Source organism: Lysinibacillus sp. NPDC097279 (assembly GCF_044761745.1).
In the GTDB taxonomy this organism is placed as follows: Bacteria; Bacillota; Bacilli; order Bacillales_A; family Planococcaceae; genus Lysinibacillus.
On sequence record NZ_JBIWDA010000006.1, the window covers coordinates 56,419 to 171,761 of the forward strand.

At 36.8% G+C, this 115,343-nt stretch carries 110 protein-coding genes, 1 pseudogene and 1 riboswitch (2 of these 112 only partly in view); of the genes and pseudogenes, 49 read left to right on the plus strand and 62 right to left on the minus strand.

The window, feature by feature from the left end; all coding sequences use genetic code 11:
- From gltX to ACIQ1H_RS19435, 10 genes are all read right to left on the minus strand, one after another.
- Positions 1 to 950: the 5' portion of a glutamate--tRNA ligase gene (gltX, locus tag ACIQ1H_RS19390; RefSeq protein ID WP_402891065.1), read on the minus strand. 511 nt of this gene lie to the left of the window's left edge; the window shows 950 of its 1,461 coding nt (coding positions 1-950); it begins with the start codon at positions 948 to 950; the stop codon falls past the left edge of the window.
- Between the two features lie 123 nt (positions 951 to 1,073).
- Complete coding sequence (ispF, locus tag ACIQ1H_RS19395) at positions 1,074 to 1,550, minus strand: 2-C-methyl-D-erythritol 2,4-cyclodiphosphate synthase (protein ID WP_024364393.1); 477 nt, start codon at positions 1,548 to 1,550, stop codon at positions 1,074 to 1,076.
- 220 nt (positions 1,551 to 1,770) lie between these two features.
- Complete coding sequence (ispD, locus tag ACIQ1H_RS19400) at positions 1,771 to 2,463, minus strand: 2-C-methyl-D-erythritol 4-phosphate cytidylyltransferase (protein ID WP_402891068.1); 693 nt, start codon at positions 2,461 to 2,463, stop codon at positions 1,771 to 1,773.
- Between the two features lie 12 nt (positions 2,464 to 2,475).
- Positions 2,476 to 3,561 carry a PIN/TRAM domain-containing protein gene (locus ACIQ1H_RS19405; protein WP_337980214.1) on the minus strand — a complete coding sequence of 362 codons (1,086 nt, stop codon included), beginning with the start codon at positions 3,559 to 3,561 and terminating at the stop codon, positions 2,476 to 2,478.
- Between the two features lie 350 nt (positions 3,562 to 3,911).
- On the minus strand, positions 3,912 to 5,288 hold the full coding sequence (gene radA, locus ACIQ1H_RS19410; protein WP_173479243.1) for a DNA repair protein RadA: 1,377 nt from the start codon (positions 5,286 to 5,288) through the stop codon (positions 3,912 to 3,914).
- 111 nt (positions 5,289 to 5,399) lie between these two features.
- Positions 5,400 to 7,844 carry an ATP-dependent Clp protease ATP-binding subunit gene (locus ACIQ1H_RS19415; RefSeq protein WP_173479242.1) on the minus strand — a complete coding sequence of 815 codons (2,445 nt, stop codon included), beginning with the start codon at positions 7,842 to 7,844 and terminating at the stop codon, positions 5,400 to 5,402.
- Complete coding sequence (gene mcsB / locus ACIQ1H_RS19420) at positions 7,834 to 8,943, minus strand: protein-arginine kinase McsB (protein WP_173479241.1); 1,110 nt, start codon at positions 8,941 to 8,943, stop codon at positions 7,834 to 7,836. The genes ACIQ1H_RS19415 and mcsB overlap by 11 nt, the downstream gene beginning before the upstream one ends.
- Positions 8,940 to 9,482 carry a UvrB/UvrC motif-containing protein gene (locus ACIQ1H_RS19425; protein ID WP_402891075.1) on the minus strand — a complete coding sequence of 181 codons (543 nt, stop codon included), beginning with the start codon at positions 9,480 to 9,482 and terminating at the stop codon, positions 8,940 to 8,942. Before ACIQ1H_RS19425 ends, mcsB begins: the two co-directional genes overlap by 4 nt.
- 13 nt (positions 9,483 to 9,495) lie before the next feature.
- A complete protein-coding gene (locus ACIQ1H_RS19430; RefSeq protein WP_337980213.1) occupies positions 9,496 to 9,966 on the minus strand; it encodes a CtsR family transcriptional regulator in 471 nt (156 codons plus the stop codon).
- A gap of 301 nt (positions 9,967 to 10,267) precedes the next feature.
- Complete coding sequence (locus ACIQ1H_RS19435; protein WP_139860488.1) at positions 10,268 to 10,573, minus strand: DUF4870 domain-containing protein; 306 nt, start codon at positions 10,571 to 10,573, stop codon at positions 10,268 to 10,270.
- Positions 10,574 to 10,697: 124 nt separating this feature from the next.
- On the opposite strand from ACIQ1H_RS19435, the gene ACIQ1H_RS19440 reads away from it, so the two are divergent.
- Complete coding sequence (locus ACIQ1H_RS19440; protein ID WP_402891079.1) at positions 10,698 to 11,390, plus strand: class I SAM-dependent methyltransferase; 693 nt, start codon at positions 10,698 to 10,700, stop codon at positions 11,388 to 11,390.
- Between the two features lie 100 nt (positions 11,391 to 11,490).
- A complete protein-coding gene (gene corA / locus ACIQ1H_RS19445; RefSeq protein ID WP_139860491.1) occupies positions 11,491 to 12,453 on the plus strand; it encodes a magnesium/cobalt transporter CorA in 963 nt (320 codons plus the stop codon).
- A gap of 181 nt (positions 12,454 to 12,634) precedes the next feature.
- Here the strand turns inward: corA and ACIQ1H_RS19450 are convergent, their stop codons facing one another.
- Positions 12,635 to 12,844, minus strand: coding sequence for a hypothetical protein (locus ACIQ1H_RS19450; protein ID WP_139860492.1), 210 nt, complete (start codon positions 12,842 to 12,844; stop codon positions 12,635 to 12,637).
- A 334-nt stretch (positions 12,845 to 13,178) separates the two neighbouring features.
- Here ACIQ1H_RS19450 and ACIQ1H_RS23030 point away from each other — a divergent pair.
- Positions 13,179 to 13,676 (plus strand): annotated as a pseudogene (locus tag ACIQ1H_RS23030) (protoglobin family protein); the annotation flags it as partial.
- Between the two features lie 6 nt (positions 13,677 to 13,682).
- Complete coding sequence (locus ACIQ1H_RS23035) at positions 13,683 to 14,489, plus strand: methyl-accepting chemotaxis protein (RefSeq protein WP_483869775.1); 807 nt, start codon at positions 13,683 to 13,685, stop codon at positions 14,487 to 14,489.
- A gap of 51 nt (positions 14,490 to 14,540) precedes the next feature.
- On the opposite strand, the gene ACIQ1H_RS19460 is transcribed toward ACIQ1H_RS23035, so the two are convergent.
- The 6 genes from ACIQ1H_RS19460 to adh form a co-directional block, all read right to left on the minus strand.
- Entirely contained in the window at positions 14,541 to 15,020 is a 480-nt protein-coding gene (locus ACIQ1H_RS19460; RefSeq protein WP_173479238.1) for an acyl-CoA thioesterase, read from the minus strand.
- Positions 15,021 to 15,089: 69 nt separating this feature from the next.
- Positions 15,090 to 16,517, minus strand: coding sequence for an aldehyde dehydrogenase family protein (locus ACIQ1H_RS19465; RefSeq protein ID WP_402891084.1), 1,428 nt, complete (start codon positions 16,515 to 16,517; stop codon positions 15,090 to 15,092).
- Positions 16,518 to 16,558: 41 nt separating this feature from the next.
- Positions 16,559 to 16,810: a hypothetical protein gene (locus ACIQ1H_RS19470; RefSeq protein ID WP_402891087.1), complete on the minus strand. Its 252-nt coding sequence runs from the start codon at positions 16,808 to 16,810 to the stop codon at positions 16,559 to 16,561.
- Between the two features lie 160 nt (positions 16,811 to 16,970).
- Positions 16,971 to 17,186, minus strand: a complete 216-nt coding sequence (locus ACIQ1H_RS19475; protein WP_402891090.1) for a hypothetical protein — start codon at positions 17,184 to 17,186, stop codon at positions 16,971 to 16,973.
- 326 nt (positions 17,187 to 17,512) lie between these two features.
- Positions 17,513 to 17,875: a DUF779 domain-containing protein gene (locus ACIQ1H_RS19480; RefSeq protein WP_173479235.1), complete on the minus strand. Its 363-nt coding sequence runs from the start codon at positions 17,873 to 17,875 to the stop codon at positions 17,513 to 17,515.
- A gap of 21 nt (positions 17,876 to 17,896) precedes the next feature.
- Positions 17,897 to 19,417: an aldehyde dehydrogenase gene (adh, locus tag ACIQ1H_RS19485; RefSeq protein ID WP_402891093.1), complete on the minus strand. Its 1,521-nt coding sequence runs from the start codon at positions 19,415 to 19,417 to the stop codon at positions 17,897 to 17,899.
- Positions 19,418 to 19,659: 242 nt separating this feature from the next.
- On the opposite strand from adh, the gene rluF reads away from it, so the two are divergent.
- Positions 19,660 to 20,361, plus strand: coding sequence for a 23S rRNA pseudouridine(2604) synthase RluF (rluF, locus tag ACIQ1H_RS19490; protein WP_402891096.1), 702 nt, complete (start codon positions 19,660 to 19,662; stop codon positions 20,359 to 20,361).
- 22 nt (positions 20,362 to 20,383) lie between these two features.
- Entirely contained in the window at positions 20,384 to 21,103 is a 720-nt protein-coding gene (locus ACIQ1H_RS19495) for a DUF6904 family protein (protein ID WP_402891098.1), read from the plus strand.
- Positions 21,104 to 21,343: 240 nt separating this feature from the next.
- On the opposite strand, the gene ACIQ1H_RS19500 is transcribed toward ACIQ1H_RS19495, so the two are convergent.
- The 7 genes from ACIQ1H_RS19500 to ACIQ1H_RS19530 all read right to left on the minus strand — a co-directional run bounded on the left by ACIQ1H_RS19500 (position 21,344) and on the right by ACIQ1H_RS19530 (position 27,449).
- Positions 21,344 to 21,841 carry a cupin domain-containing protein gene (locus ACIQ1H_RS19500; protein ID WP_402891100.1) on the minus strand — a complete coding sequence of 166 codons (498 nt, stop codon included), beginning with the start codon at positions 21,839 to 21,841 and terminating at the stop codon, positions 21,344 to 21,346.
- A gap of 121 nt (positions 21,842 to 21,962) precedes the next feature.
- Complete coding sequence (locus tag ACIQ1H_RS19505; RefSeq protein ID WP_402891102.1) at positions 21,963 to 22,670, minus strand: ABC transporter ATP-binding protein; 708 nt, start codon at positions 22,668 to 22,670, stop codon at positions 21,963 to 21,965.
- Complete coding sequence (locus tag ACIQ1H_RS19510) at positions 22,670 to 23,449, minus strand: ABC transporter ATP-binding protein (protein WP_139859967.1); 780 nt, start codon at positions 23,447 to 23,449, stop codon at positions 22,670 to 22,672. The genes ACIQ1H_RS19505 and ACIQ1H_RS19510 overlap by 1 nt, the downstream gene beginning before the upstream one ends.
- Positions 23,449 to 24,384: a branched-chain amino acid ABC transporter permease gene (locus ACIQ1H_RS19515; protein ID WP_337982223.1), complete on the minus strand. Its 936-nt coding sequence runs from the start codon at positions 24,382 to 24,384 to the stop codon at positions 23,449 to 23,451. The genes ACIQ1H_RS19510 and ACIQ1H_RS19515 overlap by 1 nt, the downstream gene beginning before the upstream one ends.
- Positions 24,385 to 24,397: 13 nt before the next feature.
- The gene (locus ACIQ1H_RS19520) at positions 24,398 to 25,273 is read right to left on the minus strand and encodes a branched-chain amino acid ABC transporter permease (RefSeq protein ID WP_173479231.1); all 876 of its coding nucleotides are present in this window, start codon (positions 25,271 to 25,273) and stop codon (positions 24,398 to 24,400) included.
- Between the two features lie 214 nt (positions 25,274 to 25,487).
- Positions 25,488 to 26,708 (minus strand): ABC transporter substrate-binding protein, encoded by a 1,221-nt coding sequence (locus ACIQ1H_RS19525; RefSeq protein ID WP_402891107.1) that lies wholly within the window; start codon positions 26,706 to 26,708, stop codon positions 25,488 to 25,490.
- Between the two features lie 297 nt (positions 26,709 to 27,005).
- Complete coding sequence (locus ACIQ1H_RS19530) at positions 27,006 to 27,449, minus strand: hypothetical protein (RefSeq protein WP_402891109.1); 444 nt, start codon at positions 27,447 to 27,449, stop codon at positions 27,006 to 27,008.
- Positions 27,450 to 27,499: 50 nt separating this feature from the next.
- Between ACIQ1H_RS19530 and ACIQ1H_RS19535 the strand changes: the two genes are divergently transcribed.
- On the plus strand, positions 27,500 to 28,927 hold the full coding sequence (locus tag ACIQ1H_RS19535) for a cryptochrome/photolyase family protein (protein WP_402891112.1): 1,428 nt from the start codon (positions 27,500 to 27,502) through the stop codon (positions 28,925 to 28,927).
- A gap of 175 nt (positions 28,928 to 29,102) precedes the next feature.
- Here ACIQ1H_RS19535 and ACIQ1H_RS19540 read toward each other — a convergent pair whose 3' ends face one another.
- From ACIQ1H_RS19540 to ACIQ1H_RS19570, 7 genes are all read right to left on the minus strand, one after another.
- Positions 29,103 to 29,705: a class I SAM-dependent methyltransferase gene (locus tag ACIQ1H_RS19540; RefSeq protein WP_402891115.1), complete on the minus strand. Its 603-nt coding sequence runs from the start codon at positions 29,703 to 29,705 to the stop codon at positions 29,103 to 29,105.
- A gap of 255 nt (positions 29,706 to 29,960) precedes the next feature.
- Complete coding sequence (locus ACIQ1H_RS19545) at positions 29,961 to 32,000, minus strand: CotH kinase family protein (RefSeq protein WP_402891118.1); 2,040 nt, start codon at positions 31,998 to 32,000, stop codon at positions 29,961 to 29,963.
- 48 nt (positions 32,001 to 32,048) lie between these two features.
- Positions 32,049 to 32,732 carry a DUF4956 domain-containing protein gene (locus ACIQ1H_RS19550; RefSeq protein ID WP_173479225.1) on the minus strand — a complete coding sequence of 228 codons (684 nt, stop codon included), beginning with the start codon at positions 32,730 to 32,732 and terminating at the stop codon, positions 32,049 to 32,051.
- A gap of 16 nt (positions 32,733 to 32,748) precedes the next feature.
- Complete coding sequence (locus ACIQ1H_RS19555) at positions 32,749 to 33,450, minus strand: polyphosphate polymerase domain-containing protein (protein WP_402891121.1); 702 nt, start codon at positions 33,448 to 33,450, stop codon at positions 32,749 to 32,751.
- Between the two features lie 18 nt (positions 33,451 to 33,468).
- On the minus strand, positions 33,469 to 34,332 hold the full coding sequence (locus ACIQ1H_RS19560) for a peptidyl-prolyl cis-trans isomerase (protein WP_402891123.1): 864 nt from the start codon (positions 34,330 to 34,332) through the stop codon (positions 33,469 to 33,471).
- 185 nt (positions 34,333 to 34,517) lie between these two features.
- Complete coding sequence (locus ACIQ1H_RS19565) at positions 34,518 to 35,945, minus strand: sensor histidine kinase (protein ID WP_402891126.1); 1,428 nt, start codon at positions 35,943 to 35,945, stop codon at positions 34,518 to 34,520.
- Positions 35,929 to 36,615, minus strand: a complete 687-nt coding sequence (locus ACIQ1H_RS19570) for a response regulator transcription factor (protein ID WP_402891281.1) — start codon at positions 36,613 to 36,615, stop codon at positions 35,929 to 35,931. Before ACIQ1H_RS19570 ends, ACIQ1H_RS19565 begins: the two co-directional genes overlap by 17 nt.
- Positions 36,616 to 36,919: 304 nt before the next feature.
- Here ACIQ1H_RS19570 and ACIQ1H_RS19575 point away from each other — a divergent pair, with 304 nt between their 5' ends.
- Positions 36,920 to 37,255 carry a heme oxygenase gene (locus ACIQ1H_RS19575; RefSeq protein ID WP_173479220.1) on the plus strand — a complete coding sequence of 112 codons (336 nt, stop codon included), beginning with the start codon at positions 36,920 to 36,922 and terminating at the stop codon, positions 37,253 to 37,255.
- A 162-nt stretch (positions 37,256 to 37,417) separates the two neighbouring features.
- Here ACIQ1H_RS19575 and ACIQ1H_RS19580 read toward each other — a convergent pair whose 3' ends face one another.
- Positions 37,418 to 38,434 (minus strand): YeiH family protein, encoded by a 1,017-nt coding sequence (locus tag ACIQ1H_RS19580; protein ID WP_402891128.1) that lies wholly within the window; start codon positions 38,432 to 38,434, stop codon positions 37,418 to 37,420.
- 115 nt (positions 38,435 to 38,549) lie between these two features.
- On the opposite strand from ACIQ1H_RS19580, the gene ACIQ1H_RS19585 reads away from it, so the two are divergent.
- Entirely contained in the window at positions 38,550 to 39,437 is an 888-nt protein-coding gene (locus ACIQ1H_RS19585) for a LysR substrate-binding domain-containing protein (RefSeq protein WP_402891131.1), read from the plus strand.
- A 35-nt stretch (positions 39,438 to 39,472) separates the two neighbouring features.
- Here ACIQ1H_RS19585 and ACIQ1H_RS19590 read toward each other — a convergent pair whose 3' ends face one another.
- The gene (locus ACIQ1H_RS19590) at positions 39,473 to 40,393 is read right to left on the minus strand and encodes a LysR family transcriptional regulator (protein WP_402891134.1); all 921 of its coding nucleotides are present in this window, start codon (positions 40,391 to 40,393) and stop codon (positions 39,473 to 39,475) included.
- A gap of 134 nt (positions 40,394 to 40,527) precedes the next feature.
- Here ACIQ1H_RS19590 and ACIQ1H_RS19595 point away from each other — a divergent pair, with 134 nt between their 5' ends.
- Positions 40,528 to 41,718: a coenzyme F420-0:L-glutamate ligase gene (locus tag ACIQ1H_RS19595; protein WP_402891137.1), complete on the plus strand. Its 1,191-nt coding sequence runs from the start codon at positions 40,528 to 40,530 to the stop codon at positions 41,716 to 41,718.
- A gap of 251 nt (positions 41,719 to 41,969) precedes the next feature.
- Here ACIQ1H_RS19595 and ACIQ1H_RS19600 read toward each other — a convergent pair whose 3' ends face one another.
- The 7 genes from ACIQ1H_RS19600 to ACIQ1H_RS19630 all read right to left on the minus strand — a co-directional run bounded on the left by ACIQ1H_RS19600 (position 41,970) and on the right by ACIQ1H_RS19630 (position 49,687).
- Complete coding sequence (locus tag ACIQ1H_RS19600; protein WP_402891139.1) at positions 41,970 to 43,136, minus strand: M20 metallopeptidase family protein; 1,167 nt, start codon at positions 43,134 to 43,136, stop codon at positions 41,970 to 41,972.
- 28 nt (positions 43,137 to 43,164) lie between these two features.
- A complete protein-coding gene (locus ACIQ1H_RS19605) occupies positions 43,165 to 44,577 on the minus strand; it encodes a YfcC family protein (protein ID WP_402891142.1) in 1,413 nt (470 codons plus the stop codon).
- A 735-nt stretch (positions 44,578 to 45,312) separates the two neighbouring features.
- On the minus strand, positions 45,313 to 46,068 hold the full coding sequence (locus tag ACIQ1H_RS19610; RefSeq protein ID WP_139859597.1) for an amino acid ABC transporter ATP-binding protein: 756 nt from the start codon (positions 46,066 to 46,068) through the stop codon (positions 45,313 to 45,315).
- 12 nt (positions 46,069 to 46,080) lie between these two features.
- Positions 46,081 to 46,782 carry an amino acid ABC transporter permease gene (locus tag ACIQ1H_RS19615; protein WP_139859594.1) on the minus strand — a complete coding sequence of 234 codons (702 nt, stop codon included), beginning with the start codon at positions 46,780 to 46,782 and terminating at the stop codon, positions 46,081 to 46,083.
- Between the two features lie 12 nt (positions 46,783 to 46,794).
- On the minus strand, positions 46,795 to 47,532 hold the full coding sequence (locus ACIQ1H_RS19620) for an amino acid ABC transporter permease (RefSeq protein ID WP_402891144.1): 738 nt from the start codon (positions 47,530 to 47,532) through the stop codon (positions 46,795 to 46,797).
- Between the two features lie 86 nt (positions 47,533 to 47,618).
- Positions 47,619 to 48,488, minus strand: a complete 870-nt coding sequence (locus ACIQ1H_RS19625) for a transporter substrate-binding domain-containing protein (RefSeq protein ID WP_173479217.1) — start codon at positions 48,486 to 48,488, stop codon at positions 47,619 to 47,621.
- Positions 48,489 to 48,520: 32 nt separating this feature from the next.
- Entirely contained in the window at positions 48,521 to 49,687 is a 1,167-nt protein-coding gene (locus ACIQ1H_RS19630) for an acyl-CoA dehydrogenase family protein (RefSeq protein ID WP_402891147.1), read from the minus strand.
- A gap of 278 nt (positions 49,688 to 49,965) precedes the next feature.
- Between ACIQ1H_RS19630 and ACIQ1H_RS19635 the strand changes: the two genes are divergently transcribed.
- Positions 49,966 to 50,712 carry a hypothetical protein gene (locus ACIQ1H_RS19635; RefSeq protein ID WP_402891149.1) on the plus strand — a complete coding sequence of 249 codons (747 nt, stop codon included), beginning with the start codon at positions 49,966 to 49,968 and terminating at the stop codon, positions 50,710 to 50,712.
- A gap of 159 nt (positions 50,713 to 50,871) precedes the next feature.
- On the opposite strand, the gene ACIQ1H_RS19640 is transcribed toward ACIQ1H_RS19635, so the two are convergent.
- Positions 50,872 to 51,246, minus strand: coding sequence for a VOC family protein (locus ACIQ1H_RS19640; RefSeq protein WP_402891152.1), 375 nt, complete (start codon positions 51,244 to 51,246; stop codon positions 50,872 to 50,874).
- 227 nt (positions 51,247 to 51,473) lie between these two features.
- Between ACIQ1H_RS19640 and ACIQ1H_RS19645 the strand changes: the two genes are divergently transcribed.
- The gene (locus ACIQ1H_RS19645; protein ID WP_402891155.1) at positions 51,474 to 53,423 is read left to right on the plus strand and encodes a methyl-accepting chemotaxis protein; all 1,950 of its coding nucleotides are present in this window, start codon (positions 51,474 to 51,476) and stop codon (positions 53,421 to 53,423) included.
- Positions 53,424 to 53,473: 50 nt separating this feature from the next.
- Here the strand turns inward: ACIQ1H_RS19645 and ACIQ1H_RS19650 are convergent, their stop codons facing one another.
- Entirely contained in the window at positions 53,474 to 53,899 is a 426-nt protein-coding gene (locus tag ACIQ1H_RS19650; RefSeq protein WP_139860512.1) for a VOC family protein, read from the minus strand.
- Between the two features lie 291 nt (positions 53,900 to 54,190).
- Between ACIQ1H_RS19650 and guaC the strand changes: the two genes are divergently transcribed.
- Positions 54,191 to 55,174 (plus strand): GMP reductase, encoded by a 984-nt coding sequence (gene guaC / locus ACIQ1H_RS19655; RefSeq protein WP_402891158.1) that lies wholly within the window; start codon positions 54,191 to 54,193, stop codon positions 55,172 to 55,174.
- Positions 55,175 to 55,350: 176 nt separating this feature from the next.
- Here guaC and ACIQ1H_RS19660 read toward each other — a convergent pair whose 3' ends face one another.
- Complete coding sequence (locus ACIQ1H_RS19660; protein WP_173479212.1) at positions 55,351 to 55,575, minus strand: phosphate-starvation-inducible protein PsiE; 225 nt, start codon at positions 55,573 to 55,575, stop codon at positions 55,351 to 55,353.
- Positions 55,576 to 55,839: 264 nt separating this feature from the next.
- Here ACIQ1H_RS19660 and psiE point away from each other — a divergent pair, with 264 nt between their 5' ends.
- From psiE to ACIQ1H_RS19675, 3 genes are all read left to right on the plus strand, one after another.
- Positions 55,840 to 56,289 (plus strand): phosphate-starvation-inducible protein PsiE, encoded by a 450-nt coding sequence (psiE, locus tag ACIQ1H_RS19665; RefSeq protein WP_173479211.1) that lies wholly within the window; start codon positions 55,840 to 55,842, stop codon positions 56,287 to 56,289.
- Between the two features lie 582 nt (positions 56,290 to 56,871).
- A complete protein-coding gene (locus tag ACIQ1H_RS19670; RefSeq protein ID WP_402891162.1) occupies positions 56,872 to 57,909 on the plus strand; it encodes a hypothetical protein in 1,038 nt (345 codons plus the stop codon).
- Between the two features lie 255 nt (positions 57,910 to 58,164).
- Positions 58,165 to 59,310, plus strand: a complete 1,146-nt coding sequence (locus ACIQ1H_RS19675) for a SpoIIE family protein phosphatase (protein WP_402891165.1) — start codon at positions 58,165 to 58,167, stop codon at positions 59,308 to 59,310.
- Positions 59,311 to 59,408: 98 nt separating this feature from the next.
- Here the strand turns inward: ACIQ1H_RS19675 and ACIQ1H_RS19680 are convergent, their stop codons facing one another.
- Together ACIQ1H_RS19680 and ACIQ1H_RS19685 are read right to left on the minus strand one after the other, a co-directional pair.
- Positions 59,409 to 60,266 (minus strand): CheR family methyltransferase, encoded by an 858-nt coding sequence (locus ACIQ1H_RS19680; RefSeq protein WP_402891167.1) that lies wholly within the window; start codon positions 60,264 to 60,266, stop codon positions 59,409 to 59,411.
- A gap of 6 nt (positions 60,267 to 60,272) precedes the next feature.
- Positions 60,273 to 63,023, minus strand: coding sequence for an ATP-binding protein (locus ACIQ1H_RS19685; RefSeq protein WP_402891170.1), 2,751 nt, complete (start codon positions 63,021 to 63,023; stop codon positions 60,273 to 60,275).
- Positions 63,024 to 63,308: 285 nt separating this feature from the next.
- Between ACIQ1H_RS19685 and ACIQ1H_RS19690 the strand changes: the two genes are divergently transcribed.
- The 8 genes from ACIQ1H_RS19690 (at position 63,309) to ACIQ1H_RS19725 (ending at position 69,296) form a co-directional block, all read left to right on the plus strand.
- A complete protein-coding gene (locus ACIQ1H_RS19690; RefSeq protein ID WP_402891172.1) occupies positions 63,309 to 64,499 on the plus strand; it encodes a M14 family metallopeptidase in 1,191 nt (396 codons plus the stop codon).
- Between the two features lie 177 nt (positions 64,500 to 64,676).
- Positions 64,677 to 65,006: a PadR family transcriptional regulator gene (locus tag ACIQ1H_RS19695; protein ID WP_340821646.1), complete on the plus strand. Its 330-nt coding sequence runs from the start codon at positions 64,677 to 64,679 to the stop codon at positions 65,004 to 65,006.
- Positions 65,003 to 65,410, plus strand: a complete 408-nt coding sequence (locus ACIQ1H_RS19700; protein WP_173479205.1) for a permease prefix domain 1-containing protein — start codon at positions 65,003 to 65,005, stop codon at positions 65,408 to 65,410. The genes ACIQ1H_RS19695 and ACIQ1H_RS19700 overlap by 4 nt, the downstream gene beginning before the upstream one ends.
- Position 65,411: 1 nt before the next feature.
- The gene (locus ACIQ1H_RS19705; protein WP_402891175.1) at positions 65,412 to 66,059 is read left to right on the plus strand and encodes a hypothetical protein; all 648 of its coding nucleotides are present in this window, start codon (positions 65,412 to 65,414) and stop codon (positions 66,057 to 66,059) included.
- 70 nt (positions 66,060 to 66,129) lie between these two features.
- Positions 66,130 to 67,614, plus strand: coding sequence for a serine hydrolase domain-containing protein (locus ACIQ1H_RS19710; RefSeq protein ID WP_402891177.1), 1,485 nt, complete (start codon positions 66,130 to 66,132; stop codon positions 67,612 to 67,614).
- 74 nt (positions 67,615 to 67,688) lie between these two features.
- The gene (locus ACIQ1H_RS19715; RefSeq protein ID WP_228134207.1) at positions 67,689 to 68,102 is read left to right on the plus strand and encodes a MarR family winged helix-turn-helix transcriptional regulator; all 414 of its coding nucleotides are present in this window, start codon (positions 67,689 to 67,691) and stop codon (positions 68,100 to 68,102) included.
- A 256-nt stretch (positions 68,103 to 68,358) separates the two neighbouring features.
- A complete protein-coding gene (locus ACIQ1H_RS19720) occupies positions 68,359 to 69,027 on the plus strand; it encodes a hypothetical protein (protein ID WP_402891180.1) in 669 nt (222 codons plus the stop codon).
- Positions 69,024 to 69,296, plus strand: coding sequence for a hypothetical protein (locus ACIQ1H_RS19725; protein ID WP_402891183.1), 273 nt, complete (start codon positions 69,024 to 69,026; stop codon positions 69,294 to 69,296). Before ACIQ1H_RS19720 ends, ACIQ1H_RS19725 begins: the two co-directional genes overlap by 4 nt.
- Positions 69,297 to 69,378: 82 nt before the next feature.
- Here the strand turns inward: ACIQ1H_RS19725 and ACIQ1H_RS19730 are convergent, their stop codons facing one another.
- Entirely contained in the window at positions 69,379 to 70,584 is a 1,206-nt protein-coding gene (locus ACIQ1H_RS19730) for an MFS transporter (RefSeq protein ID WP_402891284.1), read from the minus strand.
- 205 nt (positions 70,585 to 70,789) lie between these two features.
- Here ACIQ1H_RS19730 and ACIQ1H_RS19735 point away from each other — a divergent pair, with 205 nt between their 5' ends.
- From ACIQ1H_RS19735 to ACIQ1H_RS19755, 5 genes are all read left to right on the plus strand, one after another.
- Positions 70,790 to 71,506, plus strand: a complete 717-nt coding sequence (locus tag ACIQ1H_RS19735) for a cytochrome c biogenesis protein CcdA (RefSeq protein ID WP_402891186.1) — start codon at positions 70,790 to 70,792, stop codon at positions 71,504 to 71,506.
- Positions 71,507 to 71,521: 15 nt separating this feature from the next.
- On the plus strand, positions 71,522 to 72,049 hold the full coding sequence (locus ACIQ1H_RS19740) for a redoxin family protein (protein WP_402891189.1): 528 nt from the start codon (positions 71,522 to 71,524) through the stop codon (positions 72,047 to 72,049).
- A gap of 18 nt (positions 72,050 to 72,067) precedes the next feature.
- Positions 72,068 to 73,180 (plus strand): peptide-methionine (R)-S-oxide reductase MsrB, encoded by a 1,113-nt coding sequence (gene msrB / locus ACIQ1H_RS19745; protein WP_337980188.1) that lies wholly within the window; start codon positions 72,068 to 72,070, stop codon positions 73,178 to 73,180.
- A 419-nt stretch (positions 73,181 to 73,599) separates the two neighbouring features.
- The gene (locus ACIQ1H_RS19750; protein ID WP_402891193.1) at positions 73,600 to 74,370 is read left to right on the plus strand and encodes a response regulator transcription factor; all 771 of its coding nucleotides are present in this window, start codon (positions 73,600 to 73,602) and stop codon (positions 74,368 to 74,370) included.
- Between the two features lie 2 nt (positions 74,371 to 74,372).
- The gene (locus ACIQ1H_RS19755; RefSeq protein WP_402891195.1) at positions 74,373 to 76,103 is read left to right on the plus strand and encodes a cache domain-containing sensor histidine kinase; all 1,731 of its coding nucleotides are present in this window, start codon (positions 74,373 to 74,375) and stop codon (positions 76,101 to 76,103) included.
- Positions 76,104 to 76,269: 166 nt separating this feature from the next.
- Here ACIQ1H_RS19755 and ACIQ1H_RS19760 read toward each other — a convergent pair whose 3' ends face one another.
- The gene (locus ACIQ1H_RS19760; protein WP_402891197.1) at positions 76,270 to 76,488 is read right to left on the minus strand and encodes a hypothetical protein; all 219 of its coding nucleotides are present in this window, start codon (positions 76,486 to 76,488) and stop codon (positions 76,270 to 76,272) included.
- Between the two features lie 128 nt (positions 76,489 to 76,616).
- The gene (locus tag ACIQ1H_RS19765) at positions 76,617 to 76,766 is read right to left on the minus strand and encodes a hypothetical protein (protein ID WP_173479196.1); all 150 of its coding nucleotides are present in this window, start codon (positions 76,764 to 76,766) and stop codon (positions 76,617 to 76,619) included.
- 234 nt (positions 76,767 to 77,000) lie between these two features.
- On the opposite strand from ACIQ1H_RS19765, the gene ACIQ1H_RS19770 reads away from it, so the two are divergent.
- Positions 77,001 to 77,492 (plus strand): hypothetical protein, encoded by a 492-nt coding sequence (locus ACIQ1H_RS19770; protein ID WP_402891200.1) that lies wholly within the window; start codon positions 77,001 to 77,003, stop codon positions 77,490 to 77,492.
- 246 nt (positions 77,493 to 77,738) lie between these two features.
- Here ACIQ1H_RS19770 and ACIQ1H_RS19775 read toward each other — a convergent pair whose 3' ends face one another.
- A complete protein-coding gene (locus tag ACIQ1H_RS19775) occupies positions 77,739 to 79,151 on the minus strand; it encodes a M20 family metallopeptidase (protein WP_402891203.1) in 1,413 nt (470 codons plus the stop codon).
- A gap of 154 nt (positions 79,152 to 79,305) precedes the next feature.
- Entirely contained in the window at positions 79,306 to 80,733 is a 1,428-nt protein-coding gene (locus ACIQ1H_RS19780; RefSeq protein WP_402891205.1) for a YfcC family protein, read from the minus strand.
- A 320-nt stretch (positions 80,734 to 81,053) separates the two neighbouring features.
- Here ACIQ1H_RS19780 and ACIQ1H_RS19785 point away from each other — a divergent pair, with 320 nt between their 5' ends.
- A complete protein-coding gene (locus ACIQ1H_RS19785; protein WP_402891208.1) occupies positions 81,054 to 81,929 on the plus strand; it encodes a LysR family transcriptional regulator in 876 nt (291 codons plus the stop codon).
- Positions 81,930 to 82,011: 82 nt separating this feature from the next.
- Here ACIQ1H_RS19785 and ACIQ1H_RS19790 read toward each other — a convergent pair whose 3' ends face one another.
- Positions 82,012 to 82,893: a LysR family transcriptional regulator gene (locus ACIQ1H_RS19790; protein WP_402891209.1), complete on the minus strand. Its 882-nt coding sequence runs from the start codon at positions 82,891 to 82,893 to the stop codon at positions 82,012 to 82,014.
- A gap of 122 nt (positions 82,894 to 83,015) precedes the next feature.
- Here ACIQ1H_RS19790 and ACIQ1H_RS19795 point away from each other — a divergent pair, with 122 nt between their 5' ends.
- The 3 genes from ACIQ1H_RS19795 (at position 83,016) to ACIQ1H_RS19805 (ending at position 87,035) form a co-directional block, all read left to right on the plus strand.
- Positions 83,016 to 85,019 (plus strand): YhgE/Pip family protein, encoded by a 2,004-nt coding sequence (locus tag ACIQ1H_RS19795; protein ID WP_402891212.1) that lies wholly within the window; start codon positions 83,016 to 83,018, stop codon positions 85,017 to 85,019.
- Between the two features lie 196 nt (positions 85,020 to 85,215).
- A complete protein-coding gene (locus tag ACIQ1H_RS19800) occupies positions 85,216 to 85,722 on the plus strand; it encodes a sigma-70 family RNA polymerase sigma factor (RefSeq protein ID WP_402891215.1) in 507 nt (168 codons plus the stop codon).
- Positions 85,719 to 87,035, plus strand: a complete 1,317-nt coding sequence (locus tag ACIQ1H_RS19805; protein ID WP_402891217.1) for a DUF4179 domain-containing protein — start codon at positions 85,719 to 85,721, stop codon at positions 87,033 to 87,035. Before ACIQ1H_RS19800 ends, ACIQ1H_RS19805 begins: the two co-directional genes overlap by 4 nt.
- A gap of 57 nt (positions 87,036 to 87,092) precedes the next feature.
- Here the strand turns inward: ACIQ1H_RS19805 and helD are convergent, their stop codons facing one another.
- Together helD and ACIQ1H_RS19815 are read right to left on the minus strand one after the other, a co-directional pair.
- Positions 87,093 to 89,450: an RNA polymerase recycling motor HelD gene (helD, locus tag ACIQ1H_RS19810; protein ID WP_402891220.1), complete on the minus strand. Its 2,358-nt coding sequence runs from the start codon at positions 89,448 to 89,450 to the stop codon at positions 87,093 to 87,095.
- A 297-nt stretch (positions 89,451 to 89,747) separates the two neighbouring features.
- On the minus strand, positions 89,748 to 91,142 hold the full coding sequence (locus ACIQ1H_RS19815) for a DHA2 family efflux MFS transporter permease subunit (RefSeq protein WP_402891223.1): 1,395 nt from the start codon (positions 91,140 to 91,142) through the stop codon (positions 89,748 to 89,750).
- A gap of 168 nt (positions 91,143 to 91,310) precedes the next feature.
- Here ACIQ1H_RS19815 and ACIQ1H_RS19820 point away from each other — a divergent pair, with 168 nt between their 5' ends.
- The 9 genes from ACIQ1H_RS19820 to ACIQ1H_RS19860 all read left to right on the plus strand — a co-directional run bounded on the left by ACIQ1H_RS19820 (position 91,311) and on the right by ACIQ1H_RS19860 (position 100,018).
- On the plus strand, positions 91,311 to 91,850 hold the full coding sequence (locus ACIQ1H_RS19820) for a TetR/AcrR family transcriptional regulator C-terminal domain-containing protein (RefSeq protein WP_402891225.1): 540 nt from the start codon (positions 91,311 to 91,313) through the stop codon (positions 91,848 to 91,850).
- A gap of 83 nt (positions 91,851 to 91,933) precedes the next feature.
- On the plus strand, positions 91,934 to 92,569 hold the full coding sequence (locus ACIQ1H_RS19825; RefSeq protein ID WP_173479182.1) for a TetR/AcrR family transcriptional regulator: 636 nt from the start codon (positions 91,934 to 91,936) through the stop codon (positions 92,567 to 92,569).
- 103 nt (positions 92,570 to 92,672) lie between these two features.
- Positions 92,673 to 93,407, plus strand: coding sequence for a glucose 1-dehydrogenase (locus tag ACIQ1H_RS19830; protein ID WP_173479181.1), 735 nt, complete (start codon positions 92,673 to 92,675; stop codon positions 93,405 to 93,407).
- Between the two features lie 170 nt (positions 93,408 to 93,577).
- Positions 93,578 to 95,578, plus strand: a complete 2,001-nt coding sequence (locus tag ACIQ1H_RS19835; RefSeq protein WP_402891229.1) for a catalase — start codon at positions 93,578 to 93,580, stop codon at positions 95,576 to 95,578.
- A 192-nt stretch (positions 95,579 to 95,770) separates the two neighbouring features.
- Positions 95,771 to 95,872, plus strand: a riboswitch (purine riboswitch).
- A 163-nt stretch (positions 95,873 to 96,035) separates the two neighbouring features.
- Positions 96,036 to 96,896: a DUF3100 domain-containing protein gene (locus tag ACIQ1H_RS19840; RefSeq protein ID WP_402891232.1), complete on the plus strand. Its 861-nt coding sequence runs from the start codon at positions 96,036 to 96,038 to the stop codon at positions 96,894 to 96,896.
- Positions 96,897 to 96,903: 7 nt separating this feature from the next.
- Complete coding sequence (locus ACIQ1H_RS19845) at positions 96,904 to 97,356, plus strand: hypothetical protein (protein WP_139860322.1); 453 nt, start codon at positions 96,904 to 96,906, stop codon at positions 97,354 to 97,356.
- Between the two features lie 60 nt (positions 97,357 to 97,416).
- On the plus strand, positions 97,417 to 98,766 hold the full coding sequence (locus ACIQ1H_RS19850; protein WP_402891235.1) for an amidohydrolase family protein: 1,350 nt from the start codon (positions 97,417 to 97,419) through the stop codon (positions 98,764 to 98,766).
- 36 nt (positions 98,767 to 98,802) lie between these two features.
- Positions 98,803 to 99,570, plus strand: coding sequence for a sulfite exporter TauE/SafE family protein (locus ACIQ1H_RS19855; RefSeq protein WP_402891237.1), 768 nt, complete (start codon positions 98,803 to 98,805; stop codon positions 99,568 to 99,570).
- A 130-nt stretch (positions 99,571 to 99,700) separates the two neighbouring features.
- Complete coding sequence (locus ACIQ1H_RS19860; RefSeq protein ID WP_402891240.1) at positions 99,701 to 100,018, plus strand: MGMT family protein; 318 nt, start codon at positions 99,701 to 99,703, stop codon at positions 100,016 to 100,018.
- A 145-nt stretch (positions 100,019 to 100,163) separates the two neighbouring features.
- Here the strand turns inward: ACIQ1H_RS19860 and ACIQ1H_RS19865 are convergent, their stop codons facing one another.
- From ACIQ1H_RS19865 to ACIQ1H_RS19895, 7 genes are all read right to left on the minus strand, one after another.
- A complete protein-coding gene (locus tag ACIQ1H_RS19865; RefSeq protein WP_402891243.1) occupies positions 100,164 to 101,429 on the minus strand; it encodes an MFS transporter in 1,266 nt (421 codons plus the stop codon).
- Positions 101,430 to 101,917: 488 nt separating this feature from the next.
- Positions 101,918 to 102,514, minus strand: a complete 597-nt coding sequence (locus ACIQ1H_RS19870; protein WP_402891246.1) for an ankyrin repeat domain-containing protein — start codon at positions 102,512 to 102,514, stop codon at positions 101,918 to 101,920.
- A 103-nt stretch (positions 102,515 to 102,617) separates the two neighbouring features.
- On the minus strand, positions 102,618 to 103,310 hold the full coding sequence (locus ACIQ1H_RS19875) for a response regulator transcription factor (protein ID WP_173479174.1): 693 nt from the start codon (positions 103,308 to 103,310) through the stop codon (positions 102,618 to 102,620).
- An 18-nt stretch (positions 103,311 to 103,328) separates the two neighbouring features.
- Complete coding sequence (locus tag ACIQ1H_RS19880) at positions 103,329 to 104,780, minus strand: sensor histidine kinase (protein ID WP_402891249.1); 1,452 nt, start codon at positions 104,778 to 104,780, stop codon at positions 103,329 to 103,331.
- Between the two features lie 69 nt (positions 104,781 to 104,849).
- Complete coding sequence (locus tag ACIQ1H_RS19885) at positions 104,850 to 105,818, minus strand: DUF4822 domain-containing protein (RefSeq protein WP_402891251.1); 969 nt, start codon at positions 105,816 to 105,818, stop codon at positions 104,850 to 104,852.
- Between the two features lie 170 nt (positions 105,819 to 105,988).
- A complete protein-coding gene (locus ACIQ1H_RS19890; protein ID WP_402891254.1) occupies positions 105,989 to 106,519 on the minus strand; it encodes a dihydrofolate reductase family protein in 531 nt (176 codons plus the stop codon).
- 63 nt (positions 106,520 to 106,582) lie between these two features.
- A complete protein-coding gene (locus ACIQ1H_RS19895; RefSeq protein ID WP_402891256.1) occupies positions 106,583 to 107,143 on the minus strand; it encodes an LOG family protein in 561 nt (186 codons plus the stop codon).
- 52 nt (positions 107,144 to 107,195) lie between these two features.
- On the opposite strand from ACIQ1H_RS19895, the gene ACIQ1H_RS19900 reads away from it, so the two are divergent.
- The 4 genes from ACIQ1H_RS19900 to ACIQ1H_RS19915 all read left to right on the plus strand — a co-directional run bounded on the left by ACIQ1H_RS19900 (position 107,196) and on the right by ACIQ1H_RS19915 (position 108,841).
- Entirely contained in the window at positions 107,196 to 107,513 is a 318-nt protein-coding gene (locus ACIQ1H_RS19900; protein WP_402891258.1) for a MazG nucleotide pyrophosphohydrolase domain-containing protein, read from the plus strand.
- 287 nt (positions 107,514 to 107,800) lie between these two features.
- On the plus strand, positions 107,801 to 108,139 hold the full coding sequence (locus ACIQ1H_RS19905; RefSeq protein WP_402891287.1) for a DUF2085 domain-containing protein: 339 nt from the start codon (positions 107,801 to 107,803) through the stop codon (positions 108,137 to 108,139).
- Positions 108,140 to 108,160: 21 nt separating this feature from the next.
- Positions 108,161 to 108,442, plus strand: a complete 282-nt coding sequence (locus tag ACIQ1H_RS19910; protein WP_173479169.1) for a zinc-ribbon domain-containing protein — start codon at positions 108,161 to 108,163, stop codon at positions 108,440 to 108,442.
- A 75-nt stretch (positions 108,443 to 108,517) separates the two neighbouring features.
- Positions 108,518 to 108,841 carry a zinc-ribbon domain-containing protein gene (locus ACIQ1H_RS19915; RefSeq protein ID WP_402891260.1) on the plus strand — a complete coding sequence of 108 codons (324 nt, stop codon included), beginning with the start codon at positions 108,518 to 108,520 and terminating at the stop codon, positions 108,839 to 108,841.
- A gap of 168 nt (positions 108,842 to 109,009) precedes the next feature.
- Here ACIQ1H_RS19915 and ACIQ1H_RS19920 read toward each other — a convergent pair whose 3' ends face one another.
- Together ACIQ1H_RS19920 and deoD are read right to left on the minus strand one after the other, a co-directional pair.
- Positions 109,010 to 109,216, minus strand: a complete 207-nt coding sequence (locus ACIQ1H_RS19920; protein ID WP_173479167.1) for an NINE protein — start codon at positions 109,214 to 109,216, stop codon at positions 109,010 to 109,012.
- A gap of 225 nt (positions 109,217 to 109,441) precedes the next feature.
- Positions 109,442 to 110,161, minus strand: coding sequence for a purine-nucleoside phosphorylase (gene deoD, locus ACIQ1H_RS19925; protein ID WP_402891264.1), 720 nt, complete (start codon positions 110,159 to 110,161; stop codon positions 109,442 to 109,444).
- Positions 110,162 to 110,503: 342 nt separating this feature from the next.
- Between deoD and ACIQ1H_RS19930 the strand changes: the two genes are divergently transcribed.
- The gene (locus ACIQ1H_RS19930) at positions 110,504 to 111,403 is read left to right on the plus strand and encodes a multicopper oxidase family protein (protein WP_402891289.1); all 900 of its coding nucleotides are present in this window, start codon (positions 110,504 to 110,506) and stop codon (positions 111,401 to 111,403) included.
- 442 nt (positions 111,404 to 111,845) lie between these two features.
- A protein-coding gene (locus ACIQ1H_RS19935) for a S8 family serine peptidase (protein WP_402891266.1) crosses the window boundary here: on the plus strand, positions 111,846 to 115,343 show its 5' portion. The gene runs 420 nt beyond the window's last position; 3,498 of the gene's 3,918 nt are visible here — the first part of the coding sequence; the start codon lies at positions 111,846 to 111,848; the stop codon falls past the right edge of the window.

Below are 115,343 nucleotides of genomic sequence, written 5' to 3' on the forward strand. Positions count from 1 at the left end.
AACATAGATGGCGATTTTGATAAACGTTTCTCATCAAAGAGTTTAATAAATTCTTCTTTTGAGAAAATCTCTTCTTCCCCTTCAGGAGACCAGCCTAGTAAAGCGAAGAAATTGAACATCGCTTCTGGTAAATAACCAAGGTCTTTATATTGTGTTACGAATTGAATAATTGACTCATCACGTTTTGATAATTTTTTGCGGTTTTCGTTAATGATTAATGTCATATGTCCAAAGCGAGGATATTCCCAGCCAAACGCATCAAAAATCATCATTTGTTTTGGTGTATTTGATAAATGTTCTTCTCCACGGAATACGTGTGAGATTTCCATAAAATGATCATCTAATACTACCGCATAATTGTATGTTGGAATACCATTTGCTTTCACAAGTACCCAATCGCCCACATCTTTTGATTCGAACGATACTTGTCCACGCACTAAATCGTCAAAATTATATGTTACGTTTTCAGGAACACGCATACGAATCGTATATTGTTCACCAGCCGCTTCTTTAGCCGCTACTTCTTCCGCAGATAAATGACGGCAAGTACCATCATAAGTTGGTGCTGCAACGCCACGAGCTTTTTGTTCTTCACGAGATGCTTCTAATTTTTCTGATGAACAGAAACATTTATAAGCTTTACCTTCTTGTAATAACTTTTCAGCATGCTCTTTATAAATATCTAGGCGTTCCATTTGACGATAAGGTGCATATGGACCACCGATATCGATTGATTCATCATATTCGATACCTAACCATTTTAAGTTATCTAACTGAGACGCTTCTCCACCTTCTACATTACGCTCAATATCCGTATCTTCAATACGCACGATGAATTTACCGTTATGATGTTTTGCATATAAATAGTTGAATAACGCTGTACGTGCACCACCGATATGTAAAAATCCTGTTGGTGATGGCGCGTAACGAACGCGAACTTCTTTCGTCATAATTAAATGCCTCCTAATGTTCGTCTGAAAATAATTCCGACCTTTTTTAACTTTGTTCATTTTACCACTGTAGTATAGGAAATAAAAGTAGCGCGTGCTTAGGAATTGAACACGCGCCATTTTTTATTTTTTTATCAATAAAATCGTTGCCATCGATGCAATGCCTTCTTCTCGACCAGTAAAGCCCAATCTTTCAGTAGTTGTTGCTTTGACATTTACTTGTGATGCATCTGCGTTTAATAGCGTTGCAATACGATTTCTCATCTGTTCAATATATGGCGCCATTTTTGGACGTTGTGCCATAATTGTGCAATCCACATTGCCTAGCACATAGCCTTTGTCTTCAACGATTTTCCAAATATATTCTAGCAACTTTGCTGAGTCAGCATCTTTCCATTCAGGATCTGTATCTGGAAAATGACGCCCAATATCACCTTCACCTATTGCCCCAAGTGCTGCGTCAGTTACTGTGTGTAATAATACATCCGCATCCGAATGCCCTACTAAACCTTTTTCATGAGGAATGGTAATACCACCAATAATTAGTGGACGCCCTTCTTCAAAAGCATGTACGTCAAAACCTTGTCCTACTCGAAACATACAATACTGCCGTTACAACTGAAATAATTGTAACAGCATTCACCTGCCTTTATGTTTTATATTTATAGACAGTTTACCATATTTCCTAGGAAATTGAGCTCTCTACCTCATGATCAATACTCTTTACATACGCAACAAACTTAAAGTTTTAATAGTTTGGTCAAGATTAATAAAAAAAATCCCATCAGCTACAATCAACTGATGAGATTCCATAGTTTTTTTAATAAGTTTCCGCCACTCGGCGACGCAAAATTGCTTCACCAAATAGTAAATCTTCTTTAGTTGTCATCTTCACATTCTCGTAAGTACTCTCTACGATATGAACGGCATGACCAAGACGTTCAACTAGCATTGCCTCATCTGTGCCTAGAAAGCCAACTTTCTCGGCAACATCTTCGGCCTCTACAATCAAATCAAATCGAAAGGCTTGCGGTGTTTGTATCATCCATAGGCTTTCACGATCCACTGTTTCTTCAATGATACCGTCACGGACTTTTTTCATCGTATCCTTCGCACGAACACCAGCAATAGCAGCACCAAAATCATGAGCACTTTGCACAAGGTTTGCAATAATAGCATGCGTAATAAATGGACGTGCTGCATCATGCACTAAAACAATATCCACTTGCTCCATTTCCTTCATGCAGGAATGAACCGAATGTTGACGCTCTGCTCCACCATCAGGCAAGCCCTTGACTTTAGAGATGCCATAGCTCGAAAGCATTTCTCGAATAAATGCTCGCTCCTCTGGCTTCACTGCAAGCCAAATTCCTGTACAGTTTTCATCTTGTTCAAATACTTCCAATGTGTGTATTAAAATTGGTTTCCCTAAAAGCTCTAAAAATAATTTATTTTGTCCTGCTCCCATTCGCTTCCCGCTACCTGCTGCTGGAAGTACTACTTCATACTGCACATTTCCCACTTCCTAATCATCCTTTGGCTTGGCAAAAATCATACGACCTGCTGATGTTTGTAGCACGCTCGTTACCGTTACTGTAATCGCCTGTCCTATATAGCTACGGCCACCTTCTACAACTATCATCGTGCCATCATCCAAATAAGCGACACCTTGGTTATGCTCTTTCCCATCTTTAATAACGACAACTTGCATATCCTCACCAGGAATCACCACTGGTTTTACCGCATTTGCCAAATCATTGATGTTCAACACTTGCACTTGGTGTAGCTCACATACTTTGTTCAAGTTGAAATCATTCGTAACAATTTGCGTATCATTACCCATTTTCTTTGCAAGACGCACAAGTTTTAAATCGACTTCCTGCACATCTTCAAAATCTTCTTCGGTAATCTCTACTTTTGTCATACGTTCATCTTGCAGTTTTTTTAATATATCCAAACCACGGCGACCTCTTGTACGTTTTAGTGTATCTGAGGAATCTGCAATATGCTGAAGCTCCGTGAGCACAAACTGCGGCACCACTAGGACACCTTCGATAAAGCCCGTTTCTGAAATATCCGCTATACGCCCGTCTATAATAACGCTCGTATCTAGCAATTTATAACTACCACGAATTTCTGGAACTTCAATACCTTCAGCTGCTTTTTTCTTCGCATTATGTCCACGCAATGTAAATAACTGTAATAGCTCATCTCGCTTCTTAAAGCCTACACGGAAGCCCAAATATCCAAGCACAAACGAAAGGATAATTGGTATTACTTCTGTAATAACAGGTAACTGAACACTATCAATCGCAAAGCCTAGGAAATAGGCAACGATAAGTCCTATAATTAGCCCAAGCGTACCAAATAATAAATCTCCAACAGGTACTTTAAATAGTACCTCTTCCATCCAGCTAATAAGCCGAACGAAATAGTCGGAAAATGCAAATGATAATGTAAATAGTAAAAGCGCCCCTAAAGCAACTGATACATAAGGATTATCAAGCCAAGGATTAGATGATAAATGAAGCAATTCGTATAATGGCGGTAAGAAAACAAGGCCTAAAGCTCCTCCAATCAGTAAAAAAGCAATTTGAATAAATTTTTTCATACTGTCACCTCCAATTCTTATAATCGATTATACATATTTTTCAGTAGAAAATCTTTTTTGAGCCCATCAAAACATTATTATTTTTACTGCATATTATAGGACGTTATTAAAGCCTAGAGAGATGCATTATTTCCACAATAATTGTTAGCCAATTTTATGAAATTTTATGACTCCTGTCATAAGGGAGGAAAAGTGCATGCTAGGGTATCCCAACATGCACTAATTTATTGAAACCATTACATCATTTAGAATGTTCCACTATAGAATAAAGCCTCCGCGCACAAGCACTTGACGCTAATTTTACACTGCTAAAAAATGTTGGTGTTCTTTTTGGAAAACTATTAATTTATTTATAGTTCTCTAAAGCAGGCATTTAATGCATCCTTAATCGTCTCTACACCAACAATCTCGATGCCTTGTGGGAAGTCCCAGCCACCAATATTAGAGGCAGGAATAAACGCTCGTTTAAAGCCTAGTTTTGCTGCTTCAATTACACGCTGTTCAATACGTGTTACACGACGAACCTCTCCTGTTAAACCTACTTCCCCAATAAAGCAGTCTGTAGCACGCACTGCCTGATCTTTAAAACTAGAAACAATACTCGTCAACACCGCTAGATCAATTGCAGGCTCATCTAGCTTCACACCGCCAGCAACTTTAATATATGCATCCTGTGCTTGTAGCATGAGGCCCATCCGCTTCTCAAGTACCGCCATCAGCAATTGCACGCGGTTTTGGTCTACGCCTGTAGCCATACGTTTTGGATAATTGAAGCTCGTCGGCGTCACAAGCGATTGAATTTCTACTAAAATCGGTCGTGTTCCCTCCATCGATGCCACAATTGTTGAGCCTGCCGCACCTTGTGAGCGCTCCTGTAAAAACAACTCGGATGGATTCAATACTTCCTTTAATCCCCCTTGAAGCATTTCAAAAATAGCAATTTCATTTGTTGAACCGAAGCGGTTTTTCTGACTCCGTAAAATACGGTGGTTGTGATGGCGCTCTCCTTCGAAATACAGCACTGTATCCACCATATGCTCTAATATACGCGGCCCTGCAATTTGCCCTTCCTTCGTTACATGCCCTACTAAGAAAATGGCAATGCCTTTCGTTTTAGCAATTCGCATAAGCTCTGCTGTACATTCACGTACTTGCGAGACACTACCAGGTGCACTCGTCACCTCAGGATGGAAAACTGTTTGTATGGAGTCCACGATAACAAACTTCGGCTGTACATCCTCTATTGTTTGATTTAATAGCTCTAAATTCGTCTCCGAATAAATATAAAGCTCTTGTGAAATTACTCCTAAACGCTCTGCACGCAATTTCGTTTGTCGAATAGATTCCTCACCAGAGATATACAGCACACGGTGACCTTTATTTGATAACAACGCTGATACTTGTAATAATAGCGTTGATTTCCCAATCCCAGGATCACCACCGATTAATACAAGGGAACCTGGCACGATGCCTCCACCTAAAACCCGATTGAGCTCGCCCATTTCTGTAGCGACCCGAGACTCCTCAGCTGCTTCCACTTGTATAATAGGTATAGCCTTCTGTGTGACTGTCGCCGAATGTTGGAATGCTCCACGAGGTCCTTTTGCAACGACCTCCACTTCTTCAACCATCTTATTCCATTCTCCACAACCTGGACAACGGCCCATCCATTTTGCAGATTCATAACCACAACCCGTACAGACAAATTTAGTTTTTTTCTTCGCCATAGTACCACCTCGAATATTTGTTCTTATATTCATTTTACATAAAAAAAGACAGCTTGGCACTATAGGCCTCGCTGTCTTTGTAAATCATCTTGTTAACAATAAACGACCTGCTTATTTAGAAATTGAAACGCCCTCTTTTTTCTGAACAACGAATTCATCATTCGCATAATCGATTACAACTTGGTTTCCTTTTTCTACATTGCCTTTAAGCAGTTCTTCCGATAGACGGTCTTCCACTTGTTTTTGCAATGCACGACGTAATGGACGTGCACCATATTGAGGATCATAGCCTTCCTCCGCAATTTTATTAAGTGCAGCATCGGTTAACTCTAACGTAATATCCTGCTCCTGTAGACGTTTTGTTAAGGACTTAGCCATCATTGATACGATTTCTTTTAAGTGTTCTTTCTCTAGTGAGTGGAACACAATCATTTCGTCGATACGGTTTAAAAATTCTGGACGGAATGCTTTTTTCAGTTCTTCTAGCATTGTACCCTTCATATCTTTGTGCTTCGACTCTGAGCTTCCTAAGCTGAAGCCAAGATTTTTTTGATACTTTAACGCATCTGCGCCGACGTTGGAAGTCATAATGACAACCGTATTGCGGAAATCAACGACACGTCCTTTAGAATCCGTTAAACGACCATCTTCAAGTACTTGAAGTAAAATATTGAAAACATCTGGGTGAGCTTTTTCAATTTCATCAAGTAGCACAACAGAATATGGTTTACGTCGTACTTTTTCTGTCAGCTGACCACCATCATCAAATCCTACATAACCTGGAGGTGAACCAACTAAACGTGAAGTCGAATGTTTCTCCATATATTCGGACATGTCAACGCGAATCATCGCATCTTCATCACCAAACATTACTTCTGCAAGAGCTCTTGCAAGTTCTGTTTTTCCGACCCCTGTAGGACCAAGGAAAATAAATGAACCAATTGGACGCTTCGGATCTTTTAAACCTGCTCTTGCGCGTCGAATCGCACGAGAGATTGCCTCAACAGCCTCACCTTGCCCAACAACTCGTTTGTGTAATTCTTCCTCAAGCTGTAATAGTTTAGATGATTCTTCATGTGCAATTTTTGCAACAGGAATTCCCGTCCACATCGACACGACAGCTGCCACATCGTCTACCGTTACTTTTGATTCGGCTTTACCTTGTTCTTCTTTCCATGTTTTACGCGTTGTTTCGATTTCGTCTTTTAGCTTTTGCTCTGTATCTCTTAAAGACGCAGCCTTTTCAAATTCTTGACCAGATACAGCCGCATTTTTCTCAGAGCGCACATTTTCAAGTTTATCTTCCAATGCCTTTAAATTTGGTGGCACTGCGAATGAACGTAAGCGTACTTTTGAACCAGCCTCATCAATTAAGTCGATGGCTTTATCAGGCAGGAAGCGGTCTGAAATATAACGATCACCCATTTTTGCCGCTGCCTCAATTGCTTCATCTGTAATTTTCACACGGTGATGCGCCTCATAGCGATCACGTAAGCCGTGAATAATTTGAATAGCTTCTTCAACTGTCGGCTCATCAACTTGAATAGGCTGGAAACGACGCTCTAAAGCTGCATCTTTTTCAATGTATTTGCGGTACTCATCTAATGTTGTCGCACCAATACATTGCAATTCACCGCGTGCTAAAGATGGTTTTAAAATGTTAGAAGCGTCAATGGCACCTTCTGCCCCACCTGCACCGATAAGCGTGTGTAATTCATCAATGAATAAAATGACATTGCCTGCTTGGCGAATTTCATCCATTACCTTTTTCAAACGATCCTCAAATTCACCACGATATTTAGTACCCGCAACAACTGTCCCCATATCAAGCGTCATAACACGTTTGTCGCGGAGAATTTCTGGTACCTCGTTGTTAATAATTTGTTGCGCTAAGCCTTCTGCTATTGCCGTTTTACCTACCCCTGGTTCACCAATAAGCACAGGGTTGTTTTTCGTACGACGTGATAGCACTTCAATTACACGGGTAATTTCTTTACTTCGACCAATAACAGGGTCTAGTGAACCTTCACGAGCAATCTGTGTTAAATCACGTGCTAAGCTATCCAATGTAGGCGTATTTGCAGCCTGTGTAGCCTGTTGTCCAGATTGTGCATTGTCATTATTACCTAACAACAATAATACTTGCTGACGAGCTTTGTTTAAGCCCACACCAGCATTGTTTAAGACACGAGCAGCTACCCCTTCGCCTTCACGAATAAGCGCTAATAGTAAATGTTCTGTGCCAATATAGGAATGACCTAATTTACGCGACTCATCAACCGATAATTCAATAACTTTCTTCGCACGAGGCGTGTAGTGAACGATTGGTCCAACATCCTCAGTTCCTTTACCGACTAGCTCTTCAATACCTGCTTCAATCATTTGAGGGCTAATATCGATGGCTTCTAATGCTTTCGCAGCTATACCACCGCCTTCACGAATAAGCCCTAAAAGAATATGCTCTGTTCCTATTGATTCGTGCTTCCAACGAATTGCCTCTTCCTGTGCAAGCTGTAATACTTTTTGTGCGCGTTGTGTAAAACGATTAAACATCATATGAATCCTCTCCTTTTCCCCCTATAATAGGCTTACTCTTAACTTCTAAAAATAATGCCTCTCGCAGCATTTTTGCTCTTGCTCTGTCTCGCTCAGCAGGCGGTAAAACCTCTCCTGCATAGTGCTGTAGAAATCCTGGCTGCATGCTGACAACACACTCGTTTAAAGAGGTTGCTTTAATATTATCAATCATCTGCAAATCGACCCCTAAACGCACATTCGATATGCAAGTAGCAGCTTCTTCACTTGTTAAAATTCGAGCATGCGTTAGTGTTCCTAAAGCTCTGTATACACGATCTTCTAATGCAAGTTCCGCTTTTTCCATTAGCTTACTTCTTGCTTGTCGTTCTTTTTGAATAATTTTTTCTGCAACACTTTGGATGTCTGCTAAAATGTCTTCTTCTGTTTTTCCTAATGTAATCTGATTCGACACTTGATAAATATTTCCAAGATTCTCACTACCTTCACCGTATATACCCCTAACGGTCATCCCTAAACGAGTCATTGCATTGATGATTTGGTTCATCTGACCTGTCAATGTAAGCGCAGGAAGGTGCATCATAACAGAAGCTCGTAATCCCGTGCCGATATTTGTAGGACAACTTGTTAAATATCCAAAAGTATCACGAAACGCATACGGCAAGGCTCCTTCTAGGGCTCGATCAATCTTATTTGCTTGCTCATATGCCTTCTGAAGTTGAAAACTTGCCGTCATACATTGAATGCGTAAATGGTCTTCTTCGTTCACCATAATACAAATAGATTCATCCTCAGATAACAACATTGCGCCGACTTGCTCTTTTTTTGCTAGCTGCGGACTAATTAAATGCTTTTCAACTAAAATTTGTCGTTGTAACGTTGTTAAATCTTTTATAGAAAAGTAAGAATATCTTTCTTGAAGCTTGGAACTGTCCTGTATTGCGTGGGTGACAGCTTGCTCTACCTGTAAAGCCTCGTTTTCCGAAAACACTAAAGGAAAACGAAACCCATCTAAGTTTCTAGCAAGGCGGATGCGTGTACTAATGACAATATCTGAATAGTCATCCTCCATATCCATCCATGCAGGTGTAGCACGCTCTAAAAACGATTCAATCATCATGACACATCACCACCTTCGAATTGTAGCTGCTGCTCAAGATCTTTTGCCTTGTCACGAAGCTTCGCCGCTTCCTCAAATTGCTCCTCGTCCACCGCATCCTTCATGCGTTTCCGAATATCTTCAATCTGTTTTTTAATGACAAAAACATTGTTTTGAGCACCAGGCATTTTACCGATATGCTGCGGTCCAGCTTGAATTCGATTAAACAGCTTTGGCAAATGCTCGCTAAATGTGTCATAACAACTAGGGCAACCGAATTTACCCTCTTTCAAAAATCGCTTATACGTAAATCCACATTGTGGACATGTTTGTTGCTGAGGTGGCGCTTGCTGTTTTTCACCGACTTTTTGCCATGTAGGTGAGCCAAACCAGTTGGATAATAATTGTTGAATCGATACAGGCTCTTGTTTAAACTCTGCATGGAACGGATGGAACTGTGAGGCACAGACATCGCAATAATGGTGTTCCACCTTCTGCCCACTTTGTACTTGTGTCACAGTTACTGTTGCATTGCGCTGCTTGCAATGTTCGCAAATCATTTCCATCACCTCTTTATTTTTGCTTTTCATATTTAATGGTTGTTAACATCGCTCGCAAAATTTTCGCACGAATGCTATCCCGTAAAGGTAGTTGTAAATCTAAAGTCGAACGATCAACCGCTGCTAACATTAATTTCGCTTCTCGCTTTGAAATTACCTGCTCGTCAATTAAACGATATACTAAACCTTCTGCAACCGTTTGCGAGGCTCCTCCTTCAATTTGCAAGAGCACATCATCTATTAGATCAATTTGTGAGTTTGCACGGACACGTAAAATACGAATGTATCCACCGCCACCCCGTTTACTTTCAACGAGGTAACCCCGCTCGGCTGTAAATCTTGTATTGATTACATAATTTATTTGTGAGGGCACACATTGAAATTTATCAGCAATTTCACTACGTTTGATTTCAATATGCCCTTCTCCACCTAATTCAAGTACTTGCTTTAAGTAGCCTTCTATGATGTCTGAAATATTACGCACTTTAAGAATACACCTCGCTTACCTCACTGACTTTGACTATCTTTGACTATCTTTGAGTATATTATACAAAACGCTTGAAAATAATTGCAATTATTTCGCACAAAGATTTGTGTAAAGCGCATGGATATGACATATTGCCTTCATCATGACGTGCTTTTAGTTGTGTGTAAAAAAGCGCATGGACTACTAAGAAAATGCTTGTCCGCTAAAAATATTACTCGTTCTTGTCTATAATGTACCCTTTTTGCTTAAAGAAAAAACGCAAGCATATGCTCATAGCATATACTTGCGTCGTTAAAAATTATACCCAGCGACCAACAATTGGGTAACGCCAAGGTTCATCTGAAAAGGCCTTCACGATTCCGATAATAGGTACGATGTATACCATAGCGATGAATATTAGTAAGAACGGTAAACCGATTAATACAAATGATAGGATACCAGCAATTACAATCAATATGCCCATCACGATTTGGAACAATAGCGCTTGCACCGAAAAACTTTTCACTTCTTCATCAGAACTAATTAGGAAAAATAAAATCGGCACTAAAAATGGCGCAAAAAACGCACTGGCATGTATGATTACCTTAGACCATTTTGTTTCCATATATATCAACCTTCCTTTATGGTGTGTCATTATGATTAATACTTCTATTTACGGAACTATACGCAAAATAGTTTCAAAAGCTGCTTAAATTTTTAAAACTTTTTTGAAAGGTATGTGATACTAGATGGAATTTAATAACACGCTTGCGAACGAATATGAAAAGGGTATACGAAGAACATTACCAAGTTACGATGCCATGCTACGTTTAACGAAAGCTTTTTATCAATCCACACTGCAAGAGCAAGCAAGTTTTTTAGTTGTAGGCTCAGGTAGTGGTAATGAAATTATACAGTTAGCCGAGCATAGACCCGATTGGTCATTTGTCGGTATAGATCCGTCTGAAGCAATGTTGAAAATTGCAGAAAACCGTCTGCAATCATTACCAAATGATATTTCTCTACTACAAGGCACAATACTAACTGCATCGGTTCCAGCAATGCACTTTGATGCGGCGAGCTGTATATTAGTACTCCACTTTATTGAATCCTACGAGGAGAAACTTGCTACCTTAAAAGAAATTGCACAACGTTTAAAATCTGGTGCACCATTTGTTCTTGTTTCTAAATACGGACAACTTAACTCCGCTGAAACAGAGCTTCAATTTGACCTATGGCGTGCATATTGGCAACAGCACACAAAACTTTCAAGCTCGGAAATAGCGACTATGGAGCAATCTATCCGCTCACTTTCATTTATGCGTGAGGAGGCGATTGTTACGCTGTTACAACAGGCAGGTTTTTCACAGCCTTCGAGGTTTTTTGCTACAACACTATTCGGCGGTTGGATATGCTATAAAGAGCAACTTGAATCCCTATAATATATAGTAATGTACGATAAGTAAATGAGGTAATGATCTTACGGTGATATGTCTCCTCTTACGTACTTAAAACGAGATAAACAGATATGAGGTGATTGCCGTGATTCGCACGATGGCCATGACGAAAGATCAACAATTAATTAAGGACTTTCCACTTGAAGACCTTAAGCAAAACGATTATGAGTGGTATTGGGTAGATTTTAATTGCCCTACTGCAGAAGAAGAACTTTTGCTCGATACATTTTTTCATTTTCATCCACTTGCAATTGAAGACTGCTTAATGCGTCTACAGCGACCAAAACTCGATTTTTACGATGACTATCATTTCTTCGTTATTCACAAATTAAATGAAGAAACGTTAATTGCTGAGGAATTAAATATTTTTCTTTCTGACCATTTCATTGTTACTTTCCACAAAAACGAAACAACCGAAATTGAAAAGGTTCAGAAGCTTTTAGAAGATCAGCCGAAGTATTGGGAACGAGGCGCCGTTTTCCTGACGTATCAAACAATCGATAAAATAGTCGATAGTTATTTCCCGCTTGTATATAAAATCGAGGATCATTTAAATGCGCTTGAAGATGAACTGACTTATCAAAATAATGTAAATGCAATGCAAATTGTGTTTGAATTCCGTAGTGATTTGCTCCATCTACGACGCACTATTTTACCAATGCGTGACTTATTGTATCGAATACTTAGCTCATATCGCTTTGCACTGAAAAAATCGGAAAGAGCTTATTTCGGTGATATCCACGATCATTTAGCAAAGCTTACAGAAATGGTCGAATCTAATCGAGAGCTTACAGCAGATATGCGCGATAGTTATATGGCCATGACCTCTAGCCGTATGAACGGCATTATGATGATGTTGACAATCGTCTCCACCATTTTTATCCCATTAACATTTATTGCGGGTGTTTACGGCATGAATTTCGATAATATGCCCGAACTTCATGGGCGCTACAGCTACTTTATTGTACTTGGTATTATGCTATTACTTGGACTATTTATGTTAGCATTATTTAAACACAAAGGCTGGTTCAAACTATTTAAACCATAAACTACTAAGCTACCCTATTAGCTTTCAAAAAAATCCGCGCAAACTTCTAAGGAGAAATAAGGCACGAAGGTCAGCGAAATGCTTAGGCAAATAGCCTGACTCATGCTTTGCCCTCAGAAGGCAAACGCGGATTTTTAACATATAAAAAATTAAGGATCTACTTACATGTCTCGATGATGGATTAATATGGACCTCGATCATCCACTTTATTTTCACCTTGTTGCGGGAATAAGAAGTATGCGAGCACACCCGATACTATCGTTGCACAAATCGTTATTAATAGTTGGTTTAGATCTGGTACATCTGCATAATATTTAGTTAACATATAAACAGAGCCAATTGCTACAATTACCATCACAGGAATTACAAACTTAAAACGCTTTTTCTCCATGTAATACCTCCTCAATACTATTTTTATCTCACATGCATTTTTTTGTAAAACTAAACAGTTCGTATTTTACAGGTTTCCTACTTGAAATTCAAATTGCCCTAATGCTATGAAAAATTAGTGTGTCATAGGTAATCCGACTAATGTCAGCTTCCTAAGTAAAAAAATAATAAAAAAATATAGAAATATCGGAAATTTTTAACCAAATATAGTACAAAAAATAGTAGAATAGATTTAATACCATATATTCACCAAATTTACAAACCTAACAATAAATACACAAAGAGTCTTCAATTACTATCATTATTATGGATTTATAAAGAATGGAGCAGACACAATGAGTTGGTTTACAAAGAAGAACAATTATGGTTATTCAATTACACTTACACCTGAGGAATTTAAACAACATGTACAATTAGATGTTTCAAACTATCCTAAACTACAAAAACAATTACAGTTATTAGACTTAACAACTGAAGATTTAGCAATCATTAAACAATTACAACCTTTAGTAAAAAATGTTATTCCTGAAATGGTCGATCAATTTTATGCAGCGATTAGCTTAAGTCAAAACTTACTAGATATTATTAATAGAACATCCCAAATTGATCGTTTAAAAGTGACTTTACATAAGCATTTAAGCGATATTTTCGAGAGTCACATCAATGACGACTACATCAAAGAAAGAAAAGCAATCGCTGAGACACATGTTCGAATTGGACTCCAATCAAAATGGTATATCGCTTCATTCCAATCACTCACTTCGACTTTTACAAGCTTTGCAAATGATTTAGATATTTCAAAGCATGATGCTATACGTGCCATCAATGCCTTCTGTAAAATCATTAACTTCGAGCAGCAGCTCGTTATTGAGGCATATGAGAAGGAAGAAGACCGTATACGTAGTGTGGCAGATCAAACAAAACATGCACTTGTTACTACAATTCAAAGTACTGCCGAGGAGTTAAATGCGATAAGCGAGGAAACAGCAGCTTCCCTTTTAGTCATCTCCTCTCAAACAGATGATATCGCTGTGGCAACTAAACAAGGATTAAACTTCGTTGCAGATACACAGGATAAATCTAAACGTGGTCAGCATCAGTTAAAAGAGCAAAATGAATTAATCCATGATATTTTGCAAAGTGTCAACGGCCTTGAAGTGACGATGAATCAGTTGCGTACATCTTCACAAAAAATTTCTGAAATTGTCGGGCTTGTCACAGGCATCGCTGACCAAACAAATTTATTAGCACTTAATGCTTCAATTGAAGCTGCTCGTGCTGGTGAACATGGTAAAGGCTTTGCTGTCGTAGCCGAGGAAGTCCGCAAGCTTGCAGAAGAAACAAAAAATGCTGTACAAAATGTGTCACACCTTATTAAAGAAACAGAAAGTAATATTTCAACAATGGCAAGTTCTGTCGTTAATGTTGACCAGAAAATCCAACATAGCGTTGATACACAAACAAGTTTGTCTGAATCATTTAATGATATCGCCGATGCTGTATCAGGTATTCAACAGCAATATGTAAACACGGCAAGAGATATTTCAGCAATTTCTACTTTAATTACAGAGCTATCACAAGGGGCTACACTCGTTTCCTCTTCATCAGACTCATTAATAAATGTTGTAAATGAATTAAATATATAACAAACTAAAAAAAGGAAATTGACTGCATCGTGTCAATTTCCTTTTTGTTATTTAATGTGCCAAAGCACGTTTTTGTTTGCGATGCTCTCGTCGAGCAGGACCTGTTTCAAACAGTCGTTTTTCAGCATCCGTTTCAGGGTAAATTGCAGGAATAGCCTTTGGTTTGCCATGATCATCTACTGCAACCATCGTTACAAATGATTCAGTTGTTAACTTTTCCTCACCTGTTTCAATATTACGAGAAATAACGCGGACATAGACTTCCATAGATGAATGCCCTGTGGATGAAACAATACTTTCAATTTCAAGAATATCACCTACATGTGCTGCCGATAAAAAATCAACAGAATCAATGGAGGCTGTTACAACATGCCCTTTTGCATGCTTCATCGCTGTAATTGCAGCAATTTCATCAATATAAGCTAACACTCTTCCACCAAAAATGGAATTATGATTATTAGTATCTGGTGGTAACACGAGACGCGTCTGAAGTGTACGCGATTGGCTCATTGGTACAGCATTGGTTGTCATAGTTCTTGTAACTTCCCTTCATGTATTATTCTTTCGTCATCGTATCGTAGAAAAAGAATTGATGCAAATTTAGAAGGATTTTTTCATCGTAATAAACTTCATATCGGTCATTTCTTCAATCGCCCATTTAATACCTTCTCGACCATAGCCACTCATTTTTATGCCGCCATAAGGCATGTTATCTACTCGGAATGTCGGAATATCATTTATTATAACAGCGCCTGCTTGCAATTCATCAGCTGCATACAGGGCATCAGGTAGTACATTCGTAAAAATCCCTGCATTTAAGCCAAGTTCCGACTCATTCACTAGTCGAATTGCGTCGTCTAATGTTTCATATGAAACAATTGAGACGATTGGCGCGAATGTTTCCTGACAAACAACTTTCATATCAGCAGTTACATTTGTCATAACTGTTGGTGTTAATGTACGTTCTGTAAATGTTCCACCTGTAGCAATGACTGCACCTTGAGCTTTTGCCTCTTCAATCCATTCACGAATTCGGTTAACCTCATTCGGATTGATCATAGCACTGACATCTGTATTTTTATCAAGTGGATCACCGACGACAAGTTTTTCAGTTTGCGCTACAAATTCCTTTGTGAAGGCATCTATAATTGAGGAGTGGACGTAGATGCGTTGTAAAGAAATACATACTTGTCCCGCAAAACTAAAAGCACCACTAACACAACGCGCAATGATTTTATCAATAGGTGTCGATGGCTCAACAATAACCGCTGCATTCGAGCCTAGCTCTAATGTTACTTTCCGTAAACCTACTTTTTCTTTAATACCTAATCCCACTTTACCACTTCCAGTAAAGGTTACTTTTTTCACGAATGGATGCGTTACGAGTGTATCGCTTAGTTCGCCACCACTACCTGTAACAATTTGTAATGCACCATCTGGTAATCCAGCTTCCTTAAATATTTCCGCCATCACAATTGCACTAAGTGGTGTTTGTGTTGCAGGCTTTAACACGACTGTATTCCCAACCGCGAAGGCAGGTCCCAATTTATGTGCGACTAAATTAAAAGGGAAGTTAAACGGAGTAATAGCAGAAATAACGCCTAATGGCTCACGCTTTGTCCAGCCTATTCGATCACCAGCTCCTGGTGCGGCATCCATCGGTACCGTTTCACCTTTCACTTGCTTCGCTCCTTCGGCTGCAAACTGATACGTTGCGATTGTGCGTTCAATTTCGGGTAAACCTGCTGATATAGGCTTGCCTGCTTCTTGCGCTAAAATTTCCGCCAATTCGTCTTTTCGACGTCGCATAATGTCGACTACTTTATATAAAATTTCGGCACGTTCGTAGGCGGTTGTTTTTTTAAATGAAAGAAAGGCATCTTGGGCACCTTCTATGGCTTGCTCAACATCAGAAACAGACGCCTTTGCAACCTTTGCAATTACCTTACCGTTATAAGGCGATTTTAATTCATATGTTTCCTTCGCATCTCGCCATTGCCCATTTATCCAAAGCTTTGTTTCGTTCATCTTCAAATACACCTCCAAATAATCTGTTCCTCTTTAGTTTATCATGAAGTGCTCGAATTTGACGCTATTGCGGCCGCTGTAACTGCGGATATCATCACAGCCTGTTGTGCTTGTATTAGTAATTCAATAGAAGACATAATGGCCATTGATAGAGATTGTTGAACTTTTGCCATATCATAGATAGCAATTTGCACGGCCATAAATAATACGAATTCGCGATGCCACTTCAACAATTTCATTCCCTTTAATTCATGATACAAATCAACAATTTGCTGAAGCTGAGCTTTATTCATTTGAAAATTAATCTTTGTATAACACAATATAGAAAAGGCAGCTCGTTTAGCATGTTAAAAAGAGCTGCTCTAGATAAGTTGGCATTCCTCCATTATATCTTTTCGTTTTTCAATAGCGTATTTACTGCTTGCTCCGTACCATCTTGCTCCATCATATTTGCTACCCTATTGAAGTTCGCAACGGAGACATCCACGATGTTTGTTTTTTCATTTCTTCCACAACGTCTTTGTACTTGTTCGAATCATACACTTTACCCGAGGCTACATATGTGCTGGCAATAGCTAATATAATTTTTCGATCCACTGTCCAACCTGCAACTTTCGATACAGCCTCCACAGTTTGTGTAAATTGGTTTTCAATTATAACAACATCCATGTTCAACACACTCCTTTTCACTATTTACGTAACATTCTGTCGAAAAGATTCAATCGTTTTGTAACAATTAACATAAAAAGTAAACATAATTTAATGTTTGAGATAAGGTATTATATGGTTTAATTAATATAATCTCAGATGAACGGGGGCTATATTATGATTGAACGGACAATCAGAAAATTACTATTAACCCAGACCCTACAAGAACGATTACAGCATTATTTACTATTGCGAAATTCCCCAAATAACGTCAGTCTACATCTTCTTTTTCCGAAAAATTAGCATAAAAAAACAGCGACAAAAAAGCTTTTGCCGCTGTCATTAAACTATTTAATTAAGCCCAACTCTTTTAGTTCCTCTGTAGAAAAAGCTCTAGACCTTGTTAAAAATCGTTTACCCTCAACGCCTTCAAGCGAGAACATACCGCCTCTACCATCCACTACGTCTAAAATAATTTGCGTATGTTTCCAATAATCATACTGGTTTTTGTGCATATAAAATGGTGTATCTCCAATCTTACCTAAGCATACATCCTGGTCACCTAATATTAAGTCCCCATCAGGATAACACATGGGAGAGGAGCCATCGCAACATCCACCTGATTGATGAAACATAACTGGTCCATGCTTTTCCTTTAACAATTCAATTAGTGCCAGCGCTTCTTCCGTTGCTAAAACACGTTCAACCACGCTATAGCACCTCCTCACTGATTAGAAGAAACCAAGTTTATTTTCGTTATAGCTCACCAATAAGTTTTTCGTTTGTTGGTAATGCGATAACATCATTTTGTGCGTTTCACGGCCAATACCTGACATTTTGTAGCCACCAAACGCTGCATGTGCAGGATATGCATGGTAGCAGTTTGTCCAAACACGTCCTGCCTGAATACCACGACCGAAGCGATATGCTGTATTCATATCACGCGTCCAAATACCAGAGCCTAGTCCATATAATGTATCATTCGCAATTTCTAATGCCTCTTCTTTTGTTTTAAATGTTGTAACTGCCACAACTGGCCCAAAAATTTCTTCTTGGAATATACGCATTTTATTATGCCCTTTAAAGACAGTTGGTTTAATGTAGTAGCCGTTTTCAAAGCCTTCACCTACATTATTTTTCTCGCCCCCAATTAGACATTCAGCGCCTTCCTGCTTACCAATATCTAAATAAGACAGAATTTTTTCCATCTGCTCACTTGAAGCCTGTGCCCCCATCATCGTATTCGGATCAAGTGGATTTCCAACTTGAATCGCTTCGACACGTTGTAACACACGCTCCATAAACTTATCGTAAATGGATTCTTGAATTAATGCTCGTGAAGGACACGTACATACTTCGCCTTGGTTAAGCGCAAATAGTACAAAGCCTTCTACTGCTTTATCTAAAAAGGCATCATCTTCATCCATAATATCTTCGAAGAAAATATTTGGTGACTTTCCGCCCAATTCTAATGTAACTGGAATAAGGTTTTGTGACGCATATTGCATAATTAAGCGACCTGTTGTCGTTTCACCCGTAAAGGCAATTTTACCGATACGCGGGTTTGAGGCAAGCGGTTTCCCTGCTTCTAAACCGAATCCATTTACAACATTTAGTACGCCTGCTGGCAATAAATCACCAATTAGCTCCACTAACACCATAATAGAAACTGGCGTTTGCTCTGCTGGTTTTAATACTACACAGTTACCAGCTGCAAGAGCTGGAGCTAGCTTCCAAACAGCCATTAATATTGGGAAGTTCCAAGGTATAATTTGACCTACTACCCCAATCGGCTCATGGAAATGATAAGCAACTGTATCATTATCAATTTGACTTAACGCACCTTCTTGTGCACGTAAAGCACCTGCAAAATAACGGAAATGATCAATCGCTAGAGGGATATCTGCATTTAATGTTTCACGAACCGCCTTACCATTATCCCATGTTTCGGCAACGGCTAACTTTTCTAAGTTTTGTTCAATACGGTCCGCAATTTTAAGTAAAATGTTAGCACGCTCTGTAGCGGATGTTTGTCCCCATGCATCTTTTGCTGCATGTGCCGCATCAAGTGCAAGTTCAATATCCTCAGCAGAGGAACGTGCTGCTTGTGTAAAAACTTGTCCAGTAACAGGAGTAACATTATCGAAGTATTGACCTTTCACTGGGGGTGTCCATTCTCCACCAATGTAATTATCATATCTCTCTTTGAATTGAACTACCGATCCTTCAGTGTTTGGAAATGCATAAACCATTTTACTTCTCCCCTTTACACAAAATAATGAGAACTTTCTAGAAAAATCGTATTTTAATATCGAAATAACGATATTTTCATAGAGACTCTCTTACCCAATATATTGTCAGAAATGAATGTTTATTTCAACTTTTTAAAATAAATTTTTATAATATTTATTTTTAGTAGAAAAGCTTATAGAATTCACGGTAATTACATCGATAGGGTATACTTAAGCTAATATAAAATGTATAGGAGAACAATATGAGAATTAACAAATATTTAAGTGAAACAGGCATCGTATCTCGTCGAGGTGCTGATAAATGGGTTGAAGAAGGTAAAATAACGATTAATGGTCTACCTGCTACTGTTGGCAGCCAAGTAGAGACTGGTGATATTGTTTGTGTGGATGGAAAAGAGGTAAAGAAAGAAGAACAACTCGTTTATATCGCTTTAAACAAACCCGTTGGTATTACAAGTACGACAGAGCGCCATATCAAAGGAAATGTCGTGGATTTTATTAATCATCCTTTGCGCATTTTCCATATCGGGCGACTCGATAAGGAATCAGAGGGATTATTATTACTAACAAATGATGGCGATATTGTTAATAAAATTTTACGTGCCGAAAACCATCATGAAAAAGAATATATCGTACAAGTTGATAAGCCGATTACTGATCAATTCATAAAAAAAATGAGCGCAGGAGTAGATATTTTAGATACAACAACATTGCCTTGCCATGTTGAAAAAATTTCAGATAAAGTTTTTAAAATTATTTTGGAACAAGGCTTAAATCGTCAAATTCGTCGTATGTGTTCAGCATTAGACTATTCAGTTAAACGATTACAACGAGTACGAATTATGAACATTAAGCTTGGAAATTTAAAGGTTGGGCAATGGCGCGATTTAACTGATAGAGAGCGGACAGAATTATTCCAACTACTTAATTACACAGCAAAATAATGCATTTGGAGGGGGTAGGGAGATGCTTTCCATTCAAAGTACTGAACAGCTTACAGGTGTACGGATAAGCGGTGATTTTTGGGATTTAGATACGCTCATACATGCTATTTATAAAGTAACTGGAGATGAAAACAAATATTATGATTACCAAGGTGCACGTCTTCGTATCCTCGGTTTTTGTTACAATCTTCGTCAAGCCTTGCAAGGGGAGCAACAGCTTGAATTTGTGAGCAATGGGCTTAACAAAAATATCCTTACTCGACATGAAATTATTTTCCCAAACAACAATGTCTATTTCGCTGCGGAAGTTCTCTGGCCTGAAATTCTTTTCACAGCTATTGCCTTAAACGATTTTATTCGTCTACATCAGGAGTTAATCGATTCCTCTGCTTGGAATAGTTATGTCGCCACTATTCGTAATTTCCAAGCAGCGGTTGCTGATTGCCTAGAGCAAGAGCTAAGCGATGATCAATACTTAGTTTTTTTAAGGATGCTTCATACAAAAAGTCCATTGACATTCCGTTACGCCACGCAGTATGTAGATGTTCTAAATTTAGAATACATACAATTGAATACACAAGCACGTAAAGCGCAATTAGCCTCCTTTGCTCTTCGCTTAATGCTTGAGGATGAAGAATACACGGTACTAAAATCTAAGCTAATCGAAGTCGCCAGTACGACCAAAAAAGCACTACACGAAATCCCAATCAACGCAAACTACCCTGAAGAAATTTTGTGGTAGGTGCTAATATTTCTTCGTTTTAACGGTGGGTAGGTGCCAGATACTAAACATATACGAGTTGTTGGTAGCGGAGGCGGTGACTCCTGCGGGAACGCACGCAGCGTAAGACGCAACAATCCGCGCGCAAGCGAGGGTTGCGGCTTACGGTGTGCCCGCGGAAAGCAACCGCCGTAGCGGACAACAACGGCATAGCAAAAAAGTGGTAGATTAATTGCATGCAATCTACCACTTCTGCTATTGCTATTCAATCGTTTCGTATGCCATTTTACGAATAACTGTCTCATGTTGCGGATAATCAGCTAACAGTTCCGCTTGTGTAAATAGCTCAAAGTCTTCAAAATCAAACCCTGGTGCTACCATACAGCCTACTAAACTAAATGTATTTGCATCATCAACGGAAGATCCAAAAATCGTACCTTTTGGCACTGCCACTTGAGGAACCTCACCTGCTTCTAAATTTAACCCTAACTTTTTCCCCTCATATGTACCGTCAGGGTAAATCATATGAACAGTTAATGGGCTACCAGCGTGATAATACCAAAGTTCATCTGATTTTAAACGGTGTAAATGTGAAATATCCTGAGATTGTAATAAAAAATAAATGCTTGTATAAATTGGTCTTGTTACATTTCTTACAGCGATCTCCTCTGTTGATCGAAACGAAGAAATATAGTATCCTCCCTCGGGATGTTGATCTAACCCTAATTTATCAATAAAATATTGTGCAGAATATTGCATCAAACTTCACTCCTTTTTTCCACCTTACCAAAAAGTAAAGGTCAAACGCTACTTCTATCTATCATTACTACGGTGTTCAACAAAAAAGGCATCTCGAATTAATATCGAGACACCCTTCCTCTTACAAGCCACCTAAATAAGCAGCTTTCACTTGTTCACTTTCTTGCAGCTCTTTTGCCGTACCAGCTAACACAATACGCCCTGTCTCAAGTACATAAGCGCGGTCAGCTACCGATAATGCCATATTAGCATTTTGCTCTACTAGCAATACCGTTGTACCTTCTTTATTGACCTTTTCAATTATATTGAAAATATTTTTTACCATAAGCGGTGCAAGCCCCATCGATGGCTCATCCATTAGTAATAGCTTTGGTTTTGCCATTAATGCACGACCCATTGCAAGCATTTGCTGCTCACCACCAGATAATGTGCCAGACTGTTGCTTACGGCGCTCCAGTAGACGAGGGAATAGCTCAAAGACATGGTCCATATCTTTTTTTATCCCTGCCTTATCGTTACGAAGATATGCCCCAAGCTCTAGATTTTCCTCTACTGACATATTAGCGAATACACGGCGACCTTCAGGAACATGGGAAATACCTGATTTTACGATTGTTTGTGCAGCCTTACCTGCAATCGAGAAGCCTTCATATTCGATAATGCCTCCTTTAGGTTTTTGTAAGCCTGACAAGGTTTTTAATAATGTACTTTTACCAGCACCATTTGCACCGATTAATGTTACAATCTCTCCCTCGTTTACTTCTAAAGAGACGCCCTTTAATGCTTGAATATTTCCGTAGAATACATCAATGTTTTGTACTTTTAGCATTAGCTGATAACCTCCTCACCAAGGTAAGCTTCTATTACCTTTGGATTGTTGCGAATTTCCTCTGGTGTCCCATCAGCGATTAATTGCCCGTGATCCAGTACGTAAATACGTTCACAAATTCCCATTACTAAGCTCATATCATGCTCAATAAGCAAAATCGTTAAACCAAACTCTTTACGAATAAACGCTATTAACTCCATTAAGTCATGTGTCTCTTGCGGGTTCATCCCTGCTGCTGGCTCATCTAGTAATAATAGCTTTGGATTTGCAGCTAATGCACGCGCAATTTCTAGACGGCGCTGCATCCCATAAGGTAAGTTTTTTGCTAGTTCATCCTTATAAATATCTAAGCCAAATATTTTTAAAAATTCCGTGGATTGCTTTTCCATTGCTTCTTCACCTTTAAAGTGACTCGGTAACCGAAAAATAGATGACCACATTGAATGTTTAGCTAGTGAATGGTTCGCTACTTTTACGTTGTCCAAAACAGATAATTCCTTAAATAGACGGATATTTTGGAACGTACGGCTAATACCTTTTTGTGTTACTTGATATGGTGCAAGACCATTGATCTTTAGGCCGTCAAAAGTAATCGTACCTTCAGTTGGTGTATATACCCCTGTTAACATGTTAAAGCTTGTTGTTTTACCAGCACCATTTGGTCCAATGAGGCCTACTAATTCACCTTGATTTAGGTACATATTAACGCCCTGTACCGCCTTTAAACCACCGAATTGAATGCCCATATTTTCTACTTTAATCAGAAGGTTTCCAGTCATTATTTTGTACCTCCTTTTTTACCAAACTTAAAGAAGTCTGTAATTTCTTTTGTGCCCATTAAACCAGTTGGACGATATAGCATAACAATAATTAATACTAAGCTGTAAATAATCATTCGTGTTTCTGGGAAATTCGCTAGGTATGTTGATATTAACGTTAAGAATATAGCTGCGATAACAGAACCCGAGAGACTACCTAAGCCGCCAAGAACAACGTATATTAAAATATCAAATGATTTTAAGAAACCGAATGTTGTTGGCTGAATAATGTAGAAGTTATGTGCAAAAATGGCCCCTGCAAGACCTGCAAAGAAAGATCCAATCGCGAATGCTACAACTTTATAGTAAGTTGTATTAATCCCCATGGCATCCGCAGCAATTTCATCTTCTCGAATGGAAATACAAGCACGTCCATGACGAGAATTAGTAAAGTTAGAAATTACTAAAATCGTTAATACCACACCAATGAATGCATATGTCCAATTTGATAAATATTTAACCTGCATCCCTGCTGCCCCACCGACATAATCCGTATTTAAAAACACAATACGAATAATTTCTGCAAAACCAAGCGTTGCAATGGCTAAATAATCCCCTTTTAATCGTAGTGTTGGAATACCTACAATTAAACCAGCTACCGCTGCTGCAAGTGCTCCTAACAAAATGGCTAACGGGAATGGAAGCATTAGTTTTGTTGTAATAATAGCTGAAATATAAGCACCAACTGCAAGGAAACCAGCATGCCCAATAGAGAATTGGCCAGTAACCCCGATAACGATGTGCAAGCTGACAGCTAGCATAATGTTAATACACATTGTGATTAACATATTTTTATAATATAAGTCAATGACTTCCGTTGTAATAAGAGCCTGAACAACTACATAGATGACTAGCGCTAATACGGCGTAGCCCCAGAAAACTTTAGACTTCTTCATCATTACCGCTCACCTACACTTTCTCGCGGGCGTTTTTACCGAAGATACCCGATGGTCTGAAAATCAAGATTAAAATCAAAATGACAAATGCCGCTGCATCGCGCCATAAAGAGAAGCCGAGTGCACTTACCATTGATTCCACGACACCTAGTAACATACCGCCAACCATTGCACCTGGAATAATACCAATACCACCAAGAACGGCAGCGATGAACGCTTTAACCCCTGGAATAACACCCATTAACGGGTCAATTTTTGTATAATACACACCGAAGATAACACCCGCAGCACCAGCTAAGGCAGAGCCAATTGCAAATGTTGCTGAAATTGTATTATCTACGTTAATGCCCATTAGGCGCGCTGCATCCGCATCATGGGAAACCGCACGCATCGCTTTCCCAATTTTCGTTTTATGTACGATGAACTGTAATAAAATCATCAGTACGATAGCGACAGATAAAATTAAAATAGACGTACTGCTAATTTGAACACCGAATACATCGAATGTTCGATTTTTAATCACTTCAGGGTATGCTGCTGGCTGCGCGCCTCTGAAGAAAATTGTCGTATATTCAATTAATAGCGACACACCAATTGCTGTAATTAACGCTGCGATACGCGTAGCATTTCGTAATCGCTTATATGCAATACGTTCAATTAACACACCGAAGATTGCACAAATTGCCATCGCTAATAATAATGCTGGTAAAAAGCCCAGCTCCCACTTAGCAATTGCGTAAAAGCCGATAAATGCCCCAATCATGAAAACATCACCGTGGGCAAAGTTAATAAGCTTAATAATACCGTATACCATCGTATACCCTAACGCTATTAACGCGTAGATACTACCTAGTGAAACACCATTCACAAGCTGTTGTATCCATTCCATGAGCGTTCACTCCTTTGTTATTTTTTGAGGAATGCAAAAACGGGACCTATTTCTACATAGCTGAATTGAATGCAGAAAAACTCGTGTCCCTCATAAAAAGTTATTTCCGATTCCTTATGCTAGAATCTATGCTTTTTTTTATTAGTCTAGTTGTCTGTTAAAAAATAAAAGAGAAGGCGGGTTGCCCGCCTCCCCCTTGCTTTTTTGAAAAAAATTAAGGATTTACTTTAGAGTTGAACACTTGTTTACCGTCTTTAAATTCAAGAACCGTTGCTGTTTTAATTGGGTTATGGTTTTCGTCAACTGAGAAAGTACCTGTTACTAAAGAAAGATCTTTTGTTTCAGCTAATGCATTTTTAATTGCTTCGCCGTCAGTAGAGCCTGCACGTTTGATAGCATCTGCAATGTAGTAAATTGAATCATAGCCAAGTGCGTTAAATGCATCTGGTGCTTTATCGCCATTCGCTGCTTTAAATGATTTTACAAAGTCTTGAATTTTTTGATCTGGGTCTTCTGCAGAGTAGTGGTTTGTAATAAACGTATTATTCAGTGCATCTGCTCCAGCTAAATCAATTAAAGTTGGAGAATCCCAACCGTCTGCTCCCATAAGTGGAACTGTAATACCCATTTCACGCGCCTGTTTTACAATCAGACCAACTTCTTCATAGTATCCAGGAATAAAGATGAAGTCTGGATTTGCTGATTTAATATTCGTTAATTGTGTACGGAAGTCTGTATCTTTCGCTACATAAGCTTCCTCTTTTACAACTTTCCCACCGCTTTTAGAGATTGTATCTTTAAATGATTTTGCTAAACCTTTTGCATAATCAGATGCATTATCTCCAAAGATGGCTACGTTTTTCGCACCTAGTTCACCTGATGCAAAGTTTGCAGCCACAATCCCTTGGAATGGGTCAATGAAACAAGTACGGAAAGCATATTCATTAATGCTGCCATCGTCATTTACTGTAATATTTGGAGCTGTACCTGAACCAGTAACAATCGGAATTTTATTATCATTTGCGATTTGAACAGTTGCAACGGTATTACCAGATGTTGCAGGAGCTAGCATCGCTACTACTTTATCTTGCGTTGCTAGTTTAATAGCTGCCGCAGTTGCCTCTGAGTTTTCTGATTTGTTATCTACTTTAATAAGTTCAATCTTCTTGCCATCAATACCGCCTGCATCATTAATTTCTTTTACCGCTAATTCTGCACCTAAGCCGATTGATGAACCGTATGAAGCTACGTTACCTGAAAGCTCCAAGTTGGCACCGATTTTAATTGTGTCTCCATCTTTTGAGCCACCACCTGATGATGAGCCTCCTGAATTTGTATCACCGTCTCCAGCGCCGCAACCTGCAAGTACACCTGCAAGAAGTGAAGAAGCTACTAGAAGTGAACCGAACTTTTTAAGCTTATTGTATTCTCTCATAATTAAATTCCCCCTGAAAATTCTCAAATGTTAGATATTTCTGATAATTATAAACAATCTTTCGCTAATGCTCAATAGCAAAAATAATTATTTATAACTATCTATTTTTGAAGCAAGATAATATTCAATTAAGCCTTTTACATTGTAAAACATTCTTTATATTTAGTCTAGAGTGATTTTTCAGTATAATTAGTTATTTTTGAATTATCTATTAATTAGGACTAAATTAATAGAAAGCTATTAAGAAAAATTTTTTTGTAACTATACGACTAACATCCTTTTTGCGAAAATTGCTTACTATTTCAATTTATATATTTTTCTTTGTAAAAGGATACCTACCAATGTTCCGTATATAACATGACCAATAAGCCACCAACCGAAAGCATAATGATCACTTATAATCGGTGTCCGTTTTGAGAAAATTGTTGTAGGGAATAATATACAACCTATGAAAATTTGTAACAAAATACTATTTCTAATCAACAATGTATTATTCCATTTATACTTATTACGAATCGCGCATAATACGGCTGTTATTACCCACGATATAATGAGATGAAAAAAGAATTCTATTACTTCAGGAAATCGAATGTTTTTTAAAATCGGTATATAATCGACATTTAATAGTAATGTATATACACGGCTGCCTGTTAGATTTTCAACAACTTTGAAGAAAGCCCCCAATATACACCCTGCAACAAAGGACGCTATTATTACTTGACGATTGATGAGTACTTTCATGTGCTCCTCCTTGCTTCCATCTTAATAAATCCATAAAAGGATGAATCCAAATGATAAAAAAAACAATTGTGCTATTTCGCAATGATTTACGTCTAGATGATCACCCAGCTCTATGGCATGCAGCCAATACAGGGGCCATCTTACCTCTTTATATTCAACATGACCAAACACAAGAGCAAAACTCGGCTCAAGATTATTGGACGTACTATTCGCTTCAAAATCTTCAATCTACATTTAGTAATTATGACGTCCCGCTCATTTTACGAAAGGGAGATGTCATTTCACAAGTACTTCAATTGGCATTAGATACGCAAGCTAACGCTGTATATTTTAATGAGCGCTTTAGTCAAACTGAACGTGCTGAAGATGAGCGTTTAGCCAATATATTACAAGCAAACGATATTGAAGTAAAAGCATTTTATGGTGATACATTATTTGATGTCACTTCCATTCGAAATCAACAAAACAAACCATATGCCATCTTCACATCATTTTATAAACGCTGTTTACAGGAGCAAGCTCGAAAGCCACTTGGACGTCCTGCTAATATGCGCGCTTTTCCTATCAATGTATCATCTTTAACATTAGATCAATTGCAGCTGCTGAATGGAAACTGGTATAGCAAGTTTCGCAATTATTGGCTCCCTGGAATGGATAGTGCATTGGACCAATGGGAGCTTTTCATAAAGGGTGGCTTATATGACTACAAGGACAAGCGGGATTACTTAACCAAGGACACTATTTCTAAAATGTCCCCATTTATTGCACTAGGTAATATTAGTATTCGTTTTCTGTGGGCCTCTTGTCAGGAGTTAATAGAAGTTGAGGCTGACCCTGGGTTCGCTCAACAAATCGAAAGTTTTTTAAGACAACTTATATGGCGAGAGTTTTCAATTTATCAGCTACTGTCCTATCCTTCATTTACTACCCTCTCATTACGTAGTAATTTTCAGCATTTTGAATGGGAACCTAATTCTCTTTATCTTCATGCATGGAAAAAAGGCCAGACAGGTTACCCTTTAGTGGATGCAGGTATGCGTGAGCTTTGGGAGACTGGCTATATGCATAATCGAGTAAGAATGGTCGTTGCCTCATTTCTAGTAAAACATTTACTACAACCATGGCAAGAAGGCTATGACTGGTTTGAACATACACTACTTGACTTTAATGCAGCTAATAACGCAATGGGCTGGCAGTGGGTAAGCGGCACGGGTATCGATTCCGCTCCTTATTTCCGTATTTTCAACCCTTCCTTACAAGGAGAGAAGTTCGATATAGATGGTACATATATAAAAAAATGGGTACCAGAATTAGCAAGCCTACCTTCAAAATATATACACGCACCGCAAACAGCACCCACGGCTATTTTAGAGCAGGCTAATATCACATTAGGCGATACCTATCCATTGCCCATCGTTGACCATAAAACAGCACGAGCCCGTGCATTAGAGCGATACAACTCCATAAAAAAAGCATAGAGCCATCATGCGGCCCTATGCTTCGAATTAAAATTAAGTAACAGCATACTAGGAGCATCCTTTGCCGCCTGTATGTTGTTTTTTGTTGAGCGGAGGAAAAGACGCGACACTCGTGGCAGAATAATCCGATTACAACATTTATTTTGCGTCCGCCAGTCATGCTGCGGAAGAAAAGCTAAGCCTTTTTTAAGGAAAACACGCAAAGGCGTTCATTTATATTTGTTTCATTTTCTAGATGTACTTCGTGTATTAATTCAAAAGGTGTACCGTGATGTAAAAACTGCAAATAATCATATGGAGGGTAATATAAAATAATATGAATATCTCGCATATTTTGCTCAAAAGACTCCCATATATGATGAATGACAGTTCGAAATATATTAATGGAGAACGGATTAAAAAAGAAAAAAACATTATCACATGGCTGTATCTTGTAGTTTTCCGCAATCGTATGAACAAATGAAATGGCATTTTGCGAGCCATTTTTTCGGCAATAGCTCTCCTTATTATGCTCTGCTTCCGCGTAAAAACCTGCGTCCATTTCTATTCCGATTGCTGGAGTGTGGAATTTATGATGAATATAAATAGGGACCCTTCCTTTTCCACAACCCATATCAATAAACACTGGATTTTCTGGCAAATCATATTGTGTAAATAATTGCTCTAATCCAGCATAGGGGGTTGGCTCATAACGATGGTAATGAGCTAGTTTAGGAAAGCCATATTGTTCCCCAATCGTATTAATGTGCAAAAGTTTATCAAACTGTTGTTCATTCATTTATTTAGATACTCCTCGAAAAAAAGAATGCTTTATTTTAGCACGAATATAAGCAAACACCATATGCAAAAGATTGGCTTCAATCTTTTTTCTTTCGCCCGCTGTTGCTTAAATTGTTTGAGTGCCTGGCACTTCATCGGGTACTTGCTCGCAGCCTTCCGCTCCATTCAACTAAAAAAATAGCATCAAGAGTGAGCCTCTTGATGCTATTTTTAACACTCCGACCATATTAAAACGTTTCGATATAATGTATTTTTAACGTCCTCTGCGGTTAAATCTGAAAACGAAGAGGAGTGCAGCCACTAAAAATGAAAACGAAGCGGTTGCTGTTAACACTGTACTCTTATCAATTGTTGCCTCTTGCGTAGCCTGTCCATTACCTTGGTTAGGCCCTCCATTGGCATCTGGACGTTGCATAGGACCTCCATTAGCTCCTCCGCCTTGTCCATTGCCCATGCCACCTTCAGGTATTTGTGAAGGGTCGAAGTCTTCTGGTAATTGGCTTGGATCAAAATCGTCAGGCATTTGCATCTGATCGCCAGGTGCCTCATCATTTGTATCGCCATTTGGCATAGCCATATTCCCTTGAGCAGTCGCACTTGTTTCTACAACTAATTCACCTGACAGTTGTTTTAAGATGGATGCAGAACGCTGTTTAGCAAATTCAGGTAGACTATTATCCCCTGATACACCTTCTAAAAACTGTTCCGTTGTATAAAATTTTGTAGGATCTGCTTCTTCATAGCTTGTTAATAGCATTGCTAAATTGTTTGTAATCGACTGTATATAATCTTCTGTTAAATAAGTCGTTGCGAGTTGTTCTAAATAACTTTCATACTTAGCTCGATACGTTTCATTAGACAATAGCGCATTTAAAAGCGGGCGCTCTTCAAGAGTTGTCCCAGATACAGGCGTAGTTACGCTAAAGTTAATTGCACTATCTGACATTAAATTACTAGACATTCCGCCACCCATGTCGAAGTTCCCTTTATTGCGGTTAGCGTTTTGTTGCCCCTCTTGTGTCTGTTCGCCATTTGACTGGTCTTCTTGTGCTTGCTCTCCGTTTAGCTGACTACCTTGTGCTTGCTCTCCATTTGGCTGACCACCTTGTGGCTGCTCTCCATTTGGCTGACCACCTTGTGCTTGCTCTCCATTTGGCTGACCACCTTGTGGCTGCTCTCCATTTGGCTGACCACCTTGTGGCTGCTCTCCATTTGGCTGACCACCTTGTGATTGCTCTCCGTTTGGCTGACCTTCTTGTGATTGCGTTACTGCTGGTATGTCTGCATTTTCATCCGTCTCGCCTTCAGGGAATTCCTTATTAGTATTCCCTCGCATTTGATTTGGATTGCCGCCGCCCATTCCACCACCACCGCCAGCACCAAAGCCACCGAATGACATATTATAATCCCACGGTATTATAGAGAACACTCCATTATTTTCATACAAATAATAGTTGTGTTTCATATTCCCTTGGTAACTATCTAAATTTACTAGCGCGGTATTAACAGCAAAGTAGCGCAGCATTTCATCGACATCAATATACTTCTCAATATCTCCGCCGTTATTTATCGCATCTAACATTTCTGTTAGCTTCGAGTTTTCAACATTGTCTTCATTTGTTTTTAAACCAATTCCAGTATAATCAGCAATATTATCGCTAATATATTTTAAATCACTGCCTGTACCATCTGGTTTAAATAAAAATCCGTCATTGGAACCGTAATTGTTTGCTAAAAATGTTTCATCAACCGCCTCTACTCCAAGATATAAGCCACGTTCTTCTCCATTCACTGTCACATACATATAAGAGTGGGCAGGTGTTGGTAAGCCCATTTTTTCCATAAGCTCATACGAAATATATTCCCGCATTAAAGTTGAATCACTGTAGTTATTGTTTAAATTTAGTTTTTTCAAGCCGTATAAGCTTTTAGTATCATCGTAATAATCAAAATCAACTTTTAAGCTATAACGATCAGAGTCGCTATTGACAACAGAACGTAGCGATAAATTTCCTTTTGTACGAATCGCTACATTTTCTATTGTCTTACCGTTTATCGTAATATCGGCTTGCTTTAACTCCTCATCAGCAGCGTTTTCTAGCATGTCCTCCCAGTCTTCGTCCGCTATTTCAATATCAACAGTTGTTACTTTGCTTTTATTGAACACCAGTGTCTCATAGGAGAATTCTGTATTTTTCGTATCAATGCCTAAGTTTGGAAGCACAGCAACCATCACGCCAAAGAGTAGGAGGAGAATCGCCATACTAGTATAGACAATTCGATTTTTAATCATTGACTGCACCTCTCTTGCTCGTAGTTAGAAAGCTATTGTTCACTATCATTACGCTGTGAAGTTACCATCGTAGCTAAGCATAATTGCTGATTTTACACCAGGTACTTTTGTTAAATTGTCCATAAACTTTGCGTCGTTTTGCTTCACGCGAATTTCATATGTTGTTTCGATTTCATCATTTTGAATGATGGATTTTGATTTTAACGCATACTTTTTAGACTGTGCAGCAATGATTCGCTCCACTTCTTCACAAGCTAAATCTTCTTCAAATTTCACAATTAATAAGTAAGGATTTTCAATCGTAATTTTATTCACTAATACTAGTAGCACGAGACCAATCAAGATTGCGCCAATAATTACAAGTGGAATGAATCCTGCTCCACAAAGAATACCTGATACGATTGCCCAGAAAATATACACTAAATCCATTGGATCCTTGATAGGTGTACGGAAACGAACAATTGATAGTGCCCCTACCATACCAAGTGACAACAAGACGTTTGAACTAATACCCATAATAACGAGCGATGTTGCCATCGTCATAATGAGCAACGAAATATTAAAGGAATGCGAATAAATCACACCATTAAAGGTTTTCTTATATACAGCGTAAATAAATAACCCAACAAAGAAAGCAACAACTAGTCCAATAATTGAATCTGTTAATGAAAATGATGTTGTTTTCTCTAGAAAATTCGATTTAAAAATATCACTAAAATTCATATTATCCATTTTTCATTTCTCCTTTTTATACATGCATACGGCTAAGCTGATATTTTGAATATGCTTCAGCACGTGTATCCACTGATTGTAGTAAATACTTAATAACATCTGGTAAATACTCATCGTATTTTACTTCTAAAATGACAAGATTCGGTTCCAGTACATCTACCATAGGTAGGTTTTTACTGAACATATCTGTATTGCGAAGGCTTGACTGCACTTTACTGTCGAACGTTACACGTACATTGCCAAAGGGATAAATGTACGCCTCACGCTCATAATCGACAACGGTCGTCGGCTTAATTTGGTGATATTTCATCTCGTGAAATAATTCCCGTATTAACACGCGATCATCATTTTCCATCCATTCAATTTCACCACTACGCATTTTTTCGTACTCTGTCTGTGTAATGACACACTTCGTTTTGAACGTTAAATTATTACGCTTACTTTTACGCTCTAAATTCACCAAAGCAGCGGATTTTCCATAAATTCGGACTCGGTATTTATCACGATTAATAAACCCTTCTTTTTTTTCATTCAAAACTTTGTTAGCAAAATTATCGAAGTATGTGCTTCGAATTAAATATTTTCCATCAGGACCCGCATTGTGATCCAGCTTCATCAAATGCTGAATTTTACTTTTCAAAAGTGCGTAATCTGGATATGAGATAGCCTGTTTAATTTCCTTCCGACCATTCGGGTTAAATGATGTCAGTTTAGGCATGACGTTAGCTCCTTCCTACTATTTCTTCACAATCTTGTATTGCTCTTGTTTTTCAGTTAACCAAGTCATATATTCTTCATTAATACGTGTTTCCAATACTGTTTCATAAACTTCATCTTTGACATCTTCAAACGTCGCTTCTTCTGCAGGCACTTTTTCTGTCACTTTAATAATGTGATAGCCTTCTGCTGACTGTACTACGCCACTAACGGCCCCTTTTTCAAGAGCGAATGCAGCCTCTTCGAACTGCTCATCCATCTGACCGCGGCTAATATAGCCTAAATCGCCGCCATCTTCACTCGTATCTGTATCAACTGAGTAGGCTTTCGCTAGCTCTGCAAAGTCCTCTCCAGCTGTTATTTTCGCTTCGACCTCTTTAGCAGTTGCTTCATCTTCAAGGAAAATATGGCTAGCTGCCACTTGTTCCTGCTGACCGTAGTCGTCTTTGTTTTCCTCGAAGTATTGCGTTAATTCTTCATCTGAAATATCAATGCTTGCCGCAATAACATCTTTCGTCAGCTGATACATGCGAATATTGTCCTTAACACTTTCCTTTGTCAGACCATTTGCATCGAGTGTCTCTTGTAAAGAATCCTCACCACCATAAGATTCTACAAGCTCATCATATTCCGCTTGAATGGCGTCATCCGATACGGTAATGTCCTCTTTTTTCGCCTCAAGCTCGATAATTTTATTGTTTATGAGTGTGTCTAACATGTCTGCGCCATATTGATCACGTAATGCCTCATCTAGCTCTGTCTGAAGAATCTTCTCGCCGTCTACCGTTGCCACATAATCGCTACTCTCACCACATCCAGTTAACAGCAATGCTAATGCAGCGGGCACAGCAAATATTTTGATAAACCTTGAATTTATAGTCATTCTCTATAACATCCTTTCGTTTATTTCTCGTTTACATTGCTTACTATAAAGTGCTTATGTGTCAGTCAGATGTCAGCTTTACAATTCCAGCAAAAATTTTTACATTTCTATTAGTGAATCTTTAGACTATCTTCACAAATTCATATCTTTTTATATAAAGCACAACAAAAAAAGCCACCACGCTGTTACAGCGTAGTAGCCTTTAATAAGGTTATTTCAAAGCATGATCCTGATGGATTACTTTCAACTAAACGTAAATCTCCACCAATCGATTGCGCCATCATTTTACTTAATGGTAAGCCTAAGCCCAGTCCTCGAACAGTGTATTTTTTATTTTCTCCTCTATAAAATCGTTCGAAAATAAATGCCTGATCCTCCTGAGATATTCCGTTCCCTGTATCCTTAACAGCAATGATGACACTATCAAGTTTTTGCTTTAATGTAATGGTCACTAATCCTTCCTGCATTGCTTGCTTTGCATTTGTTAAAAGGTTGGTGAATATTTGCTGCATGCGTACAACATCTGCTTGGACTTGCACTGAATCCAGAAGATAATTGACCTGTATTTTAACGTTTTGTTCATCCCCCATCACTTCCCACTGTGCTACAGCATCACGTACCAAATGATTGACGTTCACTGTGACGAGCTTAACAGGAATAGCATCTACTGCAAAACTATTAAAAGCTAGTAAATCTCCAACCATCGTTTTCATTTTCGTCGTTTCTAGCAGGGCCATTTGAATAAATTCTTCAGCATCTTTACCAGTTACAACATCATCTCTTACAGCCTGCAAAAGCCCACTAATAGATGTAACAGGCGTTTTTAGCTCATGTGTCACACCTGCAAGCAGCTCAGTTCGTGTTCTCTCTAATTGTTCAAGCTTATTAGCCATTTCCTTAAAGGATGTTACAAGCTCGAAAATTTCTTCTTCTTTATTATATTGAGGTAAATCAAATGTATAATTGCCTTCTTGAACTTGTTTAGCCGCTTCAGCTACTTGCTTAATTGGACGTACTAAACGCTTCGATAAAAAATAGATTGCTCCCCAGCCTAGGACAGCAAGTGCTCCAATTAGTAAGGCAAGTTGACCATATTCTTGTTGCACTTTTGTCAAATTATCCTTTTTCTCTAGCACTAGCACCCATCCGACTACGCTATTGTCCTTTTCAATTTTCTTTTTCACGACATATTGAACCGTCTTTTTGCCATCTGTTTCGACTAGTATCTTCTTCGTACCCTCTTCACCATCTAAAAAGTTAGCCACATTATTAGCGCTTCCTGGTGGCATCGGTCGATTACTTGTCAGAACATTACCTTTTACATCAACGACATATAAAATCGGATCAATTTCTCTCATACTAAAGCGTTCGCGATTACCGATAAAACCTGGAATACCGTCTGTAGGCGCATTATTGGAACCTGTTGTATCCGTCAAACGATATACCGTTTCTTCTGCTAAAAAGTTCATTAAATCAAGTCGATTCTCAAAAGCTGTATGACGTATCCAGCTAGCAGAAATTAAAGAAATAATAGCTAGCCCTATAAAGAGCGTAAGTAAATAACGGCTCGTCCAATAGTTAAGTAAGGAAATTCGCTTATTTTTTTTGAACACTTAACTGATACCCCAATCCCCGTAATGTTTTAATCTCTCCTTCTGTTTCATCCCAGTCTATAAGTGCTTTACGTAATCGCTTCACCGCTAAATCGACGGCTCGATCACTGCCCTCATATTCCCACCCCCATACATGTTCGATCAGCTGGTCTCGAGTGAATGTTTGGTTTGGATGTTCTGCTAAAAATAAAAGCACCGATAAATCTCGTGGTGTTAACACAATTTCTTGCCCATTGAGGTGCACTTGATGCGCCTGCATATCAATTTCCAACTGCCCGAATCGCTTCTTTAATGTTGTCTCATTTTTACTTTCAGCTCGCCTTAATACAGCCTTTACTCGCGCGACAACTTCATCCGCAATAAATGGTTTAGGTATATAATCGTCTGCACCTTGATCGAAACCTTCTAAACGATAATTTACATCCCCTAATGCAGTTAGCATTATCACTGGACAAGCGCTCACATTGCGAATTTCTCGTAAAATTGTCCAGCCGTTTTTTTCTGGTAACATAATATCCAATAGCACTAAATCAGGCTGATGTTCCGTAAACAATTCGAGTGCCTGACCACCAGTAAAGCATTGGACAACTTCATAACCAACCTTTTGCAAATAGGCCTTCAATACTTGGCTAATTGCGAATTCATCTTCTACTACTAATATTTTGGTCATCATTTTCACCCCGCCACGGCTTGTTGATTTTTTATTATAGCATCTGTTTATGTCAGCTAAATGTCAGCAAGCTTCACAAAAGAATGCAATATGTAATTTTAAAATCCGACTTGTAAAATACTTCATATAATCCATCTATCCAATGTACTTATAGAAAAAAGATATTTTTCTTCCATTGAATTTCTGCAATTCTGTTGACAATGGCTTCTTAGGACACTTATCATTGATTGCGAATGATAATCATTGATAATTCATTCAATTGTAGTTTAATCTATCTATACTAAAATGATTAGGGGGTAAAAGTATGATTATTGTTACAAATCGTATTCAAGTAAAGCCTGGCTTTGCTGCAAAAATGGCACCGAACTTTACGAAGCCAGGTCCTCTACAACAGTTTGAGGGCTTTCATAAAGTAGAGGTATTAATTTCGACAGATGATCCTACATATGACGAAATGAGCGTCAATATGTACTGGGAGTCGAAGGAACATTTCCAAGCTTGGCGTAATAGTGATGCTTTTGCAGCGGCACATCACCGTCCTGAGCCCGGCTCTGAAGGTGCAAAACCTGAGAATAGCCCAATTATCGGCAGTAAAATTGTTATTGCTGAGCTTGCTTCTTCTATTGAAGCACAAAGCTAATAACGAATTGTAAACCTTTTAAATATCTTCTGATTCTATCTAAAAAACCATGCATATTTCTAGAAATATGCATGGTTTTTTTTATATTCTGAGTGACAGTCACTCAAACAATTTTGAATATTCCCCAGGTAATACAAATTCAAGTGCCAGTCACGCACACAATTATTGGAACACGACGACTAAAATGTAGCCAACAACGGATAAACAAACGGAACCGATTAATCCTGCGATAAATGCTTTAATACCTAATTGCTTAAAGGTTTTAATTTCTACATTTAATCCTAACCCTGCCATCGCCATGGCAATTAAAATATAGGCACAGCTCACAAGTGTTTGCGCAACTGCAGGTGGTACAATACCTAATGAATTAATACCGCTCATGACTAAAAACCCTAGAATAAACCAAGGAATGATAGATAGCGAAAATGCTTTCCCTCCTTGTTCTTTATCCCTTCTTTGATACATAATACCGATTACAATTGCTACTGGTACAAGTAATGCGACGCGAGTTAACTTCACAATGACCGCCATATCAACAGCCTCATCACCACCTGCAGCCGCAGCTGCTATGACGTGCGCTATTTCATGTAATGTCCCACCCGCAAAAATACCATATTGCGTCGGTGTTAAACCGAAAATTGAATACAACAGTGTATAAACAAGTGTAAATACTGTACCAAGCAACGCTACGATTGCTGCACCTACTGCTGTTTCCTTTTCATTCGCTTTAATTTGAGGTGCAATCGCCACTACAGCCGCTGCTCCACAAATAGCTGTTCCGCAGGCTGTTAAAATGCCGAGCTTTTTATCTACATTAAATACCTTCGTTAAGCCGTAAACAACAAACAGTGCAAATACTAAATTGATGAATGCAATAAGAAAAACGCCTGCCCCTGCATGATAAATATCAGCTAAGTTCAACCGCATACCAAGCAAGATAATACCGAAACGCAATAGTTTTTTACTTGAAAATGATATACCCATTTGCCACGCATCTGGTACACTAAACGCTGCTCTCCAAGCCATCCCTAGAATAATTGCTATTACAAGCTGCCCTAGTATCGAGAAGAAAGGAAATGTCGAAATATACTTAGCTACTAAGGCAAGTCCCAATGTCAAAATAATCCCCTTCATAAAGGGTGGCGTTAAGAATTTCTTAATCCCTCGTTGTTGATCCATGCTGTCCACTTCTTTCATTCTTTATGAATATTACTTTATAAAAAAGGTAATCATTAGTAAAATACATATATATAATTGCTATCATTAATTTTTTTAATAGTAAGGAGGGCATAAGATGCAATACGATGCATTAAAAACTTTCGTTACATTAGTTGAAGTAAATAATTTCACGAAGGCGTCAGAAATTTTACATATTTCCCAACCTAGTGTAAGTCTGCATATTAAAAACCTTGAACAAGAGTTTCACACGACCTTATTTATTCGCTCACCTAAGTCTGTGCAAATTACACCAACTGGTGAAATCTTGTATAAACGCGCAAAGCAAATTATGGCCATTGCAGAGGCTGCACAGGAAGATATTTTAGCCTATCATCATTCCATTCAAGGAACGCTCATTATTGGGGCAAGCTTTACAATTGGTGAAAATATTTTGCCATCTATATTGTCAAAACTTCAACAACAATTTCCTCAATTAGAGTTACAAGTTATTATTGGCAATACCGAAGAAATTATTCAATTTACTAAGCTATTACAAGTAGATATTGGACTTATAGAAGGGCAAGCACATGACCACGAGCTCATCATTCAGCCATTTATGCAAGATGAATTATTTATCGTCAGTGCAAGCAACCACCCCCTTGTTGAGCAACCGTCCATTACTATTTCACAATTACAACGACAAAAATGGGTTGCTCGTGAAGCTGGCTCAGGGACACGCAATTATTTAGACCATCTATTTCGTACGAACGGCCTGCAAGTACATTCACTTCTAACCATTAGTAGCAATCAAGGCGTAAAAGAAAGTGTTATTGAAGGACTTGGTCTGTCTCTACTATCGGGCAGTGTCATTGAGCGTGACATTCGGAATGGTGATATTGCCATTTTGCCACTAACAGAGCAACGTTTTATGCGGACTTTTTCTTACCTTCATTCGCCTACGATGAAAAACAAACGAAATGTGGAGGCACTTATTGAATTTATTACGAAGAAACCTGAGGCATAAAAAAAGCTTAGCTGGCTATATTCTAGTCGCTAAGCTTATTTTAATGTTCTAGGGTTTATCGGTTTCCGCGCCTGTTTACGCTCGATAATCTCTATAAATTTCGTAGCAGCTCGGGACAATGGAACGCTTTTTAAATAGCACATACCAATGCTACGGTTTGGGATACTTTCTGTTAATGGCAGCTCATATAGTAGCCCTCGCTGTAAATAATCCTGAGAAAACTCTTTTGTTACACAAGCAATTCCTAAATTACTACGTGCAAATTCTAGCACTAAATCATGGGAGCCGAGTTCAAATTCAGGTGCAATTTGAATTCCTTTCGATAGTAAATAATTTTCTACATAGTTTCTTGAGTTTGATTTTTTCTCTAGAAAAATTAGCGGAAACTTAAGTAAATCCTCAAAACGTAAGCTCTTTGACTGCAGTGTTTTATATTTCTCTCCACATACGAAAATATCCTGTATTTCCGTGCACACTGTTAATTGTAGGCTTACATCTTCTATTGGAAAATTACAAAGCCCTACATCGACTTCACCAGATTTAATAAAGTTACATATTTCCGATGTCGTGCCATTTAACATCTGTAGCTTAATATTCGGATACATCGTATGAAACGCCTCAAGATAGGGCATTAAAAAGAAGCGTGAAATCGTATCACCTACACCTATTTTTAATTGTCCTGTCGTTAAGTTTTTAAATTCTAGAAGTTTTTCCTCTCCTGCATCTAAAAGACCTAATGCCGAGTTTGTATATTCGTACAGCAACTTTCCCTCTGTCGTTAATGTTACCCCTTTAGGTGTACGATTGAAGAGTCTCGTGCCAAGCTCTTTTTCTAATTGCATCATTGCTTGGCTAACTGCTGGCTGCGTCATAAATAAATCTTTAGCCGCTTTAGAGAAGCTACTATTTTTAGCCACCACACTAAAAACACGATATAAATCTAATTTCCCTATCATATAAGTACTCCTTATAGCTATTATACGAACTATTAATTTTACTTATATCATTAACTCAGCGTATAGTAAAATCATATTGATTTTTATTCATATTATTTAACTTAACATATAGCTTTTTATGAGGAGAGATTATTTTGGAACGTGTAGTTGGTACAGTTGTAAGAGGTCTTCGTGGTCCTATTATTAACGAAGGCGATAATATTGAACAAATCGTAGTAGATACAGTGTTAAATGCTGCTAAAGTGGAAGGCTATTCAATTGAAGATCGTGATATTGTAACAGTAACAGAGTCAGTTGTAGCTCGTGCACAAGGTAACTATGCATCAATCGATGACATTGCAGCGGATGTAGCTGCTAAATTTGGCGACGATACTGTTGGTGTTATCTTCCCAATTTTAAGCCGTAACCGTTTTGCAAACTGCTTACGCGGTATTGCAAAAGGCGTTAAAAAAGTTGTTTTAATGTTAAGCTACCCATCTGATGAAGTTGGTAACCACTTAGTTGATATCGATGAACTAGATGTGAAAGGCATTAACCCTTGGACAGATACTTTAACTGAAGCTCAATTCCGTGAGCATTTCGGCTATAAAAAACATACATTTACAGGTGTCGATTATATTGAATACTACAAAGAATTAATCGAAGCTGAAGGTGCTGCATGTGAAGTCATCTTCTCAAACAACCCAAAAACAATTTTAGACTATACAAAAAGTGTACTAGCATGTGATATTCACACTCGCTTCCGTACAAAACGTATTTTAACAGCAAATGGTGCTGAAAAAGTATTCTCATTAGATAACATTTTAGCTGTTTCTGTAGATGGTTCAGGCTTTAATGCTGAATACGGCTTACTTGGTTCAAACAAAGCAACAGAAGAAAGTGTAAAACTATTCCCACATACTTGCCAACCAATCGTTGATGGCATCCAAGCAAAAATCAAAGAAGCTACTGGGAAAACAGTAGAAGTAATGGTTTATGGCGATGGCGCATTCAAAGATCCGGTGGGTAAAATTTGGGAGCTTGCTGACCCAGTCGTATCACCTGCCTTTACTGCTGGCTTAGATGGTACACCGAATGAAGTGAAATTAAAATATTTAGCAGATAACGATTTTGCTGATCTTCGTGGTGAAGAATTAAAAGCAGCGATCTCTGAATATATTCAAAATAAAGACGAGGATTTAACTGGTCAAATGGCCGCTCAAGGTACAACACCTCGTAAATTAACAGACTTAATTGGTTCTCTTTCTGACTTAACTTCAGGCTCAGGCGACAAAGGAACACCAATGATTTATATTCAAGGTTATTTTGATAACTATACAAAATAATACGCTTAAATAGATAAACACCCGCCTGTATAGGTGGGTGTTTTCGTTTGCAGATGACTACTGGCGTTGATTTCCGTTATGGGCGGACGCTTTCCTCGGGCACACAGTAAGCCGCAACCCTCGCTAACGCGGGGTGTGTTGCGGCTTACATATTGTGCTGTTCCCGCAGGAGTCGCCGACCTCTACTCCAATCAACTTCTGTTACCTTACATCGACTCAATAAAATACCCGCCAATAATGGCGGGTATTTTTTATGGACATAATGTCCGTGCGATATTTTCAAAATAGCGTACACCGTAAATAAGGGCATCTTCATCAATTTTAAAGCGAGGATGATGCAATGGATAGGCTTCACCAAAATCATCGTTATGCACCCCTATGAACTGCATAGAAGAAGGGACAGCCTCTGAAAAGTCTGCAAAATCTTCTGTACCAAACATTGGTGCAGGTAATTCTTGTACATCCGCTCCAACAATATCACCCGCTATGCGACGTGACAAAGCCGTTAGCTCCTTATCGTTTGTTACAGAAGGACAGCCAAGCTCCCACTTAATCTCTACTGTCGCTCCGTGCATGGATGCTATACCATTTACGATCTTTTCTAAATGACGACGCGCATCGACACGTACTGTCGCATCTAGTGAACGTATTGTACCACCTAGCTCAGCAGTATCAGCAATAATATTTAATGCTGTGCCACAATGGAATTGTGCTACCGTTAAGACAGGTGCATGAATGCTTGGTACTTTACGCGACACGATTGTTTGTAGTGCAACGACAATTTCCGAACCAATTAATAACGGATCAATAGCTACTTCAGGCATAGATGCATGGCTACCACGTCCATAAATCTTAATCTCAAAATCATCTGCGGCTGCTGTAAACTTCCCATCCTTCATTGCAAACTGACCTACTTTATAATCAGGGCTAACATGTAATGCAAATGCATAATCTACGTTTTCCGTAATCCCTAAAGAAACAAGTTGAGCAGCTCCCCCTGGTGTTACTTCCTCTGCATGTTGGAAAACAAAGCGAATTTCACCATTAAAATCTGTTCCGCGCTCGGCTAATGCTTTTGCAGCTCCCATTAACATAGATGGATGTGCATCATGCCCACATGCATGCATAACACCTGGATTTTTTGATTTAAAAGGCAAATCAGTCTCTTCCTCAATCGGCAAAGCATCGATGTCAGCACGCAATAAAATAGTATGACCATTACCATCTGTCTTTGTGCCTTTTAAAATTGCACAAACACTCGTTTCCGTTAAGCGATTCACTTCTAAATGTGGGAATGTTATTAATTGATTATAAATATAGCTTGAAGTTTCATATTCTTGATGTGATAACTCTGGATGCATATGTAAATGCTGTCTCCAGGCAATGACTTGTTGTTTTAAATCTGTTGTTTCTATCATTTTCAAATCCTCCTATCATACTACTAAGTTAAAACGGTCCATAATTCATAGCGTGTGCGATTATTAGTAATATTATTGCTAAAGTAGTTTGAATTGCGAAGTATGGGAATACCCATTTAAACCATTTAGAGAATGGAATACCCGCAATTGCTAGACCTGCTAATAATACACCACTCGTAGGAATGACCATGTTTGAAATGCCATCTCCAAATTGGAAAGCCAATACCGCTGTCTGTCTTGATACCCCAATTAAATCTGCTAACGGTGTCATAATTGGCATTGTTAAAGCAGCTTGTCCACTTCCTGATGGGACTAAGAAGTTTAAGCAAAGCTGTAATAAGAACATGCCCACCGCATTAATAGAAGCAGGTAATACACTTACTGCATTCGCTACAAAATGTAAAATCGTATCAATTAAGCCACCAGCCGTAGTAATAACTAAAATAGTTTGAGCAAATCCTATGATAAGTGCACCCTCTACCATATCTCTAGCTCCAGAAATAAAGCCTTCAGCCATTTGATTCGGACTCATTTTACAAATAACTGACATAATGATACTGCTTAGTAGGAACACGCCACCAATTTCACTGATATACCATTGGAATTTAATAACGCCAACGATTAATGCGATAAAATTCGCTAATAACACAAGCAATGCTAATAAGTGGCGTCCACTCATTTTAAAGTCTAAAGATATTTCAACACTTTCTTCTGGCTTAAATTTCCCGTAAATTCCTTTAGACGGATCTTTTTTCACTTTTTTTGCATGTCGTATAATATAAATTACTGTTAAAAGATAAAAAACAAAAAATACAATAATTCTATAGGACATACCTGAATACATTGGCAATTCAGCTATTGTTTGGGCAACTCCGATGTTAAACGGATTCGTAATCCCCGATGTAAAGCCAGTGGCTAACGTCCCTAGCATCACGATTGCAAATCCTGTTATGGCGTCCATTCCAAGAGCCATCGTTAGCGGAATAATAATCGCAATGTATACGAGCGTATCCTCTGCTGAACCGATTAAAGTTCCTAAACTACCAAAGATTAAAATCAATATAGGAATTAGTACATACTCCTTCTTGCCAAACTTCGAAGCCATTACTTTAATAAATGAATCAATAGCTCCCGTTTTTTGCATGATACCAAGTGCTCCACCAAATAAAAATACAAATAAAATAATGGAGGCACCTTCTAGCAACCCTAAATGGACACTATTAAATATTTGAAGAAAGCCAACTGGACTTGAATCAATATAGTGAAATGATTCCGGATCCACTACCATTCGACCATTACTCTCCACACGATCGTACTGACCTGCTGGAATAATATACGTAAGAGCACTCATTACTAAAATAATGATAAACATTAAAACAAATGCATTGATTCCTTTAATTTTAGGCTCTTCTAAATTATTATCTTCCTGTAGATTTGCCATTTTCTCTCCCCTTTACATTCGTAATATGTAATTCTTTCAAAAGTAGAAACTTGCTACATTAACAAGAAACTACTCCACCCCCTTTTCCATTGTACGGAAATATATTCCGATAAACGGAAATATATTAGTAAAAATATAAAAAAATAAAACTTAAATGTCAATATTTTTTGATAATTCTGTTTAATAAAGTATAAAAATTTTATACATATTACAGCGAAAATCTACTACTTTAGTCAATTAGAATAATATAAGTACACATATAAAATTTAATGTGAACAATATTTAATTACATCACTCATTAATAACTCATTTCACTATCATTCTAGAAGCATGTTTCAAAAAGTCAGTGTACTATTTTAGCCATCTTTTAAATAATTTTCCGTTATTTAACTATGTGAAAATAAGCTTGTTTTTAGTAAAAATCTATCATTTAAAAAAGAAAAAAGACCGCCCATTTTTTCGGGACAGTCTCTTTCCAGACAAACAACAAAATATTCCTCACAATAGTTTAAATGCATACTAAATGTATAATATGTATATTTATTCAATTTATATACTATTCATCCCTTCTCGTTTGCTATATTTTAAAACTGTAAAAAATAGTAAAAATCTGCTCGACATCCAGTAAGCGTCTAACAGATTTCATACTATCTATATGTGTCTGCTCGAAAGCCTTTAAAATAACGATGACAGTGTCGGAGCATGTTTCCTTAACATCCATCCTTTGCAAAAAAGCTAAATGTAAAACGTATAGTCCTCTGGTGTTACACGCTTTAAAAACTTTTTCGTGCGCTCCTCTTTCGGACTAACGAATATATCATGTGGGCTTCCCTCTTCCACAACAACACCACCATCCATAAAAATAACGCGGTTAGCGACATCCTTTGCAAAACCCATCTCATGCGTTACTACGAGCATCGTTGTGCCTTCTTTCGCAATGTTTTTCATAACCGTCAATACTTCTCCTACTAACTCTGGATCAAGCGCTGATGTCGGTTCATCAAACAAAATAATATCTGGATTTAAAGCAACTGCACGGGCTATACCAACGCGCTGCTGTTGACCACCTGATAACTGACTTGGATAAGCATCATATTTTTCCGATAACCCCACTTTATCGAGCGCTTTTTTGCCGATTTCAATAGCCTCAGCTTTAGCTATTTTCCGACCAATAACAAGGCCTTCGGTTACATTTTCTAAAGCAGTTTTATTCGTAAAAAGATTGTAATTTTGGAATACAAAAGCGACACGCTGTCGAATAGCATGAACATCCTTCTTCTTTACATTTTGAAAATCCACATCAATATTTCCAAATGTCGCATGCCCTTGATCGGCCTTTTCCAAAAAGTTAATGCACCGCAGTAATGTCGTTTTACCTGAGCCGCTTGGACCTAAAATTACGACTACATCCCCTTTATCAATCGATAAGTCTACACCTTTTAAAATTTCATTGTTGCCAAATGATTTGTGAATATTTTTGATTTGTAACATGAATATCACCCCTTAGGCATTTGCCATTTTGTATTTGCTCAAATGTTTCTCGTACCGCTTAAATAAGTATTCAACCGTACTACATAAAATTAAATACACTATGAAAATATCAAGATATGCTTCCACATAATTGTAGCCAACATTGGCAGCCACTTTAGCCTTCAATGTTATTTCGGGCAATGACATGGCATAGCCCAATGACGTCGCTTTTATTAAGTTCACTGTTGCTGTACAAATATTCGGCATTGCTACTACTAGAGCTTGTGGAATAATAATTCGCCGATAGGCTTGAAATGTCGTTAAACCGACCGCATGCGCTGCCTCCAGCTGGCCCTTCTCAATAGTACTTAAAGCAGAGCGGAATACCTCTATTAAAATTGCTGTTGTACTAAAAGCAAAGACAATGAACGCATACCAAATCGGATTGATTTTATAAATATCGTAAGTAATATGATATTTTTCAAAAATCATTTTTAGTAAGAGTGGAATGCTACTATAAATAATGAAAATCTGAATAATAATCGGAGTACCTCGAACAAAGGATACATAAATTTTTGCTAGATGATGAATGATTGGAATTTTGTTAATGCGTGTTAGCGCTAATAAAAATCCCAGTGGTAGGGCAACGAGCAACGCAACGACTGTTACAAGGAGTGCGATCGGTACACCAGATAATGCCACAAAAAAGGTTTCAACTAAAAATTGATAGTTCATAATTACGCCTCCTTACGTCGTTTCTAACGTTCTTTTTCCCTTGCCAAAAAACTTTTCCAACATAGCAAAGAATTTTTCAATAACAATCGATAGTACCCAATAGACAATCGCAAGTGCAATATATATTTCTAGTGCATGCGCATTGATATTACTAGCTATAATTAAATTCGCTTTCCCGACAATATCGATTAACCCGATTGTGTAAGCTAATGCGCCCTCTTGTAATAACGCAATCATCCCATTCCCAAAGTTCGGCAATGCAATAACAAGTGCTTGTGGGAAAATAATACGGCGATATGCTTGGAATGGTGTTAACCCTACGCTGACAGCCGCTTCATACTGCCCCTTGTTAATTGCCAAATATGCTGATCTAATGACTTCTGACATAATTGCAGCAAACTGCAATGTGAATGTTACGACTACAAAGAACGCTGTTTCTATAGAATGAAGATTTAAACCGATATTTTCCGCTAATGCAGGTACGCCGTAATATACAAGGAATAATAGAACGATAGACGGCGTACAACGCATAATCGTTGTATACAAATTCGCTATTTTTTGTAACACTTTCTTTGAACTTAACTTTGCTGCAGCTAATAACAAGCCGAAAATTGTACCTAATATAATCGAAGAACCTGCAACTAAAAAGGTTATTTTTAAAAACGGCAATAATAAGGGAATAGCGTTCCAAATGTACGATGCATCAAAATACTTCTCCATTTCCTCACCAACTTTATAAAATGTCTTCACTAAAGGCTGCTATGAAACAACACCTTCATTCTCCGTTTATTAAGAAAGACTGCTGAGTATGTTGACTCAGGCAGCCTTTAAAAAAGTTATCGATTAACGTTTTCTAACACTTCAAATAAATCACGGCCATAAAATTCTTTACTTAATTCACTTGTTTTCTTTTGCTCCTTAATTTGGGCAACCGCTTTATCGTAAGCATCTGCAAATTCTTGCTCTTTTTTATTGAACAGTGGCCATGTTTTAATCACTGCAAATTCGTTGTAAACAACTTCATCTTTTAAGTTATGATAAGCGCCATCATCGGCTAATACTTGCTGTTTAAATGGCCCTTCAATCATAACGCCACCATCAACGCGACCTTCATTTACCCATTGCACAACATCAACAGTGAATGCATCACCAGCTTGTAATTTAACTTCGTTAGTTGGATTGGCTTTGTTGTACTCATCAATAATTGTATACTGTGCATTGTTAGCAGCGATTGGCGCTAGTGAATAGCCCTTCGTTGCAAAATCTGACAATGTTTTTATACCTTCATCTTCTTTACGTAGCACCAAACCTGCACTACTTAACCCTAAAAACTCTTTTGGGAAAATAAACTTTTCAGTTCGCTCCTGTGTAAAGAATGCATTTTTTACACCTACTTGGTATTTCCCTTGCTCTACACCAATTAGTAAATCATCACTTGTAGTCCCTACGTATTCAAACTTGTATTCGGGTAATAATTCATCTACTAGCTTCATTACTTCCACATCATATCCAGTTGGATTGCCCTTATCGTCAATATAGCTAATTGGCTTAGAAGCTTGATCGTAAGCTACCTTTACTGTACGAACTTTAACCCCATCTTCTGTTTCATTTTTAGATGCTTCGCCAGAACTGCAACCTGCTAAAATAGCAAGAGAAGCTAACCCGACTGCGGCAAATTGAAATAATTTTTTCTTTTGTTTGAACATATATCATTTCCCCTTAATCTCAAGTGATTTTATTATTGTTCCTTTAGTTTCTGCTGCTCAATAGCAGCTGTCGCTAGTTTTATAATTGTCATATCATCCATTGGTGGGTTATGTAACCCTGCACGCACATTGCGATAATAGCGCTGTAGTGGATTCGTAAGCTGCAAACTTTTTGCTCCGACGACACGCATCGCTTTATCTACAATATCAATCGCGAGATTTGTCACCGTGTGCTTTGCAACCGCCATCTCATTCGTTAAAGTAGCGCGTCTAGCTGGATCATCATAAGCCTCTGCTACTCCATAAAGTACAAAGCGTGCCTGATGAAGCTTTAATTCAATATCACCTAATAACTGCTGTACATTAGGTAATGTACTAATTGGGGCATTTAAGCTATTTGGTTGATGATGATTAGCAAAATGTAACGCATAGTCACGAGCTGCCTGAGCAATCCCTAAATAAGTTGCTGGAATATGTAAAATCCAGCCATTAATTTTGCCGCCACTTGGATGATTCGGCAATTCTACTAAATAGTTTTTAGGGACAACGACATTCTCTAATACTAAATCATGACTGCTTGTGCCACGCATTGCAGACATTTCCCAGTTTTCTACAATGGATAGCCCCGTTACATCTTTATGAATAAGGAAGAAGCCGATTTGTCCCTTTTCCTCAATCCAAGCAGAAGTTAAAAAATAATCGAGTACAGGTGAAGCAGTCGTAAATATTTTACGGCCATTTAATAACCAGCCATTATCTGTAGATACAGCTGTAGTACCAGGGCGACCACCTCGTGTCGGACTACCAGTTGCTAATTCACTGACCGCTCGATTTATGATGGCACCTTTTTGTACTTCCGAGGCAAACGCTTGGAGAATATCGTCTGTCCATAGTTTCTTGTCATATATTTCGCCAACAACGCCAAGTGTCCATCCTAGTGAAAGAGAGGCGTTTTCGTCGTAGCTAGCTAGCGTTTCTTGAACGAGTATCATATCGTAAACAGATAATCCCTCTCCGCCATATTCTTTTGGTAATGTTAGTTTTGGATAGCCGATTTGTAATAGTAGCTTATGAGCCTCAAATGGGAAGCGCGATTGCTCATCGACTGCTACAGCCTCTGATTTAATTGGCTCCGCAATTGTTGCAAGCTGCTCCAACCAGTAGTGCTGGCGCTCAGTTTTAATAAATAACTCTTTCAAAAAAATCTCCTTCTTCCTAAATTATATAAAACATATATATTTACTAAGGATTAATGTTGTAAAAAAATCTCCACCTACATTTGTAGTGAGACCACTTTAGTACTGAATTTTCTGATTCATTGACATTATGATACGTTCAACATCTTTAATTGTCAATGGATAATTACAAGTTTTTTTGTAAGAATTATAGGGTTTTGCTTTCTCCTTATTTCAGCCTTTTATTTTATGCACCAAGCTGTATTTAAAACATATGCTAACACTAAGAAAGAGGTGTATAAATGACCAGAAATATTAATCCGTCTCCAAGTACTGTAAACATTACACATATAGCTCCCCAAATTATTCAAACGAAATTTGGAGATATAAATGGTGATGGCTTTTTTGATACGGTTTTTTTGATGGGCACTAAGACGTCGGAAAGCCCATTATGGCGTAATGTGACACTTGTTGTTTTTTACGGACAAACAAGACAATTCCAACAAATTGGGCTGAAACAAAACGTTGGATATAACCCTACGATTTTTCTAGGCGATCTTACAGGGGATCATATAGAAGATATTCTTGTTATTTCTGATACTGGTGGCAGTGGTGGGATAATTAATGGCGAGATTTTTTCCTCGAGAAACGGAACATTACTTTCAATATTTGATACGGAGTCATTTAATAATAAGCTAACTTACTCCGTCAATTATTTAAATAACTATAAAGCATCTGTCAGTAGCACAAATCCTAAAAAACGATATATTCTTGATTTAAGTTATAAAGGACCTGATTATTTAGCGGAAATTTATAATAAAGATGGCACGTTAAAGCAACCGATTGAAGGCTGGGTTGATCCTATTAGTGGTTTATACCCTGTTGATTATGCTCGTGATGGAACATATCAACTATTAGCCTATCAGGAAATTGCAGGTAGATATCATGCAGATGGATTAGGCTATGTTGAAAACATCTTAAAATGGAACGGTCAAGAATTTGTAGTTGATCGTCAAACCGTTTCCATATTTGGCGAAGATTTAGCATAAAAAAGTGAATATCGCTATACACTAAAAAGTCCGCATACATTTCTGCGAACAAAGCATAAAACAAAAGCCTTTGAGAAAAACAAAGGCAGTCTTACGCTATGTTCAACAGAAAGCAAAGCGGATTTTTATTTTTATAGAACATTTTAATGGCTCTAAATATTATTTTTCAATTAAAGCGAAGTAATTATTTTCGTTATCGGCGAAGTTAAAGACTCTCCCCATTGGCATCATAACTAAGTCCCCCACTTTAATGCCTTTCGCTTGGAAATCTTGATACATCTCCGTTATATTGTCGGCGTAAAACATTATAGAAGGTGTTCCTAAATTTAATTCGGGTTCCATTTTAGCAATCATTTCTTTGTTGTGTAGAACGAAGGTCGTTTGTACGCCTTTTTTGGGAGCAATTTCAATCCAGCGCATTTCTCCCTCCTTATTGTCCGCTACTACTACAAAGCCAATTTTCTCAGTCCAAAACGCTACAGCTGCATCTTGATCTTTTACATATAACATTACTTGTCCAATTTGTTGAATCATGACAAAACCCTCCCTTTTGAACAATAGTATACATCAAATGATAATTTATATGTCTTTAGTAGCCATGATTTTTAATGAATTTTTGAGATTTTCTTAATTATCTTAATAAAATAAATACTGATAAAGACTTAACTTTTGTTTTTTTTTTGTTAAAATGAGCTAGTCATCTATTATTTACCTTCTTGGGAAATGTATAGAACAATAATATTATAGTGAGGATAACAAACGTGACAAAACTAAGTTTACGAAAAAAGCTCATTTTTTCATTCTTAGCAATACTTCTCATCCCTACATTAATCATTGGTATCATTTCATACCAAAGTGCGGAGAAGCAAATTTCTAAGGAACAGCAAGCAAGTGCAACCGAAAGTATTCGAATGCTTGATACGAATATTACAGGTACGATTAAACCAAAGATTGCAGACATCCAATATTTCACTAAGAAAATTAACCAATCTTATTTACAAGAAAGTAAAGTTCCAGAGCTTAAATCGCTATTACAAGAATACGTAAATATGCACCCAGAGGTCGAGCTTGTCTACCTCGGCACGAGTGAAGGAAACATTATAGATGAGCCTGCACAACAATACCAAAGTGACTTTGACCCACGTACAAGACCTTGGTATACGCAAGCATTGAGTAATAAGGGGCAAATCGCCATTACACCACCTTATATTTCTCAAGCATCAGGTGCTATGGTTATTACGATTACACAAGCTTTACCAGATGGCTCTGGTGTTATTGGTTTAGATCTCAATATATCGACACTTAGTGACATTACTAATGATATTCACATCGGGAAAACGGGCTTTGCCTCACTTTTAGATAACAACAAAACATATATTTCTCAACATGATAAAGAAAGTGGTTCACAAGCTAACGAAAGCTATATTTCGAAAATTTATGAGCAAGATAGTGGCACAATTGTTGAAAAAGATCGTCAGCTACAATTTATCACCAATGAACTAACAGGTTGGAAGCTTGTTGGTACAATGTTTTCAGCTGAAGCAACAAAAGCTGCCGCTTCAACCTTTAATATCAACTTAATCATTATTGTTATTTCCATTATTGTCGGCGTTGTGTTTATGCTTCTGATGATTAAATCCATTGTGAATCCGATTAATCGACTAAAGCATAGCGCAATTAAAATTAGCGAAGGCGATTTAACAGAATTTATCGAAATACATTCTAAGGATGAAATTGGACAGCTTGGAGAGGCTTTCGTTTCAATGAAAGTTAATTTGAAAAAGCTTATTCGCAATGTTGATCGAAGCGTCCAACATGTGCAAGCATCTGCACATGGATTATCTGCGCATGCAGAGCAAAATATTGCTTCTTCAGAGCAAGTTGCACAGGCAATGCAACAAGTAGCAATTAGTGCAGAAAGCCAGACAACAGGTAGTGACCAAAATGCTATTTCTATTGAGGAAATTGCACAAGGCATTGTGGAAGTGGCCGATAGCGCTATGCAAGTTACAGATCTGTCTAGCACCGCTATTGTACAGGCAGAAGAAGGTGGTCAATCTGTTGAACGCACTGTCAACCAAATGAATTCCATTAATGAATCGGTTGCACAATCAGACAGAATGATTAAGTCACTTTACGATCGTTCGAAAGAGATAGGCTCCATTTTAGAAATTATAAGTGCTATTTCTGACCAAACAAATTTACTAGCTCTTAATGCTGCTATTGAAGCTGCTAGAGCAGGTGAACAGGGTAAAGGCTTTGCTGTAGTGGCCGATGAAGTAAGAAAATTAGCAGAGCAATCACATCAATCAGCAGAGCAAATTTCTTCGCTTATTACTGGTATTCAGCAAGATACTGCTAAATCTGTTGAAACGATGGTGAAAGCATCTTCAGATGTACAAGAAGGGTTACAGTTATCCGAAGACACAAGCAAAAAATTCGCTAGCATTACTGACAGTTTACGTAATATTGCACCAAAAATGGAGGGTATCTCAGCTTCCACGCAAGAAATTTCTGCCGTAGTGGAGGAAGTTTCAGCAACGGCTATTGAGTTAACCGACCATGCTAAGCTTAATGCTGCGGCTTCAGAGGAAGTTGCCGCCTCAACTGAGCAAACATTATCCTCAATGCAGGAAATGACTGCAGCTGCAAAAGCTTTACTCGATATGGCAGACGAATTGCAAAGCTATGTAAACCGTTTTAAATATTAAAAAAAAGCACGATGAACAAAGGTTTCCCTCTGTTCATCGTGCTTTTTATATCATGATTTAGCTTTTTCTTCATGGCTAATCTGCCACTCAATTCCGTATTTATCAGTTAGAGACCCATAACATTTACTCCAAAATGTTTCTTGTAGTTCCATCGTTACTTTGCCACCTTCTTTAAGGCCTTCAAATGCTTGACGTAATTGAGCTTCATCATCAGACACAACAGCTAATGTGACGTTGTTGCCTATTGTAAATGGTGAACCTGGGAATGTATCAGAAAACATTACCGTGCTTCCTAAAATTGATAATCGCGTATGCATAACGAGATTTTTTGCTTCTTCTGGTAATGGATAGCTTGGATCACTTGGTGAATCGCCAAATGTCATAATTTCAGCCTTGTCCGTATTAAACACATTTTCATAAAATGATACAGCCTCACGACAATTGCCATTAAAAATTAAATACACCTCTACCGCCATTTCCACCACTCCTTTGAATTTTCTGAAACAATTATATTGTACTTAGATTACGAACGATAAGCTAGTACTATCATGTGAAATCCTGTATAGTTTTACTTTTTCAATTACATATTATACTTATTAAAATGTTTGCGATTTTCTATGTTTTTGACACTTTCTTGTCTCCTCCTACATATTTTTTATTTATTTTGATAAAATCTTTGACTTTTACTTAAAAATCATGTAAATTACCAAATGGCGAACAATTTAAATTAAACATTTAAAAATATTCGTATTTTAGGAGTGTATATAATGGATAACGTATTTGACTATGAGGATATTCAACTAATTCCCGCAAAATGTATTGTAGAAAGTCGATCACAATGTGATACATCTGTTACTTTAGGTGGGCATAAATTTAAATTACCTGTAGTTCCTGCAAATATGCAGACTATTATTGATGAAAATATTGCAGCTAAACTAGCTGAAAACGGTTACTTCTATATCATGCACCGCTTTAATCCAGAAACACGTATTCAATTCATTAAGGATATGCAAAATCGTGGTTTAATTGCTTCGATCAGTGTTGGTGTAAAAGATGAGGAATATGCATTTGTAGAAGAGTTAGCAACTGCCAATTTAGTTCCTGAATTTATTACAATTGATATTGCACATGGTCATTCAAACGCTGTCATTCGTATGATTCAGCATATTAAAAAACATTTACCAAACAGCTTTGTTATTGCTGGTAATGTTGGTACACCTGAAGCTGTGCGTGAACTTGAAAACGCTGGTGCTGACGCTACTAAAGTCGGCATTGGACCAGGTAAAGTTTGTATTACAAAAATCAAAACAGGCTTCGGTACTGGTGGCTGGCAGCTAGCAGCATTACGCTGGTGTGCAAAAGCGGCAACTAAACCGATTATTGCTGACGGTGGTATCCGCACAAATGGCGATATTGCTAAATCTGTTCGTTTCGGTGCTTCAATGGTTATGATTGGCTCTTTATTTGCAGGTCACGAAGAATCACCAGGTGAAACAATCGAAATCGATGGTAAATTAGTAAAAGAATACTTCGGCTCTGCTTCTGAATTCCAAAAAGGTGAGAAGAAAAATGTTGAAGGTAAAAAAATGTTTGTAGAACATAAAGGTAGCCTACAAGATACGTTAACTGAAATGCAACAAGACCTTCAATCTTCTATTTCTTATGCAGGTGGCACTAAGCTAGAAGCTATTCGAAATGTAGATTATGTCATCGTCAAGAATTCAATTTTTAACGGCGATAAAGTATATTAAGATTTTTAAAACATCTGTTTTGCAAAATCACTTAAATAGACAAAATATCTCGGGAGCTCTACTTTCGAGGTATTTTGTTTTTTATTTTATAGAGGAACGTTGTTCACCATTAGGATAAAAAAAGACTATAGGCAAACTCAAATTGCTTTGAATTTGTCTATAGTCAGAAATAATTTTTACAGCTTGTTGATTACTGCATGCAAAGTTTCTTTTAACTCTGCATCATACTTAGAAAGGTCAACAAGGTTACCTAAGCGCTCACGTAATACAGGACGTTCAATGACTAATTTCTCGTCAAGTACTTTTACTAATAATTCAATAATAAGACGGTCACGAACATCTAATGCTTCTTCTAAACGCTCTGGTGTAATTTTCGCATCATTTTTTGCTGCATTTGCCATTTAAAAAAACCCCTTTTATTTTATATTCATGCACATCTATTTTAGCATACCGCCTAATTTTTTTAAAAACTTTCTTTTACAATACTATACAGTAATTTACAGTATTACGTATTCCATATTTACGTTGTCATGTTATATTTTATAGTATGAACAAAATACACGAAATAGTAACAATTATTCTGACAGTCACCATTCTCTTTATAATGTTTTTTTCATATTCTATAAAATAAATATTATTTTTAAATAAGAAAATGGAGGAATAGCATGAACCAAAAGCATTATACGTATATGCAACTTGTGAAAGCTGTGCCAAAAACTTTACAATTATTTCTTAACGTATGCCTTGTATTATTAGCTCTTATATTAGCCTTCCTGCTTATGAAAGAACTAATTGAATTTCTACACATCTTATTAGCAGATGGTACTGGTGATTATAAACTTTTCCTCGCAAATATTTTAATTTTCTTCTTATATTTTGAATTTATTACGATGATTATTAAGTACTTTAAAGAGGACTATCATTTCCCTTTAAGATACTTTATTTATATTGGCATAACTGCCATGATTCGATTGATTATTGTGGAGCATGATCATCCTATTAACACTTTAATCTATTCGCTTATTATTTTAATTTTAATTATTAGCTATTTCATTATCAATATTACCCCATTAGAAAGACCTGTTCGATCATCAATTCTTTTTAAAAAGGAGTAGAAAGTTCCTCTCCTATTATTAAAAGGCTGTCAATTATCAGCGACAAAATACGGTTGTGTAACGGCTATGTAATAAGTCAACGGCAACTTGCCTACACCACCTAATGATCCCGTAGACCATAATAGACTATAGCAGGCTCATTGCTGATACTAATCGTTCTATTGTTTGTTGGGACGCTTTCCCTCGCCCTGGATAGGTGCCCATCACATATTTACATCCTTTAACATGTCATCTTCCTAAAGTAATTTCTTTACCATTCGCATTTACCTTCTCCTGTTTTCCAAAATAATTTTGGTTTAGTCCCTTTGCTTTTACATTATTTCACGCATCTATTAATAACATATATTACCACAGGACTTTTAATACTGTATGATAAAAGGAAAGCACCATAAATAATGCGCTTGCCTCTCAAGCCGCATGCATTCTTTAACGACAATTATCACTCTCTATACAGTACGCTGTAAAACAAACACAGTATCGAAGCTTGCCCCAAAAGATTATGTAACAGTATGTATAGCTCTGTCTTTATTTAACTTCTAACATTGTTGTAAGAGCTATATACATTACTTGAGGAGGATGAAAATGCTGAATCTGATTGATGCCTATATTTATGAAGTGACGAGAAGGATTGCGAAAAATAAGCGAAATGCGATTGAGCTTGAGCTAAAATCGACAATTGAGGATATGTTACCAGATAATTATTCGGAATTAGAAGTTAAAGAAGTGCTAATGAAGCTTGGAGACCCTGCAAAACTAGCTGTGAACTATCAAAATGGCCCAAAATATTTAATTGGCCCTGAATTATACAATACTTACATTCAGACAATGAAATTGATTATTCCCTGGGCAATCCTTATCACATTGATTGTTCACCTTGTAAGTAGTGTTTTTTCATTTCCAGAACAAGGAATATTTTTGACTACAATTATCAAAGCATTTACTACAACAATTGGCAGCGTTATTGGCGTAGTGTTACACGTACTTTTTTGGGTTACCATTACATTTATTATAGCGGAGCGCTATAGTGCCACTAATATTCAAATTCCATTTATTACGAGGAGCAACGAATGGACACCTGAAGATTTAAACAAAGTTATAGTAAGCTCCAAAAGCAATAACATTCCCCTAAGTGATATTATATTTAGCTTTTTAGGTATAGCCTTTTTTTCTTTCATCTATTTTAACGCTTCTCGTCTTATCGGAATTTACTCATCTGACGACAGAATTGGCTTAAAATTTGTCATGCCCATTTTTAATCAAGATACCCTTTTGTCCTTTAAACCCATTATTTTATGTTGGATTGTATTAAGTTTTGCCTTAACTCTATATAGATGGAAGGTTCGGCAATGGACCATGCCTATTGCCGTCACAAGTGCACTTCTTCAATGTTTCGGCACCATTGTTTTTATAGTCATGGCAAACCAGCCTGACCTTATTCATAGTGCAGCTATACCATATATGGCAGCTATTATGGAAACCACATCTACAAAGATTATGGTAACATTAGACCGTATACTGTTCGTTTGTATTGTTATTACCATTCTAGCAAGTGCTTTTGATATTTATAGTGGTTTTAAGAGGGCTAAATTAAATAAAAATGAAACTTTTTTTAAAAAATAGGTTAGAGAATCGTTTAAATAGGGTATAAGTTTAGTTGTTATTATTTCTCTTCCATTGACGACTTTCACCTATGAAAAACATAGTCCCCTCTGTAATATAATAACGCAAACTTAATACCTAGTAATATATACCTTAATTTCATTAAAATACCGTTATTATCTAATGTTTTGTATAATAATGATATTAAGAGTATTTTTAATACAATTTATAATCTGCACTTCATCAACGTTCAAGCAGAATAAGGGGAAATAAACTATGACAATTCTTCTTGTAGATGACAATCAAGTCAATCTATTCGTAATTGAAAAAATTTTAAAGAATGCAGGCTATGAAAACTGTGTTTCTCTTTCATCAGCTTATGAACTTTTTGACTATCTTCAATTAGATGCTAAAAATCCAGCAGGTAGTTCAGTAGAGTTAATACTTTTAGATATTATGATGCCTGAAGTGGATGGTATTGAAGCTTGTAAACGAATTAAACAAAATGAAAAATTAAAAGACATTCAAATTATTTTCGTTACAGCATTAGAAGATAAAACCAAGCTGGCTGAAGCACTCGATATCGGAGGGGTCGATTATATTACAAAACCCATCAATAAGACGGAACTTCTTGCAAGAATTCGTGTTGCCCTACGATTGAAGGCTGAATTAGATTGGCATACAAAACAAGAAGCAAAAATCAAATATGAATTAGATTTAGCTACACATGTACAGCGCAGTTTGTTAAGTGCACCTTTACATGAAGATAATATTCAAATAGAGGTTTCCTATCTACCATCCTCTAATTTAGCAGGCGATATGTATTATTGGTATAAAATAAATGATCACCGCTACGCCATCATTTTGCTTGATATGATGGGTCACGGTATATCAGCTGCACTTGTTTGTATGTTTATTTCGTCCGTCCTACGAGAAGCTGTTAAACAGCTCGTGGAGCCTGAGCTGGTTATAAAGGAACTAAACCGTTATATGACACTGTTACAGAATGCTAAGGAAGAAAATATTCATTACTTCACAGCTATTTACATAGTGATTGACACTGAACAAAAAATGATTGAATACGTAAATGCCGGTCATCCTTCTGGCTACGCTCTTGTTGATGAAGAAACATTAGTTCCTTTAAATCAAGGAAGCTGTGCTGTCGGTTTCTTTGAGGAAATTAAGGTAGAAAAGCAATTTATCCAATATCAAAAAGATGTACAAATTGTTTTATATACTGATGGTGTTTTAGAGGCGATGGGTCCGTGCGAAATAGAGTCTGAAAAACATTTGCAAACGCTAACATCTAGTAAATGGAATTATACGCAATGTCTTATTGATAACCTGCTTCCGAAAGAAAAACAAACAAACCAACCAGACGATATGTGTGTATTAATGATTCAAGCACAGGCATTAAATTAGACAGCGACAAATACAAAAATCCGCATACACTTCTGCCAATGACATGCATTAAAGCAATGTCGAAGCAGAAAGTATAGCGGATTTTTTATTATCATTTATTAATCTAACTTTTGATAAATTTTCTCAATGGCTACAGTCTCTTTATAGTTCGAAATAATGGCTTCACAGCGAAGCGTCTCCTTATCTCCTAAGCATAAAAAGCCATTTGGACTTAGGCTCTCGTAAAATAAATGATGTACTTGGCTTTGTAATACAGGTGAAAAGTAAATTAATACATTGCGACATATAATTACATGGAATTCATTAAATGATTGATCCGTCACTAAATTGTGTTGTGCAAAAATAATGTTTTTTAATAGTTCAGGATGGAAATAGGCATATTGATAATCCGTCTTATAGTATTCTGAAAAAGCATGGCTCCCGCCTGCAAGCATATAATTTGTTGTATATGCTTGCATTTTCTTAATGGAGAATGCGCCCCTCTTTGCCTTCTCAAGCACATGCTCATTCATATCTGTTGCGTAAATCACCGCTCTATCTATTAGTCCCTCTTCCTGAAGTAAAATCGCCATTGAATAGACTTCCTCACCTGTTGCACATCCCGCATGCCATATTCGAATTTCTGGGTACTGCTTTAAATAAGGAACAACTTCTTTACGGAAAGCTTTAAAGAAGCTAGGGTTTCGAAACATTTCCGTAACGTTAATTGAAAAATCATTTAATAGCTGCTCCAAAAAATCTTCTTCGTGTATAACCTTTTCCAGTACACGAGAAATCGTTGGAATATTATTAACCCTCATTCGATTGTATATTCTACGAGAAATAGAAGATTGATTATATTGTCGAAAGTCAAAACCTGATAAACGATAGACTGCTTCGAGTAGTAACTCAATTTCCATATTCGCATGCTTATTCATTTGCTGCTTTAGCTCAAAATTTTGGAATTGATTATCCATACTGTTCTAACTCCCTTTAGAAACTAGCCATACGCGTAATACCGATTCTAATTGATCTAAATTTAATGGCTTACTAATATAATCAGAAGCTCCCGCCTCTAAAGATTTATCACGATCCGTTTTCATTGCTTTCGCCGTCAAAGCGACAATAGGTAAATCTGTAAGCTTCATTTTTGTTCGAATGATAGACATCGTTTCATATCCATCCATATTCGGCATCATGATATCCATGAGAATAAGATCTATTTTATTATTCGTCTCCATAATCTCTAAACATTCTAATCCATCTTTTGCAACGAGAATATTCATACCCCTCTTTTCAAGAGCTGCTTTCAAAGCATAAATATTTCGATAATCATCATCTACAATTAATATATTTTTCCCTTGGAACACATCAACTTCCTGTGGAGTGACAAGAACGTTTTCACCCGCTTGCTCCTGTAGCTCTTCTACTACTTCAGGAGCTTCTAGAGTAGCCACTACTTCGACAATAGCAGAATCGATCGTCGGCGTATTGTTTAAGCCATTAGGTAAACTTGGAATTGTAAGCGAGAAGCAACTGCCCTTTCCTTCTTCACTTTGTAATGAAACCCAACCACCTAGTAATTTTGCAAACTCTCTACAAATGGATAAACCTAGCCCTGTTCCACCATATTTTCTTACAGTAGCACCATCTGCTTGCTGGAATGATTCAAAGATTAACTGATGTTTGTCCTTTGGAATACCTATTCCTGTGTCAGTTACTGTAATTTCAAGCCATTCCGAGCTTACATCTTGCATATTCGTTGATAACTGTTCAAGGTCAAGTTGCTTGATATCTACACGCACATAGCCTTGTTCTGTAAATTTTAATGCATTTGATAATAAATTTTTTACAACTTGCTGGAATCTCTTTTCATCTGTATAGAAAATGTCAGAAACATTTTCTGCCTTCGATATTTGCAAATCTAGATTTTTTTTCTTTGCTACTGGAGCAAAGATTTGCTCTATTTGTGTCGGCATTTCACTCATGTTCACTTCGTCGAAAATAATTTCAATTTTCCCAGCCTCGACTTTTGATATATCTAAAATATCATTAATTAATACGAGTAAATCCTCACCAGATGAATGAATAACTCTCGCAAATTCCATTTCTTCTTCTGTTAAATTATTATTACCATTCTCAGATAACATTTCAGATAATATTAAAATGCTATTTAATGGTGTTCGTAATTCGTGAGACATATTAGCTAAAAATTGAGATTTGTAATTAGAATGCAATACAAGTTGCTCAGAACTATCTTCTAATTCTTTTTTAGCTTTTTCTAACTCTTGTGTTTTAATTTCAGCATCTTTTGTTCTTTCTTCTAGCTGTTCATTAATCATTGTTAGTTCTTCTGTTTGCATTTGTAATTCTTCCGATTGCGTTTGTAGCTCTTCAGATTGAACTTGTAATTCCTCTGTCATAGCTCTCGATTCATTTAGTAAACGTACAATTTCCATACGGCCTAAAATGCTATTAACCGTTAGACCAAATGTTTCAATTACTTGATTTACTAATTCTTTCTGTAGCGCTGTGTAGCTAGTCATTGTCGCTAATTCTACGACAGCTATCACTTCATCCTCGAATATAATCGGGAAGACAAAAATGCTCTTCGGTGGCGCTTCTCCTAAGCCTGTGCCTATTAAACGATAATCCTGAGAAATATCACTGTTTATGAAAACTCGTTTTTCCTGTGCACATTGGCCAATTAAACCTTGTCCAATTTTAAATTTCTCTATCCCAACATTATCTCCAGCATCTGCAAAGGCTGCTTTCTTTACAAAATAGACATCGCCATTATGCATTTCCCTAACATAAAATGCTCCAAACGAAGACCCTGTCTTGTGCGACATTTCGGAAAGGAAAGTTTCCGCCAATTTCGTAATAGCTGAAATGCCTTGATACTTAGTAACAATTTCAGCAAGATTGGCTTGCAACCATTCTCTTCGTTCAAATGTATCCAGCAACTCATTTGTAGCGTCTGCAAGATCACTGATTTCATCGTTAGTTTTCACATAAATTCTAGTTTTATAGTCTCCCTTAGAAGCCGCCATCACTTTAATTGTTTGTGTGACTTCCTTCATTGTTTTAACAATTGACCGTGAAATCCCACTAGCAATGACGATTGAAATAAGAGATACAAGTACTAGTATGCCGAACAAGCCAGATGTTAAATTACTATTTTTCTTATCCAGCTGCTTGGCCTTACTTTGTGTTAACGTATTCTCGTCTAAACGGAAAGAATCAAACTGATTGCGCATCGTTTCCATATCTTTACGACCAACGTCTACTTTGAAAAATTCATTTAATGCTTCCGTATCATTTTCTTTTTTCAATCTTATTGTCGGTTCCCCAGAAGTTGCAATCCAATGCTCAATCGTTACTTTAATAGCATCTAACTTCTCCTGTTGGTTCCCCCTATCTTCTAATAGCTGATATAGTTCATTAAAATCAAGCTTCCAATTTTCCTCGGCATTATTGTAAGGTTCTAAGTAGCTCGAATCACCGGTAATCATATAGCCTCGTTGGCTCGATTCCATATCTAAAATATATTTTTCAATACGATTAGTAAGTGTTTGTACTTGTGAATCATATTTAATAATGTGATTTCTTTCCTGTTGTAGGGAAGTAATTTGATTATTTAATATAATCACAGATGCAAGTAAACAAAGAATAATAACTACATAACCGAGGATAATCTTGGTACGTATACCCATTTTTATCTTTTTATACATTTAATCCCCCTACTTTTTTACTGTCATATTGTTATATTAACAGTATAATGGTGGAATTGAAATTAACAGATTAAATTTACTTAGTCCAACTCTAGTTGTTTTCCCTAGAACAACCATACATAAAACCCCACAGAGAGGAAGTTTCAGCTAATCTAATTAATCGAAATTTCCCTACACGCGCACTGCGTTTATTTTCAGAATTGTTTCCGTGCCTGTCACTTATTTATTTTTATATATTTCATATACTCTTATAGCGCACGATTTTAATATAAGGGGAGAATAACTGTGGACATATTTGTAAGGCCTGGTGATTCACTGTGGTATTTCAGCGAGTTATACAAGATACCACTTCAACTAATTATAGACTCCAACCAAAACATCAACCCACAACGACTTCAAGTTGGACAACGCGTTCGAATTCCTGGTTTTGTTACAACTAGCTATACAATTAAACAAGGAGACTCTTTGTGGCAAATTGCCCAAAGTCAAAATCTGCAGCTCGATGCCATTTTGCTTGCAAATCCTGATGTTCATCCAAATCGACTGCAAATTGGCCAAACAATCCAAGTCCCTCAAAGGCTTACTTGGCGGCTCGTTAACGGTAAACAAAACTACGACTACAACATTATGATAAATGATATTGAAAAGCTACTAGCTGCCTACCCATTTCTTCAAAATGCCTCCATTGGCAACTCCGTTTTAGAGCGTCCAATACCCGAGATTCTTATTGGTAAAGGCTCAAAGCGCATACATTACAACGGTTCATTTCATGCCAATGAATGGATTACTACACCGATTATTATGACATTCCTAAACGATTATCTACTCTCACTAACAAATCAAACGACCATTCGAGGGCTCTCCACATGGCCCCTTTACGAGCAAACAACACTTTCTATCGTACCGATGGTTAATCCCGATGGAGTTAATTTAGTTCTCAATGGTCCACCAGATAATGAAGCCATTAAAAATAAACTTATTACTTGGAACAATGACAGTACAGATTTTTCTGGATGGAAGGCGAATATTAATGGTGTCGATTTAAACGACCAATTCCCTGCAAAATGGGAGCTAGAAAGTGCCCGTAATCCTCAATCACCTGGACCACGAGACTATGGAGGAGAAGCACCGTTAACCCAGCCTGAAGCTATCGCCATGGCCGATTTAACGAGGAAAAGCAATTTTGCTTGGGTTTTAGCTTTCCATACACAAGGTAAAGTCATCTATTGGGGATTTGAAAATCTCGAACCACCTGAATCACAAACGATGGTGGAGGAATTTAGTCGTGTAAGTGGCTATGAGCCTGTTAAATCAGCTAATAGCTACGCTGGCTATAAAGATTGGTTCATACAGGATTGGCGCAGGCCTGGGTTTACCGTGGAGCTAGGTAGCGGCACGAACCCGCTCCCAATCAGTCAGTTTGATGAGATTTACGAGGAAGCTTTAGGGATTTTCCTAGCAGGCCTGTATTTGTGACAATCAATACTTCTAAACATCATAAGCCGAAAATGCGGGATACTTGTCCTGCATTTTCGGCTTTTGTATTTTGTAAAAATTTTTCTAAAAAGCAAACAAATATTACTTTGACAGACAGAGTAATATTTGCTAATATTACTCTATCAGATAGAGCAATAAAAGTTAAGTAGGTGACTTATGGTTCGAAGTGACATTATCCGCGGACATTTGGATTCCATTATTTTACGGCTAATTTTAGAGAAGGATCGTTATGGCTATGAAATTTCCCAAGAAATAAGCGTCCGTACAAATAATCGTTTTCAAATTAAAGAAGCAACTTTATACGCAGTATTTCAACGTTTAGAAAAAAAAGAAGTAATTGAAGCCTATTACGGCGATGTTTCACATGGGGGCAAACGGAAGTATTACCGCATCACCTCGTTAGGCAAAGCTTATTTAAGCGAGCTTGTTAAAGAGTGGACAGAAGTGAAGGAAATTATCGACTTATTTATGGAGGGCTTAGAATGAAAAAAATCAAACATCATATTGATGAGCTATTTAAAGACATGCCACGCAATAATGAAACCGAAATGGTAAAACAAGAAATCATCGAAAATCTAGAGGAAAAAGTATTTTATTTAATGGAGCAAGGAAAAGATGAAGAGGATGCCATTAATAAAGCAATCGTTGAATTTGGAGATATTGACGATTTAAAAAAGGAATTGGGCGTCAAAGCACCAGCAAAGAAAAGTATGGCGAAGTTAAACTTAGAATTTTCCTTATGGGGAAGTGGCTTAATATCAGCGTTCTTTATTTTTATCAATCTTTATTACACACCAAATACAATTTGGGCAATCTATCCGATTTTCGCAATATTATGGTGGCCGCTTTCAATGTATTTCGTATGGTCCCGTAAGAAATGGAGTGAGTAAAATGAAGCATTACATTAGCTTTTCTATTGTCGGTAGCTTGATGACTATGCTGTTTTTAGGAATTGTCAATTATTCAACAACACCTAACACAATATGGTTTATTTACCCTTGCTTATTGTTATTCCTATGGCCTATCACTCTATATTTCATGTCAAAAAAACTATATAAACAGTATGCTGTCATTTGCAGTGCCATGGTTATTGCCTTCCTTATTATTGAAAATCTTTTATACACACCGCAGCATTTATGGTTCATATATGCCATTTACCCAATCATATGGTGGCCTATTCTTATGTTTTTAGAGGAAAAAGCTAAATCTATGAACATTGCACTCATTGGCTGTGCAAGCACAATCATTTATTATTCAATAATTAATTTCATTATGTCCCCTCAATATCCTTGGGCAATCTACCCTGCCTTTTTAATTATATGGTGGCCTTTATCTCTATATCACGCTAAGAAAAAGTCATTTGTTGCATTCTCAGTTTACGCTAGCATACACATCAGTATCTTTTTTATTATCGTCAACATCATTTCCTCACCGGGCGTCATTTGGGCTATCTATCCAATCTTCCTAGTTCTGTGGTGGCCACTAAGTATGTATTTTTATGTTTATAAAAGAAGGCTTTATAAAAGCTCTACAATGTAAGACAATATGCAATCACTCTTGTAGTAGCCTGTCCCTATTTAACAAAATACGATTAAAGGGAATGTACGTTATGTATAAACAATTAGCCATTCTAAAAATTTTCGCCATGACCTTGCTTATGCTATTCACAACCTGTAACGACGTTGTTTTTGCAAACAGTGAGGATGTTACAGATAAAGCTCTTGATATTTCTGCTATAGATGCATTTATGGCAAAAGAAATCGACAGATTGAACATTCCAGGTGCTTCGCTTGCTATCGTTAAGAAAGACCAAGTTGCATATTTGCAAGGATATGGCGTCTCTAGCCCAGATGGCACACAAATGACACCGCAAACACCTATTGTTATAGGATCAGTAAGTAAGTCATTTACAGCACTTGCCATTATGCAGCTTATAGAGCAAGGGAAAATTCATTTAGACGATTTAGTATACGTCGTGCTACCAGGATTTCAACTTGCAAATAAAGAGCAATCTAACAAAATAACGATTCAACATTTACTAAACCAAACGAGCGGTCTTTCTACATATGATGGTCAAGTAGCGATATCGCACGGAGATAAAACATTAAAAGAACATGTACAAAGCTTAAAAAATATCAATGTATCATCACCTGTAGGCGAACACTACGAATATTCTAATTTAAATTACAGCATTTTAGGTGCAGTCATAGAGCAAGTAACAAATACACCCTATAAAGAGTATATGAAAGAATTTATTTTCAAGCCGCTCGAAATGAACAATAGCTATGCTGATTCAAAAGATGATATTAACAATACTATCGCACACGGCTATCAAACCGTATTCGGCATTAAGGTACCAACAGAGCAATTAATCCATGACGGCACCGTTCCTTCTGGTTACATTATTTCTAGCGCAGAAGATATGGCTAATTACATGGTGGCACAATTAAATGAAGGTCACTTTAATGGAAAAAATATTTTGTCAGCAAATGCCATGAATGTTCTGCATCACCCTTCCTCACGCGTTGCGCATGATACTTATTATGCTATGGGCTGGGAAGTAACGAATGATGCCATCTCCCACAATGGATGGACAGAAAACACTTATTCAAAAGTGTTGTTAGATGGGGATTACGGTATTAATCTTCAAATCAATGCTATGGATTATTTTAATTTAAATGAATATGACGCTATAGTTAGTGACCTTAATAAACTTGTCCATCATGAACAACCTTCTAACACCAAAAGTAACCCATTTATGAAATATATAATTTTTGATTTAATTTTTGTACTCATCATTGTATTAATTACACGATCTATCTATATAATTTTTAAACATAACAATCATAAAACATCAATTTTCCGAACAGTTGTTAATTGGTTCTCTCTCATTGTATTTAACTTTCTAATTCCTTTATTTATCTTAATTGCATTCCCCCAATTATTTGGTCCACTATCTACGGTAACATTATTTGCGCCTGGAATAGGACATTTATTATTTATAATACCTATACTTCTTTTAATGGTGGGTGTCATCCTATTTCGAAAACTACTGTTAAAGAAACCTAACGCAGATGTAAATGCGTTGCCTTGATGTTATTCACTTAACATACTTCATATACTTACTATATAATTTAATTAGTAAATATTTTAATAGGCTGTGATCAATTGTTAAAAAATAATCCAATGCAAAATGTAGAAGTGATAATGCGAGAAATGCTTGAAATACAACAAAAGTCGATGATGTTTGTTAATCTTCTATCAGAAGGTGAATCATTATCGCAAAATCAGCTAATCCTACTCCTTCAGCTAAAAATTAACGGTGGTATGAAAGCAACGGAAATTGCAGATTTCTTTAGCGTAACTCCTGGTGCTGTTACGTCTATGTGCGATAAACTAGAAAAATTAAATTTATTACAACGAGTTCGAGAAAATGAGGATAGACGTGTCGTAAACATGGTATTAACAACTGATGGAGAAACAAAAGTCCATGATATATTTTTGAAATTCCCACAAGAAAAATTAGCCGATATAGCAAAAGTGTTAATTGAAGTGAATCAATTAATGCAAAAGATTTTTTAAGATTTCAAGCAAATTAACTACAGACTGTAAACAAATTCGAAAAGCTTCGAATCTTGTCTACAGTTTTTTTCATTTCTAAAACCCCCATTCTTGAACCTATGTCCACACTCACATAGAAGTTAAAAAAAGAAAATCCTTTTTCCTTCATTCACCATAAACATTTTTTGTTCTTGACAAATTAAAGCGACATATACTTTAATTAATATATGTTTTAATAATTAAAATATATATTAATTAAACAAAAGAGGTGGTTACTATGTCAAAGGAACCTATACAAAAGCAACATAGTATGACGATTACGAGCGGCACTATTAATGATTTAACACCTACTTGTCAACATTTAAAGATTCGCGGAGCTGTTTCTTTTCATCAAGAAATTCGATTAAAAACAATCTCTACCCATGGGCATAGCTCATTCCATTCGAGTGTAATTGCGCATGTTTTAAAAAATACAGGCTCCTGTGTGATGAAGGATTATTGTGAAATTGCTGAGGTCACAAATGCGGGGAATTTAAAAATACGTAATGGGCAATTTTCGACTATTAATAGCTCAGGAAAACTAACAATTGAGCAACAGCTACAAGTGCAACAGTTTCAAGCAATTGGCTTTATTAAAGCACAAGAAATACATGCAGCACATTTTCATTTAAAATTATCAGGAGCAAGCGAGATTGACCGCTTAATTGCAGATGAACTAACGATAGAGAAGGATTCCTTTTCAATTTCAATCCTTAGAAAAAAACTTCATTGTCACTCGATAATAGGAAAACATTTGCATCTTACCTATACAAATGCGGAGGTCGTGGAAGGAGATGTTGTTGTAGTGGGCAATCATTGTACAATACAAACGCTTTATTACACAAAAAGTTATTCTATTTCCCCTAATGCGAAAGTGCAGCAGATTATTCGGAGGGAGCTACAATGATAATAATACGTGGATTTTTTTGCTCGTTAGCACTTTTGGTTCTCGCTGTGCTCTACGCAGGTCTAGTTGTCAGTGCTTTAATAGCAATACTTGCTGGCATTTTACGAACTGTAGGTGTGGATCAAATAAAAATGAGTATTTGGCCTGGCGTTGATGTTCCAGTCATTTTCAGTATCCCTTTAGCACTTGCTGTATCGAGCTTACTGTTTTATTGTTCGCTTTATGTAAAACGTTCCATAACATTTTGTTTCTCAATGCTAAAAATCTAAAGCCATAAATGATAAAGAGGTTCAAATTTAACACACTATTGCTCGAACCTCTTCTATCACTTTTTTCCTTTATAATTAATTCCTAATTTTTATTTCCCCTGATTTGCAGTGCTTGCTTATTTGTTACAATATGGAAAGACATAAAGAGTGCAAATACAAGTCCCACTACACCAAAAATGACTGCAACTAGCTGTAAAGAAAACCAGTCTGCTAATATACCTAAACTAAAGGTCAGTACAATTTGTATAACACTTTGAACAAGGCTCACCGAACTGCCGAATCGCCCCATTAAATTGGGCGGGATATTTTTTTGATAGACCGTATCGTACCCAGTATTGCTGAATGCCATAAAAATGCCTAACGTGATAAAGCAACACGTAGCAAACCAAATATTGCTTGAAGCATAGAAGCCAGTATAGGATAGCATTGTGCAAGTAAGCCCTACCCCTACATAGGTAGCGATCGAAAATTTATGTACTAAAACCATCGCCAATAAGCCACCAACAATAGCACCAACCCCCGCAATACTCACTAATACACCGTAAAGACTATCCGAAGCAGATAAAACTTTCTTTATAAAAGTCATTTCCTGTGAATCTAATGCAAAAGCAACCATTAGCGCAATTTGATAGAACATAAAAAATTTCAGGAAATTCCGTTGCTGCAATATAAAAGCCCAAACTACTTTAAAATCAGCTATAATCACGTTTAGTGTTAGCACTACACGCTTCTCTTTTACTTCCTCTTCTATATTCGGCAAACGTGCAATAACCCACGCACAAACAAAAAAGGTCACACTGTTAATCCATATCGCGATACTTATATTAAAAACGGCAATAAGGACACCTGCGATTGCAGGACCTAACATAAAAGAACCAGAATTTAATGTGCCTAACAATGCATTAAAACGTTGCTTATCCTCATCGCTTACGTATTTTGCAATATAATATGTACTACTTGGACCGAAAAAACTACTTGCAATATTCGCTAAAAATAACAAGCTATAAATAAGCCAAATAGACGTCATAAATGGCATAAGGAAAACGATGATCCCACGTATAATATCCATTGCTATCATAATATTTCTCTTATTCGACCGATCAATGATTGAGCCTGCCACAAAATTGGTCAGTATGCGTGCAATCGGGCCAACAATAAAGATACCTGCAACTGCTGTTGCAGAATATGTTAAATGCCAAACCATTAAATTTAATGCAACGAGATAAATCCAATTTCCAAGATAAGAAAAGCCAAATCCCCCTAATAACATTCCATATTTCCGAATCATCACCACCGCAATCCCTCCTTTTTAATATTTTACCATTTACTTCTAAATATTATGGAATAAAACCATTCGAATTTTTTACTCATCCTTGCAAACTCCTAGAAATTCATTACAAGATCATATCTAAGAGTTACATAAAATCATTCTATGTTGCTTTTCCTTCACTTTTCTTACTATAAAACTATACAAGAAAGGTGGTGCTTCAATCGTGGACGAACAGCTTATATTCAGTACGGTGTTTATTGCAGGGATTCTGTCTTTCCTTTCTCCTTGTATTGTCCCTTTACTACCTGTTTACTTTTCAGTACTTTCAACCAATGCAAGTGGTGTCACTATACAACACAGCTTGCCTCTATTTAAATGGCAAGTGAATCTACATTTAATTTTTAAGACAATCATTTTTGTTTTTGGTCTTTCTACAAGCTTTGTCATCTTAGGATTTGGCGCTGGTTTTCTTGGTGCATTTATTAATACAGACTGGTTTATCGCCATATGCGGTGCAGTTGTCGTGTTACTCGGCCTACATCAAATAGGTCTATTGAAAATAGCTGTGCTTCATAAAGAAACAAAAGTACGACTGAGTAGAAGTGATAAACGTGATTTACTTGGTACCTATTTATTAGGGCTCACGTTTAGTATGGGCTGGACACCTTGTATCGGACCTATTTTAGGGGCGGTATTAGGATTATCAGCAAGTGAGGGGCAAGCAACTTACGGGGCACTTATGATGTTTTTCTATGCACTCGGGCTATTAATCCCCTTTTTACTTCTCGCTATTTTCTCTGACTTCCTATTAAGACATGTAAAAAAATTGAATAAATATACGGAGAAAATCAAAGTCATCGGTGGGCTTATCATTATTTTTATGGGCATTGTCTTAATGACAAATAATTTAAACCTGTTACTTACGTTCATTCCACAATAAGAAAGGAGACTTAACATGTACAATTTTAAACTGCTCGTTATCATGTTAGCAGCAGTGTTTCTTTTGGGTGCATGTGCGGGGGATTCTACATCCTCTACGAAAGCGGCAGCGAAAAACGAAGGGACTATCGCTCCATCCTTTGAATTAGTTGATACAAAAGGTGACACTTACAATCTTGCTGACTATAAAGGCAAAAAAGTATATGTGAAATTTTGGGCTTCTTGGTGCTCTATTTGCTTAGCAGGATTAGAGGAATTAAATACACTAGCTGGTGAAAAGCAGGATTTTGTTGTCTTAAGCATCGTATCACCCAATTTCAATAATGAAAAAAAGCGTGATGCATTTATTAAATGGTTTAATGGTGTTGAAGGTACATCCAATATTAAAGTGCTATTAGATGAAGATGGTGCAATCGCGAAACAATACAATATACGAGCCTATCCAACGTCGTCCTATATTGGCTCAGATGGTAAACTCATTCAAACGCTCCCTGGCCATGTAAGCAATCCACAAATTATTGAGAAATTTAAAAGTATCCAATAATAAAAGGAGGTAAATTTAATGAATATTAAACTATTCGGCGTATTATTTAGTATTTTATTATTTTTATCAGCATGCTCAGTCAACAATTCTTTGTTAACTAGTCGTGCAAGTACAGCTCAAGCAGAATCGAAATATCCACCAAACCCAAACGTTAACTTAAATTTTGATACAAATAATTTAAAGGATATTTGGCTTGCAGGTGGTTGTTTCTGGGGTGTAGAAGCATATATGGCGCGTGTATATGGTGTTTATGATGCAGCGTCAGGTTACGCGAATGGCAATACAGAAAATCCAACATATGAAGATGTTATTTGGCGGAACACAGGACATGCGGAAACCGTTCATGTTCGTTATGATCCCGAACGAGTTAATTTAGAAAAGCTTTTAACACATTTCTTCCAAATTATTGACCCAACCTTATTGAATCAGCAAGGAAATGACCGCGGCATACAATATCGTACAGGTATTTACTATACAGATGAAGCAGATAGACCCATTATTGATCAGGTAGTTGCAAAAGAACAAGAACGCTATGATGACCCGATTGTTACTGAAGTCGAGCCACTTAAAAACTTTACACTTGCAGAAGAATATCACCAAGATTATCTAGAAAAAAATCCAGATGGCTATTGCCATGTAGAGTTTGATTCATTGAAAGATCAAGAAATGCCCTCCCTCATCGACCCAGCGCTATATCCAAAGCCAAGTGACGAGGAAATTAAAAAAATGTTAACAAAAGAGCAATATCGAGTAACACAAGGTAATGGTACGGAAATGGCTTATTCTAATGAATATTGGGACAACTACGACCCAGGTATTTATGTTGATATTGTCACAGGTGAGCCACTATTTTCATCAGCGGATAAATATGACTCTAGATGTGGTTGGCCAAGCTTTACTAAGCCAATCGATCCAGCAGTAGTGCGAGAGTTCGTAGATACTAGCTATAATATGATCCGTATTGAAGTGAGAAGCCGTACTGGCGATAGTCATTTAGGACATGTATTTAATGATGGACCTATTGATCGCGGTGGTTTGCGTTACTGTATCAATAGTGCTGCAATTAAGTTTATTCCACAAGCGGAAATGGAATCAGCTGGTTATGGTTACTTAGTACAGCTAACTAAATAACTAGTGCCAGGCACTGACACAATTCTGAATCTTTATAGCTCAACAAGTAGTCCTATTTATGACGAGCGGCACAAGTAAAAATCCACAACAATGCCTGCGGGAACAAGACACGACGTAAGCCGCAACAATCCGTGCGACAGCGAGGGTTGCGGCTTACCTAGTGCCCGCGGAAAGCGCAGTGGATTTTTACGAAAGTGCCAGGCACTGACACAATTCTGCATCCTAGCGCTGCATGCAGCCCTATTTATTACTAGCCAAGTAAAAATCCACGTAGACTCCTGCGGGAACAGCACACAATGTAAGACGCAACAATCCGCGCGACAGCGAGGGTTGCGGCTTACGCTGTGCCCGCGGAAAGCGCAGTGGATTTTTACGTGATAGGACAACCCACTTTAAGTATTGGTTCTCAAAGAGGTGATATGATGTACAAATTATTAGTGGTCGATGATGAAGCGATTATTATAAAAGGAATTCGCTCATTTGTTAACTTTGAGGAGCTTTCCATTTCGGAAGTATTTGAGGCATCAAATGGAGAGACCGCACTTGAAATTTTTAAAAACCACCATCCTGATCTCGTTTTAGCTGACATTAATATGCCGAAGATGAATGGCCTCGATTTTGCCATTTCAGCAAAAACAATTAAACCGAATGTAAAAATCGCTATTATTACTGGTTATGATTATTTTGATTATGCCGTAACGGCATTAAAGGCGGGCATTGATGATTACGTCTTAAAACCCGTTTCTAAAAAAGACATTCAAGAAACGTTAAAAAATCTAATAGCAAAGATTCAAGCAACACAAAGTCAACATGAGCTATCTCGGCTTGTGGAAGGTATTTTGAATGAAACAAACATAAATAATGACATGGGCTATAAAGCGAAAATACAAAAGGAAATTGACCGCAATATTGCAAATGTCGATTTTTCATTAAGTTATTTAGCAAAAAAAATGGCACTCAGCAATTCTTATTTAAGTAGCTTATTTAAGAGCCTATACGGTAAAAACTTTCAAGATTATATGCTATCAATCCGCTTAGATAGAGCAAAAATTTTTTTGCTTAGTACAGATATGAAAGTGTATGAAATTGCAGCGGCAGTAGGCTTTGACGACCCCAATTATTTCAGCGCCACATTCAAAAGGAAATTTGATATTTCTCCAAATCAATTTAGAGAGAAAATGAGAGAGTAGCGATGAAGAAATCAAATATATTAAAAACTTTACGCATGCAAATTGCCCTTCATTATTTAAAAGCGAGTGCACTTATTTTATTATTAATGGGCATTATTTTGTATTACAGTATTTCTTCTGTCGTGTTAAGTGAAGCAACCTCTAGCACGAAAACGGCCGTTGAAAAGAGCGGTATGTATATTGACCTCTATATCGATCGGCTCAAAGCAGTATCTGGTTTAATCGCTGAAAATCCTCAGCTTGTAACGTATTTTTCAAGTGCAGAGCGAGACCCTACTATTAAACAGAATGTATTGTCCTTGATTCAAACAACGATGGCAACGGATCGATTCATTCAATCGGTAGTTATTGTTAGTAAAGACGGGCAAGTCCTATCCAATGAAAAGGGCCTAATTATGAGTATGTCGAGCAATATGATGAAGGAACAATGGTATGTGGCAGCTGTTAATAATGGCAGTAAGCCTGTACTGACATCTGCACGCATGCAACACTTTTCAATGGATAAAGATAACTGGGTAATCTCAATTAGCCGCGAAATTAAAGATGCTGAAGGTCAAAATATTGGTGTTTTGCTTATCGATATTCAATATAAAGTTATCGAAGACTTTTTAGCTAACTTAGATTTAGGGAAGAATGGTTTTTCTTTTATTATGAATGACAACGGCGAAGTCGTATATCATAAGGATACCGCGTATTTTGAAAATTACTTGAAACAACAACAATTACAGCAAATTATCACCAATCAAGCGGGCTATGATAAAGAAAAAAATACGTTGACGCACACCTATATGCTGAATAATGCCGACTGGACCTTTGTTGGAGTCTCTTCCCAAGACGGGCTATTAATGATTAAAAGGCAATTGCTCGAAATCTTTTTATTAGTAGGCATGATTCTTTTTATTATAGCTGCTTTTAGTGTTGCTTTATTTGCAGGACGAATCACGATACCTTTCCAACGTCTAGAAAAAGCAATGCAAAATATCGAGCATGGCTTAAAAGAAATACCAATCGATGAAAAAGGATGCTTTGAGGCACAAAGTTTAGCAAAACATTTCAATAGTATGATTGTGCAAATTGAAAAATTAATGCAGGAAATCACGGAAAAGGAAAAACACTTAAGAGTAACAGAAATTAGTGCGCTTCACAGTCAAATTAATCCTCATTTTTTATACAATACATTAGATACAATCGTTTGGATGGCAGAGTTTAATGACAGTGAGAAGGTCATAGAAATCACAAAAGCACTTGCTCAATTTTTCCGCTTATCGCTTAGTGGCGGGAATGAAATGACAACCGTAGAAAATGAATTACATCATGTTCGTCAATATTTGTTTATACAAAAAGAGCGTTACGGAGATAAGTTAAATTACAACATTGTCTGTGATCAATCCGTCCGAAATGTACGAATGCCTAAAATTCTTTTACAACCAATTGTTGAAAATGCTTTATATCATGGTATTCGAAGTATCCCTCATAATGGACATATTCATATTAGTGCAATAGCGAGTGGTGAAGATGTGGAGCTAATAGTCCGAGACAACGGACAAGGCTTTAATGTTAAACAACTAAGTACGGATACTACCGAGAAGCGAACGAAGCTTGGTGGGGTTGGCATTCAAAATGTAGATCAACGTATTAAGCTATACTATGGTTCTAACTATGGAATTACAATTAATTCAAGCCCAACAATCGGTACGACTGTCACAATTAAAATTCCACAGGAAATAAATTAAAATGGCTAAACAGTTTTTATTAGGCATCAAGAAGGTCATACGCTTGATGCCTATTATTATAGGGCAACTTCTACAGGAAATCGCAAAAGCATTCATTATAAAAAAAGAACTAAGGCTTTCACCTTAGTTCTTTAACTCAATGAATTGAATAGATGTCAAATACAAACTAGTGCCATGCAGTTCGCTCACTTACCGGTTGCTGGGTATCGGTTTTCCCCTGTGCTTCAGGAAAGTTATTTGCTTGAGCGGATGCTGCATCAAAATCGAAATCAGATCCAAACTCCTCTTTATAGAGCTTTTTACCGTTTTGATTTACTTCTCGTTTTTTCGCACTATGCTTGTCCCGAACTTTTGCATTGTTACAATTTGTGTTTATATTTGACATAGCCATCCCCCATTGATTTTATTGAAAAGTAATAAAACAGATAATCTGTTCAAATACTCTTCATCATAAAGTTTGGCCAAGCTCATGTGTTTTTATTTATAAAAAGATTCATGTAAGCTGAAACGTTTTTAAAACATGTTAGCTAAATAAGATTGCAAAGATTTAGGTAACATTTGAAAGAATAGTCCCTCATATTTAATATCGAGCAGACCCGCAATAATAATGATAATAACGATGAATGCTAAAAAGGGTTTCTTATTTTTAGAAATCCAATTCAAAAGGCTCCCCTCCTTAGAAAAATTACGTTTTAGTCCATGTTTAGTATATAGTGATTTTTGAAAAAAATATATTATTCCTTTTTATAATGACATTAAGCTAAAACATATACTGTCACCCATAAATGTTTTGTGACATAGATTAAAATGACATGGTATGAAAAGAAGGTTACTTCGCTAATGACACAAAAAGTCACCTTCAATAATTGATTAAACTTTTTTAAGAGAGGAATGGCTATGGTAAATTTTAATTTTTTTCAGGGCACAGTTACACAGATAAATGATTTTGCAGTCGGGCAAAACGGTGAAAGTGAAGGATGTTATACATTAATGACAGTAGAAAATGGTGCAGGCGGCATTGTTAATTTTGTTATTTCGCCTTTTACTTATTTTGTAAATCAAGAGGTCGTAAGCCGTGGTGATCGTATTGTTGGCTATTATGATGCGAATGCACCTGCCCCGTTAATCTATCCTCCACAATATCAAGCACTGATCATTGCTAAAGAAAATAGCTATCAAAATGTAAAAGTAGACTTTTTTAACTCCCAATTATTAAGTAGTGATGGTCAATTACAATTAAACCTTGCTCCATACACGCCGATTTTGCTTAGAAATGGGCAGCCTTTTTCAAAGAGCCCTGCAAATCGTACTCTCATTGTTGTGTATGGACCTACGACAAGAAGCATTCCTGCACAAACTACGCCACATGAAGTCATTGTTTGGTGTTAAGCACCTAAAAGGGTGTACCTTTCTAAATGCTCCTTAATAGTAAAAATCCACTTCGCTTTCTGTGGGCACAGTGTAAGCCGCAACCCTCGCGTGCGCGCGGTTGTGGCGGCTTGCGTTTTGTGCGTTCCCATAGGAGGCTTCGTGGATTTTTACTTGGTAAACCTTAATCTGCAATGGCGTATGACTTCTAAATTGTTTGAGTGCCTGACACCTAAATGTATAGAAGCACAGTGGATTTTATCTATTTTAAACAGTTTGAAGTTTATACTTTTTTACTTCAGGAGGAATCGGACATACATATTCCTCACCGTTTCGTTGTTCAATTAATTCTAGTTTCGCCTTTTCAAGGATTTCTGGGTTTTGTAGTACGCCAATAGCAGTTGCCGCCATAACTTTACCAGCATGTAGCATACCTTTATGCGCAATTGACGTTTTACCTGTTGAAACAATCTGCCAAGTATGAAGAGGTGTTCCTATCGGTTCACACGCTACCATACATTGTACGGTTGGGACAACCCAGCTTACATCGCCAACATCGCTCGTACCTGGTAATATCCCGTTAGATGGAATAAATGGATCGATAACATGTGCCAAATCTTTGCCTTCTAGTTCTTTATTCGCCTTAATATCTTCTTTTTTATCCGCCTCCGATAAAGTTGCACGGATGTCCTTCGCGAATTGTTGTTCCTTTTCATCATACTGTGGAACACCTAGGGCAACAAAGTTATCATGCATCACTTTTTCTAATGTATTATTCGGCAATATATCAGAAGCTGCAGAAGCAAAATCAATTTCAACTTGTGTACCAGTCATGAGAGCCGCGCCTCTTGCGACATCACAAATACGTTGATAAATTTCTTCTGCCTGAGCTACGCGTGGTGCACGAATGAAATACAATACATCCGCCTTTTCTTGTACAACATTAGGGGAAACACCACCTGTATTTGTTACAGCATAATGAACCCTTGCTTCAGGAATGATATGTTCTCGTAAATAGTTAACTCCGACATTCATAAGTTCAACTGCATCGAGTGCACTTCTACCAAGATGAGGTGTACTAGCGGCATGAGAGCTCTTCCCTTTAAATCTAAAGGAAACTTCGTAGCAAGCAAGTGATGACATAGACCAGACAGAATTGCGAGACCAAGGATGCCAGCATACAGCAAAGTCTACATCATCAAATAGCCCCTCTCTTACCATAAAGGTTTTACCACTACCGATTTCCTCGCCAGGGCATCCATAGTATCGAACAGTGCCTTCAAGATTGTTTTCTTTTAAATATGAACGAATTGCGATGGCCGCAGCTAATGCCCCTGTACCAAGTAAATTATGTCCACATCCATGTCCATTACCATTCGTTACTTCTGGATTGTACTGAATATCTCCGCCAACTTGACTTAAGCCCGTTAGTGCATCAAATTCACCTAATACAGCAATAATCGGCTTCCCTGTCCCATAACTACCAATAAAGGCAGTATCGATATTGCCTACACCCTTTTCTACAGTAAAGCCTTCTTCTTCTAAAGTGTTACATAATAATTGTGCTGATTGGAACTCTTCAAATCCTGTTTCTGCATAACCCCAAATTTGATCACTTACAGAAATTAATTTTTGTCTTTTTTCTTCAATAACCTTTGATAAAATAGTACGATAATCCATTTCATTCACCCCGTTTGAATAATATTTTTGCTAGAGCTGCATATAGCGCAATTCTAGCAAATACATCAAGCTCCCTTATTCATTCGCCATCTCACCTCAGTAAGATGACGAATATTGAAAAGAGTCAATGGTATATTTCGATTTATCCTCGCTATTAAAACGGCCCATAATTAATTGCCTGGGCAATAATTAAAAAGATCACAACAATGACAATTTGAATAGCAACATAAGGGAATACCCATTTAGCCCATTTTGAATAAGGAATGCCCATCATACCTAAAGCTGCTAACAATAAGCCACCTGTCGGGATAATTAAACTAGAGACACCACCACCCATTACAGTAGCGAATGCAGCAGTTTGTCTTGATACGCCAACTAGATCTGCTAACGGTGCCATAATTGGCATTACTAATGATGCATGTCCACTTCCAGATGGTACTAAGAAATGGATAAAGAAATTGACAACTGCCATCCCTACCGCTGTCACGCTTGGTGAAAGGCCATTTAGTAAATTAGAAGTAACGTGTAATATCGTATCTAATAAGTTGCCTGAAGTAAGTACGACAAGAATTGTATTAGCAATCCCAATAATCATCGCGCCTGAAATCATTTCAGAACAGCCTTTTAAAAAGGCATCTGTCATTTCATTGCCAGAAAGTCTTCCGATAAGACCCATAATAATTGCACCTAATAAGAAAATCCCTACAATTTCACTGATGTACCAGCCAAGACTTATAACGCCATAAATCAACGCGATAAAGCAGCCTAAGAACACTAAAAGAGAAAGTGCATGTCTTTTACTCAACTTGAAATCATCATCAAACGTAATTCTTTCATTCGGGTTAAACTTCCCGTATTCAGCTAGTTCAGGATTTTTCTCGATTTTATTTACGTGTCGTAAAATAAAGGCGACCGATAAAATATAGAAGATTACGTAAATCGCGATACGTAAGCCCATACCCGAGTACATTGGGAGCTCAGCAACTGTTTGTGCAACACCAATTGTAAATGGATTCGTAATGCCAGCTGTAAAACCAGCACCTATCATGCCGAGAAATACTATCGCAACACCTGTTAGCGCATCAAAGCCTAAGGCAATCGTCATTGGTGCAACTATTGTAATATAAACTAACGAATCTTCAGCCGCTCCTATAAGCGTACCGAGTAATGAGAACAGTAGTACCATCACTGGAATTATTAATTTTTTTCTTTTACCAAATTTTTGTGCAGTAAATCGAATTAAAGCGTCAATGGAACCTGTAGCTTGCATAATTCCAAGAGCACCACCAATTAGTAAGACGAATAATATAATTGGCGCTCCTTTGACCATCCCTTGGTGAAATGCATTAAACATGTCTAACAAACCTACAGGTGTATTCGAGATATATTCAAATTTTGTAGGGTCAATAATTGTTCTGCCATTTTCCTCATATCTAGCGTATTGTCCAGCAGGGATAACATAGGTTAAAAGCGTAAGTACAACAATGATTAAAAACATTAGTACATACGCATTTAAACCGCCCTTCTTCTTTTTCTTCTTTTCAGTACCCTCTTCTATCTTCATTGGTTTGGCAGTACTCAAACATAACACCCCTTTGTAATTTGTGTATAAAAGCAATTTGACCTTTTTATGAATTAACTCTTCAAACGAGTGAGTTTGATCATCCTTTCAGCTAAAAAATAAATTTAGAAAAATTTAGAAAATACCCAATATTGCTAACGCTTTCATGTGTTTTATTTTATAATGCATTATAGGTTTTTAATATTCTAATAGTGAATATTCTATATTACTATTTTAAATATTTAGCGTTATAATTATATTTCAAAAATTAAACCAGCAATATATAATCATTTTTATTTACTTTATAGCTTCATAAATTAACAGGAAAGGTTGTTCGTTAATTGGAAATTAGACACCTTCAAACTTTTCAAATCGTAGCAGAAGAAAAAAGACTAATTCAAGCAGCAATGCGCCTTAATTATTCACAACCTACTGTTACAAAGCATCTGCAGCACTTAGAAGATGAGATTGGCTTACCGCTCTTTGAAAAAGTGGACAATAAAAGGAAACTAACTAAAGCTGGAGAAATTCTTTATGAACATTCAAAAAATATCTTAAATGAGATGTTTACGATGCAAAGGAGACTTGAGGAATTTCAAGGAGAAAAGCAAGTTATTCGAGTTTGTGCATTAGATGAACATTGTGATCGTTTTTTCCTACCACATATAGTAAATTTCCAAAAAAGATACCAAGATATTTTAATAGAAGTTTATTCTGTAGATAGTAGTGATGAGGCTTTAAAAAAGATAATACAAAATGAAATGGACTTTGCTATTGTAAATGGGAGAACTTTAAACTCTGATATTTCCAATCATTGCATTGATTATGAAAGTTTAGTGCTGTTTGCTTCAAGTAAAGTGGCTCATGATACTTATCAAATGGAGAGCAAATTAGAAAAATACCCTGTATTGGTTGATTTGAGAGCTCCCTTTATAAAGTTTGAAATATTGAACAAAGGAATTCACTTCCCAAATACGATTCACTGCAATAGTGATGAGAGCATAAAAAATGCTGTCCTCAATCACCCATATCTAGGCGTCATTGGGACAAGCAGAATAAGAAAGGAAATCGAGGATGGGTCGGCTACTATTTTAGAAACCTATACTTCAAATATTCCAGTCAAACTCATAGCCTTAACAAAAAACCTAAGCAATCCGATTTTACAAGATTTTTTTAATTCCATGAGCAAAATGTATCGTCCACTAAGTAACAACTAAATCGTGAACAATTTCTAATATTAGATGACCCTTTAACGGGGTCATCTTTTAAATACATTCATTCCGTGTAAATGAAAAAATATTAAGCAAGAGTGGAAAAGTATTGGAAAACAAATTGACGAAATTGTTTTGCCATAGGCGTGAAATAGCGCTTTTCTGACCAGGCTAGCCCAATGGTGCGCTGACAAGATGGTTCAACAATTCGCAGTTTATGTGGGAACTCCTCTGACTTTGGAACCCAAGATAATTCAGAAACGAAGGCAACACCTAATCCTTGTCTTACTAAATCAGAAATAACGGAAGGTTCATCTCCCTCAAAAGCAATATTTTGAACAAACCCTGCTTCCCGACAAAACTGATCCGTCAAGCTGCGGAAGCCAAACCCTGTATTCATACTAATAAAGGCCTCATCCTTCACTTCTGCCAGTTGAATACTCTCCCTGTTGGCTAACCGATGATTAGGAGGCACAATAATAAAAATTTCTTCTGTAATGAGTGGCTCCCATCTAATACCTTCACCCTCAATAGGGACGGAGGAAATACAATAATCTAATTCCCCTTCCATCAACAATTTTTTCATAGCTGACACAGACTTTAGAAACTGTTGAAAACGAGCATCTGGATACTTCGATAAAAACGAACCTAATAATGCAGGCAATACTCTTGGGATCGTTACTGCCAATGTAATGCTCTTTTGATCTTGCTCAGTAAATTGAGTAAGCTCCCTTTGTCCCTCATGTAATTCTGCAAATGCCTTTTCCACACGATTTAAAAAAATCCTACCAGCTTCATTTAAGCTAATTTTCCGATGTTCTCGGTCAAACAACGCCACACCTAAATCTTCCTCCAAGCGGGCAATTGTTTTACTCAGCGATGGCTGAGCAATTTGAAGTTGCTCTGCTGCCTTCGTCATATGTTCGAGCCGAGCAACTGTTTGAAAATACTTTAACTGCAAAAGCTCCATATAGTTCCCCCTATTGTATAGACTTAAATCTATTATGTAATAACGATTTATGTATTATACAACATTAATATAATAGATTATTATGAAACAATCTTTTAAAAATAGGAAGGTAGGATTATTTCATGAAAGGATTTCAATTAATATTGCAAGACTTAGTAGCTATTTGGAAACATAAGCATGGGCGAACGGCCTTTATTTTTCTAATTCTTGTTCCTTTAATTTACGTTGGGTTCTTTTTAGCAGGATATTGGGACCCATATGGGCAATTAGACAAACTCCCCGTAGCAGTCGTTAATCTCGATGAGGGGGCTAATATTGATACTGAATCTTTACATGTTGGCGATGACTTTATTGCCGAACTAAAGGAAGGCAAAGAATTAAACTTTCATTTCGTCTCTGCCAAGGCTGCACAAAAAGGGCTTAAAACAGGCGACTATTATATGGTCATCACCATTCCAAAGGATTTCTCTAAAAATGTAACCACTTTAATGGAAGAAACCCCTAAAACAGCTAAGCTTTCGTATGAAATCAACCCTGGGAAAAACTTCGTCGCTTCACAAATAACTACAACTGCCGTTGAAAAAATGAAAACAAAAATTAACGCTAGCATCACGAAGTTTTACTCACAATCCATTCTCACTAAATTTCAGGATGCATCAACTGGTTTTGCAACAGCAGAAGCTGGGGCAGAAAAGCTTTCTAAGGGAGCGACCGACATACAGAGCGGAAGCGACAAGTTAGCAGATGGCATGCAAAGTTTAGATGAAGGTGCTCAAAAGCTTAAAGCAGGAAGTACGAGCCTCTCAGCTGGTCAGGAAAGCTTATCAAATGGCGCACAAGGGCTCATTAGCGGATCTGACTCTCTTTATAGTGGACTACAGCAATTAACTAAAGCTGAACAATCCCTTCAATCAGGAATGGGACAAATGAGCCAAAGTATGGCAGACTGGTCCTCTAAAAATACAGAACTAGTTCAAGCTCAACAACAAGCAGCGACAACAGCAAATACTTTGCGAGAGCAATTAGCTCACTATATAAAAAACCATCCCGAAGCGAAGCAAGATTCTGAGCTTCAACAAATGATTGCTTTAGCAGAGGCATTATCTACAACCGAAACGACTATAACAACTGGTCAACAACAAGTAGGTGTAGCTGCTAACAAAATTGCTTCAGGCCAAACGACTCTTGAAACTAATATGAAAACGTTTGGAACAAACATGACGCAGGCGACTGTCGGAGCAAAACAACTCCAACAGGGAGCGTCTGAATTTGCAGGTGGTTTTGCTAAATGGTCAACAGGCTTTACTACGCTGAATACTGGAATTACAGCTCTATCTAGTGGAATCAATGAAGTATCAAGCGGATTCCCCAAACTGCAAAATGGGCTAGCCTCTTTAGTAGGAGGTTCCAATGAATTAGCAACAAAACTAAATAGTGCAGCGACAAAAACATCTAATCTGCAATATAACGATGCAACGACATCGATGTTTGCCCAGCCAATCGAATTGGTCGAATCCGACTTATCAAACGTTCCGAATTATGGCGTTGGCATCGCACCTTACTTCTTGTCTCTGGCTTTATTTGTAGGCGGCATTATGGCATCTAATATTCTGCCACTAGGACGCAGAGAACTTCTTAAAGTGACTGGTACCGTTCACTTTATTAATAAACTAGGATTAGTTTACGTAGTTGGTTTCATTCAATCTATTATTGTAGATATCGTTATATTGTTAGGATTTAAATTAGAAGTAGCAAGTGTACCTCTCTTTTTCCTTTCAAGTATGATCGTGTCATTTACTTTTATGACCCTCATCCTAATGCTCATCATTTTATTAGGCAATGTTGGCAAATTTATAGCAGTTACGTTATTAGTATTCCAATTAGCTACTTGCGGCGGAACATTCCCTGGCGAGCTTGGAAATCCTATACTAGCTAAAATAGGGGCATTTTTACCGATGGCGCATTCATTAAAAGGTTTCCAAGAAGTGATTACGCTTGGTGGCTGGTCAAACTTAGTTACACAAGGAGCGCTTTTACTCATTTATCTTTTACTCGCCTTCATCATCGCTTGGATTTCAAGCCACATCCAGCATAAAGATCAACCTACTGTAGAAATCGCCAAATAAAGCGATACTTACTTTAGAAAATAAAAGGAGCCTTTCCATTCAGAAAGGCTCCTTTATTTATTTGGCATACTTATGATACGGTTTTCCATATAACCAAAAAACGTTAAACCTCCCCTACTAGCCAAATGAAAAATTTATGAAATAAAATGAACGAATGATTTATTTGGTGCATCTAATCATTAAAGGAGGCATGGAGATGGACGAAATCGAACTTGCCAAACAAGCAATTGATGGAGATGAAGCAGCACAGCTACTGCTTTTACAAATATATAAAGAAGCGATGTATCGCGTTGCCTACAGCTATATGCAAAATGAGCATGATGCAAATGATGCGCTACAAGAAATGACGTATCAATGCTTAAAAAATATTCATAAAGTGCAGACGCCTCAATATTTTAAAACATGGCTCGTACGCATTGTTATCAATACATGTTTAATGATGAAACGTCAGCAAAAACGTATTGTCGTAACAGATAATATTGTGGATCAGCCCGAGCAAATGGCGGAACTATTTGAACTTAATGATGTTATTACAAAGCTACCCATTGAACAACAAGAGCTTATTCATTTAAAGTACTTTAAAGATTTAAAAAATAGTGAAATTGCAACACTACAAAAAATACCAGAAGGCACAGTTAAATCAAGATTACATAAAACATTAAAAAAACTACGTCATTTATTAGGAGAGGGGGGCATTTCATGAGCCAGATAGACAATGACCAACAAAAACGTTATTTAGAATTACTTGAATCCGTGCCGATAGAAACATTACAGTCAAATAAACAGTTCTTGGCATACAAGCAATTAAAGAAAAGAACTCGCCATAAAAGATTTCTACAAGTTGGGGTTACTGTTGCTATTATTATGATTGCCCTTATTAGTTCCATTAGGGTATCACCTGCTCTTGCTTATACGATGGCACAAATTCCCGTATTAAAACCACTTGTCGAAATGATTGCCTTAGATAAAGGCATTCAAGATATTATTAGCAATGACTATTACGAACCTATTAATGTGAGCCAAACAATTGATGGAAAAACCCTTACGATTACAAGCGTTGTGGCAGATGAATCAGGAATGATTATTTCCTATAAGCTTCAATCAGATAAAGACTTAGCGAATATCACTGGCATCAATACAGAGGTTACACAGCATGGTGAACAAATCTATGCATCTGTAGGAAGTAGTTGGTCTGCTCAACAAGAAGGAACATTTGAAGTTGAAAATACAATTGAAGTTGCCGCAAGCCAAGGTATGAATTACTCATCGCACGACTTTGCAATTACATTATCGCTACGTGAATTTCCAGAAGTTGTGTTTAACATACCATTTACATTAAAGAACGACATTAAAGCATCAAAAAAATTCTCTATTAATAAACAAGTAACTGTCGATGGGCAAGACTTTACCATTCATGAGCTTATTATTTCCCCGCTTAGAACTGAGTTGAAAATGTCGATTGATTCATCGAATTCCAAGAAAATATTAAGTTTCGGAGATATTCGTATATATGATGAACATCAAGAAGAATGGGGCAAAATTCGAAACGGTTTCTCTGGATTTGGTGATTATGAGGATCAGCAATTTAGTTTGATGTTAGAAAGTAATTATTTCCGTATTCCAAAAAGTATTACAATTGAATTGCGGGAAATTGAAGCGATTGATAAAGCTGATGAATTTATAGTAGTTGATTTTGATAAGAAGAAACTTATTAGGCAACCTGAGCATATTAATATCGAGTTGGACATAAAAGATAACTTTGAACTTGAATATAAAGTATTACCTTATAAAAAAAATGAATTTAAAGGCGTCTTTAATCATTTAATCGACGCAGATGGAGAAATTTATTATTCCAATAGTACGTGGATTTCAGAACAAGACCACTATATGTTAATCGGACAGCGATTTGATATGGAAAATGTCAAAAAGCTCCCTGTAAATCCTGTAAAGCTTGAGATTGGACGCTATGAGCAATATTTAAACGGCGTTGGCCGTATCCAAGTCGAACTTAAATAAATTGTAATTGTAAAGAAAAGCCGATTCTAAAAACGCTAGAATCGGCTTTTTGTCTTATTATTGTTCATTACTCATCAGTTGTACTGTAATACAGTTATCCTGTAAGGCATTGCGCAAAAATGGACTTGGTTCTCCTATGCTATAAAGCTGCAAATTATGCATAGCTCTCGTACAAGCTGTGTAGAAAACTCTACGTAAACTCTCATCACTATACATTTGCGCCGACGCATCATAAATAATGACAGCTTCAAATTCAATCCCTTTGGATAAATAAGAGGGTATGATGACAACACCTTGTTCGTATTCTGGAGAGCCATTTTTTATAAGCTTTATACCCTCAATAGTAGACAGTGCTTCATATGCATGCCTGCTCTCCTCTGCAGATTTACATATGATGGCGATACTGTTATAGCCTTCACTTCGCAAAGCTTCAACTTTTGACATAATACAGTGATGCAAAGATGTGCGATCTGTTAATTGTGTCAGGACAGGTAGCTCACCATCACGTTCAAAAGGAATAATTCGTTCGCCATTCGGTACTAGTTTCCGTGTAAACTCAACGATCTGTTTTGTAGAGCGATAACTACGAGTCATATTGATAACTTCTGTTTCATCTGGACCATATAAGCTACTAAGAATATTAAAATCAATCATTTCACTCGCGTGCGCGAAAATCGCCTGATTAAAATCACCTAATACTGTCATTTTTGCAAAAGGAAACAATCGCTTTAAAAACTCGAATTGGAATGGTGAATAGTCCTGTGCCTCATCCACAAGTATATGCCTAATGGAATTATTAGTTTGAAACCCTTGAATTAATTCTTTAATAAATAAAAACGGTGTAGCGTCTTCATAAAATAGTTTATCTTCGTCTAGCATTTCCAGTGTCGCATGGCAAATAGCTTCCCACTCTTCTGGTAATTCTCCATCTATCCACTGGTTAATTTGCATCGGGTCTATAAACAACTGCTTATAAATTTCCTTCATGTCGATAAACTGCAATGCCCGTATTTGTTTCCGTAATGACTTCAATTTCTTGGATACAATTAATCGCGCCAGTTTAGCAGGCTCCATCTCATACTCGGCTATCGTCTCTCTTGTAAAGCCCTTCCTTTTAGCTAAATAAACACGTGCCTTATGGTATTCCTCGTTGCTAAGCAGCTCTATTTCCTCTTGTACCCACTCCTTCTTCCATTCGACTTTTTCAATTTCTTTTATTTCCTTCAGAAGCCATTCCTTTAATTTTTCCAATCGATTATGGAATTTAAGTGACACGTCGCTGCTATAAAATTGCTCAGCAATTTGTTGTGCGGTAATAATCGGCTGTCCTCTGAAGTTAATGCCTTTAAATTTCATGCCAGATAACTCCAGAGATTTTCTATATGCTTTAATGACTTCAAAAAAACGACTAGATGCTTTGAATCGTATGCTCGCAACTCTTGACTGATATGCAGAATTATTTGCTGCAGTTAAAACATATTCCAATTGCTCATAAGGATTTTCAACATAAAACGCTTTACTTAATCGATGATGTAAGTACTCCTGAAATGTAACTTGCTGCATATTTTCTTCACCAAGTTCAGGTAGCACATTGGATACATAACTATTGAACATTGCATTAGGTGAAAATAAAATAATTTGATCCGCATTTAGTCTATCCCGATATTTATAAAGCAAATAAGCGATCCGCTGTAAAGCTGCCGATGTCTTACCACTACCAGCGGCACCATGAACGATCAGCAATCTTCCATGATCATGGCGAATGATTCGGTTTTGCTCCTGTTGAATCGTTGCAACTATACTGTGCATATGTTTGTTTGTACCTTGCCCCAAAACTTGTTGCAAAATTTCATCTCCGATAGTGAGACTTGTATCAAACATCGATTGAAGAACACCATCGCGAATAAGATACTGCCACTTTTTCTCCAATTCCCCATGGATAATACCTTCAGGTGTCATATACTGGGCAGGACCTGGCGAGTAATCGTAGTAAACGCTTGAGATAGGAGAACGCCAGTCATAGATAAGGAAATCCTCTCCACTCTTATCCATAAGAGAAGAGATACCTATATAAACCTGTTCCTGAGCTGCTATACCTTCCTCTAAGAAATCAATTCGACCAAAATAAGGAACTTTCTGCATACGGCGCAACGTTGATAATCTTTTAGATGCATGCTTATGGGTACTTTGACTAACGGACAGTGCTTGCGTTTCTTGTCTTAAGCCGATAATCGTCTCAAGATAATCGTCGAAGGTATCCATATTCACCTTTATTTCATCCCAAAAGTGTTTGCGAATATTTACAACTTCGTTCTTTCGTTGTAAAGTTTCTTTCTCCAACCTACTCAGTTGCTCTGAAATAGTCTCCATTACATTGTCTAATCGTTTTTGCTCCTGTTGAAACTCCGATTTCATCGCATTCACTCCTTAAAAATGTAAGTATAGGGGTTGACTTCTGAAAAACAATGCCTTATAATTAAAGTAGGGATGATATATCCTTTTATTAATTAAATGCCTATCTATATAAATTTAACACATGGTCATGTATTTATCAATGGATTCAACATGATTTCTTTTTCCATTTAAATAAATATTGAAAATAGCGTAATAACACTTCAATTACAGAAGTGTTTTTTTAAATGCAAAAGCACCGTCTAAAATTTAGAACGGTGCTTTTGCTTATTAGTTCACTCACTGCAAACAATCATTGTTTTAGTTACGTACATTTTTAGTTTTTGGTACAAACCAAACAACAATAAAGGCAATAATAGCTAAGATAAGCATATAGAAATAAGTTGTGTTGGCTGCAGTAGCATAACCTTCACTTGTGCCAATCGAAACCTTTGTTAATTGAATTGTATAAATCGTCACAATCACTGCTGTGCCTATTGCTCCAGCTAATTGACGAATCGTATTATTCACTGCTGAACCATGTGAAGCTAATTCTTTTGGTAGCGCATTTAAAGCTGCTGTATTTAGAGGCATAGTAATAAAAGCTAGCCCAATTCGTAATATAATTGTGCGGACAAGTAAATACATATACGACGTAGAAGCAGATAAATCAACCACGGCCCACATCGATACAACAATAAAACACATACCTACTATAAATAATGGCTTTGCCCCATATCTGTCATACATTTTCCCAGTTATTGGCGATAAGCTTGCGTTTATTAAAGCCCCTGGTAATAATAAAAGACCTGCTTCAAAAGCCGTAAAACCACGTCCATCTTGTAAATAAATCGGTAGTAAAATTAAATCCGCATACATTAATATTGTAATGGCTATATTAACAAGCGTTGTCATGGAAAACATTTTATATTTAAATACCGTTAAATTTAATAATGGGTCCGCTGAAGTCATTTGACGCTGACAAAATAAAAACGTCACAATAATTCCTAAAAGAAGAGATGTAATAACGAGCCAATCGGCCCACCCTCTACTTCCTGCAATACTAAACCCAAAAAGTAAAAATCCAAACCCGATTGTTGAATACCCGACACTTAGTCCATCTAATTTTACTTTTGTTCCCTCAACTATATTAAATAAATATTTATAGGCAAACAAAATAATTAGCAAAACAAATGGAATCAAACCGATAAATAGCCATCTCCATGACATATATTCAACCAAAAATCCTGAAACAGTTGGTGCAATTGCTGGCGCGAATATAATAGCAAATCCAACCTTCCCCATAACGGCGCCACGCTCTTCCATTGGATATAAAAAAACAATGACTGTCATCATTAATGGAATGATAATTCCTGCTCCAACGGCCTGAATCATACGCCCCGACAGTAGCATGCCAAAGTTCATTGCACTTGCTGCAACAATAGAACCTATTAATAAAAAAAGCATAGAACTTATAAACAACTGGCGAGTTGAAAAGCGCTTCATTAAAAAGGCTGTAATAGGAACTAGCACGCCATTCACTAACATAAAGCCTGTCGCTAACCATTGAATGGTTGTCGGGGTTACATTAAAAATAACCATTAAATCACTAAGCGCCACATTTAGTAATGTTTGATTTAAAGTAGAAAAGAAGCATCCTGCAATCATTACAAAAAGCAAAAGCTTTTTCGTTCCAGCAGATATTTCATTTTGCATAATAGAACTCCTAACGCTATCATAATTTTATCGACACATTGTCTAAAAAGTATCTTAACAAGAATTTGACTAAGTTGACCATGAACAATATCGAATTTACTGTCGACTACTAGACAATTCAAAACAAACTGTATATAAAATCTACTATGATAGACAGGAATGAGAAAAATGACTAAAAAAGAGGATCCACGTGCCCTTAGAACACAGGAAATGCTTAAAACAGCTGCCCTATCCCTTTTAAATGAGGGTCTTTCCATTAATCAATTATCTGTTCAAAAGGTGACACAAAAGGCGTTATTAAATCGAACAACTTTTTATTTACATTATCAAGATATCGATGGCCTCATTACACAATTAACGCAGGGAATTTTACATGAGCTGACAGAAAAAATTGAAGTACTTATCCAAGTTCAGGACATCGATGAAAAAAAACAATTGATTCAATTACTCGATTATCTTTATACACAACGGCATCATCTACTCATCCTTTTTCAACTCGAACAATTTGAAAATCATCTATTCCAATTATTAAAAAAGTTAATTGACGTTCGCAGAAACAAAAATAGTAAAACAACTAAAAAGGTCTATGTCGATGCTCAAATCAAAACAGCTTCAATAGTTGGCGTTATCATGTGGTGGTTAAAAAATGGGCTACATTTAAGTTCTGATTACATAGCAGAACAAATTCACCTTATGTATAAAACATAATAAATATACAAAAGTAGCTTTATAAGTTTGTATGTAATATGCATGCTACAATTAATGTAAGAAGAACAGTTGGAGTGACGAAAATGAGTAAAAGAGAACAACAAAAACAACAACGCCGTCAACATATTATCCAAATTGCCAAGGATTTATTTTTGGAACATGGCGTTCAAAATATACAAATGCAGGATGTGGCGGACGCCTCTGGTGTTGGGATTGCGACAATATTTCGTTATTTCCCTAAAAAAGAGTTTTTAGTAATTGCAGCATCAAATACTATTACGAATGATATGGCGACGGATATAGAGCAGATTGTTGCGCAAACAATTCCTGCTTACGAAAAAATTAAACAAATTTTGGAATATTATATAAGTGGAACAAAGGATCCTAATCTACGTTTAGCTAAGTTTTTCGAGTCCTTTGATTTACATGAGAAAATTGCTACGGAATCTTCGACTGAGCAATACGCTGAATACTTTTTTGCACGAAGAAAATTAGCTGGTATTTTATTCACATTAGCTGATTATGGTAAACAAGACGGCTCATTAAGACAGGATATTAATTTAGATTTGTTTATCATGACGATGGTACAAAACTTTAGTTTATTCACATTTAAATCAAGCCTAACAACCCACGATCCAAACCTTTCCCAGTTGTTATCTACGGACAAGCAACTGGAGTTGATGAAGGATGTATTTTTATCTTATATTCGACCACAATAAATGACGAACGTTTTGAATTGACATTCGAACGCGAAAGTTGTTAACTAGGAAGTATAAAAGTGATAGTTAACTATCAAATTTAAAATTTTAGGGGGCTTTCTAAATGAGTCGTTTAGCAGGTAAAGTCGCAATAATTACAGGTGCTGCACAAGGTATGGGCGCTGCACACGCAAAATTATTCGTAGAAAACGGAGCAAAAGTTATTTTAACAGATTTAAATGAGGAAAAAGGAAATGCATTCGCAGCTGAATTAGGCGAAAATGCTATTTTCGTTAAACAAAACGTAACTTCTGAAGAAGATTGGGCTACAGTAATTGCGAAAGCAGAAGAAGCTTTCGGTCCAGTAAACGTATTAGTAAACAATGCTGGTATTACTATGGCAAAAAATATGCTAGAAGTAACATTAGAAGAATACAAACGCATCGTTGACATTAACCAAGTGTCTGTATTTTTAGGGATGAAAACTGTAGCAGGTTCAATGGCGAAAGCTGGTGGCGGTTCAATCGTCAACATTTCTTCAATGAACGGCTTAGTTGCTGGTGCTATCGGTTATACAGATACAAAATTTGCTGTTCGTGGTATGACAAAAGCTGCTGCAATCAATCTAGCACCTATGGGCATTCGCGTAAACTCTGTACACCCAGGCGTTATCGCAACACCTATGGTTGTACAAGAGGATACAAAAGCAGCAGTAGAAGAATTCTCTAAACATATTCCATTAAAACGTGTGGCTCAACCAGAAGAAGTATCTAATATGGTATTATTCCTAGCTTCTGATGATTCTAGCTACTCAACAGGCTCAGAATTCGTTATCGATGGCGGATTAACTGCACAATAATACATGATAATAAAAAGCCCGATTTTCTTTTAAAGAAAATCGGGCTTTTTTCTGAGCGTGCTACATGTCCTTTTGTCCCCCTTATTTAGCATTTTCGGAATCAATTCATAATGTTTTTATTCCAACTAAAAGGGAATGCATTAAATAAGATTACTTTGAGGAGGATTCAAATGGACAATAAAAAAACTGAACAATTAAAGAAACATATCATTGATAACCAAGGTAAACATGCCTTAACGACCAATCAAGGATTAAAAATGGCAGAGGATGAATTTTCTTTAAAAGCTGGTTTAAGAGGTCCTACCCTTATGGAGGACTTTCATTTCCGTGAGAAAATGACTCATTTCGACCATGAACGTATTCCTGAACGTATTGTTCATGCACGCGGTGTTGGTGCACATGGTGTTTTTCAGCTTTACGAATCATTAGAAGATTATACAAAGGCAGATTTTCTTACAAATACCTCTAAAATTACTCCTGTATTTGTACGATTTTCAACGGTACAGGGTTCTAGAGGATCGAATGATACAGTGAGGGACGTACGAGGATTCTCTACTAAATTTTATACAGACGAAGGTAATTATGATTTAGTCGGTAATAATATGCCTGTTTTCTTTATTCAAGATGCCATTAAGTTCCCTGATTTTGTGCATGCCGTTAAACCAGAGCCACACAATGAAATACCACAAGGTGCTAGTGCGCATGATACTTTTTGGGATTTCATCGGACAAAATCCTGAAACTGCCCATATGATTATGTGGCATATGAGTGATCGTGCGATTCCACGTAGCTTACGCATGATGGAAGGCTTCGGAGTTCATACTTTCCGTCTTATTAATGCTAAAGGACAAGCTCATTTTGTGAAATTTCACTGGAAGCCTACGCTAGGTGTTCATTCATTAGTTTGGGATGAGGCTCAAAAAATTGCAGGGAAAAATCCTGATTTCCATCGACTTGACTTGTATGAAGCAATTGAAAAGGGAGATTTTCCAGAATGGGAACTCGGTTTACAGTTAATTTCGGAAGAAGATGAGCATGCCTTTGATTTTGATATATTAGATCCAACTAAATTATGGCCAGAGGAAGAAGTCCCTGTAAAAATAGTGGGCAAAATGACTTTAAATCGAAATGTAGATAATTTCTTTTCAGAAACAGAGCAGGTTGCATTCCATCCTGGGCATGTTGTACCTGGTATTGATTTCTCAAACGACCCTCTTTTACAAGGACGATTATTTTCTTATACCGATACACAACTGTCTAGATTAGGAGGACCTAACTTCCATCAAATTCCGATTAATCAACCTGTCTGTCCTTATCAAAACAATCAACGTGACGGCATGCACCAAATGGCAATTTATCGAGGACAAACGAGTTATCATCGCAACGGTTTAAATGACAATCAACCAGCTCCTGTTCCTGCAGATGAAGGCGGCTACGAACATTATCAGGAGAAAATTGATGGCAATAAAATTCGAGGCCGAAGTGAAAGCTTTTTAGACTTTTATTCGCAAGCAAAGCTTTTCTATAATAGTATGGCTCCTTATGAGAAACAACATATTAAAAAAGCATTCAGTTTCGAGCTTGGCAAATGTAAATCAAATGCCGTGAAAACAAAGGCAATCGACCTTATCAATCATATAGACCATGAATTAGCACAAGAAGTAGCCAACAATATTGGCGTAGCATTACCTAAAACAAATCTTGAAATACAATCAAATAAAAAATCGCCCGCACTCAGCATGGCGAATACTATCTCTAAACCCGACACAAAAAATGTCGCGATTGTATTGAATGGACAACCTAATGCAACACTTCTAACAAAATGGCTTCAAACATTCGCTAAACAACATGTAAATTATAGTATTATCGATAAAAAGGTATCTCAAATCGACGATTCCCTTAAAGTAACCGATACTTATGACACAGCAGACCCAACCCTTTTTGACGCGGTTTTAGTCATTAGCAGTGAATCACCTATTCAAACTCCTGTGCTAGAGTTTATAGAAACAACCTTTAAACACTATAAACCTTTAGCCTTTGACATTCATGACCCACAAGCATTAGATTCTTGCAGAATCAAATTAGGGGGAGCTGGGGTCTACAATTTAAAAGACTCCACAATTGAATCCTTTATTGAAGGCATAGCCCAAGGTCGATTCTGGAATCGTTAAAATGAAAGATGGCCTATTCAAAACTCAGTTTTTGGATAGGCTTTATTTATTGGATTACCTCATTTGCTCGCATACACTTTTCACTTAAACATCCTCTCCATTCCGTAAAACCCCTAAAAAAACTTTGACTTTCCAAAAACATTGAGGTAAATTGTTAAATACACGAACATATACTGATATACTAATTAACAATGTTCGCATTTTAAAATTCTTCGTATAAAGTTGGAAATACGGTCCAAAAGTCTCTACCAAACTACCGTAAATAGTTTGACTATGAGGAATGACAAAAAACGATATATTATTCTCGTACTGAAAAAACGCTTTGTTTATTCGGTCTATTTACGTTTTTTGTTTTTCTGTATGTCAAACTCTAGTTTATTAACTAGGGTTTTTTCTTTTTTCACTCTTCTATACGTAATTATTTTAAAAAGTCCATCACCAAGAGAGGAAAAAGAGCATGGAAAACACAGAACAACATCAATCCATTTGGCAAGTAATTAAACAAAATTACAGATTATATTTAGGGGCTCTTGTTATCGTTATCATTGCCGAACTAATTGGAGTAAAGAAATTCCAAGTTGGATCTGCTTTAATCGTTATTTATCCAATGCTATTTGCCATCGTAATTAGTGTTTTACTTGGCCCAGATATTTTTCGATTTTTTAAAGAAAAGGCATCCACAAAGGCTTCGTCTCTTGTTCTTGTAGCAATCACACCTTTTATGGCGAAAATTGGCGTACTTGCAGGTTCTAATCTTCCTAAGCTTGTCGATGTAGGTCCTGCATTAGCCTTTCAAGAGCTTGGACATGTCGGAACCATTTTTCTAGCTTTACCAATTGCATTATTGCTAGGAATTAAAAAGGAAGCGATTGGCGCAACAAGCTCTACTTGCCGCGATAAGGATTACGGTTTGATTTGTCATCTATATGGTGCCAATTCTCCAGAAGCAAGAGGAGCTTTATCTATTTACATCATTGGATTTTTAATCGGTACTATTTATATTGGTTTTTTAGCAAGTATCGTAGCTTCGACGGATATTTTTCATCCTTTAGCATTAGCGATGGCTTGTGGAATAGGTAGCGGTGTCATGATGGCGGCAGCATCTAGTACATTGGCAACCATTTATCCAGAATACGGTGATCAAATTATTATGCTAGCAGGTGCAAGTGATACGTTAGCAGCCATTATAGGTATCTACTTCACTTTATTTATCTCTCTTCCTCTTACTAGGAAATTATATTACTTGTTAGAGCCAAGAATCAGTCCAAAACATACACGTGAGCCAAAACAAATGAACAGCATGAAGGTTGGTGATTAAGTTGACTATGAGCATGCGAGATTGGACAATTTCTCTTTTATTAACATCTGTTATTACAACGCTGATGGCTAACCTAATTGGTTCCCATGTATCTATTGCAGAATCTATTCCTGGTGTACTGATTTTATCCGCTATCGCCTTCGTCGGTATTTTTTTAGGGAAAATTATTCCTTTAAAAATTCCTGCAATTATTTACGTTGTGCTAACAGGCTTGCTTGTTGCAAGCCCTATTTCACCTATCTCTCAACCAGTGATTGAGTATACAGCTAAAATTTCCTTTATGGCACCAATAACAATTGTTGGTACCCTCGCTGGAATTGGACTTAATTTTAAATCATTTATCAGTCAAAGCTGGAAAATGGTCATTATCGCCTTATTAGTTTTTACAGGTACGTTTATTACACAAGCAGTTTTTGCTCAAATATTTTTAAACTTAACGAATGCATTAGATTCATTCTAAAACGAACTAGAGAGGCTCACCCCTCTCTAGTTTTACTCAATTCATTAATGGAGGCATATTATGCAGGATATAGCGTATAACGCTGATTTAATAATTAAAAATTGTTCCATCTTAACCCCTGACTTTCACATCGAGCATAATCAATCAATAGTCATTAAAAATAATAGTATCGTCGCTATTGGGGCTACTGCATCACTTGCTACGATTTATCAATCAAGAGACATTTTAAATGGACAAGGCAAACTAGTACTACCAGGTTTAATTGATGCCCATACGCATACATGTCAACAACTTCTCCGTGGAAGAATTACAGATGAATACCCTATGATTTGGACGCGCATAATGGTGCCGTTTGAAAGTAATTTACAGGAGCGAGATGTTTATATTAGCTCACAGTTAAGCTGTCTCGAAATGATTAAAGCTGGCACTACAGCCTTTATTGATGCTGGTGGCAGACATATGCAGCAAGTCGCAAATTCCGTATTAGAATCAGGTCTACGTGGTGTTCTTACATGTTCCACTATGGATAGTGGCTTAGACATTCCTCAAACGATGAAATTTAGTATCGAAGAAAATATCCGTAACAATCGAGCATTGTTTAATGAATTCCATGGAGCTGGTGACGAGCGAATAAATGTATCATTTTCTCTTAGATCCATCATTACTTGCACACCAGAATTAATACAGGAGGTTTTCGCAGCAGCTAAAGAATGCTCTACTAGTGTGCAATCTCATATGAACGAATATCCAAATGAAATTAGCTATTGCCTAGAAAAATTTAAAATGCGCCCATTTGAATATCTTGCTTCCTTAGGTGTCCTTAATGAAAATTTCTTAGGTGCCCATAGCATTTTACTTTCTGAAAATGAAATGGAAGTTATTCAAAATACTAATAGTAAAGTTGTCCACTGTCCTATTAGTAATTCTGGTAAAGGCGTGCCCAAAACACCTAGCTTATTACATAAAGGAATTGCTGTTGGTTTAGGTACAGATGGGGCTGGTCATTCGGGATTAAGCTTATTCGATCAAATGAAAGTGTTTAAATCATTAATACGTGCATTTTCTGGCGTTCCAATTTTTGACCCAGTAATTATGCCTTCAAAAAGCATTTTAGAAATGGCTACATTAGGTGGAGCAAAAGCTATGATGCAAGACAATCAGCTAGGAACATTGGAAGTTGGCAAAAAGGCAGATATGATCTTAATTAACATTGATCAGCCCCATATTGCTCCTTCACATAATTTAATAAATACGTTAATTGAATCCGTTAACAGCAATGATGTAACAGATTCCATTGTTAATGGTAAAATATTAATGAAAAACAGAGAAGTTCTGACACTGGATGAAGAAAAAATAAAATACGAAAGTAAGCTTGCAATGAAGGAACTTGCTATTCGTGCAAACATCTAACTCTTGTTAAGGGTTATAATAATTGAGGTCTAAAATATGTTAACAAACTCACTGCTTTTAAGTATTGTTTTATGTTCCAATTTAGTTATTGGTATTCTTTTAGGAATGTCTGGAATTGCGGGATTTCTTCTCCCGTTAATTTATGTAGGTTTTTTAGAAATACCTGTCCATGATGCACTTGCATTGAGTTTTTTAGCATTTGCTGTTTCAGGCATTCTCGGAGCTTATTCCTATTGGAAATCGAAAAATATGGATTTGAAATTAGCCCTATTTTTAAGCATCGGTAGCCTTCCTGGCGCGTTTTTAGGTGTTCAAATCAATGTGCTTATTTCTGATTTTCTGGCTAAGTTATTGCTGTACCTATTTATTTTACTAGCTGGCTTGTCGATTATTTTTAAGAAAAACAATGAAAATGCACTTATCAATAAATCGAAAGCATTGAATAACCCATTTATTGTAATAATTATCGGTTTTTTAACGGCAACGATTTGTGCTTTAACAGGAGCAGGTGGCCCGATTTTATTAGTACCATTACTAGTTAACCTTGGTGTCAATATTCGCGTCGCTGTAGGTGTAAGTCTTTTAAATTCAGTCTTTATTGCCATACCATCTATATTTGGATACTTTGCATATGCCAATGTAGATAGTATTTCTAGTTTAGTCATTGCAAGTTTAATCGGTGTAACGATTGGAATTCTCACGGGCACTCGGATTGCAAATAAAGTACCTATGAACATGTTAAAAATAATGATTGGTGTTATTACTATACTGTCTTCGCTTTATATGCTCTTTACGTTAAAATAGAAACAAAGAGAGGCTTACTACATGAAAATGTAGTAAGCTTTTTATGTTGAGGATAGTCAACAATTACCCATAATGATTACAATGTTTTGTAAGCTTATTAAATAGCTTTGTCAAAAAGGAGCCGAATCCTATGCAACCATTTACTAAAAATGTGATTACTGTCATAAAAAATATCCCTACTGGTAAAGTAATGACGTATAGCCAAGTTGCAGCATGTGCGGGCAGTCCTAGAGGAGCCAGACAGGTTGTAAGAATACTTCATACAATGAGCGAAAAATATGCTCTCCCGTGGCATCGTATCGTAAATATCAAAGGGGAAATTACGATAAAGGATGCAGTGCATCAAAAGACATTATTAGAAAACGAAGGGATTGTTGTTACGCAAGCCTTTACGCTTAACTTAGAGCAATACCAATATAAAGTAGAACCTATAGATTTTGATTTGTAAAAATTTCTTATGTGCTCCATTTTGCAAACTTAGACAAAAATAAAAACACCCCTAAATTGTTAGATTGACTATCTAACGATTTAAGGGCATTTGCCTGTATATACATATATTACAATCAAACATTTATAAAAACTTCATCTTATTACTAATTCCACAATCCTGCTTTTTCTAATTTCTTTTTCCCCTTAAAGGCCATTAAAATCGAGCCAACGTTCAAGAGCAACATTATAAAAATAGTATACAATACATACGTATAACTGCCTGTAAATTCGAAAATAAAACCATAGATAGGTAATGCAATAATACCCGCAACTGCTAAACCTGTTATAGCAAGTCCATAAATTTGACTAAACTCTCTATTACCAAATAGCGCTGTTGTTAAAAGTGGCCCTAATGTACCAAGAGATGCCACAACGAATCCATATAAACCAGTAGCTGTTTTAAAAACTAATGGGTTTTCAGGCACTAATAAAAGAAGTCCTACTGGAACTAATCCTAAAAGCATAGCAGAAATTGCTGTGTTCTTTACGCCTATTTTATCGCTTAGGAAGCCGAAAAATAATGCCCCTATTACAACTCCTACCGACCAAGTACCCATGGCATTCCCTGCAAATTTAACATCATAGCCCAGCCCCATCGCGAATGGTGCAACATGTTGGTTAAAGGCAGCTATTGAAGTCTCACAGAAAAAGAAAAAGACTAAAAAGTAAAATGCACTCGATTTTTTAGCTATAGTAGCAGCAACGCCACTATTTATCGTTGTTTGAACATGAACTGTGTCATTTTCCTTCACTTCATCCACACCATATGGCTGTAGCCCTATTTGTTGTGGAGCTTTTCTAATCGTTAATAAGACAATTGGGATAACAATCGCCATTACTCCTACACCTAAGAAAATATACGTATTTCTCCAACCTGCACTAGCAATTAAGTTGCCTGCTACTGGTTGAAGGAAAGCACCTATTAAACCACCAGCGCCAACCATAATACCTAGAGCTAAACCTTTATGTTTTTTAAACCAATTATTAATCAGTACAGGACCTGCTAATTGTGTTACGACTACAGATCCCATTGCCATAGGGATAGCAAACAAATACCAACCCCATACTGAATTCATGAACCCAAACATTGCATAGGCTCCTGCCTCTAACGTAACCGCTACTACTAACAGTATTCTAATATTGTATTTAGCTATCATCTTACCTGCAACGGGTAAGGAGAGCATTGTGACAATTGAAGCTATACTAAAGTACAATGTTAAACTGCCCATACCAATACCCAAATCTTCAGTAACTGGGGTTAAAAATAATCCACCTGTAGTCGCAATGCCACCTTTTGCAGCTCCGACCATAACAACTAACCCTAATAACACCCACCAAGCATAGTGGATTTTTTTCTTTGACTGACTCATAATGCTGTCCCCGATTCGTATATTGGATTTTACTTTTACACAAAAATTTCATTCTATTTTTTAATAATCATTAAAATCTCTCTCTCGTTTGAAAAAGATATAAAACATTATTGGTCAAATAGAATTTTTTTATATTAATATACTTAGAATGTACTAAATGAATACTGCTAATTTTATTTCCAATTCCCTCCTAGTTCTTTTGATATATAATTTAGTTTAAAATTAAACTACCTTCGCAATAGTAACCCGATACTTATAATGTGTCAAATATATGAACTTTGTTATTTTAGCCCAAAAACGGGCGCTATAATAGTTGAACTTATGTATACACCATGCTACCAGTGTGTTTGCACGGGGCTTCGTGTAGCTTATTAGCCCTTAAAATACAAGTTTTTATTCCACATTTTTAGCTAATTCCTATAAAAAAACACCTAGAACGTTGTAATAAAAACGTCCTAGGTGCTCTTTTTAATCTTGTTATCTTTCGACTATTCTTCTAACATCTCAATCATTTTTGTATAGCCCATCTCTTTGGCATAATCCAGCGCTGTCTTTCCCGAATTGTCACGAAGTTCCTTATTGGCATTGTATGCTAATAATTCTTGAACAATTTGCTGATACACTACGGAGCCGTCAGTCAATGCGACTGCTTCAATTAATGCCGTATAGCCAAAATTATTTTGATGATCGATATCTACGTTACCATCTTGTAAAAGCAGCTTCACATTGTGTAAATGTCCTTTTTCAGCTGCAGGGATTAAAGCATTTCCTCCATAGCGATTGACAATATTTTGATTTGGTTCCGCGTGCTCAATCATATATTTTAAAATCTCTGTTTTTCCTTGTGCACCTGCATATAAATAGGCGCTATCCTGAATATGATCCTGTTGATTAATATCAGCACCCGCATCAATTAATCGTTTTGCCAACTCTATATAATTTTCATGTGTAGCAATTAATAAAGGCGTTTCCCCTTTATCATTTGTTTCATTAATTGGATAAGTTGAATCCTGTAAAATTTTTTGCACTTTTTCTACATCATTGTTTTCAACCGCTTGAATCAGCTTACCTGATTGTTGTGCCATATGATTTCCCTCCCCCTTCTCGTTACACCCTGTGAGTATGAATAATACACTTATAATACTTATAAAATATTTCATGTAAAACCGTCCTTTCACAAGGAGATTGTCAATTATTAAATCGATATCCGCTTCCCCAAATTGTCTCGATAGGCAGCTCTGATAGTTTTCCCTTTTTTAACTTATCCCGAATGCGCCCAACATGGACAACAACTGTAAAAACATCTCCATCTAAGTCATCCATATACCATAATTGACGGAAAAGTTGCTCCTTTGTCCATACACGATTTGGATGCTCCATAAAAAACACGAGTAGGTCAAATTCCTTCGTTGTAAAAATAACTTCCTGACCTAAAACGAATACTTTGCGAGCGGCTTTATCAACAATAATATTTTTCATCTCCAAATAATCCTGTGCTTGTTCACTACCTGTCAGCTGCTTGTAACGTTTACTATGCGCTTGTACACGAGCGACGAACTCACTAGGACTAAATGGCTTTGTTATATAATCATCCGCACCTAAGCCAAGCCCTCTTATCTTATCAATATCCTCTTTTTTTGCAGAAACAATTATGAGTGGAATATTTTTCTTTTCACGAATGCGTCGACAAATGTCAAAACCGTTCATTGAAGGGAGCATTAAATCAACGACAATTAAATCAAAAGGCTCATTTAATGCTCGATTCAATCCTTCAAAACCGTCTGTTACAATTTCCGCCTCTATTTCATGAATTTCTAAATAATCTCTTTGTAATTCTGCAATGCTAATATCATCTTCTATGATTAATATTCGTGATGGCATCAGTCATCGACACTTCCTTTAAGCCTTTTCCAAGATTATTGTTACCGTTGTACCAAAATGTAGCTTACTTTGAATTTTTACTTGTCCATTATGCTTTTCAACGATTTGCTTCACAATTGCAAGCCCCAGACCGCTACCACCTGTCGTCGAAGTACGGGCTTCCTCACCACGATAAAAATGATCGAATACATATGGGAGTTGGTGCTCTGAAATGCCTTGCCCATTATCCTTTACAACAATTTCAACAAGTTGATTAACTGCCACTACTTCTAATATCATACATAAAGGTTCATTTGGCTTTTTAAACTTCATACTATTTTCAATTAAGTTAGCGATTGCTCGATTCATCTGCATACGATCAATATAAATATAGACATCTTCCACTACATTTAATGCTAACTGTACTTCTCGATTGTATAATTGAAACTCCTCCACTATATGTGTAAGAAACTTGCCAATCTGTATACGCTCAAAATGTAGCTGAACGGCCTCAGCATCAAACTTAGAGTAGAGAAAGAGTTCTTCAATTAATCGGTTTAATGCAAGTGATTTAGAATGAATGGTCTTTAAATACTTTTCTCGCTTTTCAGGCGTTTCTGCAACGCCCTCCTGTAAACCTTCAACATACCCAATAATTGTTGTAATCGGTGTTTTTAAATCATGAGAAATACTTGCTATTAGGTCTTTACGGTTTTTTTCAAGATTGCGTTGCTCCTGAATAGAATCTAAAAGTGCTGAGCGCATACTCTCAAAATTAGCTGTCAGCTCATGTACTTCCCTTGCTGTATTAGCAGGGAGTGTCGGTGCTTCAATCATTAAATCACCCTCTCGTATTTCAGACATGGTCTGTCCTAAATTTTCGAGAGGTTTAATAATGGTCTTGTGTAAAAGTTGATTTAAAAAAAGCATTGCGGCAAACGAGACTAGAAGGATGATGAAAATAATAATAATTCCCCATTTAGTAAGGAAATCTAAAAAACTGTTTTCTTTTTTCAACACTAAAACGCTACCCTTGGACTTATCGCTATAATAAAAGTCGAACTTAATATAACGGTACAATCCTCCAGCATTATCAATGGTGCCCTTTGTTTCAATATTATTCGTATCAAACGTCGGGAAATGCACGACAAGCGATCTTTCTACTAACCCTTGCGAATAATATACAATTTCCTCTTCATGACGAATGACAACTCCAAGTGACTTTTCCTCAATCTGCTGAAAACTTTTTTGCATATCTTGCCCTAGAAGATTGTCTGGATTCTGCTTAGCCATATTGCGTAGCTCAATATAAGCAAGCTCCTCTTCAGGGCTCAAGGAGCGTTGCTTTGTAAAAGTTTGATACAATGTTTTAGGTGTTGGAACAGACCCTGTCGTCACATAAAAAACAATGCATAAAATGGATAGAATAGAAACACTTGCAATCACAATACCGCCGATATAAGAAGTTAAAAATCTATTCTTAATTGTCATATTGATCTCCTTTCCTCAATTTATAAAGGAGATTTCTTACTTTTTCAAGTAATGGACTTTATGGTAATTTTAAAAACTGAATGTAGGTTTGAAATCTCCCTTATATGGCTCATGCTCTACGAAGATTGTAATCTCATTGTCATCTGCATCCTTACCTACACGCTTATACGTAAACTTGTCGTCATTTAATTCCGTAAGTTCCAATGCAGCACCATATTTATTTTCGCCAATCGCTACATGTGCACGAATTTTATTGTCGTGAATGACATCAAAGTAACCGTAATCTCCACGACTCTCTCCTGTCTCTCTATTAAAAAATTCGTATTTATTTGTGTCCGCTTCAAACTTAGCGACACTTAAAAAATTCCCATTAAACTCTGTGACATCATTTCCTTTTTCATCAAGTACCTTTGTTCCTTGCCATAAAGTTTTGCCAAGTATTTCATCTCCATCTACACTAGTATTAATATCTCCTGTAGAAGTAGTTAATGTTTTGCCCTCGTTAGTAAACGCTAAATCATTTTCATATGGTATATGCTCTACAAATACTTCTACGTCATTACCGTTTATATCTTTCCCCATACGTTTGTACGTAAAGACTTCTTCATCTAACGCCGTTATTTCAACAACTGCTTGATATTTCATTGTATCTGAAATTAAAATACGCTTTATACCATCGTTTGTCATAAAGAAGGTACCCTCATCGCCTCGCGTCTTCCCTGTTTTCGCATCAAAAAACTCATAGCGACCTGTTTCAGAATCGTATTTTGCTAAGCCGATAAACCCAGCATTCTCCTCAGTTAAATCATTGTTATCTTTGTCATAAACTCGCGTACCTTGCCAATTTGTACTGCTTAAAATATTCGCTAATGTTTGTCCCTTTGTCAGTTGCTGCTCAGCTTTATTAGCCTCCGCTTGATCATTTTGCACGACTGCATTTTCTGCCTCATTTTTCTCTGACCCTGTATCCGAGCATGCAGTTAATATTGTCACTGAACTAAAAATAGCGAGTGTTGCGAATTTTAATTTGTTGTTCATAATGTTCTCTCCCTTATCATTTGCTTATACGTAATTATGAAGCCCAGTTCTAAACTGCATATATCGCAAATATAAACAAATTATAAATTCGAGAAAAAAAGCGGATTTCTTGTATCCGGCTTATACAATAAACAAAACTCGCCACAAAAATTGGCGAGTTTGTTTGTTATTTATTTAATTTTTTTATAATGAAGCATAGCAAGTTGACCTAACTTTTCTGTTTTCATTAAACTATATTTTTGGGTAATATCATCACCATTATAAAGAGAGATGCCCTTTCCTAAAATAATAGGGGCGATGGCTAGTTGGAATTCGTCAATTAAATTTCCTTTAAAAAATTCACGTGCGAAATTCCCTCCACCAATTAACCATATATCTTTCCCAGGCTGTTGTTTTAATTTGTTAATGAAAACTTCTACATCCTCATTTATAAATGAAGCATATTCATCAGAACCGCTGACAGATTTAGAAAACACATAGTTTTTATAATCACTATAAGGATAATCCATGTCAAATCCTCGAATGGTATCATATGTTCCTTTTCCCATCACAACAGTATCTATTCTATTGAGAAGGGAATTGTACCCCGAATCGCCTTCTACTTCCGTAGACTCCAACCACTCTAATGTACCATCATCATTTGCAATAAAACCATCAATTGAAGTACCTATATACAAAATAACGTTCCGTTCTCTTTCCATATAAATCCCCATTTCTGTTTCAGAAGATAACATTCAGTATATCAGAGACGTTTTTTTTAAAAATTAATATGTTCGTACCAATAGTGGTGTATGGTTTGTAATAAATTGTTCAATTTCGATAAATGAGTTGGAAAATAACATTGCTTTTTTATCTGCTTCAGTTAAAAAACCGTTTGTTACCATATCATCATAAAATTCTTTTAATTTATCATAGTAGCCGCCTACATTAAATAAAATACATGGATTTTGGTGTTGGCCAATTCTTGCCCATGAAATTACTTCAGCGATTTCTTCTAAAGTTCCAGGACCCCCAGGCAGTGCAATATAGCAGTCTCCTAATTCAATCATTCTATTTTTCCGTTCAGACATAGAATGCACAACTTCTAAACGAGTTAAATTAGGATGACTTAGCTCTCGGTCTACTAAAAATGTCGGAATAATGCCGATTACTTTACCATTATGTAATAAAACTTCGTCTGCAATGACCCCCATTAGACCAGCTTTTCCTCCACCATATACTAAAGTATGACCATTTTCCGCAATCCATTTTCCAAGTGATTTTGCTGCTTCTACAAATAAATCATTGTTACCTAGACTTGCGCCACAATAAACTGCAATATTCAAATTCAATTCCTCCTTTATGCTATCATTATAGAAGTATAAGGAGTGATTTTCATTGAATATTTTTGAATACCAAAAGTGGATAACTGAATTTTACAAAAAGCGAGGCTGGTATGAGTTAAACCCCTTTATTCGTGTCAATTTTTTAACGGAAGAAGTTGGTGAAGTTTCAAAAGCCATCCGAACAATTGAAATTGGGCGAGATCGTCCAGATGAAAAAGCTCTATCAAAAGAACAACAAATGGAGAATTTAAAGGAAGAATTAGGCGATGTTCTTGATAATTTATTTATATTAGCTGATAAGTACGAAATTGATTTAACTGAAATTATGGAAAGCCATAAAGAGAAACTAACAAAACGATATCAATCATAATAGAAGTCACTAATTAAAAGTTTTAAACATAACAAAACTACCTACATCGTTGTTATACGAACATCTTAGGTGGTTTTTTTATATTCCACAGTTATTTATGAAACTCACCGTGGACTTTAACAGTCCCTATCATCCCCAGTCATATTTCTTTCTATCTCTATTCACCCAATTTTTTATAGTAAAAACTAAATTATGAAGTATATTCCAAAAATTCTATTTATGTTATATACTATACGCTAGAATAATAAAGGAAGTTTACAAATTTGGCAAATACTTTTAATTTTGTAATGCGAGTTTTTTTCTTTTGCCATCAAAGACCGGACCGTTCCTTCCATTATAAAGGGAAGAAATTTCCCCTATGTGCAAGATGTACAGGTATGGCAGTAGGTTATCTTTTATCCATATTTTTAGTCATACTTCTAGGCATATTTGATTTATGGATTATCGCCTTATTAATTTTACCAATGGCTATAGACGGTACAGGTCAATTATTTGGTAAATGGACAAGTAATAATAATAGACGGTTCCTTACTGGATTAATGGGTGGAATCGGTATTATTTATATTTTTTACACTATTGGTCATCAATTTTTCTTACTTGGTCAATATGTTGGAAGAAATCTATAACAAACTATTGGAGGTACTATTATGTATTGTAAAAACTGTGGCGAACATATTTCGGAACATGCTGAAATTTGTATCCACTGTGGGGTCCGCGTAAAAAACGCTGGAGGAGAAGACAAACCAAACTGGGGCGTTAACATCATTACACTTTGTTGTGTGCCACTTGTTGGGTTAATTATGTTCTTTGTTTGGAAAAATGAAAAACCAGTTGCGGCTAAATCCGCTTTAATGTTCTTCTTTATAAACATAGGAATTATCGTATTATTCTATATTGCAATGTTCATGATTGGTTTATTAAGTTACTAAAAAATATGGATTACATAGGTCTACGCTGAACAAGTTGGGAAATAGGAATTTTTGTAGTATGTAGGGGGTTTTGATATGTATTGTCCTAATTGTGGTTCTACCATTAACGAGAATGCCGAAATTTGTATCAAGTGTGGTGTCAACGTCTTAAAATTTAATAACCAAGTAACTGTAGCAAAAGATGATAAACCAAATATTTGGGTTAACATACTCAGCTTATGCTGCTTCCCACTACTTGGCATTATTCTCTATTTTGTATGGAAAGACTCACAACCAAAAGCCGCAAAGTCTGCTTTAATATTTGCTTTGTTTGGCTTTGTGATTTCAATTATTTTAGCAATTATTTCGTTTGTAATAGGGGTTGCTACAGAGATGATGACGGATAGCTATTATTACTAATTAATATAGCTACTGCGTTCATATCGTAACAATCATAAACAATAAAGAAGGGTAGACATGTTGTACAGTCTCCCTTCTTTTTATCGTATCGCTATAAATAAAAGCAACAAGCTTAAAAAAATATATGTATGAGCCTATCGTTTTTTTTATTTCAATCATTAAATTTTATTAAGATTTTATAAAATGACCATCTTTGTCTGTAAATTTACCTACGATAATCATAATTAAATCGACTATTGTCCAAATACCGAATCCACCTATTGTAATAAACATTAAAATACCTGTACCGATTTTTCCAACATAAAAACGGTGAATTCCCAGACCGCCTAAAAAGAAACAAAGTAATAATGTTGCTACAAAATTTTTGTCTGACATGTAAATACCTCCGTTAAATTTATTAATATTTATAAGACCCTTCATTATTATAATTACATATAAAGTAATTTAAAACATTTTTTTACACTTAATTAATGCTATATTATTGATGTTTGTATCCTATAAATGTAAGCATTCAATTCTTCTAAAATAAAAAAAAGTAACAAGGACATTTAGTTTCCTTGTTACTTCTTTAAAATTAATAACTCAATTAGCTGCCATTATTTATATTAAATCTAAAGCTATTTCTACCATCTGTGTAAATGAAGTTTGTCTCTCTTCTTGTGTTGTTTGTTCATGTGTAATCATATGGTCACTTACTGTTAAAATGGTTAATGCTTTAGCTCCAGCACTAGCAGCATTTAAATATAAACTTGTCGTTTCCATTTCCTCTGCTAATATGCCCATCTTTGCCCACTTTTCTGTTGCAGTTACATCAGCATTATAGAAAACATCACTAGATAGTACATTCCCGACATGCACGTTACAATTCTTTTCATCAGCAACTTTCTTAGCTTTCTCTAATAAATCATAAGATGCTGTAATTGGAAATTGACCTGGCAGATTAAATTGATGTGCATAATTGGAATTTGTTGCTGCTCCCATAGCCAAAATAATATCATATAATTTAATATCATTTTGCATTGCCCCGCATGAACCTATACGAATTAAATTTTTGACGCCAAAAATATTAATTAATTCCCATGAATAGATCGCCATACTTGGCGCCCCCATCCCAGTACCCATTACGGAAACTTTCTTTCCTTTATATTCACCTGTATACCCAAGCATGCCTCTAATTTCATTAAAAAGAACAGGGTTCTCTAAAAATTTTTCTGCAATAAACTTAGCACGAAGTGGATCTCCTGGTAAAAGTATTGTTTCTGCTATTTCTACTCCATTTGGCTTAATATGTGGGGTTTCTTTTAATTCATTATTTTTCATTTTAACTTTCTCCTTAACATCTTTTTATTATTATGTCTTTTATAATCAATATTTTTCTATAAAGAAGTGATTTTATAAAATATTTAATAAATAAAAATTATATTTATAATACAGCATCTAAATATACATTTAACGAAGCACAACTTCCAATGCAACGTAGGTTATATTTAGACATTCGCCATTTTGCATCCCATTTATTATATACCATATAAAAAAATAAGAGAGAACGACAATAAAGCAAAAGTAGAATTCATGGAATCGATTTGTATGACGCTGCCAAAGAATAAGTCCCCCTTCGAAACATATATTTTTTTAAGAAGTGAATTTATAGGGGGTTTTATCATAGTTATTACACCAGGTATTGAAGATTTACCTTATGTACTTCAAAAAAATGGGGTAAAGTTTTTTACTTTAGTTGCGGAAGAAATAACGTGGGAGTTAGTAGATGGTATCTTTATCAAAGCTTGGGGATATAACGGCTCTACTCCTGGGCCCACTATTCGTGTTTTTCCTGGAGATAAAGTATGTATTAGAGTCATTAATCAATTACCTGTCCATACAAGCGTGCATTGGCATGGATTAATCGTACCTAATGTGATGGACGGTGTCCCCCCAATTGAGCCCTCTCCATTTATTGAACCTGGATATTATTTTGATTATCATTTTACAATAGTTAATCCCCCAGGTACGTATATGTATCATTCGCATGTAGATGTTTCTATACAAGATAATGCGGGATTATTAGGAGGCTTTATTGTAGAAGATCCGACAATGGAGAACCTCCCAAACCATAAGGATTACCTTTGCTTACTTCAAGAATGGGCAGTAAATGCTTTACCATGGGGCGATTTAACAAAGGGTACGTATGATCTTACTTTTATTAAACCTGATTTTAATTTTTTTACAATAAACGGACGATGCTACCCGTTAACAGAACCTTTACGTGTAAGATATGGAGATATGGTTAAAGTACGCTTTGGTAATATTCAAATGAACCACCACCCCATCCATTTACATGGACATCAGTTTAAAGTGGTCGGCGCTGATGGTTTCCCAATTGCTCCTCATACGCAAATTTGTAAAAATACTATACTCGTCGCATCTGGCGAAACTTGGGATATTAGCTTCCAAGCCAATAATGCAGGTATTTGGCCAATGCATTGCCACATGCCCCATCATGTTACAAATAACGGTGTAGTTGGCTTAGGTGGTATGTTCACTACAGTTAAATATGAAGAATAAATCTATTGTAGCGGCTAACTTAAGTGTAAATTTTTAATGAAATATACGTTTTCTTATAATAATAATTTATTATATATAATGATAGAACAGTATGTTTTCCACCCTATAAAATAGCTGGCGATATTTTAAAATAATCGCCAGCTATTTTTATTTCCCTAGCGATTCCCCTTCACCTACCCCTCTTATTGTGCTAAAAACCGCTTGTCTTTAAATTGCTTCCTTATTTGGCTTGATTGAAACTTTTAGTATGTCATTTCACTTCCGAAAGTTCTACTTTTTCATTAAATTACCAGGTAGATAGATTCAGTTTGTAATTAATAAACTAATACTAATTATCAATATTTTTATATTAGGATATTCGAATTAGTTCCATTGTGATAAATTTAAATTACCACACTTAACTGAAAAGTGTGACAATTAAAGCTGAAGGGGGAAATGTGTTTTGAAAGAGTTTAAGTTTACGAAGTTTCTAAGTAGTCTTCTTGCTATCGTTATGGTGCTTTCGCTATTTGTTCCATTGTCGAGTGCTAGTGCTGAAGAACCGAAACCATTCAAGCAGAATAGCCAAAGTGAAAGTATTATTCAATTAAAGGCGGCTATCGCGGAACAGCAAAGCTTGTCTAAAGAAGGACCGACTCTTCACGAAAGCTTACAAAATGTATCAGGCAATCAAGATGTTGCAGTCATCGTTCATTTATCTGAAATGCCTGTAGCACTAGAGCAAGGAATAAGCCAAGTGAAAGGCCAAAAATTCTCTAATGCCCGAGCAAATGAAGTACGTTCAAATGTAAAATCTCAACAAGCAAAAGTAAAAAAAGAGTTAGCTACTAAAAAAGTTCAGATGACTCAAGGATACACATTTGATACTGTTTTAAACGGTTTTGCGGCAACGGTAAAAGCAAATGATCTCCCGAAATTGCTTACAATAGAAGGAATTACATTAATCGAACCTGATGCAACCGTTTATGCATCAGAAGATACACCGATGCAACCATCGGAACTAATAAAGGAAGACCAATTAGAAGCGCAAATGAATACAAGTATTTCTTTCCTTGGCATCGAACAGCTTTGGAATGAAGGTTTTGAAGGACAAGGAATAAAAGTAGCAGTATTAGATACTGGTATTGATGCAGATCACCCTGAGTTCGCTGGGATTTATAAAGGTGGGAAAAACTTTATTCCAAATTCAGCAACTTATACGAAGCCTCGTGCAGATGACGATGCATCAGAAACATTACCTTCGGAGCGCCCAGCCGGGACACCTGAATTTAATGAAAAGGGAAGCTCGTTCTATACATCTCACGGTACACATGTTGCTGGAACAATTGCAGCAATCGGTGCTAACGAATTCGGTATTAAAGGAATTGCGCCAAAAGTAGACCTTTATGCTTACCGAGTTCTTGGGGCATACGGCAGTGGTGCTACATCTGGTATTGTGAAAGCTATTGAAACTGCTGTTATAGAAAAAATGGACATTATCAATCTATCACTTGGCGGTGGAGCTAACTCTGAAACAGATGCTGGTTCATTTGCTATTAATAATGCCATGATGGCTGGAACAATCGGCGTAATTGCAACAGGGAACTCTGGGCCAAATCGCGGAACAATGGGCACGCCTGCAACCGCTCGTTTAGGAATTGCTGTTGGTAACACCTCATATCCTGAAACAATGTTTAACGGGGAAGTGAATGTTACAATTGGCAACTACAACTTAACAAAACAGCTTCCATTAATGGGGACGACTTTTGGGAAAAAATTAGCTACACAGCTTCAAGGTGAGTTTGACCTAGTTGCTGTTCCTGGAAACGGGGAAGTAAAAGATTTTGAAGGAATCAATGTCGAAGGCAAAGTGGCGTTGATTGCTCGTGGAGGTATTGCCTTTGTTGATAAAATTGCGAATGCAAAGGCAAATGGAGCAGTGGCAACCATTATTCATAACTTTGCTGGTGGAACAAATGCACCAAACATTTCAGGTACATTCCTAGGTGATTCATTTGAGTTTCTACCGTCATTTGATATGTCCCAAACGGACGGCGATGCAATTCGCACTGCATTAACAGGCGGAACTGGAAAAGTAAGCTTTAGTAAATTTGCTTCCACACAGACACTTGGGGATGATGTAAACACTTCAAGTTCACGTGGACCATCTACACCAAACTTTGATATTAAACCAGATGTAAGTGCACCTGGGACAAACATTATGTCATCTATTCCAATGTATAAAAAAGATTTCCCTGATGCCTCTTATGCAGAAGCATATGCGCGTAAAACAGGAACTTCTATGGCAACACCGCATATTGCAGGTATTGTTGCATTAGTTAAACAAGCAAATCCTGATTGGAACGCATTCGACGTTAAAGTGGCAATTTCTAATACAGCAAAGGTTTTAGATACAACAAAATACGATGTGTTTTCTCAAGGTGCTGGGCGCGTAAATGCTTATGCAGCCGCTCATCCTGAAATTCTTGCCTATGCACTTGATAGCGCAATAATAGATGGAACTGGGGCTGTTGCAGAAAACTTGAAAGGTACAGTTACTTTCGGTCCACAATCACTTAAAGATCGTGATATTTCTGTAACAAAGCAAGTTTTAGTAAAAGATATAAAAGGAAACGGTGGCAATTACAATGTAGCAGTGGATGTGACAAAAACATTTGGTGATGCAACTGTTACAGTAGATCAGCCGACCTTTAACCTAGTTGGTGAGCAAGTTTTAAATGTTACATTAACCGCTTCACAAGCTACAGCACCTAACGGCTCTGAAATACTAGGGTATATTTACATCAGTAGTGGCGATACAGAAATTTCATTACCATTCGCAGCTGACTTTAGCGGTGCGGCAGTAACTGAAATTAAAGATTATAAAATTACTGAAACAGATCTATCCTTTAATGGCGATGGCGTGAAAGATTCAGCTGTGCTTTCATTCACATTAACGGGTGATGTAACAACTAACTATATCGAGCTTTGGGATATTATGAATCCAGAAGGTGGAGAATATGGAGATGGCTACATCGGTTATCTGCATGCAGGGACTGCACTAGGAAAAGGCTCTTATACGCTGAATGTTGGTGGGCAGTACAAACCATGGGGATCAGCACCTGCCACAACGATTCCAGATGGTCTTTATACAATTGACTTCACTGGTCTTGCAGCATCAGGAGTAGTTTCCGATTATGTCGGCCCTATTATCGTAAAAACGACGAAACCAGAAATTACTGGTTCAGTAGCTGAAGGTGTCGCAACAGGTCAGGTAACAGATAAGTATATCGACTATAATGATGAGTTATATTTATACGGTTTAAATTACAATTTAAATGATAAATTAAAAGCTTCTTATATTTCTACAGTAAATGGCGAAGTACAAGCACCAGTTGCTTTTGAATTAAATCAGGACGGTAGCTTTACATTCCCAGTAACAGCAGAAACGAATGCTGTGTCAGTAAAAATTACTGATGCTGCTGGCAATATTGGCGAAGAAAAGATATATGAAAAAGCAGTTGTAGAACCAGTAGTCACACTTTCGGTTAATCCAACTGAGTTAAACCTAACAACTGGCGAAACTGCACAACTTACGGTGACAGAAACGTCAACGCCTGTAGAAGGCGATGCAACAGAGGAAGACGTAACTTCAAAAGCTACTTACGTAGTTGGAGATGAAACTGTTGCAACAATAGTAAATGGATTAGTAACGGCAGTAGGTGCAGGTACGACTACAATTACAACTTCATATGGTAATAACGAAGTGACAATAAATGTTACGGTTAAAGCAACGGTTATCGAGGAACCAACAGTAACATTAGAAATTGACCAGGCTCAGGTTGAAACGAGAATAGGTAAAGAAGTTACAGTTAAGATTACTGAAGTAACAACGTTTGATGGTAAAACAACAGAAAAAGATGTAACGAAGCTGGCAACCTACGAAGTAGCAAATAATAAA

Bases quoted from the DNA above. Each gene is read 5' to 3' on its own strand.
- ispF (WP_024364393.1), bottom strand. From the start codon at position 1,550: ATGTTTCGAGTAGGACAAGGTTTTGACGTACATGCTTTTGAAGAAGGG.
- ACIQ1H_RS19405 (WP_337980214.1), bottom strand. From the start codon at position 3,561: ATGAAAAAATTTATTCAAATTGCTTTTTTACTGATTGGAGGAGCTTTA.
- radA (WP_173479243.1), bottom strand. From the start codon at position 5,288: ATGGCGAAGAAAAAAACTAAATTTGTCTGTACGGGTTGTGGTTATGAA.
- ACIQ1H_RS19415 (WP_173479242.1), bottom strand. From the start codon at position 7,844: ATGATGTTTAATCGTTTTACACAACGCGCACAAAAAGTATTACAGCTT.
- mcsB (WP_173479241.1), bottom strand. From the start codon at position 8,943: ATGATGATTGAATCGTTTTTAGAGCGTGCTACACCTGCATGGATGGAT.
- ACIQ1H_RS19425 (WP_402891075.1), bottom strand. From the start codon at position 9,482: ATGATTTGCGAACATTGCAAGCAGCGCAATGCAACAGTAACTGTGACA.
- ACIQ1H_RS19435 (WP_139860488.1), bottom strand. From the start codon at position 10,573: ATGGAAACAAAATGGTCTAAGGTAATCATACATGCCAGTGCGTTTTTT.
- ACIQ1H_RS19440 (WP_402891079.1), top strand. From the start codon at position 10,698: ATGGAATTTAATAACACGCTTGCGAACGAATATGAAAAGGGTATACGA.
- ACIQ1H_RS19450 (WP_139860492.1), bottom strand. From the start codon at position 12,844: ATGGAGAAAAAGCGTTTTAAGTTTGTAATTCCTGTGATGGTAATTGTA.
- ACIQ1H_RS19460 (WP_173479238.1), bottom strand. From the start codon at position 15,020: ATGACAACCAATGCTGTACCAATGAGCCAATCGCGTACACTTCAGACG.
- ACIQ1H_RS19465 (WP_402891084.1), bottom strand. From the start codon at position 16,517: ATGAACGAAACAAAGCTTTGGATAAATGGGCAATGGCGAGATGCGAAG.
- ACIQ1H_RS19470 (WP_402891087.1), bottom strand. From the start codon at position 16,810: ATGAATAAAGCTCAGCTTCAGCAAATTGTTGATTTGTATCATGAATTA.
- ACIQ1H_RS19475 (WP_402891090.1), bottom strand. From the start codon at position 17,186: ATGGATGTTGTTATAATTGAAAACCAATTTACACAAACTGTGGAGGCT.
- adh (WP_402891093.1), bottom strand. From the start codon at position 19,417: ATGGTTTATGCATTTCCAAACACTGAAGGATCGGTAGTTCAATTCAAA.
- rluF (WP_402891096.1), top strand. From the start codon at position 19,660: ATGAGAATTAACAAATATTTAAGTGAAACAGGCATCGTATCTCGTCGA.
- ACIQ1H_RS19495 (WP_402891098.1), top strand. From the start codon at position 20,384: ATGCTTTCCATTCAAAGTACTGAACAGCTTACAGGTGTACGGATAAGC.
- ACIQ1H_RS19500 (WP_402891100.1), bottom strand. From the start codon at position 21,841: ATGCAATATTCTGCACAATATTTTATTGATAAATTAGGGTTAGATCAA.
- ACIQ1H_RS19505 (WP_402891102.1), bottom strand. From the start codon at position 22,670: ATGCTAAAAGTACAAAACATTGATGTATTCTACGGAAATATTCAAGCA.
- ACIQ1H_RS19510 (WP_139859967.1), bottom strand. From the start codon at position 23,449: ATGACTGGAAACCTTCTGATTAAAGTAGAAAATATGGGCATTCAATTC.
- ACIQ1H_RS19515 (WP_337982223.1), bottom strand. From the start codon at position 24,384: ATGAAGAAGTCTAAAGTTTTCTGGGGCTACGCCGTATTAGCGCTAGTC.
- ACIQ1H_RS19520 (WP_173479231.1), bottom strand. From the start codon at position 25,273: ATGGAATGGATACAACAGCTTGTGAATGGTGTTTCACTAGGTAGTATC.
- ACIQ1H_RS19525 (WP_402891107.1), bottom strand. From the start codon at position 26,708: ATGAGAGAATACAATAAGCTTAAAAAGTTCGGTTCACTTCTAGTAGCT.
- ACIQ1H_RS19530 (WP_402891109.1), bottom strand. From the start codon at position 27,449: ATGAAAGTACTCATCAATCGTCAAGTAATAATAGCGTCCTTTGTTGCA.
- ACIQ1H_RS19535 (WP_402891112.1), top strand. From the start codon at position 27,500: ATGATAAAAAAAACAATTGTGCTATTTCGCAATGATTTACGTCTAGAT.
- ACIQ1H_RS19540 (WP_402891115.1), bottom strand. From the start codon at position 29,705: ATGAATGAACAACAGTTTGATAAACTTTTGCACATTAATACGATTGGG.
- ACIQ1H_RS19545 (WP_402891118.1), bottom strand. From the start codon at position 32,000: ATGATTAAAAATCGAATTGTCTATACTAGTATGGCGATTCTCCTCCTA.
- ACIQ1H_RS19550 (WP_173479225.1), bottom strand. From the start codon at position 32,732: ATGGATAATATGAATTTTAGTGATATTTTTAAATCGAATTTTCTAGAG.
- ACIQ1H_RS19555 (WP_402891121.1), bottom strand. From the start codon at position 33,450: ATGCCTAAACTGACATCATTTAACCCGAATGGTCGGAAGGAAATTAAA.
- ACIQ1H_RS19560 (WP_402891123.1), bottom strand. From the start codon at position 34,332: ATGACTATAAATTCAAGGTTTATCAAAATATTTGCTGTGCCCGCTGCA.
- ACIQ1H_RS19570 (WP_402891281.1), bottom strand. From the start codon at position 36,615: ATGACCAAAATATTAGTAGTAGAAGATGAATTCGCAATTAGCCAAGTA.
- ACIQ1H_RS19575 (WP_173479220.1), top strand. From the start codon at position 36,920: ATGATTATTGTTACAAATCGTATTCAAGTAAAGCCTGGCTTTGCTGCA.
- ACIQ1H_RS19580 (WP_402891128.1), bottom strand. From the start codon at position 38,434: ATGGATCAACAACGAGGGATTAAGAAATTCTTAACGCCACCCTTTATG.
- ACIQ1H_RS19585 (WP_402891131.1), top strand. From the start codon at position 38,550: ATGCAATACGATGCATTAAAAACTTTCGTTACATTAGTTGAAGTAAAT.
- ACIQ1H_RS19590 (WP_402891134.1), bottom strand. From the start codon at position 40,393: ATGATAGGGAAATTAGATTTATATCGTGTTTTTAGTGTGGTGGCTAAA.
- ACIQ1H_RS19600 (WP_402891139.1), bottom strand. From the start codon at position 43,136: ATGATAGAAACAACAGATTTAAAACAACAAGTCATTGCCTGGAGACAG.
- ACIQ1H_RS19605 (WP_402891142.1), bottom strand. From the start codon at position 44,577: ATGGCAAATCTACAGGAAGATAATAATTTAGAAGAGCCTAAAATTAAA.
- ACIQ1H_RS19610 (WP_139859597.1), bottom strand. From the start codon at position 46,068: ATGTTACAAATCAAAAATATTCACAAATCATTTGGCAACAATGAAATT.
- ACIQ1H_RS19615 (WP_139859594.1), bottom strand. From the start codon at position 46,782: ATGAACTATCAATTTTTAGTTGAAACCTTTTTTGTGGCATTATCTGGT.
- ACIQ1H_RS19625 (WP_173479217.1), bottom strand. From the start codon at position 48,488: ATGTTCAAACAAAAGAAAAAATTATTTCAATTTGCCGCAGTCGGGTTA.
- ACIQ1H_RS19635 (WP_402891149.1), top strand. From the start codon at position 49,966: ATGACCAGAAATATTAATCCGTCTCCAAGTACTGTAAACATTACACAT.
- ACIQ1H_RS19640 (WP_402891152.1), bottom strand. From the start codon at position 51,246: ATGATTCAACAAATTGGACAAGTAATGTTATATGTAAAAGATCAAGAT.
- ACIQ1H_RS19650 (WP_139860512.1), bottom strand. From the start codon at position 53,899: ATGGCGGTAGAGGTGTATTTAATTTTTAATGGCAATTGTCGTGAGGCT.
- guaC (WP_402891158.1), top strand. From the start codon at position 54,191: ATGGATAACGTATTTGACTATGAGGATATTCAACTAATTCCCGCAAAA.
- ACIQ1H_RS19660 (WP_173479212.1), bottom strand. From the start codon at position 55,575: ATGGCAAATGCAGCAAAAAATGATGCGAAAATTACACCAGAGCGTTTA.
- psiE (WP_173479211.1), top strand. From the start codon at position 55,840: ATGAACCAAAAGCATTATACGTATATGCAACTTGTGAAAGCTGTGCCA.
- ACIQ1H_RS19670 (WP_402891162.1), top strand. From the start codon at position 56,872: ATGCTGAATCTGATTGATGCCTATATTTATGAAGTGACGAGAAGGATT.
- ACIQ1H_RS19675 (WP_402891165.1), top strand. From the start codon at position 58,165: ATGACAATTCTTCTTGTAGATGACAATCAAGTCAATCTATTCGTAATT.
- ACIQ1H_RS19680 (WP_402891167.1), bottom strand. From the start codon at position 60,266: ATGGATAATCAATTCCAAAATTTTGAGCTAAAGCAGCAAATGAATAAG.
- ACIQ1H_RS19685 (WP_402891170.1), bottom strand. From the start codon at position 63,023: ATGTATAAAAAGATAAAAATGGGTATACGTACCAAGATTATCCTCGGT.
- ACIQ1H_RS19695 (WP_340821646.1), top strand. From the start codon at position 64,677: ATGGTTCGAAGTGACATTATCCGCGGACATTTGGATTCCATTATTTTA.
- ACIQ1H_RS19700 (WP_173479205.1), top strand. From the start codon at position 65,003: ATGAAAAAAATCAAACATCATATTGATGAGCTATTTAAAGACATGCCA.
- ACIQ1H_RS19705 (WP_402891175.1), top strand. From the start codon at position 65,412: ATGAAGCATTACATTAGCTTTTCTATTGTCGGTAGCTTGATGACTATG.
- ACIQ1H_RS19710 (WP_402891177.1), top strand. From the start codon at position 66,130: ATGTATAAACAATTAGCCATTCTAAAAATTTTCGCCATGACCTTGCTT.
- ACIQ1H_RS19720 (WP_402891180.1), top strand. From the start codon at position 68,359: ATGTCAAAGGAACCTATACAAAAGCAACATAGTATGACGATTACGAGC.
- ACIQ1H_RS19725 (WP_402891183.1), top strand. From the start codon at position 69,024: ATGATAATAATACGTGGATTTTTTTGCTCGTTAGCACTTTTGGTTCTC.
- ACIQ1H_RS19730 (WP_402891284.1), bottom strand. From the start codon at position 70,584: ATGATTCGGAAATATGGAATGTTATTAGGGGGATTTGGCTTTTCTTAT.
- ACIQ1H_RS19740 (WP_402891189.1), top strand. From the start codon at position 71,522: ATGTACAATTTTAAACTGCTCGTTATCATGTTAGCAGCAGTGTTTCTT.
- msrB (WP_337980188.1), top strand. From the start codon at position 72,068: ATGAATATTAAACTATTCGGCGTATTATTTAGTATTTTATTATTTTTA.
- ACIQ1H_RS19750 (WP_402891193.1), top strand. From the start codon at position 73,600: ATGATGTACAAATTATTAGTGGTCGATGATGAAGCGATTATTATAAAA.
- ACIQ1H_RS19755 (WP_402891195.1), top strand. From the start codon at position 74,373: ATGAAGAAATCAAATATATTAAAAACTTTACGCATGCAAATTGCCCTT.
- ACIQ1H_RS19760 (WP_402891197.1), bottom strand. From the start codon at position 76,488: ATGTCAAATATAAACACAAATTGTAACAATGCAAAAGTTCGGGACAAG.
- ACIQ1H_RS19770 (WP_402891200.1), top strand. From the start codon at position 77,001: ATGGTAAATTTTAATTTTTTTCAGGGCACAGTTACACAGATAAATGAT.
- ACIQ1H_RS19775 (WP_402891203.1), bottom strand. From the start codon at position 79,151: ATGGATTATCGTACTATTTTATCAAAGGTTATTGAAGAAAAAAGACAA.
- ACIQ1H_RS19790 (WP_402891209.1), bottom strand. From the start codon at position 82,893: ATGGAGCTTTTGCAGTTAAAGTATTTTCAAACAGTTGCTCGGCTCGAA.
- ACIQ1H_RS19795 (WP_402891212.1), top strand. From the start codon at position 83,016: ATGAAAGGATTTCAATTAATATTGCAAGACTTAGTAGCTATTTGGAAA.
- ACIQ1H_RS19800 (WP_402891215.1), top strand. From the start codon at position 85,216: ATGGACGAAATCGAACTTGCCAAACAAGCAATTGATGGAGATGAAGCA.
- ACIQ1H_RS19805 (WP_402891217.1), top strand. From the start codon at position 85,719: ATGAGCCAGATAGACAATGACCAACAAAAACGTTATTTAGAATTACTT.
- helD (WP_402891220.1), bottom strand. From the start codon at position 89,450: ATGAAATCGGAGTTTCAACAGGAGCAAAAACGATTAGACAATGTAATG.
- ACIQ1H_RS19815 (WP_402891223.1), bottom strand. From the start codon at position 91,142: ATGCAAAATGAAATATCTGCTGGAACGAAAAAGCTTTTGCTTTTTGTA.
- ACIQ1H_RS19820 (WP_402891225.1), top strand. From the start codon at position 91,311: ATGACTAAAAAAGAGGATCCACGTGCCCTTAGAACACAGGAAATGCTT.
- ACIQ1H_RS19825 (WP_173479182.1), top strand. From the start codon at position 91,934: ATGAGTAAAAGAGAACAACAAAAACAACAACGCCGTCAACATATTATC.
- ACIQ1H_RS19830 (WP_173479181.1), top strand. From the start codon at position 92,673: ATGAGTCGTTTAGCAGGTAAAGTCGCAATAATTACAGGTGCTGCACAA.
- ACIQ1H_RS19835 (WP_402891229.1), top strand. From the start codon at position 93,578: ATGGACAATAAAAAAACTGAACAATTAAAGAAACATATCATTGATAAC.
- ACIQ1H_RS19840 (WP_402891232.1), top strand. From the start codon at position 96,036: ATGGAAAACACAGAACAACATCAATCCATTTGGCAAGTAATTAAACAA.
- ACIQ1H_RS19845 (WP_139860322.1), top strand. From the start codon at position 96,904: ATGAGCATGCGAGATTGGACAATTTCTCTTTTATTAACATCTGTTATT.
- ACIQ1H_RS19850 (WP_402891235.1), top strand. From the start codon at position 97,417: ATGCAGGATATAGCGTATAACGCTGATTTAATAATTAAAAATTGTTCC.
- ACIQ1H_RS19855 (WP_402891237.1), top strand. From the start codon at position 98,803: ATGTTAACAAACTCACTGCTTTTAAGTATTGTTTTATGTTCCAATTTA.
- ACIQ1H_RS19860 (WP_402891240.1), top strand. From the start codon at position 99,701: ATGCAACCATTTACTAAAAATGTGATTACTGTCATAAAAAATATCCCT.
- ACIQ1H_RS19865 (WP_402891243.1), bottom strand. From the start codon at position 101,429: ATGAGTCAGTCAAAGAAAAAAATCCACTATGCTTGGTGGGTGTTATTA.
- ACIQ1H_RS19870 (WP_402891246.1), bottom strand. From the start codon at position 102,514: ATGGCACAACAATCAGGTAAGCTGATTCAAGCGGTTGAAAACAATGAT.
- ACIQ1H_RS19875 (WP_173479174.1), bottom strand. From the start codon at position 103,310: ATGCCATCACGAATATTAATCATAGAAGATGATATTAGCATTGCAGAA.
- ACIQ1H_RS19880 (WP_402891249.1), bottom strand. From the start codon at position 104,780: ATGACAATTAAGAATAGATTTTTAACTTCTTATATCGGCGGTATTGTG.
- ACIQ1H_RS19885 (WP_402891251.1), bottom strand. From the start codon at position 105,818: ATGAACAACAAATTAAAATTCGCAACACTCGCTATTTTTAGTTCAGTG.
- ACIQ1H_RS19890 (WP_402891254.1), bottom strand. From the start codon at position 106,519: ATGGAAAGAGAACGGAACGTTATTTTGTATATAGGTACTTCAATTGAT.
- ACIQ1H_RS19905 (WP_402891287.1), top strand. From the start codon at position 107,801: ATGCGAGTTTTTTTCTTTTGCCATCAAAGACCGGACCGTTCCTTCCAT.
- ACIQ1H_RS19910 (WP_173479169.1), top strand. From the start codon at position 108,161: ATGTATTGTAAAAACTGTGGCGAACATATTTCGGAACATGCTGAAATT.
- ACIQ1H_RS19915 (WP_402891260.1), top strand. From the start codon at position 108,518: ATGTATTGTCCTAATTGTGGTTCTACCATTAACGAGAATGCCGAAATT.
- ACIQ1H_RS19920 (WP_173479167.1), bottom strand. From the start codon at position 109,216: ATGTCAGACAAAAATTTTGTAGCAACATTATTACTTTGTTTCTTTTTA.
- deoD (WP_402891264.1), bottom strand. From the start codon at position 110,161: ATGAAAAATAATGAATTAAAAGAAACCCCACATATTAAGCCAAATGGA.